General features: G+C 59.1%; 88 protein-coding genes (1 of these 88 only partly in view). 50 read left to right on the forward strand and 38 right to left on the reverse strand.

Annotated features, from left to right (window positions below):
- A protein-coding gene (locus CLV89_RS12680; protein ID WP_106164039.1) for a PaaI family thioesterase crosses the window boundary here: on the forward strand, positions 1-59 show its end. 364 nt of this gene lie to the left of the window's left edge; the window shows 59 of its 423 coding nt (coding positions 365-423); its start codon lies off the left edge, out of view; the stop codon is at positions 57-59.
- Between the two features lie 51 nt (positions 60-110).
- On the opposite strand, the gene speE is transcribed toward CLV89_RS12680, so the two are convergent.
- The 3 genes from speE to CLV89_RS12695 form a co-directional block, all read right to left on the reverse strand.
- Complete coding sequence (gene speE / locus CLV89_RS12685; RefSeq protein WP_106164040.1) at positions 111-965, reverse strand: polyamine aminopropyltransferase; 855 nt, start codon at positions 963-965, stop codon at positions 111-113.
- The gene (speD, locus tag CLV89_RS12690) at positions 962-1,468 is read right to left on the reverse strand and encodes an adenosylmethionine decarboxylase (protein ID WP_106164041.1); all 507 of its coding nucleotides are present in this window, start codon (positions 1,466-1,468) and stop codon (positions 962-964) included. The genes speE and speD overlap by 4 nt, the downstream gene beginning before the upstream one ends.
- A gap of 217 nt (positions 1,469-1,685) precedes the next feature.
- The gene (locus tag CLV89_RS12695; RefSeq protein ID WP_106164042.1) at positions 1,686-1,916 is read right to left on the reverse strand and encodes a YjiS-like domain-containing protein; all 231 of its coding nucleotides are present in this window, start codon (positions 1,914-1,916) and stop codon (positions 1,686-1,688) included.
- A gap of 92 nt (positions 1,917-2,008) precedes the next feature.
- Here CLV89_RS12695 and CLV89_RS12700 point away from each other — a divergent pair, with 92 nt between their 5' ends.
- The 4 genes from CLV89_RS12700 (at position 2,009) to CLV89_RS12715 (ending at position 5,689) form a co-directional block, all read left to right on the forward strand.
- Positions 2,009-3,424, forward strand: coding sequence for an aminotransferase-like domain-containing protein (locus CLV89_RS12700; protein ID WP_106164043.1), 1,416 nt, complete (start codon positions 2,009-2,011; stop codon positions 3,422-3,424).
- A 172-nt stretch (positions 3,425-3,596) separates the two neighbouring features.
- Positions 3,597-4,055, forward strand: a complete 459-nt coding sequence (gene rplM / locus CLV89_RS12705; RefSeq protein WP_106164044.1) for a 50S ribosomal protein L13 — start codon at positions 3,597-3,599, stop codon at positions 4,053-4,055.
- 5 nt (positions 4,056-4,060) lie between these two features.
- Positions 4,061-4,546: a 30S ribosomal protein S9 gene (gene rpsI, locus CLV89_RS12710; RefSeq protein WP_106164128.1), complete on the forward strand. Its 486-nt coding sequence runs from the start codon at positions 4,061-4,063 to the stop codon at positions 4,544-4,546.
- Positions 4,547-4,912: 366 nt separating this feature from the next.
- On the forward strand, positions 4,913-5,689 hold the full coding sequence (locus CLV89_RS12715) for a class I SAM-dependent methyltransferase (protein WP_207796925.1): 777 nt from the start codon (positions 4,913-4,915) through the stop codon (positions 5,687-5,689).
- A 201-nt stretch (positions 5,690-5,890) separates the two neighbouring features.
- Here CLV89_RS12715 and CLV89_RS12720 read toward each other — a convergent pair whose 3' ends face one another.
- From CLV89_RS12720 to guaA, 9 genes are all read right to left on the reverse strand, one after another.
- Positions 5,891-6,508, reverse strand: coding sequence for a TetR/AcrR family transcriptional regulator (locus CLV89_RS12720; protein WP_106164046.1), 618 nt, complete (start codon positions 6,506-6,508; stop codon positions 5,891-5,893).
- Entirely contained in the window at positions 6,501-7,370 is an 870-nt protein-coding gene (gene ppk2, locus CLV89_RS12725; protein WP_106164047.1) for a polyphosphate kinase 2, read from the reverse strand. Before ppk2 ends, CLV89_RS12720 begins: the two co-directional genes overlap by 8 nt.
- Before the next feature lie 60 nt (positions 7,371-7,430).
- Positions 7,431-8,396 carry an alpha/beta fold hydrolase gene (locus CLV89_RS12730; protein WP_106164048.1) on the reverse strand — a complete coding sequence of 322 codons (966 nt, stop codon included), beginning with the start codon at positions 8,394-8,396 and terminating at the stop codon, positions 7,431-7,433.
- Positions 8,397-8,405: 9 nt separating this feature from the next.
- A complete protein-coding gene (gene metA / locus CLV89_RS12735; RefSeq protein ID WP_106164049.1) occupies positions 8,406-9,344 on the reverse strand; it encodes a homoserine O-acetyltransferase MetA in 939 nt (312 codons plus the stop codon).
- Between the two features lie 60 nt (positions 9,345-9,404).
- Entirely contained in the window at positions 9,405-10,268 is an 864-nt protein-coding gene (locus CLV89_RS12740) for an ATPase (protein ID WP_106164050.1), read from the reverse strand.
- A 173-nt stretch (positions 10,269-10,441) separates the two neighbouring features.
- A complete protein-coding gene (locus CLV89_RS12745) occupies positions 10,442-11,545 on the reverse strand; it encodes an OmpP1/FadL family transporter (protein WP_106164051.1) in 1,104 nt (367 codons plus the stop codon).
- A 131-nt stretch (positions 11,546-11,676) separates the two neighbouring features.
- Positions 11,677-12,570, reverse strand: a complete 894-nt coding sequence (locus CLV89_RS12750; protein ID WP_106164052.1) for a DMT family transporter — start codon at positions 12,568-12,570, stop codon at positions 11,677-11,679.
- 61 nt (positions 12,571-12,631) lie between these two features.
- Positions 12,632-13,432: a hypothetical protein gene (locus CLV89_RS12755; protein ID WP_243394997.1), complete on the reverse strand. Its 801-nt coding sequence runs from the start codon at positions 13,430-13,432 to the stop codon at positions 12,632-12,634.
- A 341-nt stretch (positions 13,433-13,773) separates the two neighbouring features.
- The gene (gene guaA, locus CLV89_RS12760) at positions 13,774-15,336 is read right to left on the reverse strand and encodes a glutamine-hydrolyzing GMP synthase (RefSeq protein WP_106164053.1); all 1,563 of its coding nucleotides are present in this window, start codon (positions 15,334-15,336) and stop codon (positions 13,774-13,776) included.
- A 247-nt stretch (positions 15,337-15,583) separates the two neighbouring features.
- On the opposite strand from guaA, the gene CLV89_RS12765 reads away from it, so the two are divergent.
- Positions 15,584-17,128, forward strand: coding sequence for a trimethylamine methyltransferase family protein (locus CLV89_RS12765; RefSeq protein WP_106164054.1), 1,545 nt, complete (start codon positions 15,584-15,586; stop codon positions 17,126-17,128).
- Between the two features lie 54 nt (positions 17,129-17,182).
- Here the strand turns inward: CLV89_RS12765 and CLV89_RS12770 are convergent, their stop codons facing one another.
- A complete protein-coding gene (locus CLV89_RS12770) occupies positions 17,183-17,494 on the reverse strand; it encodes a DUF6477 family protein (protein ID WP_106164055.1) in 312 nt (103 codons plus the stop codon).
- Positions 17,495-18,058: 564 nt separating this feature from the next.
- On the opposite strand from CLV89_RS12770, the gene CLV89_RS12775 reads away from it, so the two are divergent.
- The 3 genes from CLV89_RS12775 to CLV89_RS12785 all read left to right on the forward strand — a co-directional run bounded on the left by CLV89_RS12775 (position 18,059) and on the right by CLV89_RS12785 (position 21,224).
- On the forward strand, positions 18,059-18,775 hold the full coding sequence (locus CLV89_RS12775; RefSeq protein WP_341477119.1) for a DUF6456 domain-containing protein: 717 nt from the start codon (positions 18,059-18,061) through the stop codon (positions 18,773-18,775).
- Between the two features lie 356 nt (positions 18,776-19,131).
- Positions 19,132-20,085, forward strand: coding sequence for a lipoyl synthase (gene lipA, locus CLV89_RS12780; RefSeq protein WP_106164057.1), 954 nt, complete (start codon positions 19,132-19,134; stop codon positions 20,083-20,085).
- Positions 20,082-21,224, forward strand: a complete 1,143-nt coding sequence (locus CLV89_RS12785; protein ID WP_106164058.1) for an amidohydrolase — start codon at positions 20,082-20,084, stop codon at positions 21,222-21,224. Before lipA ends, CLV89_RS12785 begins: the two co-directional genes overlap by 4 nt.
- Before the next feature lie 3 nt (positions 21,225-21,227).
- Here the strand turns inward: CLV89_RS12785 and CLV89_RS12790 are convergent, their stop codons facing one another.
- Both CLV89_RS12790 and hpt read right to left on the reverse strand, forming a co-directional pair.
- Positions 21,228-21,554: a hypothetical protein gene (locus CLV89_RS12790; RefSeq protein ID WP_106164059.1), complete on the reverse strand. Its 327-nt coding sequence runs from the start codon at positions 21,552-21,554 to the stop codon at positions 21,228-21,230.
- Positions 21,555-21,695: 141 nt separating this feature from the next.
- Positions 21,696-22,232: a hypoxanthine phosphoribosyltransferase gene (hpt, locus tag CLV89_RS12795; RefSeq protein WP_106164060.1), complete on the reverse strand. Its 537-nt coding sequence runs from the start codon at positions 22,230-22,232 to the stop codon at positions 21,696-21,698.
- Positions 22,233-22,306: 74 nt separating this feature from the next.
- Between hpt and CLV89_RS12800 the strand changes: the two genes are divergently transcribed.
- Positions 22,307-22,753, forward strand: a complete 447-nt coding sequence (locus CLV89_RS12800) for a type II toxin-antitoxin system RatA family toxin (protein WP_106164061.1) — start codon at positions 22,307-22,309, stop codon at positions 22,751-22,753.
- A gap of 35 nt (positions 22,754-22,788) precedes the next feature.
- On the opposite strand, the gene CLV89_RS12805 is transcribed toward CLV89_RS12800, so the two are convergent.
- Genes CLV89_RS12805 through CLV89_RS12815 form a run of 3 tightly spaced genes read right to left on the reverse strand, consistent with a single transcriptional unit; the run spans position 22,789 to position 24,913 of the window.
- Positions 22,789-23,274 (reverse strand): CinA family protein, encoded by a 486-nt coding sequence (locus tag CLV89_RS12805; protein WP_106164062.1) that lies wholly within the window; start codon positions 23,272-23,274, stop codon positions 22,789-22,791.
- Positions 23,271-23,768, reverse strand: a complete 498-nt coding sequence (locus tag CLV89_RS12810; protein ID WP_106164063.1) for a phosphatidylglycerophosphatase A family protein — start codon at positions 23,766-23,768, stop codon at positions 23,271-23,273. The genes CLV89_RS12805 and CLV89_RS12810 overlap by 4 nt, the downstream gene beginning before the upstream one ends.
- Positions 23,765-24,913: a bifunctional 2-C-methyl-D-erythritol 4-phosphate cytidylyltransferase/2-C-methyl-D-erythritol 2,4-cyclodiphosphate synthase gene (locus tag CLV89_RS12815; protein ID WP_106164064.1), complete on the reverse strand. Its 1,149-nt coding sequence runs from the start codon at positions 24,911-24,913 to the stop codon at positions 23,765-23,767. Before CLV89_RS12815 ends, CLV89_RS12810 begins: the two co-directional genes overlap by 4 nt.
- 195 nt (positions 24,914-25,108) lie before the next feature.
- On the opposite strand from CLV89_RS12815, the gene dusB reads away from it, so the two are divergent.
- The 9 genes from dusB (at position 25,109) to hflX (ending at position 37,038) form a co-directional block, all read left to right on the forward strand.
- On the forward strand, positions 25,109-26,095 hold the full coding sequence (dusB, locus tag CLV89_RS12820) for a tRNA dihydrouridine synthase DusB (RefSeq protein WP_106164065.1): 987 nt from the start codon (positions 25,109-25,111) through the stop codon (positions 26,093-26,095).
- Positions 26,092-27,177 (forward strand): two-component system sensor histidine kinase NtrB, encoded by a 1,086-nt coding sequence (locus tag CLV89_RS12825; RefSeq protein WP_106164066.1) that lies wholly within the window; start codon positions 26,092-26,094, stop codon positions 27,175-27,177. Before dusB ends, CLV89_RS12825 begins: the two co-directional genes overlap by 4 nt.
- 18 nt (positions 27,178-27,195) lie before the next feature.
- Positions 27,196-28,575, forward strand: a complete 1,380-nt coding sequence (locus tag CLV89_RS12830; RefSeq protein WP_106164067.1) for a response regulator — start codon at positions 27,196-27,198, stop codon at positions 28,573-28,575.
- 100 nt (positions 28,576-28,675) lie between these two features.
- Positions 28,676-30,955 (forward strand): sensor histidine kinase NtrY-like, encoded by a 2,280-nt coding sequence (locus tag CLV89_RS12835; protein ID WP_106164068.1) that lies wholly within the window; start codon positions 28,676-28,678, stop codon positions 30,953-30,955.
- Positions 30,952-32,376 carry a nitrogen assimilation response regulator NtrX gene (gene ntrX / locus CLV89_RS12840; RefSeq protein ID WP_106164069.1) on the forward strand — a complete coding sequence of 475 codons (1,425 nt, stop codon included), beginning with the start codon at positions 30,952-30,954 and terminating at the stop codon, positions 32,374-32,376. Before CLV89_RS12835 ends, ntrX begins: the two co-directional genes overlap by 4 nt.
- A gap of 102 nt (positions 32,377-32,478) precedes the next feature.
- A complete protein-coding gene (gene trkA / locus CLV89_RS12845; protein ID WP_106164070.1) occupies positions 32,479-33,855 on the forward strand; it encodes a Trk system potassium transporter TrkA in 1,377 nt (458 codons plus the stop codon).
- A 1-nt stretch (position 33,856) separates the two neighbouring features.
- Complete coding sequence (locus CLV89_RS12850) at positions 33,857-35,395, forward strand: TrkH family potassium uptake protein (RefSeq protein WP_106164071.1); 1,539 nt, start codon at positions 33,857-33,859, stop codon at positions 35,393-35,395.
- 132 nt (positions 35,396-35,527) lie between these two features.
- Positions 35,528-35,767 carry an RNA chaperone Hfq gene (gene hfq / locus CLV89_RS12855; RefSeq protein WP_005611588.1) on the forward strand — a complete coding sequence of 80 codons (240 nt, stop codon included), beginning with the start codon at positions 35,528-35,530 and terminating at the stop codon, positions 35,765-35,767.
- Entirely contained in the window at positions 35,767-37,038 is a 1,272-nt protein-coding gene (gene hflX / locus CLV89_RS12860; protein WP_106164072.1) for a GTPase HflX, read from the forward strand. The genes hfq and hflX overlap by 1 nt, the downstream gene beginning before the upstream one ends.
- A 22-nt stretch (positions 37,039-37,060) precedes the next feature.
- Here hflX and CLV89_RS12865 read toward each other — a convergent pair whose 3' ends face one another.
- Positions 37,061-39,532 carry a penicillin acylase family protein gene (locus CLV89_RS12865; RefSeq protein WP_106164073.1) on the reverse strand — a complete coding sequence of 824 codons (2,472 nt, stop codon included), beginning with the start codon at positions 39,530-39,532 and terminating at the stop codon, positions 37,061-37,063.
- A gap of 114 nt (positions 39,533-39,646) precedes the next feature.
- Here CLV89_RS12865 and CLV89_RS12870 point away from each other — a divergent pair, with 114 nt between their 5' ends.
- The gene (locus CLV89_RS12870; RefSeq protein ID WP_106164074.1) at positions 39,647-40,519 is read left to right on the forward strand and encodes an NAD(P)-dependent oxidoreductase; all 873 of its coding nucleotides are present in this window, start codon (positions 39,647-39,649) and stop codon (positions 40,517-40,519) included.
- 83 nt (positions 40,520-40,602) lie between these two features.
- On the opposite strand, the gene CLV89_RS12875 is transcribed toward CLV89_RS12870, so the two are convergent.
- Both CLV89_RS12875 and hemB read right to left on the reverse strand, forming a co-directional pair.
- Complete coding sequence (locus CLV89_RS12875; RefSeq protein WP_106164130.1) at positions 40,603-41,175, reverse strand: lipid-binding SYLF domain-containing protein; 573 nt, start codon at positions 41,173-41,175, stop codon at positions 40,603-40,605.
- A 135-nt stretch (positions 41,176-41,310) separates the two neighbouring features.
- Positions 41,311-42,309, reverse strand: coding sequence for a porphobilinogen synthase (gene hemB / locus CLV89_RS12880; protein WP_106164075.1), 999 nt, complete (start codon positions 42,307-42,309; stop codon positions 41,311-41,313).
- Between the two features lie 180 nt (positions 42,310-42,489).
- Between hemB and CLV89_RS12885 the strand changes: the two genes are divergently transcribed.
- Positions 42,490-43,011 carry a component of SufBCD complex gene (locus tag CLV89_RS12885; protein WP_106164076.1) on the forward strand — a complete coding sequence of 174 codons (522 nt, stop codon included), beginning with the start codon at positions 42,490-42,492 and terminating at the stop codon, positions 43,009-43,011.
- A gap of 31 nt (positions 43,012-43,042) precedes the next feature.
- Positions 43,043-46,498 carry a transcription-repair coupling factor gene (gene mfd, locus CLV89_RS12890; protein WP_106164077.1) on the forward strand — a complete coding sequence of 1,152 codons (3,456 nt, stop codon included), beginning with the start codon at positions 43,043-43,045 and terminating at the stop codon, positions 46,496-46,498.
- Positions 46,499-46,560: 62 nt separating this feature from the next.
- On the opposite strand, the gene CLV89_RS12895 is transcribed toward mfd, so the two are convergent.
- Positions 46,561-47,784 carry a multidrug effflux MFS transporter gene (locus tag CLV89_RS12895; protein WP_106164078.1) on the reverse strand — a complete coding sequence of 408 codons (1,224 nt, stop codon included), beginning with the start codon at positions 47,782-47,784 and terminating at the stop codon, positions 46,561-46,563.
- A gap of 193 nt (positions 47,785-47,977) precedes the next feature.
- Entirely contained in the window at positions 47,978-48,679 is a 702-nt protein-coding gene (locus tag CLV89_RS12900; RefSeq protein WP_106164079.1) for a DsbA family oxidoreductase, read from the reverse strand.
- Between the two features lie 374 nt (positions 48,680-49,053).
- Here CLV89_RS12900 and CLV89_RS12905 point away from each other — a divergent pair, with 374 nt between their 5' ends.
- The gene (locus tag CLV89_RS12905; protein WP_106164080.1) at positions 49,054-49,677 is read left to right on the forward strand and encodes a helix-turn-helix domain-containing protein; all 624 of its coding nucleotides are present in this window, start codon (positions 49,054-49,056) and stop codon (positions 49,675-49,677) included.
- Between the two features lie 33 nt (positions 49,678-49,710).
- On the opposite strand, the gene CLV89_RS12910 is transcribed toward CLV89_RS12905, so the two are convergent.
- A complete protein-coding gene (locus CLV89_RS12910) occupies positions 49,711-49,929 on the reverse strand; it encodes a hypothetical protein (RefSeq protein WP_106164081.1) in 219 nt (72 codons plus the stop codon).
- Between the two features lie 246 nt (positions 49,930-50,175).
- Complete coding sequence (locus CLV89_RS12915) at positions 50,176-52,002, reverse strand: extracellular solute-binding protein (RefSeq protein WP_106164082.1); 1,827 nt, start codon at positions 52,000-52,002, stop codon at positions 50,176-50,178.
- Between the two features lie 349 nt (positions 52,003-52,351).
- Here CLV89_RS12915 and CLV89_RS12920 point away from each other — a divergent pair, with 349 nt between their 5' ends.
- Together CLV89_RS12920 and CLV89_RS12925 are read left to right on the forward strand one after the other, a co-directional pair.
- A complete protein-coding gene (locus CLV89_RS12920) occupies positions 52,352-53,125 on the forward strand; it encodes a 3-hydroxybutyrate dehydrogenase (RefSeq protein ID WP_106164083.1) in 774 nt (257 codons plus the stop codon).
- Between the two features lie 70 nt (positions 53,126-53,195).
- Positions 53,196-54,224, forward strand: a complete 1,029-nt coding sequence (locus tag CLV89_RS12925; RefSeq protein WP_106164084.1) for a patatin-like phospholipase family protein — start codon at positions 53,196-53,198, stop codon at positions 54,222-54,224.
- A 10-nt stretch (positions 54,225-54,234) separates the two neighbouring features.
- Here CLV89_RS12925 and CLV89_RS12930 read toward each other — a convergent pair whose 3' ends face one another.
- The 4 genes from CLV89_RS12930 to CLV89_RS12945 all read right to left on the reverse strand — a co-directional run bounded on the left by CLV89_RS12930 (position 54,235) and on the right by CLV89_RS12945 (position 57,791).
- Entirely contained in the window at positions 54,235-54,933 is a 699-nt protein-coding gene (locus CLV89_RS12930; protein ID WP_106164085.1) for a DUF502 domain-containing protein, read from the reverse strand.
- 86 nt (positions 54,934-55,019) lie between these two features.
- Complete coding sequence (locus CLV89_RS12935) at positions 55,020-55,928, reverse strand: pseudouridine-5'-phosphate glycosidase (RefSeq protein WP_106164086.1); 909 nt, start codon at positions 55,926-55,928, stop codon at positions 55,020-55,022.
- The gene (locus CLV89_RS12940) at positions 55,925-56,833 is read right to left on the reverse strand and encodes a PfkB family carbohydrate kinase (protein ID WP_106164087.1); all 909 of its coding nucleotides are present in this window, start codon (positions 56,831-56,833) and stop codon (positions 55,925-55,927) included. The genes CLV89_RS12935 and CLV89_RS12940 overlap by 4 nt, the downstream gene beginning before the upstream one ends.
- 325 nt (positions 56,834-57,158) lie before the next feature.
- Positions 57,159-57,791, reverse strand: a complete 633-nt coding sequence (locus tag CLV89_RS12945) for a thiamine phosphate synthase (RefSeq protein WP_106164088.1) — start codon at positions 57,789-57,791, stop codon at positions 57,159-57,161.
- Positions 57,792-57,946: 155 nt separating this feature from the next.
- On the opposite strand from CLV89_RS12945, the gene CLV89_RS12950 reads away from it, so the two are divergent.
- From CLV89_RS12950 to CLV89_RS12960, 3 genes are all read left to right on the forward strand, one after another.
- Positions 57,947-58,696: an RNA methyltransferase gene (locus CLV89_RS12950; protein ID WP_106164089.1), complete on the forward strand. Its 750-nt coding sequence runs from the start codon at positions 57,947-57,949 to the stop codon at positions 58,694-58,696.
- Between the two features lie 63 nt (positions 58,697-58,759).
- A complete protein-coding gene (gene ctaA, locus CLV89_RS12955) occupies positions 58,760-59,905 on the forward strand; it encodes a heme A synthase (protein WP_106164090.1) in 1,146 nt (381 codons plus the stop codon).
- Positions 59,906-59,909: 4 nt separating this feature from the next.
- Positions 59,910-61,379 (forward strand): carboxypeptidase M32, encoded by a 1,470-nt coding sequence (locus CLV89_RS12960; protein WP_106164091.1) that lies wholly within the window; start codon positions 59,910-59,912, stop codon positions 61,377-61,379.
- Positions 61,380-61,431: 52 nt separating this feature from the next.
- Here CLV89_RS12960 and CLV89_RS12965 read toward each other — a convergent pair whose 3' ends face one another.
- Positions 61,432-61,782 (reverse strand): DUF6614 family protein, encoded by a 351-nt coding sequence (locus CLV89_RS12965; protein ID WP_106164092.1) that lies wholly within the window; start codon positions 61,780-61,782, stop codon positions 61,432-61,434.
- Between the two features lie 129 nt (positions 61,783-61,911).
- On the reverse strand, positions 61,912-64,650 hold the full coding sequence (gene gyrA, locus CLV89_RS12970; protein WP_207796926.1) for a DNA gyrase subunit A: 2,739 nt from the start codon (positions 64,648-64,650) through the stop codon (positions 61,912-61,914).
- A 191-nt stretch (positions 64,651-64,841) separates the two neighbouring features.
- Here gyrA and CLV89_RS12975 point away from each other — a divergent pair, with 191 nt between their 5' ends.
- Positions 64,842-65,111, forward strand: coding sequence for an usg protein (locus CLV89_RS12975; RefSeq protein WP_106164094.1), 270 nt, complete (start codon positions 64,842-64,844; stop codon positions 65,109-65,111).
- A gap of 120 nt (positions 65,112-65,231) precedes the next feature.
- Positions 65,232-65,903 carry a 6-phosphogluconolactonase gene (gene pgl, locus CLV89_RS12980; RefSeq protein WP_106164095.1) on the forward strand — a complete coding sequence of 224 codons (672 nt, stop codon included), beginning with the start codon at positions 65,232-65,234 and terminating at the stop codon, positions 65,901-65,903.
- 24 nt (positions 65,904-65,927) lie between these two features.
- Here the strand turns inward: pgl and CLV89_RS12985 are convergent, their stop codons facing one another.
- The 5 genes from CLV89_RS12985 to CLV89_RS13005 all read right to left on the reverse strand — a co-directional run bounded on the left by CLV89_RS12985 (position 65,928) and on the right by CLV89_RS13005 (position 68,881).
- Complete coding sequence (locus CLV89_RS12985; protein WP_243394998.1) at positions 65,928-66,326, reverse strand: acyl-CoA thioesterase; 399 nt, start codon at positions 66,324-66,326, stop codon at positions 65,928-65,930.
- 288 nt (positions 66,327-66,614) lie between these two features.
- Positions 66,615-67,628, reverse strand: coding sequence for a tyrosine-type recombinase/integrase (locus tag CLV89_RS12990; protein ID WP_423837299.1), 1,014 nt, complete (start codon positions 67,626-67,628; stop codon positions 66,615-66,617).
- Positions 67,547-67,849: a helix-turn-helix domain-containing protein gene (locus CLV89_RS23225; RefSeq protein WP_106164098.1), complete on the reverse strand. Its 303-nt coding sequence runs from the start codon at positions 67,847-67,849 to the stop codon at positions 67,547-67,549. The genes CLV89_RS12990 and CLV89_RS23225 overlap by 82 nt, the downstream gene beginning before the upstream one ends.
- A complete protein-coding gene (locus tag CLV89_RS13000) occupies positions 67,846-68,586 on the reverse strand; it encodes a hypothetical protein (RefSeq protein ID WP_207796927.1) in 741 nt (246 codons plus the stop codon). The genes CLV89_RS23225 and CLV89_RS13000 overlap by 4 nt, the downstream gene beginning before the upstream one ends.
- Complete coding sequence (locus CLV89_RS13005) at positions 68,579-68,881, reverse strand: hypothetical protein (RefSeq protein ID WP_106164099.1); 303 nt, start codon at positions 68,879-68,881, stop codon at positions 68,579-68,581. The genes CLV89_RS13000 and CLV89_RS13005 overlap by 8 nt, the downstream gene beginning before the upstream one ends.
- Before the next feature lie 28 nt (positions 68,882-68,909).
- Between CLV89_RS13005 and CLV89_RS22640 the strand changes: the two genes are divergently transcribed.
- Entirely contained in the window at positions 68,910-69,074 is a 165-nt protein-coding gene (locus CLV89_RS22640; protein WP_165798131.1) for a hypothetical protein, read from the forward strand.
- Positions 69,075-69,301: 227 nt separating this feature from the next.
- On the opposite strand, the gene CLV89_RS13010 is transcribed toward CLV89_RS22640, so the two are convergent.
- Both CLV89_RS13010 and CLV89_RS13015 read right to left on the reverse strand, forming a co-directional pair.
- Positions 69,302-69,583 carry a hypothetical protein gene (locus tag CLV89_RS13010; RefSeq protein ID WP_106164100.1) on the reverse strand — a complete coding sequence of 94 codons (282 nt, stop codon included), beginning with the start codon at positions 69,581-69,583 and terminating at the stop codon, positions 69,302-69,304.
- Between the two features lie 100 nt (positions 69,584-69,683).
- A complete protein-coding gene (locus CLV89_RS13015) occupies positions 69,684-70,355 on the reverse strand; it encodes a S24 family peptidase (RefSeq protein ID WP_243394999.1) in 672 nt (223 codons plus the stop codon).
- 365 nt (positions 70,356-70,720) lie between these two features.
- Here CLV89_RS13015 and CLV89_RS13025 point away from each other — a divergent pair, with 365 nt between their 5' ends.
- From CLV89_RS13025 to CLV89_RS13115, 19 genes are all read left to right on the forward strand, one after another.
- A complete protein-coding gene (locus tag CLV89_RS13025) occupies positions 70,721-70,939 on the forward strand; it encodes a hypothetical protein (protein WP_243395000.1) in 219 nt (72 codons plus the stop codon).
- Positions 70,936-71,202 (forward strand): hypothetical protein, encoded by a 267-nt coding sequence (locus CLV89_RS13030; protein WP_106164103.1) that lies wholly within the window; start codon positions 70,936-70,938, stop codon positions 71,200-71,202. The genes CLV89_RS13025 and CLV89_RS13030 overlap by 4 nt, the downstream gene beginning before the upstream one ends.
- Positions 71,202-71,840: a hypothetical protein gene (locus tag CLV89_RS13035; RefSeq protein ID WP_243395001.1), complete on the forward strand. Its 639-nt coding sequence runs from the start codon at positions 71,202-71,204 to the stop codon at positions 71,838-71,840. The genes CLV89_RS13030 and CLV89_RS13035 overlap by 1 nt, the downstream gene beginning before the upstream one ends.
- 179 nt (positions 71,841-72,019) lie before the next feature.
- The gene (locus tag CLV89_RS13040; protein ID WP_106164104.1) at positions 72,020-72,604 is read left to right on the forward strand and encodes a hypothetical protein; all 585 of its coding nucleotides are present in this window, start codon (positions 72,020-72,022) and stop codon (positions 72,602-72,604) included.
- Complete coding sequence (locus tag CLV89_RS13045) at positions 72,601-73,332, forward strand: hypothetical protein (RefSeq protein WP_106164105.1); 732 nt, start codon at positions 72,601-72,603, stop codon at positions 73,330-73,332. Before CLV89_RS13040 ends, CLV89_RS13045 begins: the two co-directional genes overlap by 4 nt.
- 392 nt (positions 73,333-73,724) lie before the next feature.
- Positions 73,725-74,534: a hypothetical protein gene (locus tag CLV89_RS13050; RefSeq protein WP_133166722.1), complete on the forward strand. Its 810-nt coding sequence runs from the start codon at positions 73,725-73,727 to the stop codon at positions 74,532-74,534.
- A gap of 160 nt (positions 74,535-74,694) precedes the next feature.
- Positions 74,695-75,546: a hypothetical protein gene (locus CLV89_RS13055; RefSeq protein WP_133166723.1), complete on the forward strand. Its 852-nt coding sequence runs from the start codon at positions 74,695-74,697 to the stop codon at positions 75,544-75,546.
- 194 nt (positions 75,547-75,740) lie between these two features.
- Positions 75,741-76,103 carry an HNH endonuclease signature motif containing protein gene (locus tag CLV89_RS13060; protein WP_106164108.1) on the forward strand — a complete coding sequence of 121 codons (363 nt, stop codon included), beginning with the start codon at positions 75,741-75,743 and terminating at the stop codon, positions 76,101-76,103.
- Between the two features lie 167 nt (positions 76,104-76,270).
- A complete protein-coding gene (locus CLV89_RS13065) occupies positions 76,271-76,717 on the forward strand; it encodes a P27 family phage terminase small subunit (protein WP_243395002.1) in 447 nt (148 codons plus the stop codon).
- Positions 76,714-78,549, forward strand: coding sequence for a terminase large subunit (locus tag CLV89_RS13070; protein ID WP_106164110.1), 1,836 nt, complete (start codon positions 76,714-76,716; stop codon positions 78,547-78,549). The genes CLV89_RS13065 and CLV89_RS13070 overlap by 4 nt, the downstream gene beginning before the upstream one ends.
- A complete protein-coding gene (locus CLV89_RS13075; protein ID WP_106164111.1) occupies positions 78,549-79,844 on the forward strand; it encodes a phage portal protein in 1,296 nt (431 codons plus the stop codon). Before CLV89_RS13070 ends, CLV89_RS13075 begins: the two co-directional genes overlap by 1 nt.
- Before the next feature lie 11 nt (positions 79,845-79,855).
- On the forward strand, positions 79,856-80,449 hold the full coding sequence (locus CLV89_RS13080) for an HK97 family phage prohead protease (RefSeq protein WP_106164112.1): 594 nt from the start codon (positions 79,856-79,858) through the stop codon (positions 80,447-80,449).
- Between the two features lie 69 nt (positions 80,450-80,518).
- Positions 80,519-81,802: a phage major capsid protein gene (locus CLV89_RS13085; protein ID WP_106164113.1), complete on the forward strand. Its 1,284-nt coding sequence runs from the start codon at positions 80,519-80,521 to the stop codon at positions 81,800-81,802.
- A gap of 3 nt (positions 81,803-81,805) precedes the next feature.
- Positions 81,806-82,378 (forward strand): head-tail connector protein, encoded by a 573-nt coding sequence (locus CLV89_RS13090; RefSeq protein WP_106164114.1) that lies wholly within the window; start codon positions 81,806-81,808, stop codon positions 82,376-82,378.
- A complete protein-coding gene (locus tag CLV89_RS13095; protein ID WP_133166725.1) occupies positions 82,378-82,713 on the forward strand; it encodes a head-tail adaptor protein in 336 nt (111 codons plus the stop codon). Before CLV89_RS13090 ends, CLV89_RS13095 begins: the two co-directional genes overlap by 1 nt.
- Positions 82,713-83,192 carry a hypothetical protein gene (locus tag CLV89_RS13100; RefSeq protein ID WP_106164116.1) on the forward strand — a complete coding sequence of 160 codons (480 nt, stop codon included), beginning with the start codon at positions 82,713-82,715 and terminating at the stop codon, positions 83,190-83,192. The genes CLV89_RS13095 and CLV89_RS13100 overlap by 1 nt, the downstream gene beginning before the upstream one ends.
- On the forward strand, positions 83,189-83,551 hold the full coding sequence (gene gp17 / locus CLV89_RS13105) for a tail completion protein gp17 (protein WP_106164117.1): 363 nt from the start codon (positions 83,189-83,191) through the stop codon (positions 83,549-83,551). The genes CLV89_RS13100 and gp17 overlap by 4 nt, the downstream gene beginning before the upstream one ends.
- Positions 83,552-83,598: 47 nt before the next feature.
- Positions 83,599-84,042, forward strand: coding sequence for a phage tail protein (locus CLV89_RS13110; protein ID WP_106164118.1), 444 nt, complete (start codon positions 83,599-83,601; stop codon positions 84,040-84,042).
- A 3-nt stretch (positions 84,043-84,045) separates the two neighbouring features.
- The coding region (locus CLV89_RS13115; protein ID WP_133166726.1) for a hypothetical protein at positions 84,046-84,264 on the forward strand (219 nt) is incomplete at its 3' end.

The following is an 84,264-nucleotide window of genomic DNA, read 5'->3' on the forward strand; positions in this document are numbered from 1 at the left end:
GCAAGGCCGAACCTGTGGCGCGTTCCACCATGACCTATTCGATACCGCCAAAACGATAAAGCGCCCGCGGATCTCTCCGAGGGCGCTTTAATGTCATGGCTCAGGTCGTTCTAAGGAATGAGCTTTTTCACATATCCGGGTAGGGCAAAGGCGGCCTTGTGCACCTCTGGCGTGTAGTAGTCCGGCACGAGGTCCGCCGCAGTAAACCGGCTCTCCAGCGTGGCCAGATCAACCGCCCGAGCCTTGGTTGAGTGACTGCCCCAACCCAGCGCCATCGGCCCGCCCACATAAGTCGGGATGGTGGCAAGATAGCAGGTCGCATCGGCAAACAGTGCCTGAAAGGCCCGCATGGTATTGGTCAGCTCGTCGCCCTGCATGAAGGGCACGCCATTCTGGGTCACGATGATGCCGTCCTCGGTCAGGGCGCGCGCGGCGTGGCCATAGAAGGTGTCGGTGAACAACACTTCGCCGGGGCCGATCGGATCCGTGGAATCGACGATGATGACGTCGAACTTGTACTCGGTCTCCTTCATGAAGACCGCGCCATCATTGATCACCAGATCGAGCCGGGCATCGTCAAAGGCGCCCTGGCTCAGCATCGGCAGGTATTCCTTTGAAAAGTCGACAACACCTGCATCGATTTCCACCATGGTGACATGCTCGACCGAGGCGTGTTTCAACACCTCGCGCGCAATCCCGCCATCGCCGCCGCCGATGATCAGCACGCGTTTGGCGGCCCCATGCGCCAGGATCGGCACATGGGTCAGCATTTCATGATAGATGAAATTGTCGCCCTCGGTGGTCTGAACAACGTCGTCCAGTGTCAGAATGCGCCCGAAGGTGCCGTTCTGAAAAACCTTGAGCCGCTGATGCTCGGTCTTGCTGTCATAATACATCTCGCTCACCCGCAGGGACTGGGCAAAATGATCGTGTAGCCGTTCGGTGTTCCAGACCTCATCCGTCATGCGGCGACCTCCTTGGCGACGATTTCCTCGCCGCGCAGCAGTTCGCGCACCTCGACCATGTTGGTCTCGAAGGCAGATTTCAGCACGTCGACGGCTTTCCATGGCTCGGCATCGCCGCACATAAAGACGTCGAACGCGCCGTAGCCAATTTCGGGCCATGTGTGCACGGAGATATGGCTCTCGGCGAGCACGGCCACGCCGGACACGCCCTGCGGCGAGAACTTATGCGTATGGATATGCAGCAGGGTTGCGCCGCAGACATCGACCATCTTGCGAAAGGCGTCCTCGATCCGGGTCTGACAGTCCAGACCGGTGCCTTTCATCACTTCGATGATCAGATGCGTGCCAGCAAAAACCTTGCCGTCGCGGCGAATGAAGTGATCCTCGCGGTCGGCGTCGACCAAAGAGTTCACAATAGCGGTGTGTACACCGCTGGCGGTATCTTCCTCATGGGCGCCTGTCTCCAGACCGATCCCCAGTTGGAAGAGGTTGGCGTCGGTCATGACACGCCCCTTCGTTCCAGTAGATGACAATCCAGACGGTCCTTAGCGCCCCCCCGAATAAGAGTTCAGGGTTGGGATCGGTACCGAAAGTCAGGCGCAGATAGGAGGGCGGAGAGATTCGATCAAGGTAAAAATTTATGAACGCCGACCGGTATCGCTCACAAAAAAAGGCCGGAGACGAAGCTCCGGCCTGCCAGTTGGTTCTGTGCCCCGGGGATCAGGGTCTCCAGAACGGAAGAGTTCCTTCGCGCATGGCGTCCTCGCGTTGCAGGCCGATGTCACGCAGTTGCTGCTGAGTAAGTCGGCTCAACTGACGACGGCTGCGGCTGCGGACCGACCATTTTGTGGCCAGAACCGCAAAACCAATGGCCACTTCTGCAATCATCGGCAGCGCCGCACGATTGGTCAGATAGGAAAGGTGTGTCGGGTGTTCTGTCACATTTGTCATGGTCAGTCTCACATTTTGTATTGATGCAATTTGAATGTACTGGCATGTAAGGCGTACAAAGAGCGGCGCGGATTGTCTAATCGGAGATTGTTATGGGTACAATTTGGCCCTCCACTTTGACTGGATCGCTGGCAGAGCGGCCGGGTCCAAAGTACAAACGCGTGGCCGATACGATACGGTTGGCAATCGAAAGTGGTACATTGCAGGTGGGGGCAAAACTTCCCCCAGTACGGGAATTGGCCTATCAGTTGAATATCACGCCCGGGACCGTGGCGCGGGCCTATACAATTCTCACAGATGAAGGGCTATTGCAGGCCGAAGTGGGCCGGGGCACCTTTGTCGCTGAGCGCGAAACCGTGGTCATGGACGATGTCTGGTCGCGTCAATTGCACCTGCTGGAGGGAGCAAACCCCAATCACGTGAGCCTGTTCAGCCCCAGGCTGGTGGATGTCGGTCAGGTCAAGCTGATCCGCGAGGCGTTGCGCAAGGCCGCTGATTGTGACCGTCTGGCGCTGCTGAATTATCCGACACGTGACGCCTATCAACCGGTGCGACAGGCGGTGGTGGACTGGTTGTCCGACACACCGCTTGGCCCCTTGGGGGAGCGTGACATCGTGCTGACCCATGGCGGGCAGAACGCGGTCATGACGGTGCTGCAGGCGATCCTGAAGGACAGCAATCCAACGATCCTGGTCGAAGATCTGTCTTATGCGGGGTTTCGCCGCGCGGCGGAAATTCTGCGCGCAAAGGTTGTGGGGGTGGCAATCGACGAACATGGCGTCGTGCCGGAGGCTCTGGAAGCCGCGATCAAGAAATCCGGCGCATCGGTGCTTTGTACCAGTCCGGAAGTGCACAATCCGACCGGCACATTTACCCCGCTCGAACGTAGGAAGGAAATCCTGTCGGTGCTGCGCCGGCATGAGGTGCAAGTGATCGAGGACGATTGCTACCGGATGGGAGAGGCACGGGCGCCGACCTATCGGGCGCTGGCGCCGGATCTCAGTTGGCACGTCACATCTATTTCGAAATCACTGACGCCCGCGTTGCGGGTTGGTTTCGCCATTGCACCGGTCGGAAAATCGGCGGACCTGCGTCGGGTGGCCGAATACGGGTACTTCGGTCTGGCGCAGCCGCTCGCAGAGGTGACACGCATCCTACTGGCAGATCCGCGCAGCAAGAAGCTTGTTCAGACCGTCCGCGAGGAAATGGCGGATTATGTGCGGGTGGCGGTCAATGCACTTGGCGCATTTGAGCTGACCTGGGACGCGCAGGTGCCGTTCCTGTGGTTGCGGTTGCCGTCCGGCTGGCGGGCAGGGGCCTTTACCCGCGCGGCAGAGGCGCAGGGGGTGCAATTGCGCTCGGCGGATGAGTTCGCGCTGCGCGATGGCCGGGCGCCAAACGCGGTACGCATTGCCATCAATGGGCATGTCACACTGGCCCGGTTCGAGGACGCGATGCTGCGGTTGCGCATGCTGCTGGACAATCCACCGGAGCAAATCAGCGTCTAGGTCGTTTTTTAGTGGGGTATTATAGTACCTAATTTATAGTGCTTTGTTTTTAAACACTTTAATGTCGTTTGCCTGTGTTGACTGTTTTGTGACGCCACCGTAAACCCCGTCTATCGAATTCAGATGGAGTCGTCCGCGGCCCCATTGTCACGACAAACAGGACTGACCTGACATGAAAACCTTCTCTGCTACCCCGGCAGATATCGAGAAGAAGTGGATCATCATCGACGCCGAAGGCGTGGTGCTGGGCCGTCTCGCATCGATCATTGCCACTCGCCTTCGCGGCAAGCATAAACCGTCGTTCACCCCCCACATGGACATGGGTGACAACGTGATCGTCATCAACGCTGACAAGATCCAGATGACCGGCAAGAAGCGCGACGAGCACTTCTACTGGCACACTGGCCACCCGGGCGGCATCAAATCCCGCACCAAACAGCAGATCCTCGAGGGTGCACACCCCGAGCGCGTGGTCTTCCAGGCCGTCAAGCGTATGCTGCCGGGCAACCGCCTGTCCCGCCAGCAGATGACCAACCTGCGCATCTATGCAAGTGCCGAGCACCCGCATGAAGCCCAGAGCCCCGAAGTTCTGGATGTCAAATCCATGAACAAGAAAAACACCCGGAGCTAATGACGATGGCTGATCAGATCACAACTCTCGAAGAGCTTGGCGCCGTCGCAGGCGTCGAAACCGCAGCCGAAGAACTGGCACCGCGCGAACCCGTTCGTGACGAACTGGGCCGTGCCTATGCCACCGGCAAGCGTAAAGACGCTGTTGCCCGCGTCTGGATCAAGCCGGGTTCCGGCAAGGTTCAGGTCAATGGTCTCGAGCTGAACAAATACTTCGCCCGTCCGGTTCTGCAGATGATCCTGCGTCAACCGTTCACCGTGGCCGGTGTTGAAGACCAGTTCGACGTCTATGCAACCGTCAAGGGCGGTGGCCTCTCCGGTCAGGCCGGCGCGGTCAAGCACGGGATCTCCAAAGCACTGCAGCTTTATGATCCCGCGCTGCGTGGCGCACTGAAAGCCGCAGGCTTCCTGACCCGCGACAGCCGTGTTGTTGAGCGTAAGAAGTTCGGTCGCCGCAAAGCGCGTCGTTCGTTCCAGTTCTCCAAGCGCTAAGTTCGACCCGTCGAACCTACGATACAAAACAAAGGGTTGCGTCATTCGCAGCCCTTTTTTCATGGGAAAACTCCAATTCGCATTGCGTTGGGGCTGTCGCGCTAATCCAGGCTAGCGCTCGAGTTCGCCGCGTACGTTCCCTCATTTATTGAGCAGCACGGACATTCTGTCGGCCTTCCGCAGCGAAACACGCGAAGACTTAACCTGTTTTCAACGCAATTAGGCGAAATTTGTCTTGTTGTTTGCTTTGCGCAGCAACGTCGAATGAGTGCTGCCAGCATGGATGGTACTTGAGTTCTGGTCGTTGATTGTCAAAAACGCTGAAATTGAGCGGCGTGATAGCACTGACGGAAAACTGGAGGAATTGTGCAGGTAAGAATACCCTACGAAAAATGCCCACTTTGTGAATCAAAGCATATTGTCAAGTCGGCGACAGGTAATTGCAGCAAGCACCCGCTCTATGATCCAGTTGTCCCGCCGGTGATGCAATGGATGGATTGTGAGACATGCAAACATCAATTTGTTGATGGCTATTTCACAGACGAGGCATTGTCGGTTGTTTTCAGAAACACGAATGATCATCAAAAAGTTGGACATAAGCTCGAGGAGCAGAGAAGCGTATCATCGATGATGATCGAAAAAGTGCTTCCATACAAGTCTGCTGGGGCTTGGCTCGATGTCGGCTTTGGGAATGGATCTCTGCTGTTTACCGCAGAAGAATACGGCTTCCATCCAATCGGTGTTGATCTGAGGGAAGACAATGTAAGCGCGATGAAAAGCTTGGGTTTCGAAGCCTATTGTGACTTGGTTCAGGATATTGAGTTCAAGAATAAACTGTCAGTTGTAAGCATGATGGACGTGCTTGAGCACATTCCGTACCCGAAAGAGGTGCTGAGTTCCCTTCATTCTAACATGGAAGAGGGAGGCTGCCTCTTAATTTCAATGCCAAACACGGAGAATATCATCTGGAAATTGCTGACCAACAATAATGCAAACCCATTTTTGGGGGAGCTTGAGCACTACCATAACTTTAGCAGAACGCGGCTTTTCTCTTTACTGAAAGAATGTGGTTTCGATGCGGTCAGATACGGGATCAGTCAACGCTACCGGGTCTGCATGGAAGTTGTCGCTCTGAAGGCATAGCGGACAGCGCTCTGTCGAAAAGTCGCGTCATTATCTTGACGCGCGAGTGTTGGTGTCGCTTGCGGTTTGCAGGAGTGAAGCGCAAGACAACGAACCTCGTGAGGGCCGTGACTTTTCCAAAGCCCGTGCTCACGTGATGTGTCTATCGCGCGGTGATGTGCTGCAGGGCACCGCCTCTCAGGCCTCCTGGGGAAGTTGGTTTCAGTCGTCAGGATCGATCAGACCGAGTCCCCTCAGGTACACACCAATTCCTGTTTCCAGCAGGTCTTCGGGTGCATAGGGGGAGGCGGTGCCGGGCGCGTTTCGTGCGAACAGTTCAACCACGCCGTGGCTCATCGCCATGATATGGGCTGAGAACATAGACGCGGGCGGGCGTTTTTCCGCCGGAATATGTTGGCTCAGCTCTGCCGCAGCGCGTTCCAGAACCCCGCGCGCGCGGTTGGCGGCATCGGCCAATTCCGGGGTGCGATTTGCAGAAATACCGCTTTCAAACATCGCGATGTAATGGCCGGGATGTTTGCGCGCAAAAGCCAGGTAGGCGCGCCCTGTCGCCTCAAACGCGGCGAGGGCGGAAGGCTGATACTTGTCATAGGCGTGTTGCATCAGGTCGGCGAACATCAGAAAGCCCTGCCGCGCGGCCTCGGCGATCAGATCCTCGCGCCCCTCAAAGTGGCGATAGACGGCTGCGGGTGTGACGCCCGCCTGCTTGGCCGCCTCGGACAGTGTAAAACCGGTCGGCCCCTTGATTTCGATCAGGCGCAGGGCAGCCTCGACCAGCGCCTGACGTAAATTGCCGTGATGATAGCCGCGTTTAGGCATCCCAAATGTCCGGGCCGCCACAAATCTGGGTGTCGGGGTCGCCGAGGGCCTCAAGATCCTTGTTGTCATAGTCAATCGCCAGCAGAACGTGGCGTATGGCTTCCAGCCGGGCACGTTTCTTGTCGTCCGAGCGCACGATGGTCCAAGGCGCATGAGCACTCTGGCTGCGGTACAGAGTTTCGCGAATTGCCTTGGAGTAGGCGTCCCAGCGCTTCAGCCCTTCGACGTCGATCCAGCTGAGTTTCCATTGTTTCAGCGGGTCGTGTTCGCGGGCCAGAAAACGGCGCAGCTGTTCGGCGCGCCCGACATTCAGCCAGAGCTTGATGAGGTGAATGCCTTCATCCACCAGCATTTTCTCAAATTCTGTGACTTGAGTGAAGAAATGCTCCCGCTCCGCATCGCTGCAGAAATCGAACACTTTCTCGACAACGCCGCGATTGTACCAGCTGCGGTCGAAAAAGACGATCTCGCCGCCTGCGGGCAGCTGGGTGATGTAGCGCTGGAAGTACCATTGCGTCGCTTCGGTTTCTGTCGGTTTGGACAGCGCCACGACACGGGCCCCCCGCGGGTTGAGGTTCTCGCGGAAGCGTTTGATCGTGCCGCCCTTGCCGGCGGCGTCACGACCTTCGAATACGATGGCAATGCGTTGGCCTGAGGATTTGACCCAGGCTTGCAGCTTCACCAGCTCGATTTGCAGGGCTTCGTAAGTATCTTTGTAGTCCTGCTTGGCGATCTCTTCATCGTAGGGGTATGTCGGGTTCAGGATGTCATCCTTATGGCCGGTCTTGATGGCCTTGCGGATGTCCTTGGGTGCGTCGTTTTCGAAGTACTGGCTGATCGCCCCGTCAAACGGCAAAGTCATGTCGCATCCGTCCTTTCTCGCCCACAGTGTCTGAAGCGATACTCTTCAATGTTAACGCGCTTAACGCAAGTTTGCCCGCGTCGCCGCGCGGTGCACCGCGTCAACAACGGATTGCGTATGGGTCTGGTGCGGCATGTGTCCAACCCCATCCAGAGGGGTGAGGCGCGCGGTTGAGGTATCTGCCACAAGCCGTTCTGCGTGAATAGAAATCCCCACAGTTGTATCAGCCGTGCCATGCACGATCTCGATCGGCATCGCCAGATCGGGGTAGAGCGGCGCCATGGTTTCGATCTCGGATAGCAGATTGGCGCGTTGCTTGGCATTGGCCCGCAAGGAGGAGCGGCGCAGGCTCATTTCCAGCCCGAAGTGCTCGGCAAAGCCTTCGGGGACCTCTTGTGGGGCAAAGACCTCTGCCAGCGAATTGCGCACATAGCTCTTTGGCACAAAGGCCGCCAGCAGCGGCACGACCAATGCGCTGCCAAGTCGCGACGAGGTCACTTTGTAGAACGGCGAAAGGTCTGAGTCCCACGGGTGAGAGACACCGGAAACATTGATCACCGCAGCCGTTTCGTCGGGGAATTGTGTCGCCCAGGCCAGCGCGACTGCGCCGCCGTAGCTCTGACCAAGCACCAGCGGCCGGGTCACCCCAAGCTGGGCACTTGCCTCCTTCAAGACGCGCGCCTGTGTCTGGATGCTTGTGCCGCGTGCTGACACCGGATCGGAGTACCCCAGACCGGGGCGGTCGAAGATCAGGATGTGGTAGGCATCCTCAAGCGCCGGGGACAGGCGAAACGTCATGTCGCGGGTGCTGCCATTGGACCCATGGATCAGCACAAGATCCGGCGCGCTGCCGCGAGCTTGGCCGCGTTCAACCACATGGACCTTATGTCCATCAACGTCGAGAAACTGCCCTTGCGGCGGATGCGCCGCCATGGCGTTTTCCTCCCGCGTTGTGACGCGGGAGGACAGCATCGCGCAACCGGCCCCGAGGCCAAGCGCCAGCAGTAGAAGAGCGAGAGGAGCCATGCGCACCGATCAGGCCCGCAGGTCGGTTGTTTCCAGACCGATGCGTTCCACGTCGAAAGGCGTGGTCTGGTAAAGCTCCGACACCCAGTTGCTATAGAGCAGTTGCGCATGGCTGCGCCAACGGTTCAGCGGTTTGCGGCTTGGGTCGTCATCGGGATAGTAGTTTAACGGAACATTGATCGCGGTTCCGCTTTCCACGTCGCGATCATATTCCTGCTTCAGCGTGTCACTGTCGTATTCAAAATGGTTGAAGATGTAGAGGGCGCGGTGGTCCTTATCCTCGATCAGGCAGGGGCCGACATCGTCGCTGCCAAGAAGCGTCGTCAGCCGCGGCGCTGCGTCGATTTCCGCCTGGCTCATTTCGGTCCAGCGCGACACCGGGATCACGAAGTCATCCGAAAACCCGCGCAGATAAGGCGAGGTCGGTTGCAGGTTCTGGTGCCGGAAGCAGCCAAAGGCCTTCTTCTCCAGCATGTGTTTTTGCACGCCGTGGAAATAGTTGATCATCGCCATGCCGCCCCAGCACACCCCAAACGTGGAATGCACATTGGTTTGCGTCCAGTCAAAGACCTCGCAGAGTTCTTGCCAGTAGGTGACATCCTCAAAAGGCAGATGCTCGATCGGAGCGCCGGTGATGATCAGCCCGTCGAACTTTTGATCCTTCACCTCCTGAAAGGGGCGATAGAATTCCTCCATATGCGCGGCGGCGGTGTTCTTGGTCTGATGCTCTGTCATGCGGATCAGCGACAGCTCGATCTGCAGCGGCGTTGCGGCGATCAGACGGGCAAACTGGTTTTCCGTCTGGATTTTCTTCGGCATCAGGTTCAGGAGCCCGATCTTGATCGGGCGGATGTCCTGACGGGCCGCGTGATCCGGCGACATGACCATGACGCCCTCGTCCGAAAGGACGGAGTAGGCGGGCAGGTCAGCGGGGATCTTGATAGGCATGTCAGGTCCTTTGGAGAATGTGCCGAAGAGGCGGCAATGTGGAGTGTTTAGGTAAGTCTGTTACGTTCGAGCCTCAAGAGCAGATGAAATCAACTCCTCGAAATCGGAATTTGATTCCACTTGAGAAATCTGATCGGCAGTGACGGTCACGCCCCAGTTCTCCGCCATGGCTTCGTAGCGCGGCTGGCGATGGGCGAGTGCCTGCGCATAGGTCCAGCGCAGGAAGGCATGTGGATCAACATCAACGTCGGAGAGATTGTTTTCGCTCAGATATTCCTCCCAAACGCGGGTCAGGAACGCGGGTTGATAGGCCATCGGTTTTGGAGCTCGGTCAAAGCGGCGGATCAGTTCTTGCGTATGGGCGTCGGTGCCCTTGATCCAGACTAGGAGCGTGTGCTCGCTCAGGTTCTTGAGCAACGGATCGTCCGGATCATTGGCATCGACCCATTCGCAGATCGAGCCACCGGAATCGCAGATGAAATGCGGATACCCATAGATCCGTTCGGATCGGTTGATGAAGTAGCCCGTGTCCAGCAGCGCATCAATCTCAGCCCGGCGGAATTGGTCCTGGCGGGTGTGATACTCGGCAATGGGCAGCCCGCCCTTTGTCGGATCGCCCGGAACACCGAGATAGGCGGTGACCGCGCTCAGGTTCTCGAATGTGATGTTGGAGGAGATATCGATGGAATCCGTCAGCAGAAGATCCCGCAGGAAAGGCACCTTCATCGCCTCGGCCTTGGCATTGTCGGCTATGTATTCACCCATGTAGCGGGTGCCGATGCGATAGTCGGCGGAATAGTGAAACCATTGGCCGGACCCGCGCAGCACATTGCTGACATAGGTCTTCCCGAGGCCGGACATGCCAAAGAAGAGAACCCGTTTGGATGGCGCATCGCGCCAAGCCTGTGCTGAGGAGTAAAGCATGAAACTGCTGCCTTTTTCGCGGTCTGTGGAGCCTTGCTAGACAGGCCTGAGCGAGAGGTCAATTGCGCTTGGTGTGATGGAGCTATGCGTGGCGTCCGATGGACACGACACTTCACATGCAAAAGCCCCGCCACATTGGGCGGGGCTTGGTTTTACAGTCCAATCCTAACCGATCAGAAGTAGAAGCCGACCTTCACACCGAGGCTCAGAGCTTCGTTGTCATTGAAGTTGGTCACCGGATTTCCACCAGGTGATGCAATCGCGTCACCGAGTTTGGTGTAGCGCAGACCGGCTGCGATTTTCATCTTTTCGGTCTTATACTGCACGCCGAGACGGATCGCTTCCATGCCTTGCGTCGGGGCCAGCGGCGACACCAGATTGTCGCCATCCGCATCCTCGTAGATATAGGCAAGCGATGCGGACCAATTGTCATTGAAGCGGCGGCCCACACCGACGGTATAGGTGAAGGAGTCGTCCAGATCGATCAGATCACGCCCCAGAACCGTCGGCATCAGGTCGGTGACGCTGTGCTCTGCCCAGCGGACGTTCGCAAATGCGACGGTGTCCTTGGCGACGCCGGTCTGGAAATCGAGGTTCACCGACTGTGGAGTCTTGGTCTCTGTCGAGGTTGCGACTGTCGGGCTGTAGCTTTCGTTGGTTTCGAAATCATGGGTGATCTCGGAGTTGTAGGTCAATGCGGCGCGCAGGGCGATTTCCGGGATCTCATAAGCGACACCTGCGACCCAGCCGAACGCGCCATCGCGGTTGACCTTCACGTTGTAGGTTCCGCCCGGGAGCGCGCCGTAGGCTGCACCGGCAAGATTGATCTCGCCGTCAATCTCTTGATAGCGCAGACCGCCATGAACGCTGAAGCGATCATTCAACTTGTAGCGCAGCAGTGCGGTGATCGCGTTGGAATCTGCCCGCGCCATGGTGCCACCCAGAAGGGCTGATCCACCGACGGGGTAGTTGACGTCCACACCCCAAGGTTGATCGTAGATGATTGCCAGAGACAGCTCATCTGTGATGTCAGTCTTGTAGGCGCCGCCGAACATGTTGAAGCTTTCGCCAACGTCACCGGTCGCCGAACCCAGCGGGTTCAGTGAGGTGCGGTCGTTGCCGGAGACATCCGCAGACGTCGTGGCAAAGGAAAACTCTGCGTAGTTGCCTTCCTCGAAGATGACGCCGATGGGCTGGCCGGTGCGGTCAAGACCACTTGCCATCGCCGTTGATGCCAACAGCGTCGTTGCAACGGATGCCGCGATGTAATGTTTCATTAGTATCCTCCCTCAAGCGCATGGCGAAATTATATTTCGCTCAGCGGTCCTCATTCACCCTAAGGGGTTTGTGTCAGTTCAGGCAATGTTGACGGAGCGGCAGTTTGCGTCAGTGCCCCATGGCGTCCAAGCTACTGTTGCCGGGAGGATACAATATTGATGAAATTTCCGGCGAGAATAAGTGACGCACCCACAAACAGCCAGATCTCGACCGACTCGCCATAAATCAGCCAGCCCAGCAGCGCGATGAAGGGCAGGCGGGCGAAGTCGATCGGCACAACCAGAGCGGCAGGCGCAAGAGACAGCGCATTGGTGATGCAAAAATGCGCGCTCAGGCCCGCACAGCCGATGATCAGCAAAAAGGGCAGGCTCTGCGCATCGGGCAGGGTGATATCCATGTCCCAGCCTGCAAAGATCACGCCAAGAACCAATTGCATGACGGTGAGCCAGAACATGATCGACCAGATGCTCTCAGTGCGGGTCAGCCGTTTTGTCGCGATATTTGTCAGGGCGAAGAACACCGCAGACCCAGCGGCGCAGGCCAGACCGATATTAAAGGTCGAGGGGCTCGGGCGGGCTACGATCAGGATGCCGATGAACCCGAGGCAGACGGCGAGCCCGCGCATCCGCGTGAGCTTTTCGCCCAGCAAGAGCGGTGCAAGCAGGATCACCCAGATCGGCGAGGTGAATTCAAGCGCAAAGACCTGCGCAAGTGGAATCACGGAGACCGCGTAGAACCAAAGGTTCTGGCCAGTGAAATGTGCCATATTCCGCAGGCCATGCTGCTTTAGCATTGTGGTACTGACCTGCGGCCAGCGTCGCAGCACCGTGATCATGGCGGATACCACCAGAACCCCGACAAAACTGCGGTACATCATGATCTCGAAGGTATCCAGAGACAGGCTTGCCTCACGGCCCGCGATGGCCATGGCCGAAAAGGACAGGATGGCACCGCCCATCCAGAGGGCGGCGCGCAACAAGATGGCGTCGCGTGCCGTATTTGGTTCGGCGATACTGTCCCGCATGATGCCCCCTGATTGCTGCGTGAAGCAGATGGGGGGTAAAAGCTGTCGGGGTCAAGCCCGATCAGGCCGCAGCACGCCGTTCTGCCATGTCGAGAGAACCACGCAGCGCGATATACTGGCTCACCAGGCTTTCGGGGTCGAACTGAGAGGTACGGATCACGGTGTCGATCTTTTCCACCAGTTCATCCGAGGACGCGACAGAGTTTGCATTCGTTTTTGGGGGCAGGATCGGTGTGCGGTCTACACCCAGATCCGTAAGCAGCTGCTTGGCGCCTGCGGGTTGTGTCACTTCCTCAAGCTGGGCATTCACAAAGCGGATGCGGTCCCCATAGCAGCGCTCGTAGTAGGTTTGCCGACACTCCATCTCCAGCGCATACCAGATCGCGGCGCCCAACTGGCCCATTTTTAGAAACGGCTCTGCATTGACGATGCGATTGGGGTAGTCCGGCGCCAGAAACCATTGCCACAGTGTGCTTATGAGAATGAAGTCTTGGCGATTGACGTAGCTGGCGCATTGGCGGGCCAGATTGCGGCGCAGTACAATCACGGTCGCATCGTTATTGCGCGGATGGTGCGCCAAGGCTTCGATCAGGCCGCATTTTCCCAGCGTATGATTGGTTTCCGCATAGTTGATATCCTTAGGGAGCGCGTCGAGCTTGTGCTGCCAGAAGGCCTGTATTTCTTCGTTGGACCCATAGGTGTTGAAGCTGCGCAATTGGCGAACCTCTGGCATGCGGGTGCCAAAATCCTCAATCGCGATGGGTTCGTGGATCGCGTTGACATCCAGATTGGCGCTTAGGAACTTGGCCAGCCAGCCCGATCCGGATCTGCCTGCGGTGAGAGAAAAATAGATTTGGGGCATCGTGGCGCTCCTTGTGTCTGTCAAGTTGCGGATTTGAGTGGATCGCGTGCGGCGATGGCGTCGGTTTGGGTGTGACAGCCTGCGGCGACGGGCGAGATTGCTGTTCCCGGCATGGCTTTTGCCCTAAAGGCCTGTGCCGCGAAGCTCTGCGGCGCGCATGTGGTCTTGTAAGGCCTTTCGGTTTTTTTAACGCGAATGCAGAGAGCTGCGGGTCAAAGCCAACATAGAAAAGCCGAGTTAACGCTGAGTTTCCGGCGCAAAATTCAGGCAAAGAAATACAAAATGGCAGCAAAAAACCCCGGCACCTTGCGGGGCCGGGGTTTTTGTTTGTTCGAAGGGGGTTATTCCCACTCGATGGTGCCTGGCGGCTTTGACGTTATGTCGTAGGTGCACCTGTTGATGCCCTTGACCTCATTGATGATCCGCGTTGCGGTCTCTCCGAGGAATTCATGGCTGAACGGATAGTAATCCGCCGTCATCCCATCCACCGAGGTCACCGCGCGCAGCGCACAGGCGTAGTCATAGGTGCGACCATCGCCCATCACGCCAACCGTGCGCACGGGCAGGATCGCCACAAAGGCTTGCCAGATTTCATCATAGAGACCGTGCTTGCGGATCTGGTCGATGTAGATCGCATCCGCCTCGCGCAGGATCTCCAGCTTGTCGCGGGTAATCTCGCCGGGGCAACGGATCGCCAGACCCGGTCCGGGGAAGGGGTGACGGCCGATAAAGCTGTCGGGCAGGCCAAGTTCGCGACCCAGGGCGCGGACCTCGTCCTTGAACAGCTCGCGCAGCGGCTCCACCAGCTTCAGACCCATTTTCTCGGGCAGGCCGCCAACATTATGGTGCGACTTGATCGTCACAGATGGGCCGCCAGAGAAGGAAACGCTCTCGATCACATCGGGATAAAGCGTGCCCTGTGCGAGGAACTCGGCGCCATCGATCTGATCGGCGTATTTCTGGAACACGTCGATGAACAGCTTGCCGATGATCTTGCGCTTGGTTTCCGGGTCGGACTGGCCGTCGAGTTCGCCGAGGAACAGCTCGGTTTCATCCGCATGGATCACCTGCAGGTTCATGTGATCGCGGAACATGCCGACCACTTCCTCGGCCTCGTTCTTGCGCAACAGACCATGGTCTACAAACACGCAGGTCAGCTGATCGCCGATCGCCTCGTGGATCAGGGCTGCCGCGACAGAGCTGTCGACACCGCCGGAGAGGGCGCAGATCACGTTTTTATCGCCCACCTCGTCGCGGATCTTCTCGACCATCTGCTCGCGGTAGGCACCCATGGTCCAGTCGCCGGCAAACCCGGCCAGACGTACGAAGTTTTCATACAGCGTCTTGCCGTTCGGGGTGTGGTGTACCTCGGGGTGGAACTGCACCGCATAGAAGTTGCGCTCCAGATCCGCAGTGATCGCGAAGGGCGCATGGGGCGAAGTGCCATATACCTTGAAACCGGGTGCGATTTCAGAGACATGGTCGCCGTGGCTCATCCAAACCTGTTCGGTCTGATCGAGGAACCAGCCCCCCAACATCTCAATACGCTCTTCGGTCGGTGTCACATAGGCCCGGCCAAATTCCGCGGTGCCGTGGCCCGACAGAACGGTGCCGCCGAGCTGGTGCATCATTACCTGCTGACCATAGCAGATGCCGAGGATCGGCACGCCGTAATCAAAGATCTCCTGTGGCGCGCGAGGGGATCCTTCGCGCGTCACGCTGTCTGGGCCACCGGAGAAGATCACGGCCTTCGGCGCGAACTCACGCACAAAGTCCATGGTGACTTTCTGGTAGGGGTGGATTTCGCAATAGACGTTCAACTCGCGCAGACGGCGCGCGATAAGCTGCGTCACCTGGCTGCCGAAGTCTATGATTAGAAGGCGGTCATGGGCTGTCTCGGTCATGCTTGGCTCTTAGGGGGTGGCGTGGCGTCTGGCAAGAGGCCAGATGGCCTCCGCTGGCGGTTTTCGGCCCCTTTAAGGATTGCGCTGCGCGACCGGGGGCAGGGGAATTCGTAAAAAAGCCAATCAGGCCGCAAAATCCAGTCCCGGATGTCGCATTTATGCGAGAATAGCCGTTATCCTTCGGCGACGCCCGGCGTGTCTCCGATATTCAGACTGAACAGAATTCATACTGTCGTGAGGTATAACGATGACAGATGCAGCACCACGTCGCCGCAGCCGAGGTGGCGGAGGCGCCGCCCGTCGCGCGGAACGGACGAGCGTCAAGATCGAGACAGCAAAGTACATCGAACGGAATATTCCGAACTACGAGGTGCTGAACGACGAGGCGCTTGAAATCATCGAAGCCAACGCCGAGACCATCCTCGAGGAGGTCGGCGTCAATTTCGTTGACAACCCCGTCGCGTTGGAGCGCTGGCGTGAGGCTGGCGCCGATGTGCAGGGCGAGCGGGTCCGCATTCCGCGTGGCCTGGCCCGGAAACTCTGTGAGACGGCCCCCAGCGAGTTCACTCAGCATGCGCGGGATCCGAATAAATCCGTGGTGATCGGTGGCAATAACCTGGTGCTGGCCCCGATCTACGGCCCGCCCTTCGTGCGCGATGCCAATGGGGGGCGCCGTTACGCGACGCTGGAGGATTTCCAGAAGTTCGTGAAGCTGGGCTACATGTCGAAATGGCTGCACCACTCCGGCGGGACCGTCTGCGAGCCAACCGATGTGCCGGTGAACAAACGTCACCTCGACATGCTGATGGCGCATATGGAGCTGTCGGATAAACCTTTCATGGGATCTGTGACCGAGCCAAGCCGGGCGCAGGACACCGTCGATATGTGCGGCATCCTGTTCGGCAAGGAGTTCGTGCAGAACAACACCGTCACCACCTCGCTGATCAACATCAACTCGCCGATGACATTCGACGAGGTGATGATGGGCGCGCTGGAGGTCTATGCGCAGAACAATCAGGCCTGCATCATCTCGCCCTTCATCGTCGGTGGTGCCATGGCGCCGGTGACCATCGCGGGCACCCTGACGCAGGTTCTGGCCGAAGTTCTGGCCGGTGTGGCCTACAGCCAGCTGATCCGACCCGGCGCTCCCGTGATCTTTGGCGCGTTTGTGTCCTCGATCGACATGAACTCCGGTGCGCCGACCTTTGGCACGCCCGAAGCCTCCATGATCACCTATGGCGCGGGTCAGCTGGCCCGGCGCTTGAAGCTGCCGTTCCGCTCTGCTGGCTCCTTCTGCGGCTCCAAACTGCCGGATGCGCAAGCCGCCTATGAGACTGCAAACTCGCTGAACATGGGTCTGCTGGCTGGGGTGAACTTCATGCTGCACTCCTGCGGTTGGCTCGAGGGTGGCCTGGTCGCGGACTTCGAGAAATTCGTGATGGATGCGGACCAGCTGGGCGCGCTGCATGGCCTGGCCAAAGGCATCTATATGGATGAAAACGGTCAGGGGATGGATGCCATCCGCGAGGTCGGTCCCGGCGGCCACTACCTTGGCTGTGAGCACACGCAGGCCAACTTCAAGACGGCGTTCTGGAAATCCGATGTTCTGGATTACAAACCCTTTGAACAATGGGAAGAAGAAGGCGCGCGCGACACTTACAAGCTGGCAACCTCCCGCGTGGAGCATCTGTTGGCGACCTACAAGCAGCCCGAACTCGACCCGGCGATCCGTGAGGCGCTTGTTGCCTATGTGGCCGAGAAGAAAGCCTCGATGCCGGATTCCTTCATGTAATTCAGGGCCTTCAGTGCAGATCATCAAGAACGGCGCCCTTTGAGGCGCCGTTTTTTATTGCGGCACGGCTTTTTGCGTGGTGGCACGGGATGCCAGGTACAGGCGGCTTTCGGCTGCAAGCGCGATCAGAATGTCGACATGCCGGACGATCGAGTAGCCCGGGTTGCGGGCACGTCGGGCAACCTCCTGCGCCGACTCGATGTCCAGCAAACGCATGAGGATGGCACCCTGCTGATGTGGGGCAGAAGCCCCGAGCAGGCGTTTGAGGTCCCGGGCGCGCGAATACTCATCCGCTCCGATCCGCGCGGCGCGCGCCAGCAGCCGTGGGCGGACGAGGCTGGAAAGACGTGTGGCAAGATCCTGCATGGCATTCCCCTATGAACCTGTGAACAACGAGGGGAATAATACTCAACTCTAGCGGGTGTTGCGGAAAGCCCGGGGTGAGCGAACGGTCCATTTCCAATAGCTTTGATAATCTGTGGCAGGATTTGGATCTGTCAAAAATCAATCGTTCAGGGTTGGGGGCGTGATGCAGCCAGATTTTGGTCGGCTGTACCTTTGGGTGATCAGGGGCCTGGACATAATTGGGGGTCAGTTATGCATGACATGACCAGTTTGAATCTGCCGGATTGGGTGTCTTCTGAGGTTTTTCGATATCTTGAACATACAATGGCGCAAGTTTCGATCCGCGAACTGGCGCGCGCGGGGGAGTGTCACCCGTCAACCGTTATGCGCCAGATCCGCCGCCTTGAACACATGCGAGAAGACCCCCTGATTGACGGCGCCATTCAGGGGTTGTCTGACACGTTCTATAATGCTGCTGCACCGCGAAAGGGCGCATGTCAAAAAGAGTATTTCTGTCAGGAGGATGCGGCGCGATGTTTGACTCTTTTGGCGCAAAAAGGGGCGGTGTTGGCGGTAGGGCGCGACATGCCAAAGGCGATTGTTCTGCGGGACGCAGGCGCAGAGGTTCACAAGACGGTTGTAGATCGCGGCATCGCCGAGGTGCTGGCGCTTCAGGATTGGATCAGCTGCTTCGCGTCGGGCCGCGTCCATCGCTATCGCCTGACCAAGGATGGGCGCAGCGCATTGGCCATGTTGATGGCGCGAACAGAGAGCCACCGGCGCATGCGTCAGGAGACGACCACACAATCCGGCGTCTCTGGTATTGTGGCAACCTTCCCGGCGCGCGGTCAGGCGGCGGCGCGCCGGGCGCGCTACGGGCTTCAGGAAACGCCGCTTCAAACCCTGTCCCGTCTGTCTGACCGCGGTGGCAAGCCCTTCCTTTCTCCGGAAATGGTCAGGGCCGGCGAGCGGTTGCGAGAGGATTTTGAACTGGCGCAAATCGGGCAGCATATTGCCCGCGAACATGCGGCGTTCGGCGAGACATTCTGTGATCGCAAGCCACAGGATTTCGACGGTCCCGCGCGCGAGGCATTCAAACGCGCCAGTTCTGCTCTCTATGCTCTGGGGCCCGGCCTGAGCGACATCGCGTTGCGGTGCTGCTGTAACCTTGAGGGGCTTGAGGCGGCCGAACGCGACCTGGGATGGTGCGCTCGCTCAGGAAAGATCGTGCTGCGGATTGCGTTGGAGCAGTTGCACCAGCACTACATCTCGTTGCCGCCGCAAAATCAGATGATTGGTTAATGCGTCACACAATCTACGCATGAAAAGACAAATTAGCCGACGCAGATCACGATGGGCTTGGGTCTATTCAAACCGGTGTGCAGGCGCGGCGCGCTTTCCTATTCGCGAGATATGGCGCGAAAGCGAATTCGCCTTTGCCCTCTGGTGCCTGTGAAAAACTTGCCAAAGGTGAAGAGGTCGCGTTATGAAAAATCCGCAACTCAACCGTCACGAAAGCGCTGGATGCGCCGATCATAGGCCGTTTGGTCAACCGAACACCTTGCTGGCAGCACATCCCAGGTATGCAGCACTGGTCGTGGTCTGCCAGCGCTGCTATGTTACGCTGCAATAACTTTCGTAGTCACAAGGAAGATCCTGTGCGAGATCTGAAGATCCCGGAGCAGCGCCACCCGGAAAAGGCGCACCGTCCCGACAATGCTCAGCCAAAGAAGCCAAGCTGGATCCGCGTCAAGGCGCCGGGCGGCAAGGGGTATGCTGAGACTCACAAGATCATGCGCGAGAACAATCTCGTCACCGTCTGCGAAGAAGCCGGTTGCCCGAATGTGGGGGAATGCTGGAGCCAGGGCCACGCCACCATGATGATCATGGGCGAGGTTTGCACGCGGGCCTGTTCCTTCTGCAATATTGCAACCGGCAAGCCACCAGAAGAGCTGGACGCCTTCGAACCCGGGCGGGTTGCTCATGCGGTGGCCAAGCTGGGGCTGAACCATGTGGTCATCACCTCGGTGGACCGCGATGACGTGGACGATGGCGGTGCCGCGCATTTTGCCCAGACCATTCGTGCGGTACGCCACCGCTCGCCCAGCACCACAATTGAAATCCTGACACCTGATTTCTTGCGGTGTGATCCCAGTGCCCTGGAGACCGTTGTTGAAGCAAAGCCGGACGTGTTCAACCACAACCTTGAAACCGTGCCGGGGCTATATCCCGAGGTGCGAGCGGGCGCGCGCTATTTCCATTCGCTGCGGCTGTTGCAGCGCGTGAAGGAGATTGATCCCAGCATCTTTACCAAATCCGGCATCATGGTTGGACTTGGCGAAGACGAAATGGCGGTCAAGCAGGTGATGGACGACATGCGCTCGGCGGATGTGGATTTTCTGACCATCGGACAATATCTGCAGCCCACACCAAAGCACCACGCCGTGGATCGTTTTGTCACGCCGGACGAGTTCAAGAGCTATGAAAAATCCGCCTACGGCAAGGGCTTCCTGATGGTTTCTGCAACGCCTCTGACACGGTCGTCCTACCATGCGGGGGATGATTTTGCGCAGCTACGTGCGGCACGGAATGCCAAGCTCGGCATCGCATGAGGCCGCAGGATCTGGAGCGGCTGATTGCGCTCCGACATGACTTGCACGCTGCGCCCGAAATCTCGGGCGCAGAGCATGCCACCGCGCAACGGATCGAAGACGAGCTGCGCGATCTTGGTGCGGACCAAATCCTGACTGGACTGGGCGGCACGGGACTTGCTGCGGTATTTGACGGCCGCGCGCCGGGACAGACCATCGGCATCCGGTGCGAGTTGGATGCTTTGCCCATCCCTGAGGAAACCAACCTGAGTTATGCCTCGCAAGCCCCGGGCAAGGGACATCTTTGCGGACATGATGGTCACATGGTCATGGTTCTGGGTGTCGCGGCTGCGCTTTCACGGCAACGCCCGGAGACGGGACGTGTGGTGCTGATATTCCAGCCCGCAGAGGAAACGGGCGAGGGGGCGATCGCCTATCGCGCGGTCCCGGAGTTCGCTGAAATTTCACCCGATATTGTGCTGTCGCTGCATAACCTGCCGGGACTGGCGCTTGGGCATGTGTCGCTGCCAACATCGGCGGCCAATTGTGCCTCGCGCGGGGCGCGTATTCGTCTGACCGGGCGGACCTCCCACGCTGCCGCACCGCAAGATGGCCTGTCCCCAGCCACCGCATTGGCGGCGTTGATGGGGCAACTCTCGGCGCTGGGATCCGGCGGCGGATTGGATGAAAACTACGCGCTAACCACTGTTACGCACGCAGAATTGGGAGAGAAGACCTTTGGCGTTTCGCCTGGTTTTGCAGAATTATGGGTGACACTTCGCACAGTCACTGACACGCGGATGGATGCGCTGGTCGATGCGGTTTCTCATCACGTTGCCGTCTGTGCTGAGGCACAGGGTCTGACCTACCACATGACCTACCATGATGTGTTTGAGGCCTGCACAAACGCATCCGATGCTGTAGCCCTGTTGGAGACGGCCTGCAACGCTGAAAGCGTTCCGATCACGCTGACCGACACGCCGCAGGCCTTCTCTGAGGATTTCGGGCAATTCGGAAAGTCGGCCCAAAGTGCGATGTTCTGGCTCGGCGCGGGGGAGGACCAGCCGCAGCTACACAATCCGGACTATGACTTTCCGGATGCGCTGATCCCCACCGGGACCGGCATTTTTCTACGCGCGATCCACACTCTGCTCGGCTGAGCCTCAGTCGAGCAGAGCGTCCACAACGGCAACCGCGCCGACGATGGCGAGCGTATCTTTCACGACTTCGAGAATCTCACCGTTCTTGCGCACATATCGATGTCCTGCAGATGGTGGTTCCAGACCCCAGCGCTGATAATCGTCAACATTTGTCCAGTCACCGGAGAGATGCCTGTCATGAGCGTGCCGTTTCTTGATCTGGCCGGGGGCAAAATGTGCGGCGCTATTCTTGTGGCCGGGGGCCCATTTTGGTGGGCCTGCCAGCGCCGACATGGGGGCGAGGGCAACGGCAGCGGCCATGAGGCCGGCGGTCAGTTTGGGCATCATCATGACGCGCTCCTTTGATCTGCGATGTCGCCTAGACATGGCGCAGATGCCGCGAATTGCCAAATCGCATGCGCCAGTTCCTGCCGTGCTCACATGGCAAACCGGCAGGCTTGCGCTTGTGCCGGTTCAGGAGTGGGCGCTGTATCAGGTGAAGCGCACCTTACCAATGTGCGGCAGGTTGCGATTGCGTTGAGCAAAATCGATGCCATAGCCCACGACAAATTCATCCGGGATCTCGAAGCCGATCCAGTCCGAGCGGAAATCCACTTCGCGGCGGGAGGGTTTGTCCAGCAGAGCGATGGATTTGAGCCGGGCGGGCTTGCGGCTGTTCAACAGCGAAATCACGTGATTCAGCGTGTGTCCGGTGTCGACGATATCTTCGACAACCAGCACGTCGCGCCCTTCAATTGCGCCGCGCAAGTCCTTGAGGATACGAACCTCTCGGCTGCTTTCCATGCCGTCTCCGTAGGATGAGGCCTCCAGGAAATCCACCTCGATCGGCAGGTCCAGCTCTCGCACCAGATCGGCGATGAATACAAAGCTGCCGCGCAAGAGCCCCACGACCACCAACTTGTCGGTGTCGCCAAATTCTGCGGTGATATCGCCACAAAGTTCTTCGATTCGTGCAGCGATGGCCTTGGCCGAAATCATTACATCAATGACATATGGTCGCTCTGACATGCTTGCCCCCTTGAATTTCGCACGCGTTCATAGGACACCACGCGCCACCTGTACAGAAGACGAATTGACTTGCGATGCCAACACATTCGGAAACCCGCCCGATGCCCTATAGCGCCCAGCAGATGTACGATCTGGTGGCGGACGTGGGATCGTACCCGAAATTCCTGCCGTGGTGCGCTGCTGCGCGTATTCGCAGTCGGACACCACAGGGTGCCTCAGAGGTTATGGAAGCGGATCTGGTGATTTCCTTCAAGGTGTTCCGTGAACGCTTTGGCAGTCGGGTTGTGCTGCATCCCGATGAGCACAAGATCGACACGGAATATCTGGATGGACCGTTTCGCTACATGAAGTCCAACTGGGCTTTTGCAGATCGCGACGATGGCGGTTGTGATGTGGCTTTCTTCGTCGATTTTGAATTCAAGAACGCCGTGCTGCAGGGGATCATCGGCGTCGTGTTCAACGAGGCCATGCAGCGGATTGTGCGGGCGTTTGAGCGTCGCGCGGCCGAGCTTTATGGCTGACGATATCAGGCTCTAATAAGGGCTTTGGGGCGCATTCAGGCGTCGCGGCGCTCCAACGCGCGCTGCAGCAGCGCAAGCGCATGATCACGGCTGGCAAGGCGCACCTTGTCTCGACCCAGCGCACCAAGATCGACCAGTTCCGTTTGCGTCTGCTCGCCGTTCTGCGCAAGGCCGAAGCAGACGCGTCCCTCTGGTTTATGTTCCGATCCACCTGGACCTGCGATGCCCGTGACCGAGACCGCAAGCGTGGTGCCCGCGGCGCGGAGGGCGCCATCCGCCATCTCACGCGCGGTTTCCTCGCTCACAGCGCCGAAATCCTTGAGTGTTTCAGCACTTACGCCAAGCATCTGCATCTTTGCGGCGTTGGAGTAGGTGACAAAGCCCCGATCCACCACCGAAGATGAGCCGGGAATATCCGTGAGTGCGGCGGCAATCATGCCGCCAGTGCAGCTTTCGGCTGTGGCGATGGTGGCGCGCTGAGATTTAGCTAGATCCAGCAAGGCACTGATATCAAGGCTCATAACCCCAGAACCCCATGAGAGAACCCAGCCAGTAGTGCGATGCCGATACCGGCCATACCCCCGGCGATCACATCGTCCATCATCACGCCAAAGGGGCCTTTCTTGCGGTCGGCCCAACCAACCGGGCCCGGTTTCCAGATGTCAAAGAGGCGAAACAGCAGGAAGCCCGCGACCCAGCCGGGCCAGAGATCTGTGATATCAAGGCCATGTAGCCACGCAGGCAGCGAGATTGCCCATAGCGCCAGCATCTGCCCGGCAAGCTCGTCCAATACGAATTCCGACGGGTCCAGATCTTCCTGACCACGTGTCATCTCGGTCGCAGCCCAAAGGCCGATGATGATCGCCAAGACGGTCACGACAGCCAGCAACGGAAAGCCGCCAACCATGTGCAGCGCGTAGGTCAAAGGCAGGGCGACAAGCGAGCCCCAGGTGCCGGGGGCAGGGCGGATATGCCCGACTCCACAACAGGTTCCGAGGAGTTGTGCAAGTGTCATGCGCGCACCAGCGTTGCGGTGGCAAGCGCCGCAATCCCCTCGCCACGTCCGGTAAAGCCCAGCCGTTCGGATGTGGTGGCTTTCACCGAGACCCGGTCTCGATCCATATTCATAATTTCAGCCATGCGGCTGCGCATTGCCTCGGCATGGGGGCCGATTTTCGGGAATTCGCAGACCAGCGTGCAGTCCACATTGCTGATCCTGAAGCCCTTGGAGAGTGCAAGATCCACCGCATGACGCAAAAAGATCTCGGACGCGGCGCCTTTCCACTGCGGGTCGCTGGGCGGAAAATGGCGACCGATATCGCCTTCTGCCATCGCCCCGTAGAGCGCATCCGTCACCGCATGCATGCCCACATCCGCATCGGAATGCCCTTGCAAGCTGCGATCATGTGGCACCTCGATCCCACAAAGCGTTACCTGGTCGCCAGGGCCAAACCGATGCACATCGTAGCCATTGCCCAGCCTGATATCCGGAATGCTGTCCATGCTGCTCCTCAGAATGTTCTCGGCGCGGGCAAAATCCTCGGGCCGGGTGATCTTGATGTTGTTGATGTCGCCTTGGGTGATGCGCACCGAGAGACCGGCCTTGCGCGCAACCTCCACATCGTCTGCCGCTGGTCCGTCCAGCGCAAGATGCGCCGACAGGATCGCGTCAAAATGAAACGCTTGCGGGGTCTGCGCGGCGTAGAGGTTGCTGCGATCCTGAGTGCCGGTCACTTCATCCGCTGTTCCGGTCCAAAGCGCATCGGTGACTGCCAGCCCCGGTGCGGCGGCGGGCGCAGTGTCCAATGCGCACAGCACCTGCGTGATGAGACGCGCGGGCACGCAGGGGCGCGCGGCATCGTGGATCAGCACTTTGTCGACGTCCATTTTATCGAGTGCCGTCAGCCCATTGCGCACAGATGTTGACCGGTCAGCGCCGCCCTCAGCGAGCAAAATATCCTTATGCTCAGCGAGGGCTTGCGCGGCGTCGAGGTTGTCTGGATCGCGCACCACCATGATGAGGTCGACACTCGCCTCTTGAAAGGCCGCGATGGTCCAATCGATCACCCGCTTGCCGGCAAGCGGGCGCCATTGCTTTGCAACGCCGCCACCTGCGCGGGTGCCGGTTCCGGCTGCAACAATCAAAACGGCGGTGGTCATGATGGGGACCGCATCCTTGTATTCGGGCAATCTGTGGGCGTGTTTACGGTGCGGCGGATAAACTGGCAACGCTCCGGGCTGAATTGCTTAAAAAATAGGCATTACCTATCGGAAGGTGGGCTGGAATGGCGTCTTGGAATGGAGCATAGCTCAGTTTCAAGCTAAGAAACTCTCATATGCACAAGGATTAAGCAGTTGTCCTTCTCAGTCGGACCCACAGATCTCGACCCTCCTGTTGCGCTGGCCCCGATGGCCGGCATCACGGATCGCCCGTTTCGCGACCTCGTCCGGTCCTTCGGTGCGGGGCTGGTGGTGAGCGAGATGGTCGCAAGCCAGGAAATGGTACAGGCCAAGCCAGGGGTACGGGAGCGCGCTGAGCTGAGCGCGGACGTCGAGAACACCGCGGTACAGATTGCCGGACGCGAAGCCTATTGGATGGCAGAGGCCGCGCGTCAGGTGGCGGACCGGGGCGCACGGATGATCGACATCAATATGGGCTGCCCGGCCAAGAAGGTGACCAATGGCTATTCCGGGTCTGCGTTGTTGAAAACGCCGGACCATGCGCTCAGCCTGATCGAAGCCGTGGTCGAGGCGGTCGACGTGCCGGTGACGTTGAAAACCCGCTTGGGCTGGGATGATGACTGCCTGAACGCCGCAGATGTCGCGCGCCGCGCGCAAGAGGCGGGCGTGCAGATGGTCACCATTCATGGCCGCACCCGATGCCAGTTCTATAAGGGGCGCGCAAACTGGGCTGCCATCGCAGATGTGCGCAAGGCGGTCACCGTGCCGCTGTTGGCAAATGGCGATATTCTCGGTGCCTCTGATGCCCGCGCTGCGCTGGACGCCTCTGGCGCGGATGGCGTGATGATTGGACGCGGTGTTCAGGGCAAGCCCTGGTTGTTGGCACAGGTCGCACATGACCTCTGGGATTCGGGAGCGCCTGATATCCCGTCGGGATCAGTGCTTATCGACATGGTTTCAGGGCACTACGAGGCAATGCTGGAGTTTTACGGCGGTGATCTTGGTCTGCGCGTCGCGCGCAAGCATCTGGGCTGGTACATGGATGAAGTCGGCACGCCTGCTCCGTTGCGTCGGGAGGTGCTGACGGCACGGACCGCTGCAGATGTCCTGCGCCTGCTGCCAGACGCATTGCAGAGACAAGAACAGGAGAGTGCGGCATGAGCTCCGCTGGTCCGCATTCCTCTGACTGCGCCATCTGGGCGTCACTGCCGGTTCCGGCCTTTCTGGTCGATGAGTGCAACCTGATCGCCGATGTGAACTCTTCCGCCGAAGGGTTCATAAATGCGTCGCGCAAGTCGCTGATTGGAAAGAATGTTTGGCAAAAGATCACCATAGACTCGTCAATCGAGGAGGCGTTTGAAAAGGCGCGGGCGCAGGGCACGCCGCTGTTTGTGAATGACGTCGATGTCGGCGCGCGCGAACGTTCTCCGCTACAATGCGCGGTTCAGATTGCCCCGTTGCAGGGACATGAGGGCTACATGCTGCTGATGCTGTCGCCCCGAGAGCTGGCAGGGCGTTTGACGCAGAACCACTCCGCTAAATCTGCAGCGCAATCGGCCATTGGCATGGCAGAGATGCTGGCGCATGAAATCAAGAACCCTCTTGCCGGTATCACGGGTGCAGCACAGCTCGTGAGTATGAACCTGTCGCCGGAAGACCTTGAATTAACAGATCTTATTGTCAGCGAAAGCCGCCGCATCGTGAAGTTGTTGGAGCAGGTTGAGCAATTCGGAAACCTGTCAGAACCCGATTTTCGACCGGTGAACCTGCATGACGTGCTGGATCGGGCCCGCCGGTCGGCGCTGCTGGGGTTTGGCGCACATATGAAGATTGTCGAAAAATACGACCCGTCGCTTCCGCTGGCCTGGGGAGACCCGGATCAGTTGCTGCAAGTGGTGCTCAATTTGTTGAAGAACGCGTCAGAAGCCGCTGGCACCAAGGGCGGAACGATCACCGTGCGCACCTTCTACGAGCATTCCTTCCGTCTGCGCCGCAGTGACGGACAGGGCAAGTTGCTGCCCTTGCAGATCGAGATCACCGATGATGGGCCAGGTCTTCCGGACAACATCCGCGACGATATCTTCGAGCCCTTCGTCTCCGGCAAAGAGAACGGAACCGGTCTGGGGCTCGCCCTCGTCAGCAAGATTATCGCTGACCACAACGGCTGGATTTCCGTTCGTTCTGAACCGGGTCAAACGACCGTTCGACTATCACTCTCTCGGGTTCCTCGGGAGCCGAATTAACGCAAGGAGCACAATGACATGGACGGCACCGTTCTTGTTGCAGATGACGACCGCACGATCCGCACTGTTCTCACTCAGGCGCTCACGCGCGCGGGCTGCAAGGTGCATGCGACCTCTTCGCTGACGACGCTGATGCGCTGGGTGGCTGAGGGCAAGGGAGACGTGGTGATCTCTGACGTGATGATGCCGGACGGAAATGGCCTGGAGATGCTGCCAAAGATTGCGCAGGACCGGCCTGGGCTGCCGGTGATTGTGATTTCGGCGCAGAACACGATCATGACGGCGATCAAGGCGGCGGAAGCTGAGGCCTATGATTATCTGCCCAAACCCTTCGATCTGCCGGAGCTGATGAAGCGGACGGCAAAGGCATTGTCGGAGAAGCGCACGGCCCAGAACACCAGTGAAGTGAACCTACCCGAGGAGCGGCCGGACGAGTTGCCTCTGGTGGGGCGGACTGAGGTCATGCAAAGCCTGTATCGGCTTATCGCGCGGGTGATGAATACGGATATGCCGCTGCTGATCACCGGTGAAAGCGGCACAGGTAAGTCACTAATTGCACGAGCTATTCACGATTTCTCTGACCGTCGCACTTTGCCCTTTGTGGTCGCAGAAGCCTCTGACCTGATTGAGCTGGAAGGGCCGTCGCGCCTGTTGGGGCAAGTCAAGGGGGGCACGCTGCTCATCGACGAGTTGGCTGATCTTGCGGATGAGGCGCAGGCGCGCCTTGTGCGGATGATGGACGCCCCCGGAGACCACGCCCCGAGGTTTATTGCCACGACGAGTCAGCAGGATCTTGCTGATCAGCTGGAAGGCGGGGCGCTGCGTCAGGATCTTTACTACCGGATCTGCGGCACGGAGCTGCCAGTGCCGGCCTTGCGGGAGCGGGTCGAGGATATCGCGCTATTGTGCGAACATTTCCTTCTGCGTGCGGAAAGCGAAGGTGCGTCCCGGCGGGCCATCAGTGATGACGCCCGAGATATTCTTCGCCACTATGCTTGGCCTGGGAATGTCCGCCAACTTGAAAATACTGTGAAACGGCTTGCGCTTACGGCACGCAGTGAAATGATTGGGAAATCTGAGGTCGGCGCAGCGCTGGGGCCGCAGACCACTGGTGTGGAACCGGTCATGGGAGGTGGCGCCAGCAATGAAAAGCTCTCTGATGCCGTGGCCAGACATCTGCAGAGGTACTTCGACCTTCACGGGGATATGCTGCCGCCGCCTGGACTATATGCCCGTTTGCTTCGAGAGATAGAGACGCCGCTGATCGAAATCGCGCTGTCTGCGACCGGTGGAAATCAGGCAAAATGCGCGGATTTGCTTGGGATTAACCGGAACACGCTGCGCAAGAAGATCACGGACCTCGATATTGAGGTGACACGCCGCCGCAAACTGATGTAATATCGCCACAGAAGCGTTGCCCTATCGCCAGACGGCAAATGGGGGATCGCGAAATCAAGTGGTGAGCGGCAAACGCTCAACATCAACTTGGGGGCAGGCGGTGGCACAGATGTCACATATCCGCTCGGCGTATCTGTGGCTTGCAGCCTTGGATCGCTGGCGAAAGTCGCGCAGGGCGCGCAACATCATCACGCTTGGGTTGGTGTTTCTTGGGCCGGCGATGGCGTTGCTCACCTTTCTTGTGATTGGTCCATTGGGCCAAAGCGCCAGTTCGCCCGCCTTGCGCCTGATTCTGTTAGCCGACCTCGTTTATGTGCTTTCGATCACTGCGCTTGTTCTGAGCCAGATTGGGCGCCTTATTGCGGCGCGCCGGGTGAAGTCGGCGGGCTCGCGCCTTCACTTGCGGTTGATCGGGGCTTTTGCATTTTTGGCGCTTGTGCCGACGGTGACAGTCGCGGTCTTTGCAGTCTTGACGGTGAACGTGGGGCTCGAGGGCTGGTTTTCGGAACGTGTCCGGGATGTGATCGCAAACTCCGTAAAGGCCGCCGAGGCCTATGAACGCCAGCAGCGCCAGGATCTTGAACAGGATGCGATTGCTTTGGCGCGGTTTTTGGACCGCAGTCGGTCAAATGATTTTTTCATGAGCGACGGGCAGTTACGGCAATTTCTTTCGCAAGGGCAGCTGCAGATTCAGCGGGGCCTGCAAGAGGCCTATGTGATCAACAGCACCGGTACGATCCAGACACGCGGTGAACGATCATATGAATTTGATTTTGAGATGCCCACGGATACGGACATCGCCGCCGTCGAAACTGAAGGTCTGCACATCATCCAGGATTGGGACAACAACGAGTTCCGCGCTCTTGTCCGTTTGAACGCCTTTGTGGATCGTTACCTCTATGTCAGCCGTGAGGTCGATGGAGAGCTGTTGAACCTGCTGGATGAGACACAGCAGACTGCGCATCTTTACCAACAGCTCGAGAGTGAAAGAGGGCGCGTGCTGTTCGAGTTCGGGTTGTTGTACTTGGGTTTTGCTGTGATCCTGATCTTGGCTGCAATGTGGCTGGGCATGTGGTTTGCCGAACGTCTGTCACGTCCCGTCGGGCGGCTTACGGTAGCGGCGCAACGCGTGGGTGAAGGCGATCTGGGGGTTCAGGTTGCCGAGGAACAGGGCGATGACGAGATTGCGCAGTTGAGTCGCTATTTCAACCAGATGACGCAACAACTTCAGGCACAGCGCGAGGCGTTGCTGCAGAATACCCGGCAAATCGAACGGCGCCGCCGCTTGTTTGATTCGGTGCTGTCCTCCGTCACATCCGGTGTTGTCGGGCTCGATTCAAAAGGCTGCGTCACCTTCGTGAACACCTCAGCAAAGCGTCTGCTGGACTGGAAGGAAGACCAGAAATCTCTGGCGCTCTCGGTTGCGATACCCGAGTTTGGGCCATTGTTTGAAAACCTTGTCGGCAACGGTGCGGGGATTGCGCAGGGCGAGATCAAGGTAACCCGCCAGGGACGTCTGGAAAACCTGCTTGTCCGGATGGCGCGCCGTCATGCGGAGGATGACAACCTTGAGGGGTATGTGGTCGCATTTGATGATGTGACTGATTTGGTCAGCGCGCAACGCATGGCCGCTTGGGGCGATGTGGCGCGCCGCATCGCACATGAAATCAAGAACCCGCTGACTCCGATCCAGCTGAGCGCGGAGCGTATCAAGCGGAAGTTCGCGCCAAAGCTGGGCGAAGAACACAGCGATCAACTGCAGTCGATGACGGATGTCATTGTTCGTCAAACCAACGACCTACGCCGCATCGTTGATGAATTTTCCAAGTTTGCCCGCATGCCCGAGCCTGATCGCCATGAGGAAGACCTCGGTAAGCTGGTTCAGGAGGCGGTCTTGCTGCAGCAGGCGGGGCAGCCGAACTTGAAAATCCGCTCGGATTTGCCGGATCAGGCCATGCAAGTGGATGTGGATGCGACAATGATTGGTCAGGCCTTGACCAACCTGATCAAGAACGCCGGCGAAGCGACGGAAAGTCTGAAGAAAAAAGGCGCGACTGATGGATACGCTCCGGAAATCCGCGTGACGGTGAAGACGGGGAGCGCAGGGCATCTCATCACCATTGCGGACAATGGCATCGGCTTGCCTGCGGATCGAGCTCGGCTGTTCGAGCCCTATGTCACGACGCGTGACGAAGGCACCGGACTTGGTCTGCCGATCGTGAAGAAAATTATCGAAGAACATGGTGGCACATTGGCGTTGGAAGACGCACCGCTCTTTGACGGGATGAGCCATCGGGGCGCCATGGCGGTGATCCGCCTTCCGGCCCTCTCGCCGGACACTGTTGTCCAGAAACAAACCGTAGTAGCAGGGCTGACATGAGTGATATACTGATTGTTGACGATGAACGTGACATCCGGGAACTGGTTTCGGACATCCTCGAGGATGAAGGCTACGCAACCCGCAAAGCAGCCAATTCTGATGAGTGCATGGCCGCATTAGAGGACACGCCACCGTCGCTGCTGATCCTCGATATCTGGCTCAAGGACAGCCAGATGGATGGAATCGACATCCTCAAAACCGTGAAGCGTGATTTTCCGGAGGTTCCGGTCGTGATCATTTCCGGTCATGGCAACATCGAGATCGCGGTCGCGGCGATCAAGCAGGGGGCCTATGATTTCATCGAAAAGCCCTTCAACATCGACCAGCTTATGGTGGTGATACGGCGCGCGATGGAGACCTCTCGGTTGCGGCGCGAAAACACCGATCTGCGTCGCAAGGACGGCGGCGCAACGGATATGGTGGGGACGTCACCCGCGTTTCGTGCGTTGATCGGTCAGCTTGATCGGGTGACAAAGTCCAACGGGCGCGTCATGTTGTCTGGCCCCGCGGGCAGCGGCAAGGAGGTCGCGGCGCGATATATCCACACAAATTCAAACCGTTCCAGCGCTCCCTTCATCACGGTGAATTGCGCCAGCATCGAGCCGGAACGGATGGAGGACGTGCTGTTTGGTCGTGAAAGCAGTGAGCGCGGAATTGAACCGGGCCTGTTGGAGCAGGCGGACGGCGGCGTCGTGTTCTTTGATGAGGTCGCGGATATGCCGCTTGGCACGCAATCCAAAATCCTGCGGGTTCTGGTGGACCAGCAATTCATCCGGGTTGGTGGCGCCGATAAGGTGAAGGTCGACCTGCGCGTCATTTCTGCGACCAATCGGGATCTCGAAAAAGAGATTGCGGAGGGGACCTTCCGGCAAGAGCTGTACCATAGGCTGAACGTCGTGCCGATCAGCGTCCCCGCGCTGTCGGATCGCCGCGAAGATATTCCGCTGTTGGCCGACTACTTCATCGAAGGTTTCAATCAGACGCAGGGCTTGCCCTTGCGCGAGGTCAGCGAAGATGCGGTTGCCCTGATGCAGACCATGACCTGGCCCGGCAATGTTCGTCAGCTGAAGAATTTGGTCGAACGGGTTCTGATCCTTGGAGAAACTTCGGATTCGATTCAGGCCAAGGACCTGCCGAGCGAGGAAGAGAAGGTGGAGACCGAAGGCCGCGTTGTGCTGTCGGGAGCATTGGCGACGCTGCCTCTGCGCGAGGCGCGAGAAGCCTTCGAACGTGAATACCTTCTGACCCAGATCAACCGATTTGGCGGCAACATCAGCCGGACGGCCTCTTTTGTGGGGATGGAGCGTTCGGCGTTGCACCGAAAGCTGAAATCGCTGGGCGTTGTCACCTCCAACAAGGCTGGCACACGCATCGCGCGGGTCGAGAATGAAGAAGGCGAGACGCCTGAAATCACCGTCTGAACAGAGCTGAACCCGGCCCGCTGCGGCCGGGACAATTGAATTGACCATCACAGAGCCATCTGTCATGCAAACAATGCATTTCAGTGCCCGGAGAGCGTATCGATGAAGGTTATTATCTGTGGTGCCGGGCAGGTCGGTTGGCAGATCGCGCGTCACCTGTCGGGTGAGCACAACGATGTCACCGTTGTGGACAACAATCCGGATTTGGTGCGCCGCGCGACAGATACGCTTGATGTTCAAGGGATTGCGGGATTTGCCTCATACCCGGATGTGCTTGATCGCGCGGGGGCACGTGACGCGGACATGATCATCGCCGCCACCCATTCGGACGAGGTGAATATGGTCACCTGTCAGGTGGCCCATTCGGTGTTTTCGATACAGCGCAAGATCGCGCGGTTGCGCGCCAAGAGCTATCTGAACGCCATCTACTCTGATCTCTACCGACGCAATCATTTGCCCATTGATGTCGTCATCAGCCCCGAGCGCGAGGTGGCTGCTGCTGCAATGCAGCGTCTGCGCGCACCTGCGGCCTTTGATACCGAAGTCTTCATGGACGGGCGTGCTCAGCTGCTGGGTATTCATGTCGACGAAGACTGCCCGGTGGTGAACACGCCGCTGCGGCAGCTGACCGAGCTGTTCTCGACGTTGCGTGCAATCGTTGTGGGCGTGCGGCGTGAGGGCACCCTGTTTGCGCCGGAGCCGGGCGATCAACTGTTCGTGGGCGACGCAGCCTATGTGTTTTGCCATTCTGATGACGTTAGCCGCACGATGGAAGTCTTTGGTAAAACGGAGAAACGTCAGGAGCGCGTTGTAATCGTCGGCGGCGGCAATGTCGGGTTGGAGGTCGCCAAGGCTTTGGAAGAACGCCCCGGCCGCACTCGCGTCAAGGTGATTGAGAAAAGCCGTAAACACGCCGAAAAGGCTGCAGAAGAGCTGGAGCGGACCATCGTGTTGAACGGTGATGGCCTGGATCGCGGCTTGATGATCGAGGCTGGCATCGACAAGGCCGACGCGATGTTGGCGGTGACCGATGATGATAAGACCAATATGCTGGCCGCAGTGCGGGCGAAAACCGAGGGCTGCCCCTTTGCCATTGCGCTGATCAATGACCCGACCTTGCTGCCGCTGCTGCCGCATCTCGGCATTGACGCCCATATCAACCCGCGCGCCACGACCGTCAGTTCGATCCTGCGTCACATCCGCTATGGGCGCATCCGGCAAGTCTATTCCATTGGCGATGCCGAGGCCGAAGTGATCGAAACCGAGGTACTGTCCACCTCGCCCATGGCCGGGCAGGCCATTCGCGACATCGATTTCCCCGAGGGGGTTTTGGTTGGAGCGGTGTCCAAGAATGGCGAGGTCGTGCGTCCAAGCGGTGGTCTGAGGATCGAGGCGGGCGATACCATCGCGCTCTTTGCTATGGCTGCAGATGTGCGGGAGGTCGAGCGCCTGATGCAGGTCTCGATCGATTACTTCTAGGATGCCGCGCCGTCCTCGCTCTCAGGTCCGTGGCATCCTGCGTCTGCCATTGCTGCTGCTGATCTGGGGCATCTTTGCGATCGCCATGTGGATCCCAGCAATCCATGCGGTGTTGGTCGACGACCATCAGACCTCTCAGAGTTTCTTTTATTCCGGGATTGTTGGTCTGACGTTCGTGACCTTCATCGCGCTATCGGTTGCCAACCGTGTTCCACGCTACGGGATGCCCGGGCAGCTGATGACGCTGCTGGCAACCTTTGTGTTTTTGCCGCTATACTTGGCGATTCCTCTGCAGGATGCTTTGCAGAACACAAGCTACCTTAATGCCTACTTTGACATGGTCAGCTCTCTGACAACCACAGGGGCCGATGTCTATGACCAACCAGGACGGGTTCCGCAATCAGTTCATCTGTGGCGGGCGCTGGTGGCTTGGATGGGCGGGATGTTCATGTGGATCGCTGCATCGGCGGTGCTTGCACCGCTGTCGCTGGGCGGCTTTGAGGTGACCACCCGGGCCGAACCCGGGCGCAGTGACGCAATTTTGCGTGAAAACCAGCGCCCTGATCCGCGGCGCAAGCTGATCCTTGTGACCAAGGCGCTGGCGCCGGTGTATGTCGGTCTGACGCTGGCGCTGGCGGTTCTGCTGGTATTGTGCGGCGAGACTGGCCTGGTTGCCGTCAGCCATGCGATGTCGATCATGGCAACCTCTGGCGTGTCGCCGGTGGGCGGCATCGGCGCGGCGCAGGCTGGCGTGGCTGGCGAGATGGTGATGCTCCTCTTCTTGCTGTTTGCCCTGTCGCGCCTGACATTTTCCAGCGATACCGTTGCCGTTGGGCATGGGCGTCTCGACAAGGACCCCGAATTTCGCACCGGTATGCTGATTATCATCGGCGTGCCCACTTTGCTGTTTCTGCGCCATTGGATCGCGTCACTAGAGGTCAATACCTCCGATGATCTCATGATGGGGCTGGCGTCCTTCTGGGGCGCTCTTTTCACGGTCACGTCTTTTTTGACCACCACGGGGTTTGAAAGCGCCTATTGGTTCAGTGCGCAGGAATGGTCGGGGCTGGAGACGCCCGGGATGATCCTTCTGGGACTTGCAGTCATGGGCGGCGGCGTTGCGACCACGGCGGGCGGGGTGAAGCTGTTGAGGGTTTATGCGCTTTATCTCAATGGGTTGCGAGAGATGGAGCGTCTTGTCCTGCCTTCCTCTGTCAGTGGCGAAGGGCGCGGGAACCGTCGCCTGCAAAGCAATGGGGCCTTTGTGGCCTGGATCTTTTTCATGCTGTTCGCGCTTTCGCTGGCACTCATCTGCGTGGCGCTCTCCGCATTTGGGGTTCCCTTTGAACAAGCGATGATTCTTGCTGTGGCAGGGCTGTCGACAACCGGTCCTTTGATCGAAGCGGCCGGGCAATTCCCGATCGAATTGGGTCTGATGGAGGCGCCCGTAAAACTGATCTTGTGTTTTGCCATGGTTCTGGGGCGTCTGGAAACACTTGCCATTATCGCGCTTTTGTCGCCAAATCTGTGGCGCAACTGACAGAAACCACTTAACCCACGTAGAAAAGTGACGTTTTTCGGGTGGAAACCCTCGAAATCTGCGTCCATACTCTGCACAAGGGACGCGTTGGGCCGCAGCGCGTAACAAGAAAAAAGGCGAGATAATAAACAAATGGCTTCGGACAGACAGAATCTTCAGGACGCATTCCTGAACCACGTTCGCAAAACAAAAGTTCCGGTCACAATCTTTCTGATCAATGGCGTTAAACTGCAGGGCGTGATCACTTGGTTCGATAACTTCTGTGTTTTGCTGCGCCGTGATGGCCAGTCGCAGCTCGTGTACAAACATGCGATCTCCACCATCATGCCGGCTCAGCCGATCAGTCTCTACGAGGGTGAAGACTCTAATTGATGGAGCACGACAGGAAGCGGACCCGCGCCTGGGTTCTGCATCCGGATATCAAATCCGACAGAACACGCCGTGACGCGGTTCCGGCGCTGGAAGAAGGTGTCGCGCTTGCGGCCGCCTTGCCCGACCTTGATGTGGTCGGGTCGACCGTCGTAGGCCTTCCCAAGGCGCATGCTGGCATGCTGTTTGGCTCCGGCAAAATCGAAGAGCTGAAGGCGATATTTCTGGCCTCAGACGTGGAATTGGTGCTGGTCGACGGCCCGGTCAGCCCCGTGCAGCAGCGCAATCTGGAAAAGGCCTGGAAGGTCAAGATTTTGGACCGGACCGGGCTGATCCTGGAGATTTTCTCGGATCGCGCGCGTACCCGTGAGGGCGTGCTGCAGGTGGAAATGGCAGCGCTGAACTATCAGCGTACGCGATTGGTGAGAGCTTGGACCCATCTGGAACGTCAGCGTGGTGGACTTGGTTTTGTCGGCGGTCCCGGCGAAACGCAGATCGAGGCCGACCGGCGCGCGATTGACGAGCAACTGGTCCGCTTGCGCCGCCAGCTCGACAAGGTGGTGAAAACCCGGACATTGCATCGCGCGGCACGGGCAAAGGTCCCTTATCCGATTGTGGCTCTTGTGGGCTATACCAACGCCGGTAAATCCACAGTTTTCAATCGCTTGACGGGCGCTGATGTGATGGCGAAAGACATGCTCTTTGCCACGCTTGACCCCACGATGCGACGGGTGGAACTCCCAGATGGACCGGAAGTGATCCTGTCGGACACCGTCGGGTTCATCTCTGATCTTCCAACCGAATTGGTCGCTTCATTCCGGGCAACGCTTGAAGAAGTACTTGCTGCAGACGTGATTCTGCACGTGCGTGACATCAGCCACGATGAGACCGAAAATCAGGCCGAAGATGTTCGGCAGATCCTCAACTCTCTGGGTGTCGATGAAGATCGGCCGATGATTGAGGTCTGGAACAAGATTGACCGGCTCTCCGAAGAAGAGGCCGATGCATGCCGGAAGCGTGCCGAGCGCAGCGAAGAGCTTTACGCGATTTCCGCGATCACAGGCGAAGGTCTGCCCGCCTTGCTGGATGACATTGCGATCAAATTGCAGGGCGCGCGACATACAGAGACTCTTAGTCTTGCGTTTTCTCAAGGTAGGCAGCGCGCTTGGCTCTTCAAGCAGGATGTTGTGTTGTCCGAAGACCAGACTGAAGCCGGTTTCGAAATCACCGTGCGCTGGACCGACAAACAGAAGGCGCAATACGCAGCGCTTTGAAAGCGCTGCGTGTTTATTCGCTCTACTGCCTTGGCAGGATGCGGGTGATGCCCACGGCGGCCGCGCGTGCCAGATTTTCATCCAATGACATCGGTATATATTCGCCACGGCGCCAGAACTGAGCCATGTCGTCATAGTAGCGCGACAGGAAATGTCCGGATTGGCCCGTGGCGATGATGAAAACAGAGCTGTCAGGGTCCGCAAAATCATAGACCCCGCGATAGCCTGCTGCGTGTACATTATTGAACGGCGCTGGTTCCTGCCCGGAGGTCAGGCCGCGCTGTAGCGTGTTGTCGCCACCGCTGGTGGACTGGCGAATATTCACGAAATGACGCAACAGGGGCACGTCGCCCAAGATCTCATGATCTTGTGTTGCTTGATGTGCATCGCCCCATCGCAGGGTTTCCAGCCGACTGCCGTATTTCTCGCTGATATAGACCAGTGCATCATCGAGAGCCCGACGGGCCATATCCGTGCATGTCTCTGTTGGTGCGCTTTGTTGCACGTTGCACCAGGCACTGGCACCATCGACATCGCGGAACACACGTTCCAAGAACAAGGGGTCTACACGGGAAAACGCATCAGCAAGCGGCCCGAGATCGTCTTCGATCAGTCGTTTTTGCAACGCTCGGACCCAGCTGGCGTAGATGAGCGGTTCTGGCAAATGCTCATTCATCTCGCCATTCCACTCTGCCAGCAGCGACAAGGCGATGTGTCGCTGACGTTCGCGCGTGCCCTCCGGCGCGGCTTCTTCGGCGTACCACAGATCCGCACCGATCAGGGGCAGGAGAGTTTGTGCGCTATATGAGACGGCATCGAGCTGCGCCTCGATAAAGCTGTCACGGGTGTGGACTTCACGGGCCTGCATCAGGCGACGCCAGCGATTGATCCGCTGAGTGTCACCCCAATTATACGAGACGTGATTGGGGAATGGCCGTTCGACCAACTTATTGTTGGTGTTTCCGAGAATGCCACCGCGGGGATCAATGAACTCCGGGTTCGCGGCATAGGGCAGCCGCCCTTGCCACCTGTTTTCCCGGCGCCAGCCCTGGTTTGGCAACCGACCCTGACTTTGGTTGCGCAAATCACGCTCCGGCATGGCGCCAATGGTCTTGAGCGCGATGCCATCGCTGTCCACGAGCGTCAGGTTCTGCGACGGAGCAATAAATTGTTCACCCGCAGCAATCGCTTGCTCGATGCTATTGGCCCTCATCAGCTCCAGCGCGGCGGTGAGCGAGGTGTCGGTTTCCGACAATGCTGTCCAGCCAAGGCTGACAACATGACCGGGTGGGGTGATCGATGCGAGGTCGAACAGAGAGCCGGGGAGCACAGGGCCGTTTTCCGTCCAGCGCAGGGTCAACGTCAGCGGCGCGCTTCCCTTGATCTGCACGATCGATGGACGGGTGACAAAATCCTTGTAGCCGTTGGGGGACAGGTACTCCTGTGCGTTGTCGGGATTGATCTTCTCAATGAACAAGTCCTGATCATCGAGGTAGGAAGAAGTCAGCCCCCAGCCCATTTGTTGCGTCCGCCCAGTCAGAACTGCGGGGATCCCAGGGATGGTGCCACCGATGACCCCGCCGGTTCCCAGTTCCAGACGGGCCAGATACCAAGCGCCCGGAGCGGTCAGGTTGAGGTGAGGGTCATTGGCCAGAAGCGTTCCGCCAGACGCGGACCGGCTGGGCGCCGCGGCCCAGGCGTTGGAAGCACCGCCCAACCCGCGTGGGGCGACGGGCATCAGGGCCGCGACCCGCGGTTCCTGCAACGTGAGGCCGTTCAGCTCGGGAAAGAGGCTGGTGTATTCCGGCAAAGTCGCAGTGCCCGCTCCCGGAACATCGGGAAGGATATCAGAGAGCCGAGCGGGATCGTCGAGGGCGATAGAGGTTTGGGCCCGCAGGATTTCCTCTTGCAGCTGAGACGACAATTGCAGCGCCATCAACTTCATCATTGCGATGCTGTCTGCGGGTTGCCACGGCGCGATCGGCATGTTGAACAGAAACATTTCTGGCGCCCCACGGCCAAGCGCGTCTTCGTTGATCTCCTGCAAGCGCGCATTGACGCCTGCGGCGTAGGCCTTGAGCGCGCTCAGGGCCTCGGGGCTTTGAGCCGAAACGGAGCGGCGCGCCGTTCCGTAGAGATCGAGCCGACGCAGAAAGCTGTCGGTTTTGACTGTACGTGCGCCAAATACCTCTGACAGGCGTCCCTGCGCGGTGCGGCGCATGACAGCCATTTGCCACAATCGGTCCTGGGCATGCGCATAGCCAAGACCAAAGAACACATCCTCGTCCGAAGCGCCGAAGCTCCCAAAAATATGCGGAACATTGGCATTGTCGCGCACAATTTCCACCGGAGCCGTGGGGCCGGGCAGGGCGATTTCCTTATTGTAGTCGGGCAACGATTGAGCCGCGAGAAAATAGACCAGCAGTGCGGCTGCGACGCCGAGCAGAATTGTACCGGCAGTCAGGCGTAGGAGCCAGCGGAAGAGGCGTGCCATTCGTTGTCTATTCCCTTGGTATCTCGATGTTTGTTGCCATGCCGCATTGCGCTTTGGATTGCTGCTGCTACGGTTGGCGCCAACATAGGCGAAGACAGAACGAGGGGAAAGGACATGACAAAAGTTGCGTTCCTGGGGCTGGGGGTCATGGGGTATCCTATGGCCGCACACCTGCAAAAGGCGGGCTATAGCGTTACGGTTTATAACCGCACGACTGCAAAGGCTGAGGCTTGGGCCTCCGCCAATGGCGGCGCTTTTGCGCTGACGCCGCGCGAGGCTGCCGAGGGTGCGGATTTCGTGATGTCTTGCGTCGGAAATGACGATGATCTGAGGTCTGTTTGTCTGGGCGATGATGGTGCATTTGCCGGAATGACAGCCGGTAGTATCTTTGTGGACCACACCACGGTGTCTGCTCAGGTGACGGAGGAGCTTTATGCCGCCGCGCAGGCTGTAAATATCGGGTTTGTCGATGCGCCAATCTCCGGCGGCCAGGCCGGCGCGGAAAACGGCGTCCTGTCCATCATGTGCGGTGGTGACGCCAGCCATTTTGAGGCCGCAGCCCCGATCATGGATGCGTATTCACGTATCTGCCGCCGCATTGGCGAAAGCGGTGCGGGCCAAATGACCAAGATGTGTAATCAGATCGCCATCGCAGGACTTGTCCAAGGGCTGAGCGAGGCGCTGCATTTTGCGGAGAAGGCCGGTCTGGATGGGCGCGCCGTCGTGGAGGTGATCAGCCAAGGCGCTGCTGGAAGCTGGCAGATGGCCAATCGCTACGAGACAATGCTGGATGACCACTTCGATCATGGATTTGCCGTTGATTGGATGCGCAAGGATCTGGGCATCTGTCTCGATACGGCGGACGACATCGAGGCCAGCCTCCCAGTCACGGCGCTCGTGGATCAGTTTTACAAGGATGTGCAGAAACTTGGCGGCGGGCGCTGGGATACTTCGGCACTGATTAAACGCCTTCGCGCGATGGGGTAACTGCCCAATAAGGCCTGAAAAATGAAAAGCCTCCCACATGCGGGGAGGCTTTTATCGTTGTGATGTAAAAGGAAAATCGCGGGTCAGGGGATGATGCGCGTGTATTTGGACCCTTCCAAAGTCGCGCCGATGCGCAACCCGGCCTGACCGAAGACCGCAGCGATAACAGGCGCGGTCAGTGTATTGGTGTCTGCGGTCAGGGCGTTGCCTTCATCCTTGACGACATATTCCAAGTCCGCGCCGGCGGTCCAGCCGGAGGAGCGACGGAAACGGGCAAGCGCCGCGTCGGTCATGAAGAACAGGACATGCGCATATTGCTGCGCGCCAATTTGCAGCCCCGCGTTGCCCTTGATCGCGGCGTAGTAGTCAACCGTGGCACCATTGATGCGCAAAGCCCCGCGACCGTAGGCACCGCCAAAGATGAACCCCGCTTCGGTCACGAGCGGAATGACCAGCATCCCTGCCGATTTCTCCGCCAGATCACGGGTACCGGGGTAGCGGTTGTACATCTGGTTCAAGGTGGTGTTGACGCGCGCGTCAATCTTCACGTTGTTGGTATTGCCAATTCCGTTGCCACAGGCCGCGGTCACGCCGAGAGAGGTAAGACCTGCCGTGGTAAAGGCGCGGCGGGATAGCTTGGTGGTATCTCTGCTCATTTTCATTGTACCTGCAAGTTGTTGCGATGCTTTCTGCATCTTGTTGCGCGAGATTATAAGCGCATTTTGCCCGCCTGTCATCTCGAAGCATATGACTTTGGGCAGGTTCCCGCTCTCGTGAACACGCTTGGTCGATCAGCCGTTCAGCAACCGGGCCACTTGCGGTGCAAAATAGGTCAGGACCCCGTCACAGCCCGCACGGCGGAACGCCATCAGGCTTTCAAGCATGACTTTTTCGCCATCAATCCAGCCATTGAGCGCTGCGGCCTGGATCATCGCGTATTCGCCAGACACCTGATAGGCAAATGTCGGCACGGCGAAGTCTCTCTTCACTCGGTTGCAGATGTCCAGATAGGGCAATCCGGGCTTGACCATGACCATATCGGCGCCCTCCTGCAGGTCCCGCGCGATCATGCGCATCGCCTCGTCCACATTGCCGGGATCCATCTGGTAGGTTTTCTTGTCGCCGGTCAGCGCACCGGATGCACCCACCGCATCGCGGAACGGACCATAGAAACCAGAGGCATATTTTGCGGAGTAAGACAGGATCGTAACATTCTGAAATCCATTGGTTTCCAATGCGCTCCGCATTGCGCCAATACGGCCATCCATCATATCGGATGGGCCGATGATGTCGGCGCCGGCCTCAGCCTGCGCGACAGTCATCTTCACGAGTGCCTCCACCGTTTCATCATTGCGGATTTCACCATCTATAACAAAGCCATCGTGGCCGTTGATGTTGTAAGGGTCCAGTGCCACATCGGTCATTACGGCGAGGTCCGGAACCGCGGCCTTGATGCCACGAATGGCCCGGTTGCACAGGTTGTCCGGGTTCCAGGCTTCAGCGCAGTCCTCGGTCTTCAGTGCGGCGTCGGTGTAGGGAAACAGGCAGATCGCCGGGATGCCCAAGGCATGCGCCTCAACTGCGGCCTCCACAACTTTGTCGACGGAGCGCCGCACTACGCCGGGCATGGAGGGCACGGGCTCCTCTATGCCTTCGCCGTCGCGCACAAAGACGGGCCAGATCAGATCATTGACCGACAGCTCGTGCTCCCGCGTGAGGTTGCGTAGCGCTGCGGACGCGCGAAGACGACGGGGACGGGCGGTGGGAAAGGAGGCAATGATGGGAGGCATCTCGGTCTCTTGTAAAAATCCGGTGCCTATGGGTGACATGGAACAACGGTGTTTCACAAGTGCTGTAGCTGCGCATTTCTGCCGCAGCAGCACTTGTGTCCGCAGGCCGGGCAATGGATACAGGGTGGGTGCCGCGTCTGTGCGCATCTGTATGACACTACATCAGGAAATGGACCAACCTTGGATCTGTTTAGTCTCATCGTCGAGTTGATCGACCTCCGGTCCTTCTCCAACCTGTGGTATTGGATCGCGCTTGCGGTTTTGTGGTCTTCTGCCAGCCATTGGGTGCTTGGGGTGCCCTATGACATGGTCGGGCGCGCCGCGCGCCTTGGGGGGCAAACCGCGCAAGACCTGCAGGATGCGGTGCGTATCCAGGTGAACCGTCTTTTGTATATATCTGATGTTTCAGGATTTCTGATGACGGCCTTCGCATTCTTCGTGACCACCTCGTTGTTGATGCTGGGCTTCATTTATGGTGTCGAGTTTGCTCAGGCCGTGGTGTTGATGCTTTTGCCGATGAACATTGTTGCGCTCATCAATCTGCGCGCTGCCCGGATCCTGAAAGCGCCTCATGACGATGAGGCATTGCGCCGGCGCCTGACGCGCACCCGGATCTCTATTCAGCTGGTGGGGGTCTTGTCGATTTTTGTCACCGGGATCTGGGGCATGTATCAGAATCTGACCATCGGAGTGCTCGGTTGAGCGGAGGTAGAACGTGAAAAAGGGAAACCTCATGACCCAACAATCTGTCGTCATGGGCGGCGCCCCCGAGGGCTTCGATGCCCGTTTGGTGCTGCGCGAGATGGAGCGCAGCGCGGCGCCGGTTCTGCATATTGCGCGCGATGACAAGCGGATGGAGGCCATGAGGTCGGCGCTGCGCTTCTTCGCGCCCGATGTGCCGGTTGTTGTGTTCCCCGGATGGGATTGCCTGCCATATGACCGGGTGTCGCCCAATGCGGATATCTCCGCCGCGCGGATGGCCACCTTGGCGGCGCTGGTTCATGGCATGCCCCGACAGTTCATCCTGCTGACGACCCTGAACGCGGCAACGCAGAGAATTCCCGCGCGTGAGGTTCTGAGAGAGGCGGCGTTCAAGGCCCGCGTCGACAGTCGGATCGATGAAGCTGCGCTCCGTAAGTTTCTGGTTCGTATGGGGTTTACCCAAAGTCCGACGGTGATGGAGCCTGGCGATTATGCCATTCGTGGCGGCATCATTGATATCTTCCCGCCGGGCGACAGCGGCCCGGTGCGCCTGGATTTATTTGGTGATGTTCTGGATGGTGCGCGCCGATTTGACCCGGCAACCCAGCGCACGACGGAAAAGCTGGATATGGTCGAGCTGGCACCGGTGTCAGAGGTGATCCTCGACGAGGCCGCCGTCACCCGGTTCCGGCAGAATTACCGGATCGAGTTCGGCGCGGCGGGCAATGATGATCCGCTCTATGAGGCGGTTAGCGCCGGGCGCAAGCATCAGGGGATCGAGCACTGGCTGCCGTTTTTTCACGAGCGGCTGGAGACCTTGTTTGACTATATGCCGGGGGCCATTGTCACGCTGGATGATCAGCTGACACCGGCGCGCGTCGCCCGCTGGGACAGCATCGCGGATCAATATGAGACCCGCAAGATCGCCATGAATGCCAAGGGGCGGATGGACTCGGTTTACAAACCAACGCCACCGCAGCTTCTGTATCTCGACGATGACGCATGGGAAAACCAGATCGCGCAGCACCGCGCTGTTCAGTTTCATCCCCTGCCACAGGCCTCCGGCCCTGGCGTGGTTGATGCCGGGGGGCGTATTGGGCGCAATTTCGCCCCTGAACGCCAGCAGGAAAGTATCAACCTGTTTGGCGCATTGGCCAGTCATATTCAGGCGAAGCTTGCCCAGGGGCCAGTCGTTGTCGCGTCCTACTCCGAAGGCGCGCGGGAGCGACTGAGCGGGTTGATCGAAGACGAAGGTCTTGCGGAAACCATCCCGGTTCTGGACGGCACGCGCATTGGCAAGTCGGGGCTGCATCTGGCGGTCTGGGCGCTGGAGCATGGGTTCGAGGCGCCGGATATGACGGTTATTTCGGAACAGGACGTGCTGGGCGACCGGCTGATCCGCAAGCCGAAGAAACGCCGCAAGGCCGAGAACTTCCTGACCGAAGCGCAATCTCTGTCGCCGGGGGATCTGGTGGTGCATGTGGACCACGGGATCGGGCGCTACATCGGGCTGGAGGTCGTGACTGCGGCCGGGGCGGCTCATGAATGCTTGCTGCTGGAATATGCGGAGCAATCAAAGCTCTATCTGCCGGTCGAAAATATCGAACTGCTGTCCAAATATGGCCATGACGATGGTCTTCTCGACAAGCTGGGCGGCGGTGCCTGGCAGGCGAAAAAGGCACGCCTGAAGGAACGTATCCGAGAGATGGCGGATCGGCTGATCCGCATCGCCGCAGAGCGTGCGTTGCGCAAGGCGCCTGCGATGGACCCACCACCGCACGCGTGGGAGGAGTTCTCTGCGCGCTTCCCCTATCAGGAAACCGACGACCAGTTGCGCGCCATCGAGGACGTGATGGGGGATCTGCATTCGGGGCAGCCGATGGATCGCTTGATCTGTGGCGATGTGGGCTTTGGCAAGACCGAAGTTGCGATGCGCGCGGCCTTTGTCGCGGCGATGTCGGGGCTGCAGGTGGCCATTGTCGCACCGACCACGCTGCTGGCGCGCCAGCACGCAGCAGGATTCAAAGAGAGGTTCCGTGGTTTTCCCTTGGAAGTCAGGCAGTTGTCGCGCTTTGTTTCAGCAAAGGAAGCCAACCAGACCCGCGAGGGGCTGACGAAGGGCACGGTGGACATTGTGGTGGGCACCCATGCGCTTCTGGCCAAGAGCATTCGCTTTCAGAATCTCGGCCTGCTGATCATTGATGAAGAACAGCACTTTGGTGTCGCGCACAAAGAACGGCTCAAGCAGTTGCGCACCGACATTCATGTTCTCACTCTGACCGCGACCCCCATTCCGCGCACCCTGCAGTTGAGCCTCACAGGTGTCCGTGATCTTTCGATCATTGGAACGCCGCCGGTGGACCGCCTGTCAATCCGCACCTATGTGACCGAGTTCGACGCCGTGACCGTCCGCGAGGCGTTGCTGCGTGAACATTACCGGGGCGGGCAAAGCTTTTACGTGGTGCCGCGTATTTCAGATCTGCCGGAGATCGAGGCCTTCCTGCAGGAACAGCTGCCCGAGCTGACCTATGTCGTCGCCAATGGACAGATGGCGGCCGGTGAGCTGGATGACCGGATGAATGCCTTCTACGACGGTAAATACGATGTCCTGCTGGCCACGACGATCGTCGAGTCGGGTCTCGACATTCCGACCGCGAATACCATGGTGGTGCACCGCGCGGATATGTTCGGTCTGGCACAGCTCTATCAGATAAGGGGCCGGGTCGGACGGTCCAAGACGCGAGCCTATGCGTATCTCACCACGAAACCACGTCAGCGCCTGACGGATACCGCCGAGAAACGGCTGCGCGTGCTTGGCTCATTGGATACACTCGGCGCAGGATTTACTCTTGCGTCGCAGGATCTGGATATCCGGGGCGCGGGCAATCTCTTGGGCGAAGAACAGTCCGGTCAGATGCGGGATGTGGGGTATGAGCTCTACCAGTCGATGCTGGAGGAGGCGATTGCCAAGATCAAATCCGGCGAGGTTGAAGGGCTTGTCGAGGGCGATGAGCAATGGGCGCCGCAGATCAACCTTGGTGTGCCTGTGTTGATCCCAGAGGCCTATGTGCCCGATCTTGATGTGCGTCTGGGGCTGTATCGCCGTCTCTCCTCGCTGACCAGCAAGGTCGAATTGGAGGGGTTTGCCGCGGAGCTGATTGACCGGTTTGGTAAATTGCCCAAAGAGGTCAATACCTTGATGCTTGTTGTTCGCATCAAGGCGATGTGCAAGAAAGCCGGGATTTCCAAACTGGACGGTGGCCCCAAAGGCGCAACGATCCAGTTCCACAACGACAAGTTTGTCTCGCCCCAAGGTCTGGTTGAATTCATCCAGGCACAGGATGGGCTTGCGAAGGTGAAGGACAACAAGATTGTTGTCCGACGCGATTGGCGCAAGGACAGCGACAAGATCAAAGGCGCCTTTGCCATTGCGCGCGATCTTGCTGAAAAGGTCGTGGCCGCGAAAAAGAAAGCCAAGAACAGCTAAAAGAAAAGCCCTCTCAAGGTAACCTGAGAGGGCTTTGACTTGTGATGTTATGCGGTGTCGTCTCAGGCGGCGGCGGTCATTGCCTCGACCCGGCCCATCCGGAGCATGGTGACAAAGGCAAGGACCGCAGCTGTCAGCACGCCCCCCACCATCGGCACAATGGTTCCGTCGAACAGCAGACCAACCGGAGCCGCGATGAAGGCGGCCGCAACGGTTGAGATTGCGCCCATCACCGACGCCGCCATGCCGGCGATATGGCCCATCGGTTCCATGGCGATCGCGTTCAGGTTGCCCAAAGTCAGGCCCACCATGAAGAACACGCTCGTCTGCCAGGCGACAAAGATGTAAAAGCTCATCGGATCCGCGATGGTAAATTGGGTCGTCACGAACATGGCACTGCTGCCGATGATCTGCACTCCAAGCGCCCAGGTGACCATGCGACGCATGCCGACACGACCCACCAGTGAGGCGTTGAGGAAACTGGCCGTTCCAGCCATCAGCGCCACGATCATGAACCAGACCGGGAAACTCTCAGCGCGGTCAAAGACCTCGTCATAGGCCGGCTGCACCATGACAATGATGGTGAAGAGCATCGCCATGCAGAAAGTCTGTGCCAAGATCGACAGACGGACCGTCGGGTGGTTCACCATTTCACGCAGGGCTGCCAGCATTTGTGGCAGCCGCAAGGGGCGGCGGTCTTCTTTCTTCAAGGGCTCAACCAAGCGAAAGCCCATCCACACCACGGTAATCACGGAGAAGATGGCGAAGGCCGCAAAAATACCGCGCCAGTCAGAGATCGCAATAATGCCAGTGCCCAACAGCGGCGCGAAGGCGGGGACCAGCGTGAAGATCATCATCACAAGCGACATGATCCGCGCCATATCCCGACCGACATAGAGATCGCGTACGATGGCGATGGCAACAACTCGTGGTGCAGCTGCACCCAGCCCCATCAGCACGCGAGAGATCAGGATGGTTTCAAGCGATTGGCTGAAATAGGCCGCAAGCGCACCGAGGCAATACAGGCTGGAGCCGACAAAAATGACCGGCTTGCGGCCAAAAGCGTCCGACAAGGGGCCGGTGAAAAATGTGCCACAGCCCATGCCCAATACAAAGGAGGTGACGATCAACTGCGCGCGATTGGTGTCATCCGGGCTCAGCGTGGCGCCGATGTCCGGCAGGGCGGGCAGCATTGCATCGATCGAGAATGCGATCGTCGCAAACATCATCGCAATCATGGCGATAAATTCACCCTGCGATAGTGGGGATTTGCGTGTTCTTATCATGTGTAAACCTCTCCCGGTGACATGAACGGGGGACGAGCATCGCCCCGGGTTCGGACACCGGCCAAATGGCGCTAACATGGATTTTTGGGCCAGAAAAGTGGTTCAACTGTTAAATGAGCGCACATGGTTATGTGCGCTCCAGTCTCAAATCCGCAACCTAAAAACGGTTGGATGCGTGAATTACCTTTCTAAATCAGTGGATTGTACCGCTTTCATTGTCGGTTTCAGCCGTGTCGGTGTTCGCGCTGAGTTGTGAGCGAATATCCGCTATGACTTGGGTCCATAGCTCTGGTTGTTGTGCCCCCGGGACCACATGCTGATTGGCGATGATGAAGGTCGGGACGGAATTGACGCCCACTTCGCGCGAATGTGCATCACGCGACTGGATATCCTCGATGTCGCTGTCGCCACTCAACAGTTTCGCGACCACGGCGCGTTCCATTCCTGCACGCTCGGCCACATCACAGAGCACGGCGTGATCTCCGATATCCAGCCCCTCGACAAAATATGCCTGAAACAGGGCGTCAACCACGGGAGATTGTTTTGACTCGAGACCTGCCCAATGGATCAACCGATGCGCATCTACGGTGTTTGGCGTGCGTTGCATGGCCTCAAAGTTGATCTCGACACCGGCCTCCGCCGCATGATCTGCGATCTGAGCATAGACCTTTACCGCGTTGTCTTTCCCCCCGAATTTCGCTTCGAGGTATTCACGTCGGTCCATCCCGCCGGCGGGCATGTCCGGGTTCAGCTGAAACGGATGCCACTCTACCACAAACGGATGATCCGGCTGCGCGGCCAGTGCCTGATCCAGCAACGTCTTGCCAATATAGCACCAAGGACAGATCGGATCGGAAAGGATGTCGAGTTTCACATGCGGGAGCGGCTGGGTCATGGTCTGGTCCTTGAACAGGTCGGGCAGGGCGCGGCAGAGGCGTTTCCGGTCGAGATTTGTGGGACCTCTGCCAGTCGTTTACAGGTGTTCGGGCTCTTGTACTCTGCGAGCGCCTGATCTGCAAAAGCCCGAAGATCAGTTTCGGTCACATCATTGCGACCTATGAGGAGGCCGGTAAGAATGCGCACCCCCGGCTTGATCTCGACGTCAGAGGCTACGAATGGTGATCGTCGATCCTGAAATGCAATGGCTCTTTCAATCTCGTGTGGTGACATCCCGAAACCGCGCGTATTCAGTATGAAATGCCTATCCTGCGAGCGACATTTGAGCAAGTCAGCGTTGCAAGGGTCCCAAGGCGGTTCTATAGGACGTGCATGGTAGAACGCGACCCGAAGAAACTGATCTCGATTGCTCATGCCAATGGCGACCAGAGCGACCCTGAACCTCTTGATCTGGGGGCGCGGGTCAGGGAGCTGCGCAAACAGCGCGACTGGACATTGGAGCATGCGGCCAGTCAGGCCGGGCTTGCGCGGTCTACGTTGTCCAAGATCGAAAACGGTCAGATGTCGCCAACCTACGAGGCGTTGAAGAAACTCGCGGTGGGACTGCAGATTTCGGTGCCGCAGCTGTTCACTCCGCCGCAACGCGATCAGGTCAACGGGCGTATGATCGTGACCAAATTCGGCGAGGGATCTGCCCATGCAACGGCGACCTACGAACATGAACTTCTGGCGGATGGGCTGACACGCAAGAATATGCTGCCGTATCGCGCGCGGGTGCGGGCACGGGCGCTTGACGAATTTGACGGCTGGGTGCGCCATGACGGGGAAGAGTTCATGTATGTGCTGACCGGCGTCGTAAAGCTGTTTACCGAGTTTTACGAACCCATCGAGATGCGGCGTGGTGACAGCGCCTATTATGACGGCGCCATGGGGCATAACGTGGTTTCGACCAGCTCTGATGACGCAACGATCCTGTGGGTGACATCCCTGGTCTGATGGGCGATGTTCGGGAGACCGAAACGCCTGCTATCAAGCTGTCAGCTCCGCCCTGAGGCTTTCCAGATAAAGAAAATCCCGCATCTCTTCGCGGGCTTCTGTCATCGATATACCTTGTGCGGAAGCGAGAACTTCAATCAGCTCGTCCGCCTGCGTGACCGCGCTTAGCCGACTGTCGACGACAAGGTCGGGAAATCGCTGCTGCAAACGCGGCAGGCTCCGCGTCAAGTCGAAGTCAGTCCAGTTTGTCATCGGAACACTCGCATCTAGGGACACAATCCGAAATCCTAGGCGTCAATGTAGCAAGAAAATACAAATCTGTCAGCGAAACTTAAAGCTTTTGTGATTTTCGGCGATGAGCTGCCGGACGCAACCACATGCGAGGGCGGCATGCAGCACGGCATGTTGCCTTCGCATGATGCGCCACACTGCGGGCATACGCAGTTAAGTGACTGCTGAGATGCAAAAAACCGGCCTGAGCGGCCGGTTCCATGGATCTTATTCTTCAGCGTGCCACCAGACTTCGGGCATGTAGTAGTAGCCGTCACCATAGATCGGCATCCGCAGAGGAAAGCGTAGATCGGCGTTATGCGCGATGCGGCTCTTGGTGTATTGCCAGATCGGGATGACGTAGCGACCTGCGGTCAGGATGCGATCCAGTGCCCGTGTTGCCGAGATGAACTCCTCAGCAGAATCGGTGGTCAGCATATGCTGGATCATGGCCTCAGCCGCGGGACTGTTCATCCCCATCAGGTTGCGAGACCCGGGCAGATCAGCGCCTTCGCTGCCCCAGTAGAGCATCTGTTCATTGCCAGGGCTGAGGGACAGGGCGCGGCGAAAGAAGGTCAGATCGAACTCGTAATTGCTCTGCCGTTCGACATATTGCGCACCGTCTACCAGATCCGTGGTCAGTTTGATGCCAAGGCGTTCCAGCGCGGCGGCGTAGATATCGACGGCCTTTTGCATCTCTGCTTCACCGAGGTTGCCGTGTTGCAGCAGAACCTTCAGCTCCAGCTGCTCGCCACTCTCATTCTGCAGAACGCCATTGTCGACGGTCCAGCCAGCATCCTGTAGCAGTTTGCGCGCGCGCCGCAGGTTCTTGCGGTTGCTTGCGGTGCCATCGCTGACTGGCAGTTGATAGCCGTCCATCGTGCCGGGCGGCAGGTCATCGGCGAAGGGCGCCAGCAGTTCGGAGACCCGGCCGGTGGCAGGGCCCGGTTGCATGGAGAGATAGGAGTTGGAGAAATAGGACGTGATACGGGGCAGGCGGCCGCCGGTCAGCGTGTCGTTGATGGATTCATAATTGAACGCCTCGATCAGCGCTTGGCGAACCCGCCAGTCGTCGAATGGCGCACGGCGCATATTCATGACCAGCCCGGTCATCCCGGAAGGCTTCTGGTTCGGGATCTCGGTCTTGATCACCGCGCCGTCCTGCACCCGCGTGAAGTTATAGTCCGTGTCCCACTTTGCGGCATTGAATTCGCGCACGGCCGAGAGGTCCCCGGCTTTGAAGGCCTCGAAGAGAACCGTCTGATCGCCGAAGAACTCCAACTGCATCGTGTCGAAGTTATTGGTGCCCTGGCGCAGCGGCAGATCCTTGCCCCAATAGTCGGGGTTGCGATCAAACGTCACCGAGCGGCCAAGCTCGAAAGTGCTGACCACATAGGGCGAAGACCCGATCGGGACCTCGCTGGGGGAGGCATCAGCAAAGGATTTGCCGTCCCATTGCGCTTTTTTCAATATCGGACGCAGGCCCGCAATCAGCGCAAGTTCTCGATCCTCGACGTTGAAGGTCAGGCGCAGGCTGCGTGGGCCGGTTTGCTCGATCTTGTCGACCTTGGCCCAGAACCCCCGATAGCGCAGGTTGCCCTCGGTGCCGAGCGTCTCATAGGACCAGATCACATCCTCGACCGTGACCGGGCTGCCGTCGGAGAATTCAGCCTCCTCGCGCAGGGTAAATTCGACCCAGGATCGATCCTCTGCAGTTTCAATCGATTCGGCCAACAGCCCATAAAGCGTGAAGGGCTCATCATAAGACCGACCCATCAGGCTTTCGTAAGCCCAAAACCGCATTTGCCAGGGCGGATTGCCTTTCTGAATGAACGGATTCAGCGAGTCGAACCCGCCAAGATTGCCAAACACGACAGTCCCGCCTTTGGGGGCTTCTGGATTAACATACGGAAGCGCCTCAAAACCCTGAGGAAGCGCTGGTGCGCCATACATAGCTATGCCATGGGCTGATTCTGCCGTCGCGAGACTTGCGCTTGTAAGAAGTGCGATTCCACCTGCTGCGGATCGTAGACGTGAGAAAAATAATGGTCTCATTTTGAGAACAATCCTGCGCTGCCCTTATTTTCATATGGCTGAACGCTATCCCGCCGCTACAGGGAGTTCAAACTTTTAGCTTGGACCAAGGCCGGAAATTGCTTATAACAGTGTCACTGCTCGATAGGTTTCTTGCCTGTATGAAACCTGCCTCAATAACTTAACGCCGGCTTCGCGCCGGCGTTTTTTTTGTCTCGGCCCGTAGTGGCTTGATACGGGAGCAGCCTGATCGCCTCAGGTCTGCAGACGGTTGAGGGACGAGATATTTCCCCTCGATTGGAGATTTATTTCGCGACTGCAGCATGCAAAGCTGCTGGCGGAAACCATCCACGATCTCAGGGGAACGAACATGTCCGTCACAGGTAAAACCGCGATTGTAACCGGATCCAATTCAGGGATCGGACTGGGCGTCGCGCGGGAGCTGGCGCGCGCCGGCGCCAATGTCGTGCTGAACTCCTTTAGCGACACGAGCGAGGATCACGCGCTGGCAGCGGAAATGGCCGAGGAGTTTGGTGTCGAGGTACGCTACATCAAGGCCGATATGTCAAAGGCGGAAGAGTGCCGTGCGCTGATCGAGCAGGCCGGGCGGTGTGACATCCTGGTGAACAATGCTGGCATCCAGCATGTGGCACCGATCGATGAATTCCCGACCAAAAAATGGGATGCGATCATTGCCATCAACCTGACATCCGCCTTTCATACCACCGCTGCGGCCTTGCCCAAGATGCGCGAGGCCGGTTGGGGCAGGGTGGTCAATATCGCCTCCGCGCATGGCCTGACCGCATCGCCATATAAAACGGCCTATGTCGCCGCCAAACACGGCATCGTTGGTATGACAAAGGCGGTTGGACTGGAAACGGCCGAAGAGCCGATCACCTGTAACGCGGTTTGCCCGGGCTATGTTCTGACGCCGCTCGTAGAGGCGCAGATCCCGGATACCATGGAAAAATACAACATGGACCGCGACGAGGTGATCAAGAAGGTGATGCTGGAGCGTCAGCCGTCGCGTGAATTTGCGACAGTTGAACAGCTGGGTGGCACCGTGAACTTTCTGTGTTCCGACGCTGCCAAGCAGATCACCGGCACCACGATCAGTGTGGATGGGGGCTGGACCGCGCTCTGAGCTGCAATTCTTGATCACGTAGCCGGGGCCTGCTCCGGCTACTTAAACTCCGTAAGTATTGGATTTCAAAATGGTAAAACGCATCAACCTGGCCCTGCAGGGCGGCGGCGCGCATGGTGCGTTCACGTGGGGCGTCCTTGATCGCTTGCTCGAAGACGAGGAAATCGAAATCGCGGCGATCACCGGGACCTCGGCTGGCGCTCTGAACGGTGCTGCCTTTAAGGCGGGAATGGCACGAGATGGGCGGGACGGGGCGAAAGTTTCGCTGGACCGGCTTTGGGCGCGCATGGGGGCCGTCGGAGACATGCGCATGGCAAACTGGATCGCCGGTTTTGACGCCAACCCGCTGCTCAACGTGTTGAAGGTCATGGCGCCGTTTTCGCCGATGGAGGCGATAAGTCAGGCCATCTCTCCTTATTCATATGGTCCGTTTTACCAAAACCCGCTCCGCCCCGTGGTGGAGCAATTTGATTTTGGCGAGGTCTGTGCGGATGCCGGACCCGATCTCTACATTTGCGCGACCTGTGTGCAAACCGGCAAGGTGCGGGTGTTTTCGGGCGGGGATGTGTCGACAGATGCCATTCTGGCCTCGGCGTGTTTGCCAAATCTGTTTCAGGCCATAGAGATTCCGAACCCGGAAACTGGCGCCTCTGAAGCCTATTGGGATGGTGGCTATACCGGCAACCCGGCGTTGTTCCCACTGTTTCGCAAGGATCTTCCGGACGATCTGATCGTCGTAAACATCAATCCGCTTGTGCGCGAAGAGGTTCCCAAAACCGCGCATGATATTCAGAACCGGGTGAATGAGATCAGTTTCAATTCCTCGCTCTTGCGGGAATTGCGCGCCATTTCCTTCGTGCAGCGGCTGATATCGGAGGGCACGATGGACAGTGGCCGCATGAAGCGGGTGCTCGTGCACATGATCTCGGACGATGATCTGATGACGCGGCTTTCGGTGACCACGAAGCTGATACCGATCCCGCAGGTCCTGCATATGCTGAAACAGGCAGGCAGAGACGCGGCGGAAGGGTTTCTGGATGCTCATCGCCAAGATCTGGGGAACCGCCAGAGCGCGGACCTCGCTGCGATGTTTGGCTAAGAGGGGGCCGTTACGCGGAGGTTTCCTCCTCCAACGCCTCTATAGGATCTTTGCCGTTGGGATATACCAGTCCAGCCGAAATCACCAGTTTCGCTGCGTCCTCGACAGACATGTCCAGCTCGATGACATCTTCCTCCGGGAAATATAGCAGGAACCCGGATGTCGGGTTTGGCGTGGTGGGGACAAACACGCTGACCAGGCGACCGCTTGTCTCGGCGTGTTTCAGGATCTCGCCCTTGGCGGTGGTTGAAATGAACCCGATCGCCCAGATGCCGCGACGCGGATACTGGATCATGCAGGCCTTTTCAAAGCTGCGTTCTGTCTGGGCAAAAACGGTCTCCGAGATCTGCTTGATCCCGGAGTAGATGGAACGAACCACCGGCATGCGCGCCACGAGGCGCTCGCCATATCCAAGCATGGATCGGCCGATGATGCCCTTGGCAACCCAGCCGACCACGATGGTGAACAGCAGAAAAATGATCATGCCGACGCCACGCAGGTTGATGCCGACGTATTGCTCCGGTTGGAAGGTGCTTGGCACCAACGGCAGGACGACCCCGTCGACCCATCCCATCACTGACCACAACAGCCAAATCGTCAGCCCGATGGGGGCGATGACAACAAGACCAGTCAGAAACGAGGACTGCAACCGGGCAAACAGCCCGGGGCGGCGCGGCGGAGGCGGGGGGTCGTCGAATGGCGTGTTCATTGTCTGCTATCTAATTGGCTTGCATGCAAGTTAGGGACTGTTGCCCCCCGCTACAATGGATTCGCACGCGGCCGGTTTCGATTGTCTCAGAGCTTGACCAATTCTTTGGCAATCTCTGCGGCCAGCCGTGCATTGTTGCGAACCAGCGCGATATTGGCCTCCAGCGAGCGGCCATCGGTCAGTTCAAAAATCCGCTGCAGCAGGAAAGGAGTCACGTCCTTGCCCACGACACCCTGAGCATCCGCTTCGCTTTGCGCTTGCGCAATGATAGGCGCCAAGACTTCCGCCGGGATTTGCGCGTCTGTCGGGATAGGGTTTGCCACCAGTTGGCCGCCGGGAATGTCCATGGCGCCGCGCAGCACATGCGCCCGGGCAATATCTGCAGCACTGTCCATGCGCAGTGGCGCTGTCAGGTCAGAGGTCGCGGACCAAAAGGCTGGAAAGCTGTCTTGGCCATAGGTGATGACGGGAACACCTTGGGTTTCAAGCACTTCAAGCGTTTTGGGAACATCGAGAATGGCCTTGGGGCCTGCTGCCACAACGGTGACGGGTGACTGCGCCAGTTCAAGCAGATCCGCTGAAATGTCAAAGCTGGTTTCGGCACCCTTGTGAACACCGCCGATACCGCCGGTGGCAAATACGGAAATGCCGGCAATGCGTGCGGCGATCATCGTTGCGGCAACGGTGGTTGCGCCGGTGCCGCCGGTGGCAAGACATGCTGCGAAATCAGCCCGAGAGAGCTTTGCGACACCCTCGGCCAGCCCGAGTGACTGCAGCGTATCAGCCTCCAGGCCGACATGCAGAGTGCCGTCGATGACAGCGGTCGTAGCTGGGACTGCACCGGCGGCGCGGATGTCGTCCTCGACCTGTGCGGCGACTTCGACATTCTGCGGATAGGGCATGCCGTGCGTGATAATGGTGCTTTCCAGCGCCACAATGGGCTTACCTTCGGCGCGGGCTGTTTCGACTTCGGCGGAATAGGTGATATTGATCACAGGGGAGGTTCTCCTGATACGTAGGTTGCGGCTGCGCGCAGAGCGGATGAGAGAGCGGTGTCACGATCCTCGCCCCGGGACTCTGCGGCGATATGAGCGGCCATGAAGGTGTCGCCGGCACCGGTCACACGCGCCACGGTGACCCGTGGCGGGACCTGGGTGCGGGCGCCACTGGCGTCGGCTTCTGTGGCGGATTGTCCGCCGTCGGTCACCAACACGCGGGCGGCCCCGCGAGAGAGCAACACATCGGCGGCTGTCTTACTGTCGGTAAAGGTGGTCTGGCACAGCAGTCCGGCCTCCTCCAAATTCACATAGAGCGTGCCGCACCCATGGGTCAGGAACGGGCGCAGACGCTCAGCCTTGCCCGGCGAGGCTGGTGCAACACGCAGATCCGCACCGGCGAATGCGGGATGGGTCGCAATATCGTCGAGCAGCGCCAGTTTCAGGTTCCCATCTAGCGCGATGGGACCGATAAACGGTGCTGCTTCCGTGCCGAGGGGGCCATCGATGAGGGGGCGCAGAATTTTGTCGCCAGCTGCCTCGAGCGAATGCGCATCGGCGATGGCGGCGATCAAGCCGTTGGCACCTTCGACCGCCATGTAGCGATCCGTCGGCAAATCCTCAGACCGGTAGAGGTAGTCGGTGATGAGGCCGAGATGCCCACAGGCCGTAATCAGCTCATCACCTTCGGGATCGCGCCCGATGGCGCTCAACACGGCGGGTCTCATGCCGAAACGCGCCAGGGTCATCGCGATATTCATGGCGACACCGCCCGGAAGACGCGTAATGCGCCCCGGCATGTCAGAGCCACGTTGCATTTCCATAGTGCTGCGGCCGATGATGTCCCAAAGGACCGAGCCGACGCAAAGGATGTCAGGTTTGGAACAATCAGTGAAATCAGTCATGACGATCTCTTGCCGCCTTTCGCGGCCTCTCGCAAGCCTATTCCGGCACAGCAAATGACGGCGCGGCGCGGCAGGTCCGCCGAAGCGGCTCTGTTTCGTCAGCTAAGGGAGCGAAACCCGCGGAATCTAAGAGATAACTGTGACCTTGCGTCACGGGCATCTGTGCGCGTCCTGCGGCGTGTGTGCGATGGGTCTTGGTGGCATCGGCATCGCATCGCACGCGGTGGTTTCCTTGCGCGCTGACCGGATGCTGGTTTTTAGAGCGCCCTTCTACTCTGCGGTAAAGGGGCGGGCGTGGCCAACCATGACCAAGCCCGGTTTTTGCTTATTTCATAGCAGCTTGCAGCGCCTTCATGGCGGCAACTGGATCGTCCTCGCGCCAGATCTCTTCGCCAACCGCGAAAAAATCCGTGAAGGGAGATATCTCGCGCACTACATCGGCGCTGAGCCCACCCTCGGCAACCACCGGCACTTCGATCATCTCTGACCACCACTGAAACAGGCCAGTCTCGGCAATGGCACCATCACCAAGCCCGGACGTGCCGACGGGGCCAAAACAGACATAGTCAGCGCCCGCTTCGCCAGCGGTGATGCCCTCATGCTGAGAGGCGCCGCAGAAACAGCCGACAATGGCTTCTGTGCCGAGGGCCTTGCGCGCGCTGCGCACGGATTTCGAGGAATCCGTTAGATGCACACCATCGAGACCGAGACGCTCTGCAAGAATTTGGTGATCGGATATCACCAGCGCAATATCGCGGGCATGGGTCACTTCGCGCAGCGCATCTGCGGCGCGGCTCAGCGTGTCCTCGTCGCGGCTGACCAGGTCGAGACGCACGCAGGCGACTTCGATCTCGTCCAGCACACGGGCGAGCTGGCCGGGAAATTGACCCAACTCGAAACTGGGCGGCGTAACCAGGTAAATCTGCGGCTGCTCCGGTGTCTGCTCTGCGCTGTCCATTGTCAGGCTCCTGTTGGCATGATTGGCGGGTATTTACCGGAAATAGCGCGCAACGCAAGGATCACGGGGGCCTGAGCCGTTGTTTTTAGGGGGCGAAGGCTTGCCCCAGCACGGCGCAGCCAGTATGGCAGAGCCGATTTTCCCGGAGTTCGCAGATGCCCACAGACCGCCCTCAACCTCACTTCGTGCTTGTGCGCCCGCAAATGGGCGAGAACATCGGCGGGGCCGCGCGGGCCATGTGGAACTTCGGATTGGACCGGATGCGCATCGTGGCCCCCCGCGACGGCTGGCCGAACCCAAAGGCGGTGGCCATGGCCTCCGGTGCCGGGCGGCTGCTGGACGAGGCTCAGCTGGCGCAGGACCTGCCCGAGGCGCTTGCCGACTGCACCTATGTCTTTGCCACCACGGCGCGCCCGCGTGAGCTGACAAAGCCGGTCTTCAGTCCCGAAGGTGCGATGAAGAAAGCCTCCGAACTCCTTGCGCAGGGAGAGAAAGTTGCGGTGCTTTTCGGGCCGGAACGGGCCGGGCTGGAAAACGACGACATCGCCAAGGCAAACGCCATCATCACCGTGCCAGTGAACCCGGAGTTTGCGTCTTTGAACCTGGCGCAATGCGTGTTGCTCTCCGCCTATGAGTGGCGCCGCCAGCAGGACAGCGTACCGGATGAGACGTTTGAGATCGGCAAATCGGACTGGGCAACGGGGCAGGAGGTCGAAGCGCTGGTTAAGCACTATGAGGATCGCCTGACCGAGGCCGGCTATTTCTTCCCACCGGAAAAAGCGCCGGGGATGAAGACCGTCTTTCGCAACCTCTGGAGCCGCATGCGCCTGACACGCGCCGATGTGCAGATGCTACACGGCGTGATGCGACAGATGGTCCGTTGGAAGAACCACGGTCCGGACTAACTCCGACTGGACCTTTCCACCCTCAGACCCTAGCGTCCTGCCAGATGAAGATGTGAGGCCAAGATGAGCAATCGCACGATTTTTGAAGACGTTTCCTCTGACCGGAAACAGCAGCCGACACCGACGCCGGGCGGACTGGATCGCGGGCGCCGCGGTGCGCGGGGTGCGATCCGGGTCTGGCTCGCGGTGCTCTTTGCCTTGGTGGTCGCGATGATCGCCGTGGGCGGGCTGACACGCCTGACGGACTCTGGCCTGTCCATCACCGAATGGCGCCCCGTGACCGGCGCGCTGCCACCGATGACCGAGGCAGACTGGCAATCCGAGTTCGAGAAATATCAGCAGATCGACCAGTATCACCTGATGAACAAATGGATGGACCTGTCTGATTTCAAACAGATCTACTGGTGGGAATGGGGCCACCGTCAGCTCGGTCGTTTTATCGGCCTCGTCTGGGCGGTCGGTTTTCTTGGCTTCCTGGTCACGCGCAGCATTCCAACCGGCTGGACAGGGCGATTGTTGTTGCCCGGTCTCCTTGGAGGCGTTCAGGGGGCAATCGGCTGGTGGATGGTCGCCTCGGGCGTAACCCAGGGCGAAGGCATGACTGCCGTCGCATCCTATCGGCTTGCAACGCACCTGGGTCTGGCGTTTGTCATTTTGGGATACCTTGCGTGGTTCATGTTCATGCTGGGACGTGAGGAACGCGATTTGATGCAGGCACGGCGCCTGAAAGAGGCCAAGCTGTTTGGCATGGGCACAGGGTTGCTGCACTTTGCCTTTCTGCAGATCTTGATCGGTGCGCTGGTGGCCGGAATTGACGCTGGACGCTCCTACACCGATTGGCCTCTGATGGGGGGGCAGATCCTGCCGCCCAATCCGTTCATGATCGAACCTTTGTGGAAGAACTTCTTTGAAAACCCGGGGTTGGTACAGTTTGTTCACCGGGTGACCGGCTATCTTCTGTTCGCCTTTGCTGTGGTTGTATGGATGCGGGGGCGCCGCAGTGCCCATGCTGCGACGCGCTTTGCCTTTAATGCTGTCTTTGCGGTGCTGAGCTTGCAGGTCGTGATCGGTATCGTGACAGTGCTGACCGCGGCGCCAGTGGAGATCGCCATTGTGCATCAGATTGTGGCCGTGCTGGTCTGGGTGCTGATCCTGCGTGCCCGTTTCTTGGCTGCGTATCCGATTTCAACTTCAATAAAAGGGCATTGATCACATGAGTTCTTTTGACGAACTGATTGCATTTGAACGCGAAACTCAAGCACTTGGCCAGATTGCAGGCAGGCTTGGCTGGGATCAGGAAACCATGATGCCGCGCGGTGCTGCACCGCAACGCGGTGAGGAAATGGCGGCGATCGAGGCTGTGTTGCATGCACGTCGTTCAGATCCGCGGGTTGCGGAATGGCTGGAGACTGCCAAGTCACCTGATGAGACCGGAGCCGCGCAGCTGCGTGAAATCCGTCGCGCCTTCGAGCGTGCGGTAAAGGTGCCCGGAGATTTGGCCAGCAGGATCGCCCGCGTGACTTCCGAAGCGCAGGGCAAATGGGCCCAGGCCCGCGCGGACGAGGATGTGGCCGCGTTTCTACCCGTACTGGAGGAGGTCGTGGCCCTGAAGCGCCAGGAAGGTCAGGCGCTGGCCGCTGGTGGCAACCTATACGACGCCATGGTTGCGGATTACGAACAGGGCACAACCTCACAAGATATCGCGAAAATCTTTGATGCTATGCGCCCCGGCCTGGTTGATCTTCGCGCCCGGGTTCTGGAGAAGCCGACGCCTGATGGTGTGTCCGGCAGCTTTGATGAAGACACGCAGATGAAGCTGGCTCGCAAGATCGCCAAGGCTTTTGGTTACGACATGAGCCATGGTCGCGTGGACAAGGCCGTGCATCCGTTCAGTTCCGGCAGCGGTCTGGACGTGCGGATCACCACGCGCACCAATCCGCAGGACCCGTTCAACTGCATCTACTCCACCATTCATGAGGTCGGGCACGGGGCCTATGAGCAGAACATTGGCCGCGAGCATCTGCTGACCGCGCTAGGCCGCGGTGTGTCCATGGGGGTGCATGAAAGCCAGAGCCGGATTTACGAAAACCAGCTGGGCCGCAGCCGTGCCTTTACCGGATGGTTGTTCAAGGAAATGCGCGAAGCCTTTGGTGATATTGGTATTTCCTCGGCAGAGGCGTTCTATGCGGCGGTGAACCGTGTGCAAAACGGCTATATTCGAACCGAGGCGGACGAGTTGCAGTATAACCTGCATATCATGCTGCGGTTCGATCTGGAGCGGGCCTTGATGTCGGGCGATCTGGAGGTTCAGGATCTGGAAGCGGCCTGGAATGATCGCTTCCTTGCCGACTTTGGCTATCCGGTCGACAAGCCCTCGAACGGATGCCTGCAGGATGTGCACTGGTCCGTTGGCCTGTTTGGCTATTTCCCGACTTATTCGTTGGGCAATGTTTATGCAGGCTGCCTGCATGAAGCCCTACGTCAGGATGTGACTGATCTGGACGCACAACTCGCACAGGGCGATACTGTTGCGGCGACAGACTGGTTGCGTGAAAACCTCCAGCAGTTCGGCGGGCTGCGTGAGCCGCAGGATACGATCATCCATGCGGCTGGCGCGGCGCCGACCCATGAACCCCTTATGGCCTATCTCGAGGCGAAGTTCTCAGAGATCTATAACCTTTAAATTCCAGCTACATATGGATTGGGGTTGAACCCCGAGTATTGGCTCGGGGTTCTCAGATCAATGCCATACGCTCTGCGCGTTCGGGGTCCGGAAACGGCCGATAGAGACCAAAGTGAGACTGAGCGATCAGGACGCTGACATTGGCATAGAGGCGCGCAACTTCTTCGTCGTGCTCCCCCAGAATACGAAACGCCTGGTCGAGCTGCGTCATGTTCTCGAACTCGATCTCCAGCAGGAAATCCTTGCAGGTGTCATTGGCCAGGTTCAGCTTGCGACGCAATAGGCGCCAACCGGTGATCGCATTTCGCCCCTTTAGGTACTCCATCCACTGTTCCACAGCGCTGGCAAACGCCAGTGCCTTGGCTTCATGTTGAAGGTCGATCTGACAATGGTAGAGATTCATGCGCCGCTTCTCCCGACTCAAATTGCGGAAATCACGGTCAAGTTTGCGCCCAAAACATGAGCGAAGCGTAAACGGAAAACGCCGCCCCATGTTGGAGCGGCGTTCTTTAGAACTTATTCCGGTAAGATGTTATTCTTCCACGGCTTCTTCTTCGTCGCCGTTGTCCGCAATCCAGGCCACGGAGACGACTTCTTCGCCTTTGCCGGTGTTGAAGATCCTGACGCCGCCAGCAGAGCGGGAGCGGAACGAGATCCCATCCACCGGCACCCGGATCGATTGCCCCTTGGAGGTGGCCAGCATGATCTGGTCGTCGAGCTCAACCGGGAAGGACGCCAGCAGCGCGCCGCCGCGCATCGCCTTGTCCATCGCGGTCACGCCCATGCCGCCGCGTCCGCGGACTGGATAATCGTGGCTGGAGGACAACTTACCGGCGCCTCCTGCAGTGATCGTGAGGATCAGGTTCTCGGCTGCAGACATCTCCGCAAACAGCTCGGTCGAGAAGTTCGGATCTTCGACCGCATCCTCGTCGGAGGCATCTTCATCCGTCAGACCAGCCATGGCGCGGCGCATCTTCAGATAGGCGGTGCGCTGCTCTGGCGTGTATTTGGAATGACGGATCACCGACATGGAGACAACCTCGTCCCCGTCGCCCAGCCTGATGCCGCGCACACCCACAGAATTGCGGGAGTTGAACACGCGCACCTCTGTTGTCGGGAAGCGGATGGCACGGCCGGTGTTGGTCACCAGCATGATATCGTCATCTTCGGAACAGATGCGTGCATTGATCAGCTTGGTGCCCGCGTTGTCGTCCTCAAACTTCATCGCGATCTTGCCGTTGCGCATGACATTCGTGAAATCTGACAGGCGGTTACGGCGCACAGTTCCCGCAGATGTCGCGAACATGATTTGCAGATCGTTCCAGTCTTCCTCGGCACGATCAACAGGCATGATCGCGGCGATCGACACGCCCTGAGGAATGGGCAGGATGTTGATGATCGCTTTACCCTTGGAGGTCCGTCCGCCTTGCGGCAGGCGCCAGGTCTTTAGCTTGTAGACCATGCCATCGGTGGTGAAGAACAGAAGCTGCGTATGGGTATTTGCAACGAAGAGTGTGGTGACCACGTCCTCTTCCTTGGTCTGCATGCCCGACAACCCCTTGCCACCACGTTTCTGCGCGCGGAAATCGGCCAGCGGCGTGCGTTTGATGTAGCCACCAGAGGTCACGGTCACCACCATGTCCTCACGCTCGATCAGGTCCTCGTCTTCCATATCGCCGGACCAGTCGACAATCTCGGTGCGACGGGGGACGGCGAAGTTCTCTCTGACTTCGGTCAGCTCATCGGCAATGATGCCCATGATGCGTTCGCGAGAAGAGAGGATTTCCAGGTATTCCTTGATCTTTCCGGCCAGCTCTTCAAGTTCATCCGTCACTTCCTTGACCCCGAGTTGGGTCAGGCGCTGAAGGCGGAGTTCCAGAATTGCTCGGGCCTGAACTTCGGACAGGTTATAGGTGCCGTCCTCGTTCATCGTGTGGGTCGGATCATCGATCAAACGGATGTAGGGAGCGATCTCCATAGCCGGCCAACGGCGGGTCATCAACTTGTGCCGTGCTTCCGCGGCATCTGCAGAAGAGCGGATGGTCGCGACCACCTCGTCAACATTGGAAACGGCAACGGCCAGACCGCAGAGCACGTGGCTCCGCTCGCGCGCCTTGCGCAGGTTGAAGGCAGTGCGCCGTGCAACAACATCCTCGCGGAAGTCGATGAAAGAAGTGAGGAATTTGCGCAGCGTCAGCTGTTCCGGGCGCCCGCCGTTCAGGGCCAGCATGTTGCAGCCAAAGGAGGTCTGCATCGGGGTGAACCGGAAAAGCTGGTTCAGCACCACTTCGGCAGTGGCGTCGCGCTTCAGCTCGACCACCACTCGCACACCGTTACGGTCAGATTCATCCTGAACGTGGGAAACACCTTCGATGCGTTTCTCGCGGACTTGCTCGGCGATCTTCTCGATCATCGAGGCCTTGTTCACCTGATAGGGAATCTCATCTACAACAATGGCGTAGCGATCTTTCCTGATCTCTTCGACGCGGGTTTTCGCGCGAATGACCACGCTGCCGCGCCCTTCGAGATAGGCCTTGCGCGCGCCCGAGCGGCCCAGCATCACGGCCCCGGTCGGAAAATCCGGCCCAGGCACATAGTCGATCAGCTGTTCAGACGTAAGGTCAGGATCTTCAATCAGCGCCAGTGTCGCGTTGATGACTTCGCCAAGATTGTGCGGCGGAATGTTGGTGGCCATGCCGACCGCAATACCACCGGCGCCATTGACCAGCATGTTCGGGAACCGTGCCGGTAGCACCGTCGGTTCCTTGTCCTTGCCGTCGTAGTTGTCCTGGAAGTCGACCGTTTCTTTTTCGATATCCGCCAGCATGAAGGCCGCGGGCTTATCCATCCGGACTTCGGTATACCGCATGGCCGCCGGGTTGTCGCCGTCCATGGAGCCGAAGTTGCCCTGACCATCCAGCAGTGGCAGCGACATGGAAAAGTCCTGCGCCATCCGCACCAATGCGTCATAGATCGCGCTGTCGCCGTGAGGGTGGTACTTACCCATCACATCGCCAACCGGTCGCGCGGATTTGCGATAAGACTTCTCATGCGTGTTGCCGGTCTCATGCATGGCATAGAGGATCCGGCGGTGAACCGGCTTCAGTCCATCCCGCAAGTCCGGGATGGCACGGCTGACAATAACCGACATCGCATAATCGAGGTACGACGTGCGCATCTCGGATTCGATGGAAACGGTCGGTCCGTCATACGACGGGCGCACCGGCAGGTTTTCATCAGGATTTTCAGGAGTTTCCGGCGTATCGCTCACGTTGGCTGCCCGCTTCTCATTTGGATCTATATGTTGTGGAGACACCTTATCAGACTGCGCATATGACGTGCAAGCAAGCTACTTGGGATATGCTGGCAGCCACTGCGTATATCTGCTAACAATCTGATTTATATGAAAATTTACCTGCCCCTATTAGGGTGGTCTTATCGATCAGTCAATGGAGGCCCCAAATGGACCCATCTGAAACCGAATTGATGCTCAAGGGATATGGCCTGACCACGGCCGAGTTCACCTACCACATGCCGGATTTTGTCCATGTGCTGAACACCTTTGTTTGGCAGGACTACGATCTTGCACCGGATCACCCGCGACTGCTGTCTTTCATAGATTTCTGGAAGGAAGAGATCGAGGGCCCGTTGCGCCATGTGCGGTTCTCGCATCGGAAAATGATGTCCAGCGGCGAGTGGCGACATGTTGTTGGCGAATTTCACCTCAACTAACAGCTGTCGGACCTGAAGCGATCCATCCTGCGGTCTTGGCCCGCTGGCCAACCTGTGACAGAGTTCGCTCAACGACAGGCTCCGCTTATGGGCGGAGCCTCAAGTTTGAGGAGCAAGGTCATGAATTTCAACGAATACCCGGACAGAGAAATGCTGTCTATTTCCGTCGCGAACCGGATCGCGGGCGATTTAAAGAACCACCTTCTTCGCAATGGTCGGGCAGCGATCGCCGTCGCGGGTGGCACGACACCTGGACCGATTTTTGACGATCTCTGCGCGGCGGAGCTGGATTGGAAAAACGTTTGTGTCATGGCGTCGGACGAGCGGTGGGTCCCCGAAGACAGTGAGCGCTCCAATGCGCGCTTGATCCGCAACCGTTTGTTGACCAACCGTGCGGCAGACGCGAGCTTTCTTCCGTTCTATATGGAGGGGGTCGACGCTGATGCAGCTGTTGGGCCGCTGTCAGAGAAGGTCCGTGACCAGTGCAGCCTCGCTGTGGCCTTGCTGGGCATGGGGACAGACATGCACACTGCTTCGCTTTTCCCAGGCGTGAGCGGCTTGCGCGAGGCGTTGTCACCGGACGCCCCCGAAGTGGCCGTCATGCGCCCCGATAGCCAGCCTGAAGCGCGTATTTCACTGACCGCCCATGTCCTGGATAGCGCAATGGCCAAGCATCTGGTGATTTTCGGCGAAGAAAAGCGTGAGGCGTTGGATCGCGCCCTGACATTGCCGCCGGAAGAGGCCCCGATCCAGTCGGTGCTGTCGGAGTGTCAGGTGCATTGGGCCATGTAAGGTCCATGTGAGCGGGGACAGAAGTTAGCTTTCCTCTGTCGCACCATCCAGTTCAACGAACTGCTGTCGCAGGCTGTCCGGGATCGGATGGCCTGCGCTGCCATCTGCGGTGCGAAACACCATGACACCGACCATCCGCGCACGTAGATCTCCAGACCAGATCTGTTGTTCCATCGTGTATGAGGTACGTCGAAACGACAGGACGCGTGCGGTGGTCAGGTAAGTCTCACCCAGCACCATTTCCTTTACGTAGTGAATATCGGCATTGCGCACCACATGCCGTGGCTCGGCCTCACCGCGAAAGTGATGACGGAAATGGGTGTTGTAGTAGTGAACGCGCAGGGCTTCGAACCAGTCGAGGTAGGCCTTGTTGTTCACATGCTGGAGGATGTCGATCTCGGAGAACCGTACTCTGTCGGCCATCGCCATTGGGGCTGCTTCGGGCAGGCCTTGGGCAAGTTGTTCTTCTGGGCGAAGCGGGGTGAGAAATCGTAAATCCATAGGGCAGGAGGTAAGCCCATGCTGCTGCAGGTGCAATAGATTTATCCTGAAGCTATGCCACGCCGGCAGTTACTGCAAAAGAGACGCACAAGCGGCTGAAAAGTAAGGAGGAATATACAGGAAATTGGAGCGGGTAGCGGGAATCGAACCCGCGCGTTCAGCTTGGGAAGCCGTAGGTTGTACGCACTAAGACTCTGATAACATTCAACGTCATTGAGAGCTTCGGGAGAAACTTCGGGACTCGGCGATTTGAAACATGCTGAAATCGTTCATCGCGTCAGCCAAATCAGTGTCGAGGACATGAGCGTATCGCATAGTCGTTTCAATACTGGTGTGACCCAATAGCCTGCTTACCAGCTTCAGGTTGCCGGTGGCGCGAAGCATCCGCGTCGCGAAGGTGTGACGCAGATCATGGAAGCGGAAGTCCTCGATCTCTGCCTTTTGCAGGGCGGCCCTGAAATCCTCGAACAGATGACTATTCTGCCTGATCCGTCGACGCTCCGGATTTCTCTCGTCGTCGGTGAGGTAGGTAAACACAAATCGTCTGTGCTCGACCTGCATTGATTTAGGTAGCGCAGAAAGCAGAGCGCGGATCTCACCGTTCATTGGGAACTTGAGCTCCCCACCGCTCTTTAGGCGGAAATCGATCCGGCTCTTCTCATGCTTGATGTCGCTCCAGCACAAACCGAGCATCGTAGCTTGCCTGGCTCCGGTCATAAGTGCAAATTTCACAAGAGGTCGGAGGTCGCTTCTCAGGTATTTAAAGAGACGATCCTGCTCCCCATAAGTGAGCTCTCTGACCCGCTCTTTTGGCTCCTTTGTTGTAGCCGCCTTGAACTGCAGGTCTGCAGGATTGGCACCGTAGAAGTTCTCCATGTGGCGCAACGCGCGCGCAAGGAATTGGAGGTGCCGGTTTACCGTGGCATTGCTGACCTCTGCACGACGGGTACGGACAAAGCGCATGATGTCCTGATTGGTCAGGCGATCAATGCGCGTTGATCCTGGAATGATCTCAAGGATCTTCTTAGCCTGGCTCTCGGCGGTTCTCGCACTGGATTGCTTTTCGCAAATGTCGGTCCAGTACGTGCCCAGAGCTTCAGAAAGCGTAAATTTTCCAATTGTTTGCGGTGCGGTCTTCGCCTCTACTCTGGCCTGCGATTCAACCGCTTTGGCTTCTTCGAAGTCTTCCGTTCCGCACGATCCATAAAATCTACGACCCCTGATCTGGAAGTCGTAGTGGTAGTATTTGCTGTTCTTCGGTCTGAACGGCATGCCTCCATAGTCCTTTCCTCAATGTAGGATTCAAGGTCGTCGCGCCGATATCTGATCGCCCCACGCGTGACCTGCACGTATCGTAGCCCGAGTAATCGACACTCCCGCAATGTTTTTTCACAAACACCAAGGGCTTCGGCGGCTTCTTTGGAGTTAAGTAGCGGTACAGTCACGACTGTTTCTCCAACGTTTCGCGCTTGATTTTAGCTGTCGGGCAGACAGGGTGATTGGCGCGGGTACGGCTCCTGTCCGCTTCATCGCCCCACTGGCGGGCGGCGGCGTTCATCATGCCTTCAAATGATCGGCTGCGGAGGCGTGCGCGCTCCTGACTGGGTGGCATGCGATGCACACGGTTCCAGCGCTTCCATTCGGCGGACAGTCGTTCCGGCTCGGGCAGGCGGTTCGTCTCCCGCAGCGGGGAAAGACCATCGAGATACCAACCGGTTGCCTTGTAGGCGGGATCGCCGAACTGGAAGGGCTGGACGATATCGGGCGCGGGCAGATCAGCAGGCATGCGATCGCGGGCGAGGTCGTTCATTGTCGGGTTCTCAATGGCGCGGCAGGGAATGGGCGCGAGCCAGCAGGCCGTGAAGATGTCCACGCCAAGCTCGAACTCAGCCTTCAGTTCAGCCCAGGAGCGCCCCCTGGGGAGTGTCTTCGGATGGGTCCACTTTCCCGGTCCGGACATCCAGCGTCGACCAGAGCGGCACAGACGGGTGCAGGGGGGATGCATCACCGCGAGCAGATCCCAGCCCTCGTGCAGTATGCCATCCCGCACGTCGCAGATGATGTGGCGGTTGGATCGGTCTTCGGCGGGGGAAATGTCACAGGACCAGACATCATGGCCCAACGCTGCCAGGGCGCGGCGCATGATGCCGCTGGTTTCGCAGGCGACCAGTGCTTTAGCCATTGTGATAGCCTTCCCGCGGTGCCGCGATCCGTCCACGCCACGCATCAAAGTCAGTCCGCAGCGCATTGAATTTATTGAATGCCTCGCCGCGCAAGTCGAGATCGCGGCGCGTGATGATATTGCAGACCGTGCGCAGGTACTCGGCGGCAGCGCTGGCGTTGAACTGCTGATCTGGAAGGCCGCTTCGGATGGCGGCAAACTTCTGGAACTGCGGATCATTGCAGAGGATGCCGGCCAGTTGCGCGGGCGAGTTTCTGAGCTTTGCTCCGGTCAAATCGGAGGTCACTGACGGCATGGGCGCGCGCTCTTTGGTGGATGCGTGAGTGGTGGAATTTGCGCGCGCCCCGGACGGGAAGCTGGATTCAGAATTCGGGCGTGGCATCGGGTGCTCCACAGGCTTGGGCGAGGTGATTGCCCTCATGCTGAAGAAAAAGGGCCGAAGCCGAAGCTCCGGCCAGTTCGTCACGGGCCAGTTTCAGGCCGTGTGATCGGGGACGTTATTGTGCGCGGGCGGTGGGCAATTTGGAGGATTGAGCCGCCCGCGCCTGATCCGCACCGCAAGACGGGTGCGAAACCTCGCGAACCCCATTGGCGCGCAATCCTCCAGCGCGGCGCGGGTGTTCGTTATTCGGGCAAGGGCGGCGCCCTTGGAGTTTGTCCGCTATGGGCGCGGAACCTTGAGAGATAGGGTTTGTCATTGCGGGTGCGCCTCGCCTTACGCCGCATGGGGGCCGTGCGGGCTGATCTGGCGGTCCGCCATGACGCGGCGCACCTTGTGGCCGACGCGCTCCAAGACTTGTTCGGTTGGTTCGGGCGTTGGCGCAGGGCGCTCGACCAGGTGTGCAGCCCGCAGGCGCGCCGGGTCAAAGCCTTGGCCGCGTGCGGCTTTCAGCGTGGCCCATGCCGTAGTGAATAGGTGCGGGGTGTCGAGATGATCCTCGGGGGAGCCAGCGATTTGCTGAGCGTCACGCAGCACGGTTTCAAGTCTGTCTTGCATTCAATCCTCCATCGGTTGATGGAAGATTGATAGCGGGGTATAATTACCCCGTCAACTCAAAAGGGGTATAATTACCCCGGAGTGTGCATGAGGTGCAAAGTTAGATTCTCTGAGCCAACTCTGCTGGCCAGTGCAGACGCACCCTTGCAGCCCACTTCAATCGCACATTCCACATGTTCTGAGCGCCTGGATTGAGAGAGATCAAGTGAAAGCTACCCGGCTCATCACCCGGTTTGATCTGCTTAACCCAACCCATTCCATCCTCGTCTTCGCAAACGCATCTGTGGCCGATATCATCCGAAACAACTGCATTGTGACCGTTGCGCGTGTAGAAAAGCAGGTCTCCAGCCGAATAGACCGGCTCCATACTATCGCCTTCGATTTCAACAGCAACTACGCCATGAGGGGATAGCCCTTGTGGGCAAAGGACTTGCGGACCTGCGCCTTTTTCATAGGCGTCAAAAACGGGAACTCGTGCACCGGCTCCAACTTTACCTGCAATAGCGATGCTTGGCGCTTCAGAGTAAGTCAGCTGCCCCTCCAAAAAGCCTTCTAGCGTGGTGCCAAATGACGCAGCAATTTTCACTGCGTCATCTACGTTGGTTGATTTGCTCTTACCCTGTGCCAGGTTCTTGAGCTGCTCATATGAAACGCCAGCGTCACTCGCAACTTTGCGCATAGACTTGCCGGAGGTCTCGATTGCCGCAAGGAATGCGTCTCTAAATGATTGTTGCATGTGGGGTAATTTACCCCACTGATCCGAAATAAGCATGGCGTAAATACACCCTTGACTGTTGGGGTAAATAAACCCCAATTAGGGTTTATGGAACATTTTCTCGCAGAACTCTCCGCCTATGCAGACGCCGTTGGTCGCACCCCGCAACATGTGCTGAGGCAAGCCATCGGCGCAAACTGGGGGCAGTGGGCGTCTTGGAAAGATGGCAAATCGAGTCCGACGCTTCACACCGTGGACAAGATCCGAAAGCACATGTCGGATAACCCGCCTCAAAGTCGAGAGGGGGGGATCGCCGCATGAGCCGCCCGCGTCTAACCCTGATCGTGAACAATGATGTGCCATGCGACCAGCCTGGCACGTCAGCTGACCAAGCGTCTTGGTCAAATCAGTTGGATCCATACGTGCTAAAGATCAGCGCGCCTGACCTTTGGTCGGCCTATTTCCACGCGCGGTTTCACAGCCCGCGCGAGGTGGCGCTGTTCTGCGATGTGTCGTTCCAGACCGCGCTGAACTGGTGGGGCGCCGTGACCGCGCCAGCCAGCCATACCGCCTTGCTGATGATCCTGACCGATCCCGGCGCGGCGGCATTCTTCCAGGATCAATTGGCGAGGGCGGCATGATGGGGCAGATCACCTCACCGCGTATAGAGCGGATTGCCTATCAGATCTGGTGGTTGATCGAGGACAGGGCTGGGGAATGCACCTTGGCGGATATGGCCACGTTCACCGGCGCATCAACGCAGACCTGTTCCCAGATCTGCCGCTATCGCGGTTGGTCTGGACGCTATCGCAAGATGGCGCGCAGCCATGCAGTCGACAACGGCCCGCAGCTGATCGATGCAATCGATGATGAGCTGTCGTCTCTGTTCGGGGAGGCAGCGTGATGCTGGGCGCGGTTGGATTGCAGCCGGTCTCCACCGATGAGCTGCCGGAATATCCGTTGGGGATCGAGGATCGGCTCGATAGCCACTATTTCATGGCGTGGGAACGGCGACGCTGGCTGAACTCGGACATGCGGCTGAAGGGCACGCCAGAGTGCCGGGCACTCTACTTCGACCTGATCAATATCGCTTATGACCAGACGCCGGTGGGCACGGTGCCGCAGGACCTGGAGACGCTGGCCAAGCTGCTGCTGGTCGATCCGGGGCACTTCCGGTCGCTGTGCAAACTGGACTACGGCCCGTTGCACAAATGGACGCCCTGCATCTGCGAGGGCGGCGAGGTGCGGCTCATGCATCCGATGGTGCTCAGGTCACTGACCGAGGCGCTGTCGCGCAAGGAAGACAATCGCGCCAAGCATGAAGCGGCCAATGCGGCCAAGCGGTTGCAGCGCTTGCGCATGACGGTGGCCGGCTATCACGCCGAGTTGGCGAAGAACGACGCGGCCATTCGCTGGATGGACGAATGGCTGGTCCAGGAAGGCTGCGAGTACCGCAACGCCAGCTGGATCGAGCGCGCCATGCGGTCCTGGTCGACGCATATGTTCGACCTCGGCCAGGCGCGCTCCGGCTCCGTCCGATAACTGTCCGACAGTGTCCAAGACTGTCCGGCGGACAGTTCAAGACAGTCTCGGACAGTCTCAGACTGTCCTGCACGACAGGGACAGAGACAGAGACATAACAAAACAGAAGGACAGTCGCGGGACCGTTCGGGTTTGGTGGCTGTGGATAACTCGGATTTGCTGAGAAATGAGGTGCAGAGATGGATGAGAAACAACAGGCCGCCGGAGAGAAACGGGTTCAGGACATGCTGATCATGCCGCTGGAGGCGCTGGGGCTGGCGCGGCCCTCGACCCTTACCAAGGCTCAGTTTGCGGTGATGCTGGCTGAGCTCCGCCAGAAGCTGGCGTATATGTCGCCGGCGAGCCTCGCGGTGTTGCGGGACTGGGTGGAGGCGCACCCAGGCGGTCGGGACAAGGATCGGTTTCCGATTGGGCTGAAGATCCTGAACAAGGCGCGGGCGATCCAGCCGCCGGAGAGCGGACCGTCGCCGCTGATGATCAAGGTCTTCGTGCATGCGCTGGGACAAGAGGCGCTGGCTGGGGGCTGGGCGCCTGAGCTGCTGCGCTATCTGCGTGGGGCGCGGGAATGGCCTGGGCGTTACACCGTCACCCAGATCCGCAATGAAGCGGATGGGGCTGTGCGCCGGATGGCGGATATCGAGATGCGCCTGGGGCGTGGGGATCATTTGTCGATGGAGGATGAGAGCTTTCGCGCCCACCGATCTGAAGCGCTGCAGAAATGTCGGGAGATCGCAGACCAGGCGCAGCGGGGTGCAGCAGCATGAGCGAGCATGTTGTGATCGTCGCATCTGATGGCGTGGCGGATCTGACCCCGGTGGCAAAGTTCATGGCGGCGCGCCAGCTGCGCCTGAAGGCGGAGGCAGATCGCATAGAGGCAGTGAAGGCACAGGGTTATGTGCCCGAGATCTGCGGTGATGCCATCCCAGAAGGTCCGGCCCGGGGAGCGATCCGTGTGTTCCAGCCGGTGAGCCTGTTTCCTGATGGCGAAGACGACTGGGTCGCGCGACCCTCGGGCTATCGTGGCCGGTCGGCCATGCAGCGCGCGGATGTGTTCGACGTGATGGCGGCCAAGGCTGCCAGCAACGGTAAGCCCGCGCCCTTCACCCGCGAGCAGGTGGCGGCTGGGCGCTACTACCGGGATCTGGTCGAGCGCCATGCCTGCGCCGGTGTCCGGTGTTCGTCTGTTGAGGCGCTCCGCAGCGGCGGTGGCGGCAGTGGCAGTTTTATTGATGCGGTGCTGCGGGATCGCGAAGAGATCGAGCGGATCCGCAGGCGCATCGGTACCGGCACTGCCATGGTTGTGCGAAAGATCCGCCCGTCTAAGCGGGGATCGCGCGAGAACATCACGGATCGGCGGCTGGTCGATATGGTGTGCCTAGAGGATAAGCCGATCAGTGCGGTGCTACGGGCGCATGGGTGGAGTGTTCGAGGGCAGACGTCTGGTGCGTTGCGACAGGCTTTAGCGGAGGCGCTGGGGCGGATGGGGTGGTGATGGCTGAAACCAGCCCTTTCCTGCCCTTCAGATTGAAATCTATCACTAGCCCCCGTGACGCCCAAGAAAGGAGGCACTCCGTGCTCTATGAGATTCTCTTGATCTCACGCGGTTGTGGTGGTTGAAATTGAACAACCACAAGAGACTCAAATTCTATGCACCCAGACCTTCAACTATTTTACTCAGACGCAAGACGTTTCACTCTGTCTACGCCAGTACCTCACTGCAGTGCTAAATGCCCGGACACGGTGACTTTCTACTTAGCCGCGAGAGATTTGGTTTTACAAAGCGGATGGCACTGGCTCGGGTATTTGTACAGCTCGCCGCATGTGGACATTAACCTTTGGAAATTTGCGAACCTATGCGCGAGGGCTGAGCGTAAAGTGCCGGGTTTGGGACTTCGTTACATTAAAGAACTGGGCTACCTCGGCGGACCAGAGCGCAATGAGCGCCGCTATGAGCAGATGCTCCAATTGTTTGCAGAAGTTTTTGCGATAGACAAAATTTTGGGAATGACTTGGAGTAGTTCAGCCCAATTTTTCTTTGAGCCACGAGGTGAAAATGGACTTCGACCTGAGGTTAGAGTTGTCGATGGCGGTGACGCCTACAATTTTGAAGTTAAGGCACCAAGCCTCTTGTCCCATCAACGCCTTAGGGCGAGAGCTAGCGTCCAACTCCCGGTTCGTATCACTCAAGAGTTCACCACATCCGTCCAACTGAATAATTCTGATGTGCTGTTGCCCAGGGACAATCCTGTGAAGGATTTCCTCGTGAGCGCAGACAAAAAATTTGCGGGGTTTTCGCGAGATACGGGGGCAAATATTCTAATTATCGTGTGGGATGACTTCATCTACGAACCCATTGGTAGTCTATTATCAGAATTCTCAGGTCTTCTAACCTCCAATTCTTTCCACACATCAGGTGGGGCGCCAGTGATTTATGAGAACATCGATGCAGTGATTTGCGCACGTCAAATGAACGTATTTCAGGAAGCGCTGGCCGAGCGGTCTCTGCCAGATGATAGGCTCGACATGTTTAGCCTAAGCCGAAACCCTTTAACTCCAAATGTGTTTATTCCGACGCCTTGGGGCAATGCCTGCCCTACATTTATCTCGGAAGGCTTCGGTGCGCTTATGCATAATGACGAGCGCCTCCAAGTCATCGCGGAATACAGAATTCCTGAATACATTTTTTACGTCTAGCAATAATTCTACACCCCGTGGGCACAGTACATTCTGTTGCATGCATGTACTCCGAAAACCAATCACCCTGCCTCACTGCAAGTTAAGAGGTATAATTTGCGAAGCTCGCTTTCTACCTCCTGCTGTGGTGAGCATCCAAAGCTGAAGTGGAGCTACCGACTTGGGTTATTCGTCCATAGAACAAGAAGTTATTGTTTTAAATGCTGCGTGGGGCATGATTGATGAGATGGTCAACCATGCGATGTTCCATCTGCCAGAAGGGGGGCGAACAGACACAAATTTGCTACACCAGTCTGACTTCACGTTACGTTTGTTTAACATTTTACTTGGAGATTTTTTATCACCGCTCTCAGCAAGAGGCAAAAGAGACTTGCCATTTGGGCTGTCTAAGCCTCCTGAGAACTCAGGAACAAGTGACTTCACGTTCCTTTTCTATTTGAAAACAGTCTGTAAGACACCGCAACTAGGTTCAAACCCATCTGGACTCAAAGAAGTCATCGAAGCATTTTCCTCTTGGTTGGAGGCCAGGAGTGCTGTTGAGAATGTCTGGTTTCCTTCAGCTAGTATCGAGGTCGACCTTGAAGTGGAGAGGCGAGAGTGGATTAGAATCTGCGGGGACATCGCAAAGCACAGTTTTGCCCGGCTGGAACCGAACGTCGCGAAGATTGTTCGAATACTTAGGGACCATGAAAAAAATGTAGAGGTTGCAAAAGGCTATGAGCTTCTGCCAGAGTTTTCAGATTGGTTTCATAATAATATTTTGGCGTACCACGCGAGTACCATTGCTGAATTTCTAAACAATATCCGCCTGGAGCTGTACGCTTATCTGAAACCAGAGTTTTGCCGCTCGTTTAGTCGCACCGACGCAGAGGGAGGATACAAATTTGAAGTGCCGAATGGGATTGAACAGGATCTCGCACGATCAATGTACTGGGAGCTAATGAATCGTTGCAGGGCTGAGCCGTTGTTCCCCAAATTCACAGTTACAGAATGCCTTAAGAAACGATATTAACCTCGTTCTGCAAGGCGCGCGACAGAATGTTAGGCTTGGATAGGCGCGACTTTGCAAATGTCGCTAACTGCGCATTCCAGACTCCCCCACAAGCCCCCTTGACGCCAACCTCACCGGCGTGGCAGTAAATATGCATCATCACTAAATGCGCCCACGGGAAACCGGCGGGCGCTTTTGCGTTCCGGGGGTATGCGATGACAGCGCGGAGCGAGTACCACCATTTGTACAACCTGTCGGCTTGGCGGCGTCGCCTGCGACCTCAGCATCTGGCGCGTGAGCCTCTGTGCCGGGCGTGTCTGCGTCGGGGGATCCTGAACGATGGTTCCCTGACGGCGTCCGGATCTCGACAGGGTAACCCAAAGCGCTGCCGCCTGGTGGTGGATCATGTGATCCCGCATCGAGGTGATCAGGCGCTGTTTCTGGATCCGGGCAATCTGCAGACGCTGTGCCCGGATGATCATGATCAGAACAAACAACGGCTGGAGGCGCGCGGGTACTCGGAGGAGCGCGGTGCGGATGGATGGCCGGTGGATCCACAGCACCCGGCGAACCGCTGACGCAGCGGAGAGAATGCCCCGGGGGGAGGGCCCCAAGGAATTCCGGATGCGGTGGCAACCGGAGGGGGAGCCTTTTTCTGCGCAAAGTGGAAATTGAATAGAAAAAGCCACATGAACAAGGAGTTGACCGGGATATGCGAGGGCGCAGACCGACAGAGGAAAAGGTTGTGGCTCTCGCGGAAGAGGGCGCGCCGCTTCACAATCTGGAAGAGCGGGCGCGGATGCGCTTGGAGGAGATCCGGCCCGAGGGGCTGACCGGCGAGCTGCGCTGGACCTTTGACCGGCTGGCTCTGCCCTTGTGCCATCCAACCGTGGATCGCTTGAAGCCCAGCAATGTGTTCATGTTCCGCCAGCTCTGTGCGGCGGTGGTGCGTCATGAGCGGCTGACACTGGAGCTGGAGGAGCTGGGCGAGACCTATGAGAGCGAGACGCGCAACGGGGTGCAGATCAAGGCGCGGCCCGAGGTGGCGCAGCTCAACGAGACCTTCCGCCAGATCCGCGGGCTGGCCAATGACTTCGGCATGACGCCGGCGGCGGAGCGCGGGCTGTCGGGGGCGGGCCAGATGGGCTTCAGCTTTCCGGATCCCAATGGACCCGAGAGCTACCTGACGTGAGCGCGGAACATGCACGGACCTCGGACAGCGAGGACCCGGTGACAGCCTGGGCGCAAGCGGTGCAGGCGGGTGAGGTTGTGGCCGGTCCCTATGTGCGGGCGGCGGCGGATCGCCATCTGCGCGACCTGATCGAGGGGCCAAAGCGCGGGCTCAAATGGGATCTGGCAGCGGCGCTGCGGGCGATCCGCTTCTTTCCGGAGGTGCTGCGGCTCAATGGCGGGCAGTTCGAGGGCCGGCCCTTTGAGCTGCACCCCAGCCAGGCGTTCCGGATTGGCTCGCTCTTTGGCTGGAAACAGTACAGCGCCCGACACGGGGCGTGGCTCAGGCGGTTCACGCGGTTTTACGATGAGGAAGGCAAGGGCAACGGCAAGTCGCCCATGCTGGGCGGCATCGGCCTGTACATGATGGTGGCCGACAATGAGCCGCGCGCCGAGATCTATGCGGCGGCGGCCAAGAAAGACCAAGCGGGGATCCTGTTCCAGGATGCGGTGGCGATGGTGGATCAGTCGCCGGTGCTGAAGCGGACGGTGCAGCAGCAGGGGGAGAACCCCGTCTGGCAGATGACCTATCGCGGGCGCGGTGGCGACAAGCGCAAGTTCAAACCGCTCTCGGCAGAGAAAGCGCAATCCGGCCCGCGTCCGCATTGTGCGCTCACCGATGAGGTGCATGAGCACCCAAACCGGGATGTGATCGACATGCTGGAGCGGGGCTTCAAGTTCCGCAAACAGCCGCTCCTGTGCATGGCGACCAACTCCGGCACCGACAAGAAATCGATCTGCTGGGAAGAGCATCAGCATGGTGTCAATGTCGTCACCGGCGCGGTCGACGATGACAGCACATTTGCCTTCATCTGCTCACTGGATGAGGGCGATGACTGGGAGAATGATCCCAGCTGCTGGGTGAAGGTGAACCCGCTTCTGGGTGTCACCATTGATGAGGAATACCTCACCAAGGTGGTGAGCCAGGCCAAGATGATGCCGGGCAAGCGCAACGGGATTGCGCGGCTGCACTTTTGCCAGTGGACGCAATCGGTGACGGCAGCGATCCGGCGCGAGGCCTGGGTGGCCTGTCATGGTGAGGTGGATCCCGAAGAGCTGACCGCGCAGGGCTATCCCTGTTTTGGCGGTCTGGATTTGAGCCAGGTGCGCGACTTCTCGGCGCTGACACTCACATGGGTGCTGGATGCCACCAAGGACGCCGAGCGCTTGGTCTCCAAGACCTGGTTCTGGACGCCGGAGGGCACGCTGATGGAACGGTCGGCGAGGGATCAGGCGCCCTATGATCTCTGGGTGCAGCAGGGCTTCATCGAGGCGGTGCCGGGGGATCGGCTCAAATACCCCTGGCTGGCCGATGCGCTGGCGGATCTGACCTCGCGCTATCAGCCGGAGGTGATTGCCTGTGACCAATATGGGCTGGAACGGCTGAAGGACAGTCTGACGGAAAAGGGGCTGGTGCTGCCGACAGAGGTGCATCCGCAGGGCTTCCAGAAACGGGTGCTGGACAAGGTGCCGGATCCGACCAACCCGGGGCAGGAGGTCGAGATCTACCTGTGGATGCCGGATTCCATCAACAAGCTGGAAAACGCCATCTACGACGGGCGCCAGATGGTGGCGCAGAACCCGATGCTGGACAGTATGGCGGCCTCTGTCACCTACGCGGAGAACCGCACCGGCCATCGGATGTTTGACAAGGAAAAGGCCCATGGCCGCATCGACGGCATGGTCTCGCTGGCGATGTCGGCGGGGATTGCGCTGTGCCGGGAGCGCGGCGGGACGGAACAGTCGCCCTGGGGCGATGAGGATTATTCTCTGGAGGATGTGCTGTGGGATTGATGGGATGGCGCGGTCGCGCGGCGGCTGAGAGCGCAGACCAGCCGGAACAGCGCGCCGAGGTGGTGGACAGCGGCGAGGGGATGATCGCCGAGATGCTGACCGGCGCGGTGGGCGAGGGCGTGACCATGCGCGAAGCGCTGTCGCTGCCGGGCATCTGGGCGGCGATCAACTTCCTGTCGGCAGCCATGGCTGGCCTGCCCATCGAGGTCTTTGAGGCCACGGGCGACGAGGGTGGCGACAAGAAGATCTCGGGCGGGGTGGCGGATGTGCTGAGTGCGGCGGTGAATGACAGCACCACCTCCTTTAGCTGGCGAGAGACCTTCTTTGCCGAGGTCTTTGGCCCGGGCCGCGCCTATACTTACATCGAGCGCAATGGCCAGGGCCGGGTGATCAACCTGTTTCCGATGGAGTATCACCGCACTACCGTGCGCAAGGATCGCGGGCGTCTGTTCTATGACTACCGCGAGCCCTCGGGGCGGGTGAAGACCTATCCGGGCCGGGATGTGATCGACATCGCCTTTCTGCTCAAACCGGACCATGTGGGCTGCCACAATCCGGTGATGACCTGCGCCAGCGCCATCCGGCAGGGGCTCAATGCCAATCGCTATGCGCTGACGGTCTTCGGCAAGAACGGCGTGCCGCCCTATATTCTCACCGGCCCGTTCCAGGCGGCCAAGGAGATGATGCGGGCGGCGGCGGATCTGATGAAGGTGACGCGGCGGGCGGCGGATGAGAGCAAGCCGGTGCTGCCGCTGCCGGCAGGGCATGAGCTGAAGCGGCTTGGCGATGATCCGGACAAGATGCAGCTGACCTCGGTGCAGGTGTTTGCGGTGGGGCAGGTGGCACGGATCTACCAGCTGCCGCCGGTGTTCCTGCAGGAGCTGAGCAAGGGCAATTATAACAATATCGAGCATCAGGATCTTCACCTGGTCAAACACACGCTGCGGCGCTGGGTGAAGAAGTTCGAGCAGGAGCTGACGCTGAAGATCTTCGGGCGCGGCTCCAAACGCTATGTCAAACTGAACCTCGACGGCATCATGCGGGGCGACTTCAAGACCCGGGTCGAGGCGATTGTGAAGGCGATCCAGAACGGCTTGATGACACCAAACGAGGGCCGCGCGCTGGAAAACCGCGCGCCTCTGTCCGGGGGCGATGTGCTTCTGGTGCAGGGCGCAACCGTGCCGATTGAGCTGGCCGGCAAGGCCTTTGCCAAGGGCGCAGCGGCGGCGCCCGACCCTGATGACGATGTCGCGCCTGAGACGGGCGACGGCGACGAGACCACCCACACAAACTGACGGAGGCTGCAATGAGCGACCCCACACGCGAGGTGCGTTACTGCGCCGTCGCGCCAATAGAGCTGCGCGAAGACAACGGGCAGGCGCTGGCCGTGACCGGCTATGCGGCGGTGTTTGGCGAACGCACCGCCATCGGCCCGCTGGATCGCTGGGGCTGGGAAGAGGTGGTGGAGGCCGGCGCCTTCAGCGCGGCGCTGGACCGGCGCGACGATGTCACCTTCCTGATCGACCACGAGGGCCTGCCTCTGGCGCGCACCAGTTCGGGCACGTTGATGCTGTCGCAGGATCAGCGGGGCCTGCGGGTGGAAACAGAACTGGATCCGCAGGACCCGGACGTGCAGCGGATCCTGCCGAAGATGCGGCGCGGCGATCTCTCCAAGATGAGCTTTGCCTTCATTGCGGAGAAAGAGACCTGGGACGAGAGCGGCGATCACCCGCTGCGCTCGATTGGCTCGGTGCGGCTCTTCGATGTCTCGATTGTGACCGACCCCGCCTACCAGGGCACCGAGATCGGCCTGCGCTCGAAGGCGGCAGCGCTCGGCGGGGGCGCGCAGCTGTGTCGCCGCCGCATGCAGATGCGCGGGCGTCTGTCTGGCCTGCGCTGAGGGGCGCCGGTCATTGCCCTGTTCCGCGCCTTGGGCAAGCGCAAAAAGATCACATCCAATGAGGGTATTATGAGCAAGATCAAAGAACTGCGCGAACAGGCGCAAACCGTCCTGACCGAGGCCACCAGCCTGCGCGACGGGATCACCGACAAGACGCCGGCGGAAGAGGCCCGCGCGGCGAATGACAAGTTCGACACGCTGATGGATCAGTATGACGGGCTGGTGCGGGACGCGGATCGCGAGGAGCGCGCCGCAACCGCCCAGCGGGAGGCTGAAGACCGCCGCGAACAGGAAGAGCGCGCCCAGCGGGAACAGAACCGCCCCGGCCAGGACGAAAGCCGCCACCAGCCCGAGGGGGATGTGAGCGACGAATATCGCGAGGCGTTCCGCCAGTATCTGGCCAATGGTGCGGATCTGTCGGAGATGGATCGCGAGGCACGGGCGGCCCTGCGGGGTGGCGCGCGGGAGGTGCGCACGCAGACCTCGGGAACCGGGGCGCAGGGCGGCTTCCTGGTGCCCACCACGCTTGCGGGCTTTATCAATGTGGCCGCCGCAGCCCATGGCCCGATGATGGATGGTCAGATTGCCACCGAGATCAACCTGGCCAATGGCGCGCCCTTTGACCTGCCGACGGTGGATGACACCGCAGAGGAGGCCAAACCCCATGCCGAGGGCGATGAGGGTGTTGATGATGACAGCGGCGACATCGAGTTGGGCAAGACCACATTGCTGGCCTATGCGCTGGTGACGCCCTGGATCAAATGGTCCTTTGAGCTGGCACAGGATTCCGCCTTTGGCTTCGAGCCGCTTCTGGGCAAGCTGATCGGGGAGCGGATCGGGCGCAAGGGCAATGCCTGGCTGACCACCGGCAGCGGCAACAACCAACCGCTGGGGTTTGTCACCGGCGCGCCGGTGGGCCATGTTGCCACTGCCACGGATGCCATCACCTTTGATGAGATCTTTGATCTGGAGCACTCCGTCGACCCGGCCTATCGCGGCGGTCCCAAGGTGCGCTACCAGATGCATGACCAGTCCGTGAAGGCGCTGCGCAAGCTGAAGGACGGCAATGGGCGCTATCTCTGGTCCGATGGCGATGTCACCAAGGGCGTGCCGGCCACGCTCAATGGCCGGCCCGTGTCGTTCAACCAGGCGATGGCGCAGATCGGCGCCGGCACCAAGCCCATCGCTTACGGTGACTTCTCGGAATATTACGTGCGCAAGGTGGGCAATCCGCTGCTGGGCGTGGCGCGCGAGAAGTTCTTCCCCAACCTCGGCATCATGGGCGTGCATCGCATTGACGGCGCGCCGGCGCAGACCAAGGCCATCAAGGTCCTGCAGATGAAAGCGGCCTGATCCATGGCAATGGATCGTCTTGTCCCACCGGCGGAGCCGCCGGTGGAGCTCGCCCAACTGCGCGCGCATCTGCGGCTGGAAGAGGGCGAAGAGGATGGCCACCTGCAACAGTGCCTGGATGTGGCGGTGGCGCAGTTTGATGGCGATGATGGCGAGCTGGGCCTCGCGCTGGTCCGCCAGCAATGGCAGCAGAGCTATCACCATGTGCCCGGTGCGGGTGGCTCTGTTGAGCTGATCCTCGGGCCGGTGACTGCGGTGGAGCAGGTCGAGGTCTTCACCCCGGCGGGGAGCTGGGACGCGGTGGCATCGCCGGAGCTGTTTGAGCTGGGCGGGCGGTTCTATGTCCGTGCGCGCAGCTGGCCTCGCCCGGGTCGCTGCGCACTGCCGCTCAGGGTGCGCTACCAGACCGGCTTTGGCGCAGCTGCTGATGTGCCAAAGCCGATCTGCCATGCCATTCTGCTGTTTGCGGCCCATCTCTATCAGGCGCGCGAGCCGGTGGTGTTCGAGGGCACGCCGGCGGAGGTGCCGCTGTCGATCGCGCGGCTGATCGCGCCCTTCAAAAGTTGGTGGCGGTGATGGGCATCGCGGAACGGGATCGCCGCATTGTCTTTCTGGAGGCGCAGCGCGCGGAGAATGATGCAGGCGAAGCGGAGGTCACGGGCTGGAACACGTTGTTTTATCGCTGGGCGGCCTATGAGCCGGTGAGCGATGGCGAGCGGCTCCGGGCGGCTGCGGTGGAACAGCGCAGCGACGCGCGGTTCCGGGTGCTGTGGTCGGGGCCCATGGTGCAGATCACCGGCGCGCATCGGCTGCGCTTTGACGGCGCGGATTGGCAAATCACCGGCCTGAAAGAGCGCGGTTTTAAAGGAGAGATCGAGATCACCGCCTGGAAGATCCCGGAGGTCGCCTGATGAGCGTCAAGATGAAGATCGAGGGCGCGGGCGACATCGAGCGCGCGCTGGCCGCCCTGCCGCGTGGCACCGCCAAGGGGGTGATGCGGCGGGCGATGAAGAAGAGCCTCAAGCCGGTGGCGCAGATGGCAGACGCGGCCTCGCCCTTTACGGTTGCGGTGACCAGCAAACTGACCGCCCGCCAGAAACGCGAGGCGCGCCAGGACCGGGGGCGCAGCAAGGTGGTGCTCTATGTCGGCCCGGTTGATGCGGCAGGCGACGGTGAACCCCATGCGCATCTCTATGAGTTTGGCACCGGGATCCGGGTGCAATCCTCCACCGGGCGCAGCACGGGGCGGATGGCGGCGCGTCCGTTTCTGCGCCCGGCCTGGGATGCCAATCAGGCGCTGATGCTCGCCACGCTCAAACGCGAGGTCTGGGGCGAGATCGAGCGGGCGGTGGAGCGCGCCCGGCGCAAGGCGGCGCGGGCCGGCAGATGAGTATGGAACGGGAGCTGAAGGATCTGTTGAAGACCCTCGGGGCGCCGGTGGTCTGGGGGGCGTTTGACGGGGATGTGGGCTTTCCCCGGATCACCCTGCAGCGGATCTCCACGGTGACGCGCTACTCGCTCAAGGGGCGCGCGGATCTTGAGACCGCGCGGGTGCAGGTGAATGTTGCGGCCAAGACTTATGGCGCGCTGCTGAGCCTCGGTCGCGAGGTCTCCACCACACTCACCGATTATCGCGGCGGATCAGTGATCCGCATCAAAGAACTCTCCCGGCGGGATTCCACACAGGAGACCGGCGGTGATGTGATCCGGCTGCAAATGCTGGATGTGCAGGTGCGCTACCGCGCCTGATCTGGCCGGGAAACCGGCACCTCCCAAACACTATGAAAGGACGAGCCATGGCAGAGAATGTCATCGCAGGCGATCTGGCGGACATTGAATGGTCCCCGGATGGAGAAGAGGCGACGTTTGTCGTCATCAAGGGGTGCAAGACAGTGGGCATCCCCGAGGAAAACCCGGAATACCGGGATCGGACCTCGCTCGACAGCCCCGGTCGGTCGCGCGAATGGGGCGTGGGCCTCACGGATACCAGCGAGCTGACGCTCAGCTGTTTTTATTCCGCCGCGCTTTACGAGTTGGCCGCCGGCTACAAGGCCTCCGGCAAGCCGGTGTTCTTCCGGGTGAAGCTGCCGATGATGGAGGGTCAGGCCACCACGGGGGATGTCTTTGCCTACAAGGCCTTCGTGAACCCCTCGGTGCCCTCGGTCGATCATGAGGGAGATCTGATGACGGATCTCAAACTGCGCCCCACCGGGCTCATCAGCTGGACCAAAGGGAGCTAAGGAATGATTGCTGCAGCAACTCTGAAGCAGGGCAGAACGACCCATAAACTGCGCTTCACCACCGGCGCGCTGATGCGCTTTGAAGAAGATAACAACGGCAAGGCCTTTGACGTGCTGCTGGATGATCTGATCCAGGGCAAGGGCGGCGTGCGCCTGCTGGTCTCGGCGCTGTCGGCGGGGCTCGACAATGGCGCCGGGGTTGCGCGCGAGGAGGCGATTGCC

The organism is Tritonibacter scottomollicae (assembly GCF_003003215.1).
Classification (GTDB): domain Bacteria; phylum Pseudomonadota; class Alphaproteobacteria; order Rhodobacterales; family Rhodobacteraceae; genus Epibacterium; species Epibacterium scottomollicae.

Excerpts from the sequence above, each read along its gene's own strand:
- speE (WP_106164040.1), bottom strand. The coding sequence starts at position 965 with ATGACGGATGAGGTCTGGAACACCGAACGGCTACACGATCATTTTGCC.
- speD (WP_106164041.1), bottom strand. The coding sequence starts at position 1,468 with ATGACCGACGCCAACCTCTTCCAACTGGGGATCGGTCTGGAGACAGGC.
- CLV89_RS12695 (WP_106164042.1), bottom strand. The coding sequence starts at position 1,916 with ATGACAAATGTGACAGAACACCCGACACACCTTTCCTATCTGACCAAT.
- CLV89_RS12700 (WP_106164043.1), top strand. The coding sequence starts at position 2,009 with ATGGGTACAATTTGGCCCTCCACTTTGACTGGATCGCTGGCAGAGCGG.
- rplM (WP_106164044.1), top strand. The coding sequence starts at position 3,597 with ATGAAAACCTTCTCTGCTACCCCGGCAGATATCGAGAAGAAGTGGATC.
- rpsI (WP_106164128.1), top strand. The coding sequence starts at position 4,061 with ATGGCTGATCAGATCACAACTCTCGAAGAGCTTGGCGCCGTCGCAGGC.
- CLV89_RS12720 (WP_106164046.1), bottom strand. The coding sequence starts at position 6,508 with ATGCCTAAACGCGGCTATCATCACGGCAATTTACGTCAGGCGCTGGTC.
- ppk2 (WP_106164047.1), bottom strand. The coding sequence starts at position 7,370 with ATGACTTTGCCGTTTGACGGGGCGATCAGCCAGTACTTCGAAAACGAC.
- CLV89_RS12730 (WP_106164048.1), bottom strand. The coding sequence starts at position 8,396 with ATGGCTCCTCTCGCTCTTCTACTGCTGGCGCTTGGCCTCGGGGCCGGT.
- metA (WP_106164049.1), bottom strand. The coding sequence starts at position 9,344 with ATGCCTATCAAGATCCCCGCTGACCTGCCCGCCTACTCCGTCCTTTCG.
- CLV89_RS12740 (WP_106164050.1), bottom strand. The coding sequence starts at position 10,268 with ATGCTTTACTCCTCAGCACAGGCTTGGCGCGATGCGCCATCCAAACGG.
- CLV89_RS12745 (WP_106164051.1), bottom strand. The coding sequence starts at position 11,545 with ATGAAACATTACATCGCGGCATCCGTTGCAACGACGCTGTTGGCATCA.
- CLV89_RS12750 (WP_106164052.1), bottom strand. The coding sequence starts at position 12,570 with ATGCGGGACAGTATCGCCGAACCAAATACGGCACGCGACGCCATCTTG.
- CLV89_RS12755 (WP_243394997.1), bottom strand. The coding sequence starts at position 13,432 with ATGCCCCAAATCTATTTTTCTCTCACCGCAGGCAGATCCGGATCGGGC.
- guaA (WP_106164053.1), bottom strand. The coding sequence starts at position 15,336 with ATGACCGAGACAGCCCATGACCGCCTTCTAATCATAGACTTCGGCAGC.
- CLV89_RS12765 (WP_106164054.1), top strand. The coding sequence starts at position 15,584 with ATGACAGATGCAGCACCACGTCGCCGCAGCCGAGGTGGCGGAGGCGCC.
- CLV89_RS12770 (WP_106164055.1), bottom strand. The coding sequence starts at position 17,494 with ATGCAGGATCTTGCCACACGTCTTTCCAGCCTCGTCCGCCCACGGCTG.
- CLV89_RS12775 (WP_341477119.1), top strand. The coding sequence starts at position 18,059 with ATGCCAAAGGCGATTGTTCTGCGGGACGCAGGCGCAGAGGTTCACAAG.
- CLV89_RS12785 (WP_106164058.1), top strand. The coding sequence starts at position 20,082 with ATGAGGCCGCAGGATCTGGAGCGGCTGATTGCGCTCCGACATGACTTG.
- CLV89_RS12790 (WP_106164059.1), bottom strand. The coding sequence starts at position 21,554 with ATGATGATGCCCAAACTGACCGCCGGCCTCATGGCCGCTGCCGTTGCC.
- hpt (WP_106164060.1), bottom strand. The coding sequence starts at position 22,232 with ATGTCAGAGCGACCATATGTCATTGATGTAATGATTTCGGCCAAGGCC.
- CLV89_RS12800 (WP_106164061.1), top strand. The coding sequence starts at position 22,307 with ATGCCAACACATTCGGAAACCCGCCCGATGCCCTATAGCGCCCAGCAG.
- CLV89_RS12805 (WP_106164062.1), bottom strand. The coding sequence starts at position 23,274 with ATGAGCCTTGATATCAGTGCCTTGCTGGATCTAGCTAAATCTCAGCGC.
- CLV89_RS12810 (WP_106164063.1), bottom strand. The coding sequence starts at position 23,768 with ATGACACTTGCACAACTCCTCGGAACCTGTTGTGGAGTCGGGCATATC.
- CLV89_RS12815 (WP_106164064.1), bottom strand. The coding sequence starts at position 24,913 with ATGACCACCGCCGTTTTGATTGTTGCAGCCGGAACCGGCACCCGCGCA.
- CLV89_RS12825 (WP_106164066.1), top strand. The coding sequence starts at position 26,092 with ATGAGCTCCGCTGGTCCGCATTCCTCTGACTGCGCCATCTGGGCGTCA.
- CLV89_RS12830 (WP_106164067.1), top strand. The coding sequence starts at position 27,196 with ATGGACGGCACCGTTCTTGTTGCAGATGACGACCGCACGATCCGCACT.
- ntrX (WP_106164069.1), top strand. The coding sequence starts at position 30,952 with ATGAGTGATATACTGATTGTTGACGATGAACGTGACATCCGGGAACTG.
- trkA (WP_106164070.1), top strand. The coding sequence starts at position 32,479 with ATGAAGGTTATTATCTGTGGTGCCGGGCAGGTCGGTTGGCAGATCGCG.
- CLV89_RS12850 (WP_106164071.1), top strand. The coding sequence starts at position 33,857 with ATGCCGCGCCGTCCTCGCTCTCAGGTCCGTGGCATCCTGCGTCTGCCA.
- hfq (WP_005611588.1), top strand. The coding sequence starts at position 35,528 with ATGGCTTCGGACAGACAGAATCTTCAGGACGCATTCCTGAACCACGTT.
- hflX (WP_106164072.1), top strand. The coding sequence starts at position 35,767 with ATGGAGCACGACAGGAAGCGGACCCGCGCCTGGGTTCTGCATCCGGAT.
- CLV89_RS12865 (WP_106164073.1), bottom strand. The coding sequence starts at position 39,532 with ATGGCACGCCTCTTCCGCTGGCTCCTACGCCTGACTGCCGGTACAATT.
- CLV89_RS12870 (WP_106164074.1), top strand. The coding sequence starts at position 39,647 with ATGACAAAAGTTGCGTTCCTGGGGCTGGGGGTCATGGGGTATCCTATG.
- CLV89_RS12875 (WP_106164130.1), bottom strand. The coding sequence starts at position 41,175 with ATGAGCAGAGATACCACCAAGCTATCCCGCCGCGCCTTTACCACGGCA.
- hemB (WP_106164075.1), bottom strand. The coding sequence starts at position 42,309 with ATGCCTCCCATCATTGCCTCCTTTCCCACCGCCCGTCCCCGTCGTCTT.
- mfd (WP_106164077.1), top strand. The coding sequence starts at position 43,043 with ATGACCCAACAATCTGTCGTCATGGGCGGCGCCCCCGAGGGCTTCGAT.
- CLV89_RS12895 (WP_106164078.1), bottom strand. The coding sequence starts at position 47,784 with ATGATAAGAACACGCAAATCCCCACTATCGCAGGGTGAATTTATCGCC.
- CLV89_RS12900 (WP_106164079.1), bottom strand. The coding sequence starts at position 48,679 with ATGACCCAGCCGCTCCCGCATGTGAAACTCGACATCCTTTCCGATCCG.
- CLV89_RS12905 (WP_106164080.1), top strand. The coding sequence starts at position 49,054 with ATGGTAGAACGCGACCCGAAGAAACTGATCTCGATTGCTCATGCCAAT.
- CLV89_RS12910 (WP_106164081.1), bottom strand. The coding sequence starts at position 49,929 with ATGACAAACTGGACTGACTTCGACTTGACGCGGAGCCTGCCGCGTTTG.
- CLV89_RS12915 (WP_106164082.1), bottom strand. The coding sequence starts at position 52,002 with ATGAGACCATTATTTTTCTCACGTCTACGATCCGCAGCAGGTGGAATC.
- CLV89_RS12920 (WP_106164083.1), top strand. The coding sequence starts at position 52,352 with ATGTCCGTCACAGGTAAAACCGCGATTGTAACCGGATCCAATTCAGGG.
- CLV89_RS12925 (WP_106164084.1), top strand. The coding sequence starts at position 53,196 with ATGGTAAAACGCATCAACCTGGCCCTGCAGGGCGGCGGCGCGCATGGT.
- CLV89_RS12930 (WP_106164085.1), bottom strand. The coding sequence starts at position 54,933 with ATGAACACGCCATTCGACGACCCCCCGCCTCCGCCGCGCCGCCCCGGG.
- CLV89_RS12940 (WP_106164087.1), bottom strand. The coding sequence starts at position 56,833 with ATGACTGATTTCACTGATTGTTCCAAACCTGACATCCTTTGCGTCGGC.
- CLV89_RS12945 (WP_106164088.1), bottom strand. The coding sequence starts at position 57,791 with ATGGACAGCGCAGAGCAGACACCGGAGCAGCCGCAGATTTACCTGGTT.
- CLV89_RS12950 (WP_106164089.1), top strand. The coding sequence starts at position 57,947 with ATGCCCACAGACCGCCCTCAACCTCACTTCGTGCTTGTGCGCCCGCAA.
- ctaA (WP_106164090.1), top strand. The coding sequence starts at position 58,760 with ATGAGCAATCGCACGATTTTTGAAGACGTTTCCTCTGACCGGAAACAG.
- CLV89_RS12960 (WP_106164091.1), top strand. The coding sequence starts at position 59,910 with ATGAGTTCTTTTGACGAACTGATTGCATTTGAACGCGAAACTCAAGCA.
- CLV89_RS12965 (WP_106164092.1), bottom strand. The coding sequence starts at position 61,782 with ATGAATCTCTACCATTGTCAGATCGACCTTCAACATGAAGCCAAGGCA.
- CLV89_RS12975 (WP_106164094.1), top strand. The coding sequence starts at position 64,842 with ATGGACCCATCTGAAACCGAATTGATGCTCAAGGGATATGGCCTGACC.
- pgl (WP_106164095.1), top strand. The coding sequence starts at position 65,232 with ATGAATTTCAACGAATACCCGGACAGAGAAATGCTGTCTATTTCCGTC.
- CLV89_RS12985 (WP_243394998.1), bottom strand. The coding sequence starts at position 66,326 with ATGGCCGACAGAGTACGGTTCTCCGAGATCGACATCCTCCAGCATGTG.
- CLV89_RS13000 (WP_207796927.1), bottom strand. The coding sequence starts at position 68,586 with ATGGCTAAAGCACTGGTCGCCTGCGAAACCAGCGGCATCATGCGCCGC.
- CLV89_RS13005 (WP_106164099.1), bottom strand. The coding sequence starts at position 68,881 with ATGCCGTCAGTGACCTCCGATTTGACCGGAGCAAAGCTCAGAAACTCG.
- CLV89_RS13010 (WP_106164100.1), bottom strand. The coding sequence starts at position 69,583 with ATGCAAGACAGACTTGAAACCGTGCTGCGTGACGCTCAGCAAATCGCT.
- CLV89_RS13015 (WP_243394999.1), bottom strand. The coding sequence starts at position 70,355 with ATGCTTATTTCGGATCAGTGGGGTAAATTACCCCACATGCAACAATCA.
- CLV89_RS13030 (WP_106164103.1), top strand. The coding sequence starts at position 70,936 with ATGATGGGGCAGATCACCTCACCGCGTATAGAGCGGATTGCCTATCAG.
- CLV89_RS13035 (WP_243395001.1), top strand. The coding sequence starts at position 71,202 with ATGCTGGGCGCGGTTGGATTGCAGCCGGTCTCCACCGATGAGCTGCCG.
- CLV89_RS13040 (WP_106164104.1), top strand. The coding sequence starts at position 72,020 with ATGGATGAGAAACAACAGGCCGCCGGAGAGAAACGGGTTCAGGACATG.
- CLV89_RS13045 (WP_106164105.1), top strand. The coding sequence starts at position 72,601 with ATGAGCGAGCATGTTGTGATCGTCGCATCTGATGGCGTGGCGGATCTG.
- CLV89_RS13060 (WP_106164108.1), top strand. The coding sequence starts at position 75,741 with ATGACAGCGCGGAGCGAGTACCACCATTTGTACAACCTGTCGGCTTGG.
- CLV89_RS13075 (WP_106164111.1), top strand. The coding sequence starts at position 78,549 with ATGGGATGGCGCGGTCGCGCGGCGGCTGAGAGCGCAGACCAGCCGGAA.
- CLV89_RS13080 (WP_106164112.1), top strand. The coding sequence starts at position 79,856 with ATGAGCGACCCCACACGCGAGGTGCGTTACTGCGCCGTCGCGCCAATA.
- CLV89_RS13085 (WP_106164113.1), top strand. The coding sequence starts at position 80,519 with ATGAGCAAGATCAAAGAACTGCGCGAACAGGCGCAAACCGTCCTGACC.
- CLV89_RS13090 (WP_106164114.1), top strand. The coding sequence starts at position 81,806 with ATGGCAATGGATCGTCTTGTCCCACCGGCGGAGCCGCCGGTGGAGCTC.
- CLV89_RS13095 (WP_133166725.1), top strand. The coding sequence starts at position 82,378 with ATGGGCATCGCGGAACGGGATCGCCGCATTGTCTTTCTGGAGGCGCAG.
- CLV89_RS13100 (WP_106164116.1), top strand. The coding sequence starts at position 82,713 with ATGAGCGTCAAGATGAAGATCGAGGGCGCGGGCGACATCGAGCGCGCG.
- gp17 (WP_106164117.1), top strand. The coding sequence starts at position 83,189 with ATGAGTATGGAACGGGAGCTGAAGGATCTGTTGAAGACCCTCGGGGCG.
- CLV89_RS13110 (WP_106164118.1), top strand. The coding sequence starts at position 83,599 with ATGGCAGAGAATGTCATCGCAGGCGATCTGGCGGACATTGAATGGTCC.